This is a genomic window from Tautonia sp. JC769, assembly GCF_040717455.1.
Lineage (GTDB): Bacteria > Planctomycetota > Planctomycetia > Isosphaerales > Isosphaeraceae > Tautonia.
Map to the genome: position 1 here is coordinate 115,343 of NZ_JBFEFH010000008.1, position 115,343 is coordinate 230,685.

A 115,343-nucleotide genomic window follows, 5' to 3' on the forward strand; every position below is an offset into this window, starting at 1 on the left:
GATAGAGCACGTAGCCGAAGCCGATGTCATTGTAGAGGAAGGTCGGCAATTGATCGGAGGCAGGGACGTCGATCGAACTGAAGCCATGGGCGTAGAAGCGTCCCTGGTTGAAGAAGTATCCCACAAAGGGTTGGATCCAGGTCGGGTTGAGCCTGGCCAGGAAGTCGGCATTGGCGAAACTGGCCGGCCCGGTCGGGGCCGACACCTGGAGGCCCGCCGAGACGAGTCCCACGTCCCCTCGGTAAACGATGTGTTTCAGGAACAGTTGCATGTTCCCGACCGCCGTCGAGGTGCCGGCGAGCGCAGCGGCGCCCGGGGTGATGCCCACCGCGGAGACCGTCTCGATCGGCACGCGGAGCCCGAACGATCCCAGTCCGCCGAGGTAGGTCTTCTCGAAGCCCAGGACGTGGCGGTAAACGTTGATGTCTCGGAAGGGGATGTTCAGCGATTCGTTGATCGATTCGTTCACGTCCTTGTAGTAGTTGAACGAGTAGAAGACACGGTCCTGAGGGATGGGCGATTGGTTTTCCGAGAGCTTGATGCCCCTGATCGAGACCGGGAGGTCCCGAACGTTGAAGTCCCCTACCTCGGGAGGTTGAAGCGGAGGGACGGTCCCCTGGGCCGCGCGTTGCTGGCGGATGAAAACGGGGCCCATGTCGCCAATCAGGCCGGGGAGGCCGAATCCCCCTCGTCCGACCGCACCCCCGAGTCCCGTGGCCGGCGCCCCTGCCGACGCCTCCAACGCGAGGTCACCGAGCGAGGAAGGTGGGGCCGGCGGCGTCTCGAAATCAAACCCCTCGCCGGGGGTCGGGGGGAGATCCGGAGAGACAGGGGGGACTGGGGAGGGTGGTCCCGCGTAGGGCAGGCCCGAGCCAGGGTCGATTCCAGGGGCGGCCCCGCCGAATTGTGGCGAGGGAATGTCGGTCCATCCCCCTGGGGGAGCCGACATCGGCGAGGGGGCCCCGAGCCCGGATTGATCGCTCCCGAAGGTTTGCCCCGAAGGAGTGACCATCGGTCTGGCTGGTCCGAGCGTTCGAGAGCGATAGCCGCTCTGTCCTTCCACTGCATCGGAGCCGAGGGGCAGGACCGGGACGGTGGTGTATGGCGAGTCGGCCCCGAGGATCGACCCTGGGTGCTGATAGCCCTGGGGATAGGCCGTGACGCCCGGTGGAGGGGTGAGTTTAGTCGGCGATCCCGGAGGATGTGGTGACTGGCCGTGAGCGAGGCTCGTGGCGATGAGTCCGCTTGCCGCGAGGCCGGTGATTCGGAGACGTCGGGACATCCACTTCATCGCTGTCTCACTCCTCACGTCAGGTCAATGAGGGGCGCCGAGCTCCGAGGCCGCAACGGCTCGGACCTCAGCATGTCCGTTCGTCAGCTTCCCCACGTCCGCCGATCAACACACGGGAGGGCCATGAGAGGTCATGGTTTTATCGACTGGACCGGTGTGTCGACTTGTTGGTTTTCTGACGGTTATGCTGAAACGTGCGAGAGGTGGAATCGTTGCTCGACCGGACTCGTGGTTGCCGAGCGCCGGCTTGAGCGGGACCGGACGCCGCGATCGGTGCGTGTCATTTCACAGTAAATGACTTTCCTGCCGAAACTTAGAGCGGAAGGATTGTCGCATGCGGTGGCTCTTGGCATCAGGTGATCGGCCGCGAACTTCCTCAAGGATCGGCATGCCCGGGAGGGGCGTTTCGGGAGCAATTGCCTCGGTGATTGTGGCGATTCCCATCGTCGCATGGTGGGCCTCGGGCGCGGTCGGCCAGTCATCGATCCGCGATTTCGAGGAGCCGATCCTGGTGCACAACGGGGGCGGGCACTCGGCCGAGTTGCGAGTGCTTGCATTCGCAGACGATCGGACGCTCCTTTCCGCGGGCATGGACAAGGTCGTCAACGTCTGGGACTTCTCCGACGGTCGAGAGCGACTGTCGGCCACGCTTCGGCCGCCGATCTTCCGCGGCCTGGCGGGGTCGATCTACGCCATGGCGCTGTCATCGTCGCCCGATGCCGAAGGGCAGAGCCTTCTTGCGGTCGCGGGATATGGGGTGGAATCGAGCGGGGGTGAAATCTCACTCTACTCATATCCGGGGATCAAGGATGGCAATGAGGACGCGCCCATCGCCCGGATCACCGACCTGGACCCGCAGGCTGCACCCGGGGGCCGCATCGGCCACCGCGACGTGGTGAGGGGGCTGAGCTTCTCGCCCGACGGCAAAATCCTCGCCTCTTGCAGCCTGGATGGCACGGTGCGCCTCTGGGACGTCCAAAAACGCCCACCAACCCCGATTGCCACTTTGGCCGATCATGTCGGAGGGGTGCAGGCGGTGGCGTTCCTCCCCGATGGACAGCGGGTCTCCAGCGCGGGGGATGACGGGATCGTCCGGGTATGGGACTGGCGGCGAGACCTTGTCTTGCGTTCGCCCCGGCCGGGGAATCTGAGCGATGACCAGCTTCGGATCAACGCGCTGGTGGTCGACCCGACAGGGCGATTCGTGGTTGCCGGTCGGGAGAACGGCTTCATCATCCGCTATGAAACGGCGAATCCGAACATCTTCGAATTCCTGAATCGCGACGACCTGGATGCGAATGGCCGGCTGACACGCGGATCGATCGAAGGGCTGGCCATCAGTCCTGATGGCACTCTGCTCGCGGCCAGCGTCCTGAAATATCGATCAGAGCATGAGTCTGAGCTTCCTCGGAGTGAATGCGATATCGTCGTTCGGCGGTTCCCGGACGGTCGTCGTCTCAGGAATCTGCTCTACACGAGGGGCCGTGCGCTCGGCCTGGCGTTCAGCCCTGACGGGTCAAGGTTGGCGATCGGCGGGGGCGACCGCCAGGCCGTTTACGTCGCCGATCCTCGACGGGCGATCGCGGATCAGCAGATCATGACGCTGGCCGGCGATGGCACGACGCTCTGGGACGTCGGGTTCCTGAACGACGAGGGGACCTCGCTGGCGTTTTCTCGGCGGCGGCCGATCCTGCCCGATGAGGATCGGCCCTACGAGGGGTTCGACCTCCTAGGGCGGGCGATGGTCTCCGTCGAAGACACCGACCAGATTCGGGGCGCCCGGGAGACCTTCGAAGGCTGGTCGGTCAGGCCGAGGGGCATCTATTCGCTCGAGGTCATCGGACCAGGCGGGCAGGTGCAGGCGACGATCGAACTCGATCGTGTTCGCGAGCGTCGCTGGTGGAGCTACAGCTTCTTGCCTGCGGCGGCGGGTCGCGAGGAGTTGATGCTGGCGGTCGGCTGCGAAGGGGGAGTGGTGGTCTACCGCGCCCGAGACGGCCGAAAGACGAGGGTTTTTGCCGGCCATGAAGGGCCGGTGTTCGCGACGGCCCCGTCAACCGACGGTCGATGGCTTGCCACAGCGTCGGACGATCAGACGATCAGGCTTTGGTCGCTCGACGGGATTGATCGGCGACCGCCGCTCGGTGCGACCTTCCGAAGGGACGATGAGGGGCGCTGGGAGGTCGCCGAGGTCGTCGCCGGCAGCATGGCCGACCTGATGGGGCTGAATGCGGGGGATCGGGTCGATGAGGCTGGAATCGAGGGAGTCAATAATAATGAACCGATCCCGATCGAACGGTTTGCGGGCCTGGTGGACGATTCGGTGCCCAATCGGCTGATTTATCTCCAGGTGATTCGGGACGGTCAACCCGATCGTTTCCCGGTGGGGACCACCAAGCGGGACTCCCCGCGCCTGAGCTTCTATCCCGGGATCGACCGGGAATGGGTCCTCTGGATGCCGGAAGGGTATTACGATACGTCGATCGCAGGCGACCATCGCCTCGTCGGATGGCACGTGAATCCCCCGGTCGGGGCATTGATGGGGCCGACACGGTTCCATCCCCTGAGCCGATATGAAGAGCAACTGCTGAGGCCTGAGGCGATCGATACCTTGCTGCGCACCGCAGATCGAGACGAGGCCCTGGCCGTCGCCCGGGGAGGGGCTGATGAGGCCCCTGCCCGCGTCCTCGCCCCGCCGACGATCGTGTTCGAGGGCGTGCCCGCACAGGTTCAGGACCCTGCTGTCACGATCGTGGCGACGGCCGACGCCGCCGAATCCCGGGTCATCCGGTCGTTGGCATTCCGGATCGGCACCAGGGAATTCGGCAATGTCGAACCGGCCGATTCGCCGCCTTCGCTTCGGGTCGAGCGGGAGTTGGCCCTCCAACCCGGCGTGAACCGGATCGTGGTCGAGGCCGTCGACGATCAAGGGGTGAGCAATACCGAGATGGTCCGCGTGCTCTTCGAACCCCCGGCCCCCCCCGAGCTGCCGCGCAGCCCGGCCCTGGTGATTCGGGCGATCGGGGTCGAGGCGTTCGGGGAAAACGTCCCGGCGATCGCCTCGGCGGCTCGAGACGCGGAACAGATCGCTGCCTTCCTGGCCGCACCGACCGATCGCCCCCGCTTCTCGGAGACGAGCATCGATCGGCGTGTCCTTGGGACGTCGAGCGAGGCCGAGGGAGGACCCTCGGCCACGAGCGACCAGATCGCCGAGGTCTTCGAGGAATTGCGAGAACGGGCTGACTCGGGGTCATTGAGGGCGGGCGACTCGGTCTTCGTCGCCCTGGAGTCGCATCTGGTGGTTCCTCCCGGAGGACAGCGCCTGCCCCTGTTGCTGGGAAGCGATGCGACGGGAGGAACCACGCCCTCCCCTGCCCTGGATGCCGGGCTCGTCGCCGAGGCCCTGGAACGGCTGTCGAGCGAGGGTTGCCTGGTCGTCTTGCTCCTCGATGGATTGCATCATCCCGATTGGATGGGACGCGGCTATGAACTCTGGGTGCGCGACCTGGCCTATCGGCGGGGGGTGATCGTCCTGGTCGCCTCGAAGCAGCGGCCGAGCGAGCGGCTCGCGACGCTCGGGGCGTTTGCTCAGGCGGTGATCGAATCGGTGACGGTGAGGGCCCGCATCCGGCCGATGGTCGATCCCGCCGAGCCGATCACTCTTGATGACTTCCGCGCCGCCGTGATCCGAAGGGTCGCCGAGTTCACGTCGAACCGACAGGTTGCGGATCTGTACTACGACCCCGATTTCTTCGCCCTGCCGGGCGAGATCGCCATTTTTGATCCGCAGCTTCCCGAACCCAGGGGGGTGGCTTCGAACGAATAATCGCCGGTGAGGATCGCCTCGACCGGGTCATGGGCGTGTCGACCCACCCTCTCGCCCGGCTGGTCTCCGGGAGGGCCGAAACCGTGGGGCCGGCACGCTCAGGGGAGCACGACGATCGGGAAACTGCTCGATGAGGAATCGGCCGCACCCTGCGCGACACCATTGGCATTGGGAGCCTCGCCCTCGCCTCGAGCACCTCGCATCGCGAGGGGGATGCCGAGAAAGTGGTCGGCCAGGGCGGGGAGGGTCAGATTGGCATAGCGCCTTAGCTCGTCGGCCCGGATCAGCGAATCGCCGTTGAGATCGGCCATCGGATACTCGTCGAAGATCGTCAAGCCCTCGACCTTGCGCAACCCGGCCGCTCCCATCCCCCGGAGCAGGCTGTAGCTGAGCAGTCCGTGTTCGAGTTCCGAGGATTCGAGCGCGCGCTCCCCACGGCGAGCGGCCAGGATGTACGAGGTCCGGGACTCGTAGGCGTCGCGGTCGGCCAGCCGTCGCATCAGGAGGCCGACTCCCCGGTCATCGAAGATGGCATCGGCCTGGCATGCGTCGATGATGACGAGTCGGTTGAGCGCCTCGAGGGTGAGCAGTTGGCGATAGACCTCGGCATAGGGCAAGACGGCCGGATCGAGGATCGGATCTCGGCCGGGACGCCGAGCCCGATTCCCGGGAGAGTCCTGGGCCCCTCGCATGGCGACGAGTTCGGGGAGCGGGAGGTTCGTCCCTTCAGGAGGGAGCGAGGGCAACTCGGCATCGGGCAGGAGTAGGCAGAAGAACTCCCGGCGGACATCGGTGTGGCCGGCCAGGAAGACGACCACCGTATCCTCGGGATGGTCGCGGACCTCTTGCCGAAGCGATCGGAAGACCCCCTCAACGGCTCCCCGGCTCACGGCGTCGTCGGTCAGAACGACCGTCTTGCCGACGCTTCCCGGGGCATGCGTCCCGAGGTGGCCGGCCAAGGCCTGGGCGTCGAGGTGGGCGAATTGCAACGCCTGATCGGGATTGTTGCGATACTCGCTGACGCCGAGTGCCAGCACATGCAAGCGACCGGGGGTGGGGACGTCGCACTGGAGCCGGAGGATCTCGGATCGGCCGTCGATTGCCCCGGGACGGCTGGCCATCGCATAGATCTGATTCTCCCCCTCGACCAGTGTCAGCGGGAGTCGGATTCGCCCGCCTTCGGGTTCCGGGGCCGCGATGCTCGACCCGTTATGGTAGAGCCTCAGCCCCTCGGCATCCTCTCCGCCGAGGCCAACGACCAGTTCGACGACGCGGCGATTTGAATCGTAGAGCGCGGCCGGCTGCAGCGTGACGAGCGGTGGCCTCGCGGTCGGCAAGGGGGGCGGCTCGGGTCGTTCGCCGCGGCGGAGCGCATCCGTCAGTCCATAGACATGCCGTTGCGAAACGAGTTGATCGAGGTACGCGGGGCGATCGTCGCCGGTTCCCCGGCCGAGGCGGTCGTTGATGCGCCAGGAGACCCGACGCTCGCCATCGGGAGAGGCGTCGAAGAGCCCCTCGGGGGTGAACGCGACCCAGCTTGCACCATTCTCCGATGCGGTGAGGGTGCCGAGCAGGTCCGGCTCGTCGGTCTTCCAGAGTCGGATCGTCGCGTCGTGACTGGCGCTGGCGAGGATGGGTGAACTGGCCCAGAAGGCCAGCGTATTGACCCGTTCCAGATGGTTCGGGCCCCTCGGTTCAAGCCCGATGGGGCGGGCGGGATCGGAAACCCGCCGGAGAACGATTCGGCGATCGTCGCCGGCGGCGGCCAGGAGTTGGCCGTCGTCCGAGAACGCGACCGCCGCGACGGAGCCGTCGAGCCGGGTGACGGGGGTGACGGCCCCGGTCCCGGGATTCCAGAGTTCCACTCGCCCGTCTCGGCGGCCAAGGCAGACGACCGGGCCGTCAGGCGGGGCGATCGCCCCGGCCGTGATCTCGATGGCCGAGCCGTCCGGGAGCTGGTCTGCGGGATCGAAGACCCGGGGGGGGAGCATCGGCTCGGCCTCTCGATCCAGGTCCCAGACCTTCGCGATGCCGAGATCGTCGGCCGAGAACAGCCGGTGGCCGTCGTTCGAGAGGTCCAGGGCAGCCACGCTGCCGTCGAGATCGCGCATCGGGGTTGTGAGGAGTTCGCCGGTCGTCGCATCCCACAGGCAGATCATGGGCGGGCCGGTGCCGTTGGCCGCGGCGATCCGGGTGCCGTCGCCGGAACCGGTCAGCAAGGTGAATCGAGAGCGAGAGGGCCGGTTCCGCACCGATGGTCGATCGAAGCGGATCGGCAGTCGAGCGAGGGTTGGAACGTCGAAGACGGCCGGTCCCCCGGGTGTCTGCCCGATTGGGGCGTGGAGGAGGGCGAGGCGGCGATCGCTGAGGAAGGTGCCGGCGAATTCGAAGCGGCCGGGAAGGGCCCGGACGCCCCGGCCATCGACCTCGGCGAGGTCCCAGATCAGGGCGGTTCCCGTGGATTCATCGTCCTGGACGAGCTGGAGCAGGTGACGGCCGTCGGGGGAGACGGCGACGTGTCGGATCGCCCCGGTCCCTCGGGCGACCACAGGCCGAGCAGTCCCCGCCGGCAGTTCCCAGGATCGAAGGCTGCCCTGGCCATCACCAGACACCAGGATTTCGCCGCCAGGGCTGAAGGCGAGGGAAAGCGTCGCCCCATCCCCTCCATCGTCGAGCGGGAGCTCCTGTGCCGATTGGCCATCGGCGGCGAGGTGCCAGGCGAGAACCTTGCCCGAGAATGCGGAACAGGCCGCCAGGCGTCTTCCGTCGGTCGAGACCGCGAGGTGGGCCACCGTCTCGCCGAGGTCGAGCGCGGTCGATCGGGCGTGATCATCCTCGGGGATCACGATCACAGACGATCCGGCGGCGGCCACGAGCCCTCGGGGGAAGACATGAAGCTGGGAGGCAACCTCGCCGATTCGATGCTCGTTCAACAAGCGGCCATCGACACCGACGGTGACGATGCGGCCATCGGTCGTCCCGATCAGCACACGATCACCGGAAGGCCCGATGGCGAGCGACTCCGAGGCCATTTCCGGGGCGCGCAAGGCGCGGAGGAACTGGCCCCCGGCGGAATAAAGCTGGAGTTGTGGCGACCGATCCTGACTGATGAGGAGCGCGAAGCCGATGCCCTCGGGATGGTCGGCTGAGGAGACCGCGAGGGCCCCGACGTCGGCGACGATCGTAGAGAGTTCGACCTCAGACCGGGTCAGATCCCAGACGGCGGAGCGTCCCGCCTCGTCGAGTGTGACGGCATGACTCCCGCCCGGTAACACCCGAGCTGATCGAACGGGAGATTCGTGGACGAGGGCCCTCGGGGATCGCCAGCGCTCCAGGATCAGGTCGTAGACGGCCACCTCGCCCTTGCCGCCGCCGATGATGAGGGTCGAGGCGTCGGGGCTGATCGCAAGCGACCGGGCACCGACCAGGACGGCGGGCAAGACGCTCAGGAGTTCCTCCCCTGCCCCTCGCCAGATGCGGACGGTCGAGTCCATGCTCGCGGTGATCATCCTGTCCCCGTCGGGTGTGAACACGACGTCAGTGACGCGGTCGCCGTGGCCGCGCTGGACGATCGGTTCGGCATCGAGAGCACGCGCCGGACGGATCGCGCCTCGAAGGAGGGAGAGATTGGGATCGAACCCCCCTGAGGTCTGGAGGCGCTGCTCGGCGAGTCCCGGATCGCGGCGAAGTCGATCGAGCGTCTCCGAGAGGTTGCGGGCACCCTGGCGATTGCCGAGGGCCTCGATCAATCGCGAGGTGAACAGGCCGCGACCGTCCCGGGTCTCCTGCGCGGATCCTTCGGACGCGGCGATCCAGGCGGACGTCCCCGGCCATCGCTGAATGCTGCGGAGCATCTGGGACGCCGGGGCGGGCTCGTACGGTTGACCGTCGGGGGCGGCTGGACGGACTCGGCCCGCCGGGCCGGTGTCGAGCAGGCAGAGGATCGGGTGTTCGCCTCGGGAGGCGATCGGGTCGATCGCGTCGCCGAGCGACCAACCGGTTCCATCGACGTCGGAGAGCCGCGTGTCCAGCGGGAGGAGATAGTCTCGGGAGGGAGCCCCGGCCTTCGCGTCCGGGCTGGGCGGGAGACTCACGGCCTGGCCGGCGAAGTAGACGACGATGCGGTCTCCCGGCTGGATGCGCCCGGTGAGCCATGTGTTCAATGCGTGGTCGAGGTTGGCGCGGACCGGGCGCAGTTGCTCCGAAGCCCGGGGCGTCATCAGTCGGATGTGGTCGGCCGGCCAGCCGGCCTCGGTGCGAAGCCAGGCGGCAAACGCCTCGGCATCGCGGACTGCCCCTCGGTTACCGGGCAGGGCACGCCCCTCCTCGTATTCGTCGATCCCGATGACGACGGCCCAGAGGTTGGGGGCCGAGCGGGCCTGGTCCTCCTGGGGCACGGCAAGCCCGACGAGCATCAGCACCGCGGTCGGAAGGAATGCCATGGTGTTCATCCTTTTCGGCCCAATCAGCCGAGAACGGGCTGCCGGACCATCGTTGGTGCCGGTCATTCCGCCTGAGGAAGGGCGGCGGGGTCGGGAGGAAGGGGGAGACACTCCACGACCACCCGGAAGCCGAGATCGTAATCGCTGTGGTGCAGAGGGGCCTTGTAGTCGCCGGTTGAGGCGTCGGCCCGCCAGGTTGTCCGGGCCGTCTCGGGGAAGGCCGAGAGATAGGAGCCGCCCCGGATCACATAATTCGCCTGTTCTCGATCGATGGGTTGCTCGATCGGATCGGGGGCGGCGGTGTGGCGGCCGTACGGCCGCCAAACGTCTCGGCACCACTCGCGGAGGTTCCCGGTCAGGTCGAGGACTTCTTGATCCGTGATGTCTCCCGCGGCGATCCGATTCGTGAGGCGGTCGGCGGGAGAAAGGGTCGCTTCGTGGGTCGGGGCCAGCGAGAAGACCAGTTCCGAGTCGATGTTGGCCAGCTTCTTGTTCTGCTCGACGCCCCAGACGAAGGGCCGGTTCTGGCCACGGGAGCGGGCGGCGTACTCCCACTGAGCTTCGCTCGGGAGCTGGCCCGAGACGTGCTGAGCATACGCCTCGGCAAGTTCCCGGGTGACTCCCGCGGCCGGGTGGGCGAGGAACTTGACCCCGGCTCGCTGGAGATCGTCGATCGATTGCCGGTAGACTTCCAGTTCCGACGCGGAGCGATCCCACGTTTCGACCTCGCTGAGGAACGCCTCCATCTCTCCCACGGTCACTTCAGCCTGCTGCAAGTAGAAGGTGGAGAGGACGACCCGATGGGGCGGTTGCTCCTCGGGGAGGGTTTTCATGCCCCCGAATTCGTCAGGTGCTCCCATCTCGAATCCGTACTCGTCGGTCCCGAGCACGAGCATGAAGCGGGTGCCGTCCTCGCGGACGATGGCGTTGGGCAGCCCGTCGGTTTCATCCGAGGCGGTGTCGGGGGTATACCCCCTGGGGAAATAGGCGCCCCCGTGTCGGAACAGGCGAAGGCCGTCCGACGATCGGACGATCACCGACGGGCTTCCGCTGGGGTCAGGCAGGGCCTCCTCGGTGGGGGTGAATCCCCGGTCGTTGAGATACTTCAACAAGCCCTGGGGAAACTCACTCGGAATTTCAGGGTCGTGGGTCGAGGCTTGGGGGAGTACGCCACTCGCTCCTCGGTCGAGGTTCCGAATCGCGAACAGGGACGCGACCCCGCAGACGGCAATCGCGAGGACTCCGATCGCCAACCGCCTGCGCCTCTGCTTCTGTCGGGGCTGTCGTTCGGCATCAGGGGCAACCGGTGGAGCGGGCTTCGGTGATGGGGGAGGCTGGAACCGCCGAGGCTCGGTCGGCGGCGGGGTCTGGAACTCGGTGAAGACCTGTGCGGGGCTCAGAACCGTGAAGATCGCCTCGAGCAGTTGCTGGCGGAGTTCCTCGGCGGAGGACGGCCGATCGTCGCGGTCCTTCGCGAGACATCGGAGGATGACCTGTTCCAACGCGGGGGGAGCCTCGACTCCTTCGTGGGTCGAGAACGGTGGGGGGGCCTCGAAACAGTGAGCGTAGAGGAGCTGTTCGGGTTTTTTCTGGGGGAACGGGCGGTGCCCGGTGAGCATCTCGTACAGGATGACCCCGAGCGAGTACAGGTCGCTCCGATGATCGGGGGACTCGTCCTTGATCTGCTCGGGGCTGGCGTAGGCGGCGGTGCCGATGAAGCCCTCGGTCCCGAGCGTCTGAGTGGCGACGCCGCTCTCGGCGTCATCGTCCTGCTCGATGAGCTTGGCGATCCCGAAGTCGAGGACCTTGAGGAACTCCTTGCCAGGGTCGCGGTCGGCGAGGAGCATGATGTTTTCGGGCTTCAGGTCGCGGTGAACGATGCCGTGGCGGTGGGCTTCCCCGAGCACGTCGCAAAGCTGCGAGGCGAGCCGGGCGAGACAATCCAGGGGGATCGGGTGACGCTCGCTCAGTTCGCGGCGCAGTGAGCGGCCCCGGATGTATTCCATCTCGATGTAAGGCACACCGTTAGCGACCCCCGTTGCGTGCACGACGGTGGCGTGGGGGTGCGAGGAGATCCTGGCCATCAGCTTCGCTTCGCGGTTGAACCGCTGGCGGAGCGACTTGCTCCCGACCAGGCTCGGATTGATGACCTTCAGCACCCGTTTGGCATCCAGGCCGGTATTCCGGACGAGCCAGACGGCCCCCATACCTCCCTCGCCGAGGTGCTCGAGCACCTCGTACTGGTCGAGCAGGACCATGCCCGGATGGATCAGCCCGATCTGCCTGGGCAGGTCGGCGAAGGGATGGTTCTCGGTTTCGGGACCGTCGCTCGAAGCGGGTCGGGAACCCTCCTCGGTCGAGGAGAGCTCGCCGGTTGATTCCCGTTCGGTCGGCGGGGCCGGTGTCGGGGAGGATTGCGACGACGATGGCGTTGCCCTGACCTGTGACCCGGAGGGTGCGAGCAGGTTGAGCGTCCTACCCGGATCTTCGTCCGGTTGCGAGGGGGAGTTCGTGTTGGGGGTTGGATTCGGCTTCGGATCCATGATCTCTCCCTTGAGTTGACCCCTGGGTCGACGGAGATCACCCGCGACGGCCACCGACCCGCCCAGCCCTCGCGATTGACCCTCGGCGGCCGACGCACCAGGGCGACTGATCAGGGATTTTCCCGAGCCGGTGGGCTGTCGAGCATCTCGGGCGTGATGGTCACGTTCCCGACCCGAAGTCGCCAGGGATACTGGTTGTCTTCTTCGAGCGTATGGTCGAAATACATGTACTTCCCGGGAGTCAGCCACTTGTCGGGGCTCGCGGGAGGTTTCGTGACGATTTGCTTGAGCGTGCAACTGATCTCGTCGTGGGTGATCGGCTCCCGGACCGGGTCGCCCTCGCGTCGCGACAGCGTGACGACATAAGCCCCGAAGGGGGTATCCGTCCTTCGGACGCGCGTGACCTTGGGGTCGATGGCCGCCTGGACCGTCAAATAAGACTTCCAGGACATCTGGTGAAACCGGATCGTTTTCTCTCGGATCGGTCCCGCGTCGGGGGGCGCCCCTTCCTCGAAGACCTGGATGCGTAAGTATCGGTCCTCGTCCCGGGGACGAACGTCGACGGCTTTCATCGTCGTCCTGACCTCCCAGGGCGTGCCGGGTTGAAGCTCGACACCTTTGGTCTCACCCAGGGGAATCGGTTCGTCTTCCTGGCCATCGGCGGGGAGCAAAGTCCGCACGATCCGCACGCGGATTGGTCGTTGGCGGGTGTTGCTGATCGTCAGGAGATAAGGCAGATCCGTATCCTGATGCATGAATCCGGTGCCGTTATTCAAAGCGAACACGTCGTAGCGTTCCGGGGTGACCGAGACGTTGAACGGCTCCAGTTTTCGCCGGAGCGGTTCCAGGTTCTGAGCGATGGTGATCTCAACCGGCTGGCCGAAATCCCGGGCGACGATCGGCAGCACGAGCGGTTGATTGCCGTCTCCCTGGATCACTCTTCCCCGATAGAAGCCGCGGGCCTGAACGTTCACGCCTGGTGAGCCGGTCACGTCCAGATCCTCCTGAGTCGCCACAAATGAGACGGACGGGGGATCGGATTGCACCAGTTGACCGACCGGCAGAATCCCCCCTGGGATCCGGTCTGGCCGGCTCCCTTCGGAAGTCTGTTCGGCCCGGATGCTCAGCCAGGAACCCGACTCTCCGGCGGGCATCAGCGCCGCGACGAACGCGAAGCCCTCCGGGACCTCGGCATCCCGGTTGGCCATCGTGATTTGAAAGGCAACGTCATCCCCATCGGGGCTGATCTCCAATCGATCGGCGCTCGGTTGCCAACGCAACGCGAGCACGCCGGGTTTCGGTCGGATCTCAGGGCCTCCCTGGATCTCATCGACACCGATCCAGGACTGGGCTTCGTTCGCGGCTCTCCGCAGTCGCTCCGCCCCGTCCCGATCGTTGTCTTCAACGAGTCGTTGCGCGTGCAGTAGGGCGGCAAGGCGCTGGCCGAAGGCGTCGAGCCGCCGGGTCGGCTGGTCTTCCCGGGCATCCTGGCCCCGGAGTTCGAGCTCGGCGGGGCATCGAAGTCGGTCCCGCGATTCATCGTTCCAGAGTGTGCTGAATAATTCGTCGGAGGCGTTCGGGAGGCGACGGGCGAGGCTTCCCGAGAACGACCGCCTGACCTCTCCGACGGCGTCGGAGAACGAAGCGAGGCGATCGAGCAGGTCGTCCGGGGCTCCAGTGTCCTCGGTGCGGATGAGTCGGGCACGGAGATCGTCGGCCGCCCGGTCCAGGCGGAGGAGAGATTCAGAGGCGCCATCGGGGGCGGTCGCCTCCGCAAGGAGGCGGAGCCGAGCATCGAGTTTCGCCAGTGCGGACGCCTCGGCCAGCAGGGCACGATCGAGCCGGGCATCGGGTTCGGCTTCGTTTCGGGGCTGGCGAGAGGGAGGTGGTTGTTCGGTCGATCGCCAATCCGTGGTGTCGTATCTCAGGAGCGTTTCGCGGGTCTGCCAGGGGACCAAGGGGGTGGCAAGGAGCTGGTGGAGGGCTTGCCACTGACCGCGAGAAAGCCTCGCGGCCCGTTCGTTGAACTGGTCGAGCAGTGCGTTGAAGGCCCGGCTGGCGGCATCGATGGAGCGGTCGAGTTCCTCGAAGTCCGTGGGGCTGGCCCCGGAATCCTTCGCGACCATTGCAAGCCGCTTGGCCAGCAAGTCAGACGCATCGAGTGCTCGCGTGACGACATCGGGCAACGGGGATTCGTCGCTCGGGGCGATCCATGAGGCATCGCGGACCTTCCATTCCGCCAGCGCCGGGAGCTGGGCGAAGATGCGTTCGAGGAGGGCACGGCCTCGAGCAAACCGGTCGATCGAATCCCTCGCGGATTGGTAGTGGCCCTGGGCCTCCTTGAACCGGTCCTCGATGGTTTTAGGGACGGCGTCATTGACGGCAAACAGGTGGTCCTGGACTACTCGGCGCGCATGATCGCCTTGCTCGATCAAATTCCAGATCCCGAGCAACCCACGCCGATCGCGCGCGAGGGAGGCTTCGGCGACGCGTCGCAAGAGCGTGTTCCGGATGAGCAAATCGCCTCGGGTCGCGTTTCGAAAGTAGTCGGGACGATTGAACGTATCACGCTCGGTAAATCGATAGGCCCAGCCGGGAAGTTGGAGTTCGAGGTAGGGCATCTCCTGGACTCCCCGGGTCGCCGCAATGAGCTCGGACGGAGGGGCAGGCTGTCGCTCGTCGGCCACCGACGAGTCGGCATCGACCTGCTCAGCACCTTCGGAGGAGGGAGAAGTCGAGGCAGGAGCCTCTCGCCGAGCGAGTTGCTCGACGCCCCGACCGGTCAAGAATTCGAGACATTCGCGGAGAATGCCAGGGGCGTCCCGATCAGACTCAAGGGTGCGGATCGGGAAGCGCTGCTGCTCGGCGAGTCTCCGGGAGATGGTGTTGGTCAGGTTGCCCCGAAGGCTCCCGGCCTGCATGAGGCGCTGCGATGCGGTTTGCCGCATCTGAGGATCGCGGAACGCCTCGCGGACGAGGCGGTCGGCGAGCAGCAGATCCCGCTCGTAGAGTCTCCATTGCGCGGGGACGAGTCGGTACGCGGGAGGGTCTCCGAACGCCAGTGAATCGTGCGCCTTCCACTCGTCGATGAGTGCGCCCAGCAGCGTCTCGCGCGAGTCGGGGTTTGGCGGCGGGGTGAGGCGTTCCGGATTCTCGTCGCCCGAAGCCGTTGGCCCGTTCGCATCGGCGAGAGAGCCGGAGTCGCTCAGGGCCCTGGGATCGGTCGAGGAATCCCCGGGCGATGGTTTCCCTGCAATCCGGATGGGTGAAAAGGTGATGCGATCGGGCGACCTCCCGAGCGTGACGAGTTCCGGGTATTGAATCGCGCTTCGGTTCTCCTGGGCCCAGGTGGCAACGTGGTGCCGAACGTATCGGGAAAGGCCGTCGAGCGTGATCTGGCCACCCCGGCCCTGCTCGGACCAGGCAACGGCCTCGCCTTCGAGTGCTCGTTGAAGGTAGTACGAGAAGGCCGATCGCCCGAGGTCATCGATCATCCAGCTCGTTTGGCCCGGGCCACTCGAAAACAGGACGCCGATCCCCGGCGATTCGGCCGGCACCGAGATGGCCCGAAGCGATTCGGAGAGCCCCCGGGTTGGTGCGTTGCCGAAGAGTCCTCGATCACGATCGCTGGAGAGTTGGGAGAGATCAAAGGCGAGCAGGATCGGTCTTCGAGATTTCTGCGCGACCTGGGCGACGAGTGAGACGATCCGATCGTGATCGAGTCCGCCGCGTTGGGGCCCAGAGGCGATCGCAGGGGCCGAGACGGAGACGACGAGCGGGTCGCCTCGGCCGGAGACGGCGTCGTTGATCGCGCTCTCGAGTTGATTGAGCGCGAGGATTCGACCGTCGCTGTCGATCGCCGCGTCAATCAAGGCGCGTTGGTCGGCCCCCTGATAAGGCACCCCGAGTTCCGGGACCGTGAAGGCCCGGATGGCCGTGGCACGGGGCGATTGCCAGATGAACCAGATGAGGAGCCAGGCAATCAGGATGAAGGAGACCGTGGCGGCGGCGGCTTCGAGGATCAGGCGAGCCTGAACCGGCTTGGCCAGGGGGGGCGTCACGGTGGCCATGGGGGATCCTTCGAGGCTTGGGAGGAACTGAGTGCGACGCCGGGGTCATCGCCGTCTTCTCTCCCTGTTCACCGACGAAGCAAGACGCATCACCTTGCATCCAATAAATCAATTCCTGCCGTCGAACACAATGGTTCATCTCGACCGAACTGTCGTCGAGAGCTTGAGATTCGCCCACGTGCAATGGCCTTGGGCCGGGGTAGTTGCCGCGCTTCCGAGGGGTGGATCGCTTTGGCATGTCGCCATTCGTCGCCTTTTGACTGCGCATGATCCGATCAGGGGCAAGGGAATCCGCGTGTCGCAGCGAAGATCGGGTCAGCGTGCTTGAGGGCATTCGTCGGGGCGAGGCTCAGGAAATCGGGACGCTGCTCCAGATGAGGTGGAGTTCGAAGACGAAAAAGGGGCCGTCTTCCTCGATCCGCCGATTGGCGTCGGCGCGATACCGCTGGGCGTCTTCTGCTGACTCGAAGAGTCCGAAGCGGTTCAGGCGATTGCTCCAAAGCCGTCGGAGCGTCGGCCGCTCGTCGTCGGACATCCCACAGTTCGAGAGTGCGCTGGTGAACCCGCTATTGGCGACGTCGTATCCGATGCGTGTCCAGGCGGGATCAGGGTCAGGGGGACGGATCGGCGTGTCGAGAATCGCGCGACACCATTCATCCTCGGGGAAGGTGCTCTCATTCGGATCCTGCTCCGGGAGAACCAGCCCGACACTGAGCCCGGCGTCTCCCTCGGGCGTTTTCCGATGAGGCACGAGCATTTGGTTGAGGTCGTCCCAAAGATCGAAAAGCTGAAAATGGGTGTTTGCCGAGGCGGGATCGAGGACGATCACGTCGGCTCCTTCCAGGCCGGGAGACGCTTGCGCGGCCCCGAGCTGGAACCGTGAGGGCCAGACGGCGCGGTCGATCGAAAACGGAAAGTTCAGATCGGGCCGGAGCAGGAAGCTCTCGCGGCGTTCGCCGGTCCAGAGGCTGCGAAGCCTTGGTGAGGGAGCGAGGCGGATGTCAAAACCGATCAGCCGGCCGAGTGGACGCACGATGGACCTCCTTGGGGAATCCCGATCCGGGCAAGAGAACACCAGAGGCCGAGGGGATCACATCGGGACCGCTCCAGGGGGTGGCTGAAACGCCTCGCCCGGATTCAGGCAGGTCGGAGGCTTGAAGTTTCGTTTCCAGAAGCACCGGCAATTGTTCGGGTTCTGCATCCTCATGAACCAGTGGACGTGATCCCCCGCACAGGGGAAGTGTGGCTTGGATGGCGGGACCCGATGGATCTCGTACGCCACGGTACCCACCGGGGGGGCACAGGGCGGGCAGGGTTTCCTCGGGCAGTCGGTGGTATCCGACGTGGTGTCGGTGGAGACACGATCGGTGGCGTTCTGGATCGCTTGGTAGGCGAGGATTCCTCCCGCGACGATCAGGACGGCGACATCCCATGCGATCGTCGGTGGGCTGATCGGAGGGGCCAGTGGCAACGCGGTGGCAAGGATCATGGGACGTCGGGGCCTATTTCAATGGACCTGAAGTCTTGAGGGGGAGCGATCGAAGCCCGATGGACCGTGCTTCAGGTGGATCGCTGCGCTTGTTCAATCGCCGAGCAGCGGTCTGTAAGGAGCTGCATCTTCTCGTCCGGCGTCAATCCGGGAGCCTGGAAATATGCCTTGATCTGGAGATGCTCGTCAAAGTCGGGGCCGTTGGCCAGGGCAAACCCTACGTACTGGGAGATGCCTCGCTCGGTCTGGATTCCCAGTCCGATCGCCTTGCGGTCCGCCTGTGCAACGCGATGGAGCAACTCGGCGTCGTCCCAGGAGGCGGTGAGTTCGGGGAGATGTTGCCGGTATAGCTCGGCAATCCGCCGATGCAGGCCGGCTCGCCGGGCTGTGCTCATTTGTTCGAGTTGCGAATGACGCATCGTGAACATGGTGAGCCTCTCTTGAAGGACCGGAACTTGCCGTGAGGCCGGCCTGAGGTTGAGGTTGAGGTTGCGCCACGATTCCATCATGGGGGATTTCGCGATCCAATCGTGTGATCGCTCGTAAGATTCGGGGGAGGAGTCAGGCTGACTCGATCTTGACGGAGTCCGTTTGGCACAATGGAGAAGCGGCGGAGTTCGGCGGCGCCATCGCCTTCGACCAGAAATCCTTGAACCGGGCCGAAGAAGTCACGGGCCTCGCCGGGTGTGCAGGAGGGCAAGAAGATGGAGAGCACTCTGGGGTCATAGAATCGGAACACGACCTGTCCCCCTCCCTCGTGATTGATCGTGAGGAAGCGTCGAAGGTGTTTGCGAATCGTCTCGAACGGAGAGGGGGAGACGAGGAGAATCCCCCAGCTTTTTCCCCAACCCTGAGTGGCAAGTGTTTCCAGGAACGGCGAGCGGGAAGGGAGTGACACCAGATAAGGGGCGGACTCAACAAGCTGGTCGGCAAGCAGGCCTTCATAGAGCGATTGGAATCGCTCGGAGCAGGTGTTCAGCAATGCGAGGATCAAGGGGTCGCGGGCAGCATCGAGGACGACGAACAGCGGGTGCGGCTGAGATCGGAGAATCCCCAGTGCACTCGGTGGAGAGACTGCTCGCTGCGCGGGGAAACGCGCCTCGTCCTTCGTCGCCGGTGTAGGGGCAGGTGAGGGCCTGGAGGCAGGCCGACTCTGGACCAGGATGCGAACGGCGAAGCGGCTCACCCCGGCTTCGATGATGTCGCCATCGCGGAGCGTGGCTTCGGTGACGCGAGTGCCGTTGACGAAGGTGCCGAAGCGGCTTGATTCATCGCGGAGCCGGAGCATCGAATCGCGGAGCGAAACCGTGAAGTGAAGGCGGGAGAGCGAGGGATCGGTGAGGACCAGGTCAGACGTCTCGGCGCGGCCGATCCGGACGGTCGTTCCCGGCTCGACTCGGAAGGTCCGAGGAGCGTCTGGACCTGCGAGGACGTTCAGGAAGACGGCGACATCGGCCACAACTTCACCTGGTCATCGACCGCGATCCGAGAGTCACTTCGAGCAGACCTCGCAAAACGGCGCGCCCGTTTTGGCGGCCGAGGCAAGGGCCGCACCCTGGCCGGTCATCCCGATCAATACCGTGGGCATGCCCACGCTGATGATGCCGCCGTGAAGCGTCGAATCGCCGAGGCGAGCGGCCATCATGTTCCCGATCAGGACCGTCGGGGACCCTACCGCAATCGAGTCGGGCGGCCCGACGCAGGTGGCCATGTCTCCGACCCGGGCAGCGGGTTGACCGCCGATCAGGACGGTGGGGCAGCCGGGGGGCAGGATCGGTCCCCCGACGTGAGGGACGGGCGGGGTCCCGGGAGTGACCATCGGGCAGGTATGCAAGTCGCCAACACGCGCGGCGGGTGGCATGGTGGGATCCTCGACACGTGAGAAATGAGGGTTCGTCGCTGACTGCTGTGAATGGGATCGCGATCATCACGAGGAGGACTTCTGGCCGGTCTTGGCGTCGTCCGCCTGTTCGGGGGCAACGGGTTGGGCTTCCAGGGCGTCCGTCGGGGACTCGGGAGCCTCGGGCGACTTGGGGTTGCTTCCGCTGCCTGCTCCGGCGGCCCCGCCCGAATTGATCAGGACCATCGTCCCCTGGATTGCCACGCCGGCCGGCCCGATATCGACGAAACCGCCGGGGCCTTTGAGCGTGAGTTGCGCACCAGCCTCGATCACGACCCGCATGCCTGCCTTGAGATGGATTTCCATGCCGGAATCAACAGCATGATTCATCCCGGTCTTCTCGAACGAGTTGCCGCCGATGGTGAGCGATTTGTCGCCGCCGATCTGCTCACTCCGGTCGGAGCCGACCTGGGTCGACTGCTGGCCACCGATTTGCAGCGATTGGCCTCCCTTGATGGTGAGAGATTGATTGCCGTCGACCTGTTCTCGGCGGCTTCCTTCGATGTGGTGGTGGCTGTCGCGGCGGATCAGTTCCTTGCGGTCGGCGTCGATCACGATGTCGACATTCCCGCCCTCCTCCGGCCCTTTGCCGACGAGCAATTGGAGGTTCCCGCCGATGTGTTCGACCTGATGACGCCGGACGTAACGATGTTCGTCCCGATAGATTTCCTCATGATGACTTCCGCCCGAGTCGCCATCGTCCTCCCAGCCGATCACCCGATGGGTGTTGCCGTAGATGCGATACTTGGCGTCATTCTTGACGCGGACATCCAGGTTGCGTTCGGCGTGGAGGAAAACCTGTTCCTTGTCCTTGTTGTCATCGAATCGGAATTCGTTGAAGCCGGAACCGCCGGTCGACGTGTTGGACTTGAAACCACTCACCTTGTTGTCATTCTTGTGGGCGTCGTCGGGGCCGTCTCCGAGGTACGGGGGCATCTGATCGGCGTTGTAGACACTGCCGACGATGATCGGCTGATCAGGATCGCCTTCGAGGTAATCGACGATGACTTCCTGGCCGATGCGGGGCCAGAAGGACGTCCCCCATCGCTTCCCGGCGATCGGTTGGGCGACACGGACCCAGCAGGAGCTCTGCTCGTCGTTCTTCCCGTCTCGATCCCAGTGAAATTGGACCTTGACGCGTCCATATTTGTCCGTATAAAGCTCCTCGCCCTTGGGACCGACCACCACCGCAGACTGGGTCCCCCGGACGACCGGCTTGGGGGTTCGTCGCGTGGGGCGATAGGGAAGTGCGGCCGGGATGCATGTGAAGGTATTGCTGTAAACGAACTCGTCGCGATTCCCTGTGCGGTAATTGCTATTGAGCCTGGCCGCATGGTGTACTGAGGTCACGAGATAAGGCCCGTCGGCATTGAAGTGGCGGGCCAGGCTGAAGCGGTGCCCGGCGGTGAGTTGCCGGAGCTTCCCGGCCCCAGCGATTTCCAGGGCCCCCGCGGCTTCTTCCTGGATGCGAATTCCCGCGGTTCGACGGTTGTCCTGGAAGATTTTCTGGATGTCGGAGGATCGCTCGTCTCCGCCCGGACCGATCCCGTCGAAGCGTTGGGCGTATTCCCCGGGCCAGTCGTAGAGCTCGAGCTTCTCGGCTTTCCCGAGCTTCAGCGTGTGAGAGGTGGTGCCGACCTGGACCGAGTCCATGATCTGAGTCTCGGCCTCGAGATGCTTGTGGGGCAGCTCGAAGCAGTGATCCCAGAGCGTGACCTTCATCGATCGAAGTTCCTGGGCCTTGGCCCATTCGTGAATCCGTTCCTCGTCAACGTTGTCATCGATCTGGGCGGCAAAGATGGCCTCCGAGCCGAACGGGACGTCGGGGTGACTCTCAGGAGAGTCGCCAAGGATCATGGTGTGTTCGCCGTCCGAATGAGTGAAGAAATAGAAGATCCCCTCTTCTTCCATCAATCGACTGGCGAAGTCGAAATCGGTCTCTCGGTACTGCACGCAGTAATCGCGAGGCTCATACCGACCCTTGAGTTTCAATCCGATCGAGAGCCCCTCCAAGACTTCCTGGAGGATCTGCGGAACAGTCTTGCCCTGGAAGATTCGACTCTGAGCTTTCCGAGTCAAGAACCAGGATTCGGGCACAATGTCGGCCTGGTAGGTGGTGAAGTTCGGATCCCGACCACCCTGGGCCACCCGACAGCAAAGCCCGTTGACGTGGCGCGTTTTCCCGCCGGGCGACGTCACGTGCGCGGTGAGTTTTTTCCCGAGCAACTGATCGAAGGGAACTTCGGTCTCATTCGAAGCGATCAGATCCAGGCGAAACCGGAACAATTGCGAGAGGGCTTCCGTGCCACTCAATCCGACCAGCAAGAGCGCATCCGGTCCGAGGGGAGTGGTCACCGTCAACGGACGATTCGCTTGCTGGTAGGATTCCATCGACCCCTCCGTCGAAACACGGTTTGCGAACCCTGGCTCAAGATTCCCGGCCGTCGCCAGGCCGGCATAAACCACCGCGACTCGATGAGTCTACGGCCGGAGTCACTGTGAGGAGAGCGTGGACCATTCCGGGACCTTGCGGAATGCGCCGTGATTCAGGAGACGCCGAAGACCTGATCATGGCTGACATAGGCACGATCGGACCGAACGACGAAGCGGCAGGGCATATCCGGAACCACGACCGAACGAGGACCAAACCGTTTGAACGATTCGAGGATTCCCTCCTGAACATCATATCGGGATTTCTCGGTCTGGGGGGTCCTATTTGGACAAGTATAGTGAGAGGTGCGAACCCGAAACAGTTCGATCCTGGAGCGTGGGCCACCCCGTGCCCCGCTCTTGTCCCCCGGCCGAGGCAAAACCTAGGATAGTATCTGTCCGATTCGTCGGTCTTGGGGATTTCTCAACCGGGTTCCGGCCCAGTCTGTTTCCGAGCACACCCGTCGGGATGGATCGAATCGAATCCTCGAAACGGACTCGGATTCGATCGCAACCAGGCAGGACGATGGTCTCGAAGCGGTTCTCAACGATTGAGAGGGGCTACCGATGCCGAACGACGACGATCTGTCGGGCGACAAGAAGACAATCGGCCTGCCTCGCAAGGATGTGAAGCGCATGATCGCCGAGGCCCAGGCGGCCAGGCTTGCCGAGGATCGGGGTACGGCCTCGGAATCCGATGCCCCTCCTCCTCGATCGGGCGGCCAGGGGACCCCGCAACAGCCGACCCGACCCCGGTCGGAGCCTTCCGGGCCTGGCGAAGAAACCATGTTGCCTCCGAGGCGTGACGAGGGCCCGGCACCGAGGACCCCGCCGGTCCGATCGATCCGCCCTGAGCCGAACGACGCGCCAGGTCATTTCTGGGAAACGCAACCCGGCGCCGCTCCTTCGCCTCCGCCCGATCGGGTGAAGAGTGAGAATCCGTGGGAGACGTCGATCCCTTCCCAGCCCCCCCGGGGCGGATCCGCTCCGCCCGCGCCAGAGGTCACACCCGGGCAGGAATTCGATACTGCGGTGGGTCCGAAGCGACACCAGCGCCCCTCCGCCGCCGATCCCGGCTGTTCAGGCCCCGCGACTCCAGAATCGACGGGGTTTTCAGCACCCCCGTCGCCGAAGCCGCCTGTTGAGGAGGTCCGAAGACCACAGCCACCCCGAGTCGATCCGGCCTCCCGCGCCTCGAGTTCTGAGAACGCAACCTATGTGCCGGGGATGAGTTCGGGGCACGCTGCCGATCGCGACCCCGCGTTGCTCCGGTTGGAAATCCTCACGGGGGACGGCGATCGGATCTTCGAACGGCTTGCGACGATCTCTTCGGGTGAATTTACCCTGGGGCGGGCTGCGGTCGAACAGTTCGTCGGTCGGGGCGATGCGACCCGCTGTCTTGCCCAGGATCACGCCCGATTCGTGCTTGATGCGGACGATCACCTGGTCGTTGAGGATCTCGGGACCATCAATGGCATGTTTCTCAAGATCCCTGAACACGGCTCCGTGCCGCTGTCGGAGGGCGTATGCTTCCGGGTCGGTCGGCATGTGATCATCTTCCGGGAGGCGCCTCAGGCGACCTCTCGTCCCGCGCTGGTCAGTCCTACGGGGGAAGAATTCTATTGCCGAGAGTTCATCCCGTTGGGCTTCCTGGAATTCCTCGGACCTGATGGGAAGCCGGCCGTTTCGGTTCCCATCACGAAAAAGGACCTGACGGTCATCGGTCGGGAAGGCGAAGGGTGCGACATCGCGTTGACCGGGGATCACTGGGTCAGCCGCCGTCACGCGTGCCTCAGGGAACGCAATGGCACGTTTTTCCTGGAAGATCTCGGCAGCAAGAACGGGACGTTCCTGAGAATGAGCACGCGGACGCGGATCCGAATCGGCGACCGTGCCCTTCCCGATGCGGCCGACATTGTCCTCATCGGCGACCTGCAATTCCGCGTCACGAGACGCTAGGGTTGCCCGTCGGACGCAGACCGGGTTCCGTTGAGGTGCGTGTCGGCCGTCGCAATCGCCTGAGACCAAGCACGATGATCCAGGCCGAGAGAAGTCCGGCGAGCCCGGTCCAGCCGATCCATGATCGGTGCGTCGCGTCGAGTCGGGTGATGATTCCGAAGTACCAGAAGGGAAGCCCCGCTAGGGCGGTTACGATCGCCAGGGCGATCGCGATCGATCGGTACCGGGCGTCTTGCCGTTCAGCCTCCTTCGACCAACTCGTCAACTCATGATCGACCAAAAGCCGACCACTTCGACCTGCGACCAGGCCGGTCGAAAAGGCTCGCTGGTGGTCCTCGACCCCGTTCGAAACGAAATAGCATCCGCGAAAGAGGACCGGTTCGGACTGCTCGTGGGTCGAGAGACACGCATCGAGCAGATGAATCAACGGGTCGCGGCTCCGGCGCACAACGTTATTCAGCAGCATGAGCCGATTGTTGCTGCTTTTGTTTCGAATCTCTTGAACCATCAGTTCCAGCGACCAGGAATTGAACCAGTGCCGCATCCATTGAATCCCGATGGAAATCAGTTCCGAACGGTAGAGCCGGGCGCCGGGAATCGAGAAACCGCAGCGGCTTTGCCTGAGGTTCGCCGGGATGCGGGCGACGAAATCATCGAAGCCCGCGACGGTCTCCATCCCGGTGAAAACGGTATACGTCGGGCATCGGACCTTCAGGCCCGAGCGGATCGTATTGAGATCGTTGCGAATGGCTGAGGCGATCTGGAGTTCGTTCCCGCTGCTTGCAAGCTGGATCGGCAGCAACGTGGCCACTCCTCGAAGCACGGGTTCCTCGGGATTCAGTCGATGGATCAGCCGACACAGGTGAGCGAGTCGATCGGGGCCGTCGCCGTTCGATCGGCCAAAGCTCGACGCTCCCGAGCAACTGAGCAAGAGTCCGTCGGCAACCGCATAGACATGGATCGGCGCGTCGACCGAGGACGGTGCTTGTCCAAAAAGCTGCACATTGGCTGAATCGATCAGGGCAGCGGCCTGGCCCTCGTCGGGGCCGAGCAGAAGGTAGAGCCGTTGCCGGCCCGGATCGATGCCGGCCTGGCCCAGTCGGATGAGAATCTCCTGCCAGGCCGCTTCAAGGTCGGAGAAGCGGCCGTCGCCCTGCTCGAGATTCGTGCCGCGAGCGTGTCGAACGAACGTGGTGATGAGGCGGGCCGTCGTGAGGAGGGCAACGATCCCGAGGCCGAAAAGCCAGACCCGAAGCATCCAGCCGGTGAAAATCGTCGGCAGTTGCGGGTCGATGTCCGGGACTTCCCAGGGGCCGAACGCCCCGATGGCGAGGAGAATGATGGCGATGCCGAGAATCCATCGAACGGGGTGCTTCGACCACAACAACGCCGCCCCCGCGCTTGCGAAGGCCACGGCACCGTACATGATCAACGCAACTTTGTTCCACAGCAACGACGACAGCATCTGCTTGCCTCGATCGCCCGGGGATTGGGCGTGGTTCTTTGCTCATCGAGCGTAGTCGAGGTGGACCGACAGGATGTAGAAGGCCAGCGTCACCAGGGCTGAGACGGCCACCAGGGCACTGACCGTGACGAGGAATCCGGCACCACGAAGTGCTCCGATCGGCTGTGCATTCGCATCCTGGGCGATCTCGGGAAATGCGGGTTTCGACGACACGGAGCTGGCCTGGAGTACCCGTTCATAGAGGCGGCCGACCCAGTCGAGCAACTGATCTTCGTCAACCAGGGCCATCCTGCCCCGGAACCCAAGGGCGGCGCACAGCAAGTAGACCTCGATGGCGTCGGGGGTCCCTCGACGTTCGGCCTGCGAGGCCATGGTGTAAAATTTCTCGGCGCGGAGATTGCTTCGATACAGGTCCCACTCCAGGATCTGCTCCTGGGCGCCCCAGTCGACGGATCGGCCCCACTCGGAGTCGGTCAGGACTTCATCGGTCCAGGCGACGAGACCGTACTTGACCATGGCGAAATCCTCGGCGAGCCGAGGATTGGCGGCAGCCCGGTTCTCGATCCTGTCGAGAGTCGTGAGCAGCTCGGACTTCACCACGTCGATCGAGGGGGACTCTCCCCATGCCAGCCGATCCTGGAGGGCGATGACGTGCTCGAAGTAAGGGTGGATCAGATCAGCGAACGCGTCGGTCATCGGGACGGTCGTCTCCCTCAAGGCAAATTTGCCTGCCGATCAGGCATGGGGGATTGCGTAGACGGCGAACTGCAACTCGACGAGCGATCCGACCCGGGGCCGCGGCAGCGCCACCAGTTGCTTGGCCTCCGAATCCCCCAGAAATGAACCGCCTTCAAGGTTGAAGCGCAGCCCCAGCGTCCGGGTCCGCAAGACGTCTCGCCAGTAAGGATCCTTCTTCTGGACCTCGAAGTAAACGACGTTACGGGGCAAGGCCGGCGGGATGCGGTTGAGCGGCTGAAGGCCGAGTCCCGATTGTCCCTGGCGAAAGATCTCGCCGACCTGATCCCCTGCCCCGAGTTTCCAGTTGGTCCCTCGCATCAGCTCGTCGCATTCGGCGTCATTCAGCTCGACCGTCTCGACGCCGATGTAGAGTTTGGTCGTGTCTCGCAGCCAGTCTGCGTCGAGATGGACCTGGAACCGCCGGCCTTCGAGCTGGAAGTAACGCTTCGTCCACTCAGGCCCGCGTCCGCCGCCAATCAGGCGGCGGATCTCGGCCATGACCCTCGCGTAGATCGGTCCGATCTCGTCATGATCGTACGTGGGAACGTCGATTGGACGCCTCGAATCGTCGAAGATCGAGAGGTGGCCGAGAAGTCGACAGAGTTCGGTGTAGACGTGAAGCGGATGCAAGCCTCGGGTGAACAGCACCGATTGCAGCGCCGAAAACGCCCCGTTGACGGTCGTCAACTTGAGGATCCGATCCGACTCGCCGAGGACCTGGCTCTCGAACGTGATCTTCCGACCGACCAGATAACCGGCCTCCTGGTCGATCCAGGCGCGGAGCATCTGGAAGACCGATTGGATCTCGTCGTTGAGCGGTTTCCACCCATCGATCCCGAGAATCGGGGGCGTGTACGATCGGACGATTTGAGGGGGGGCATCGGCCGAGGCGGATCGGGCGACCCGGGCCAGCGGGAGCGTCTCGTATCCGGTCGAGTCGACGTGAGAGGCGAGAAGACGCGCCTGCACCCTGCGGAACTCAATCCCCTCCTCGTCTCCCCCCGTGTTCTCGTCCGGTTGCTCGACCGCATCGATGAGATACCGGGGACCATCGGCCGAGGCGGTAAGCGCGACATTCGCCCGCCCGGGTTGCCACGTCGGGACAGCAAGCGCGATGGTCGCTTCGGGATGACTGGAAAGGACCGGTCTCAGGTCGAGCGGATCGACGGTGGCTTCGCTCGGGACGTCCAGGGTCGTCCCATCCTTGAACCTCGCCTGACAGGATCGGAGGATGAACGTGAAGTTGGCGATCGCATCCGGGTCGATTTCTACCGCGCGAAGGCCCCAGTTGTGCGGGTGGAGCCAGTCCTCCGACTCTCGGAGCCGATCGCGCTGGAAGCGGTCGGCTGCCTGGAAGTGGTGGGGCTTGAGGAACATCCCCTCATACCAGTGAACGGCTCGCTTCGACATGATGATGCTTCTCGTTCTCGGGGCGGGGTGGCGTGTCATGTCCCGCGATCCGGCCGGCTCGCGTGTGGAGGCACGATGGAGAGAGGGCGACGGGAGCCCCGGCCTTGCTCGGAGTCGGCAATTTCAGGCTACTCGGCCACAACGCATTCCGCAACGATCCCTAGGACTTCGTAGGAGGCCGGAGGACTGCATCATCGGCGTCGGGTCGGTCGGGCCGGCGGTTCAGCCAACTCGTTCGCCCCAGTTGCGAGGCTTGCCCGTGCCGAGCGGAGAGTCGGCAGGGTGGGACTTCCGCGGATTTCAAGATTAACCGAACATCGAAATCCAGCTCCGACCTGACGAAGAAGCGGATCAAATCCATGAGCGCATGAAACGCATCACCCTCGGGGAGGAACTTGCGAAAGTCCTGGAATCCCATCGGTCCGAGACAAACACGGAACTTACTCTGGTCGTCCCAGATCTTTCGCCCCACGATCGCCTCGGTACCGAGCCCGTGATAGGGGCCCCGACGTCCGAGCCGGGTCCTCTGATCCGGTTCGAGGCGAAGCCACTGGCCATGAAAACTCTGAACGCGAGCGGGAATCTCGAAATGGTCGCGGAGCAGTCGTTCGAGCATGACCGCCGGACGATGCTGCTGGGCGAAGAGGCCGCTGTAAAACAGCAAGGCGTCATCCTCGACCGCGAGCCGATTGTGTAGGGCCGGAGAACCCAGGCCGATGAGGTCGAACAGGTGGCGGGCGAACCGATCGGCTCTCGACCCGCCAGCAGTCCGAGACGCCTCCCAGAGGAGAGGGATGTGGTACTTCTGCCGGATTCGATAGAAAAGCGAAACGATCCGATGATGAAACAGGTCGAAAAACATGGCGGCCGCTGCTCGCCGCCTCCGGTCGGGTCCGACGAGGGCTTCCGTGTAAACGGTCGGCAATGCCCCCAGCGGTCCGACCAGCCCAAGAAACGCCGTGGTCATTATCGGAGGCGCTTCCCACTCGGGACCCCTGGGGGGGGCGTCAGGAGATTCGGAGGGAGGTCCCGATTCTCGAGGGGAGGGGCCGTCGATCCCTGTGATTGCGCTGGGAGGAAACGAAAGCGACAGATGGGCGAGGAAGCGGACCGCCTCGCGAGATGGTGGTCCATCGTGGCCGACCGGCAACCGCCCCGACGCCGTTCCGAGGTGTTCGAGCAGTCGAACGGCCTGGAAGAAATCAAAGGGCGTCGGATCGGCGAAGAGCCGGTCGCTCAAACCAGGGTCCGGTCGCCGCTGCGCGGTGCCCATCGCTTCCAGACTCCCTCGTGCTGTTTGCGCCGCGCGACCAGTTGGCTGAACGAATTCACCGTGACATAGGAGCCGAGGAACCGTTCCAGCACACACGCCATCAGGAAGGCCGAGGCTCCGGAATAGCCCGACTCATCGAAGGTCAGATCGACCTCGATCCCTAGACTGACCGCCCTCCCGAGGCGATTCCCTGTCCTTCCCGCGATGCGTCGGGTCGAGACGTTGGTGAGCCCGCCGATTTGCTTCCGGCTCACGGCCGAATCGGCGAAGTCGTAGGCGGCAAGGACCTCACGAAGAGCCTCGATTCCAGGTCCCGATTCTCCGAGTGAGAGATGGTTCAACGCCATCGCTGAGATGGCTCTCCATTGGGTGTCGCGTCCGAGCGGCGGACGCAGGGTTTTTGTCGGACGGGTCAGCAATCGCACGCGATTGACGGGAGCCTCGGCCTCGAGTGAAACACCGTCCTGGTCCCCACCGAAGGGGAGCCGGGAGGGTAGGTCTCGATTACAGCAGGTCAGGTAGGCGGTGACCTTTTCCGTGGAAGGGGTCGTCGGAGAGTATGAGGGGTCGACAAACGTCAACTCGACGTCGGTGCCAGAGTCTCCCGATCGTAGAGAAGGATGGCGACGGGCGAACCAATATGCCTGGGATCCCCGACCGCGATCGGCGTGCTTGAGCGCGTAAAACGGTTGATAGCTCACCGAGTCATTGAGATAGGAACCGACACTCTCGACCCGATCGACCGAAACAATTTCGAAGCTCAACGGATGATCGATATCCGGCACCAGGCGATACTCGCTCCTCAATCGATCCAACCGGACAGGCTCGGCCACCTTCTTGAAGAGGTTGACCGCGGGGGTACATCCCAGTCGAAAGTTCTCGGGCCGGATCGTGATGTCGGAATGGGGGGGCTGATCGAGGAAGAACATGATCTCGACCGGCCCGAGAAATCCGGACTTCGTGATCCGGTCGAGTCCTTCGAGGTCGAAGAACTGAAACTTCAGGGGGAACGCGAAGAATTCCTGGAGCAATCGGTATCCGGGGAATGATCGCTCAGGATAGGGAACCGTGCCGTCCTCCGCCTCGAACCCGACGGGCTTGAGGGCATCGGGGCTCAGCGAAATCGTCTCCTCATCACCCGAAGCCGTGCGACCGCGGATCCAGATGGCCACCAACCGATTGTAGAAGGCCTCATACAGGGTCGATGGGACCGGCTCACCCCCATCGAGGAAAAATCTGAGCCGTTCGAATCCCTCCAGGCTAGGCCAGTCGCCGGCTGCCGCGCACTTCAGCCCCAGGCGAATCATCGCCACCGATCCCGGCGGCTTGCCCTCGATGGTGACCCGGTCTGGCATGATCGCGGCAGAGTCGATCGTGACCGGCCAAAGCCACGTCGGATACACCGTGCGGAACTGACATCGAACACCATCAAGGGGTCGAGAGACGACTGGGGAACCGCGCGCGATCTCATAGCCCGCGACGATCTTGGAGGGATCCGTCGAGGGAGCGAACTGGACGATGGTCATCGACGGGATGGGGCGCTGGTAATGCGGATAGAGCACCTCCAGCAACGCGTCGGTCAGTTCCGGGTAGGTGTCGTCGATCTTCTTCCGCAACCGAGCGGCGAGGAATGCAAAGGCTTCAAGCAGCCGCTCGACGTGGGGATCAGCACACCGCCCGGCCTCCAGCATCAGGAGTTCAGCGACCTGAGGATGTGCCCGGGCGAACTCCGCCCCCATCTCCCGAATAAATGCGAGCTCTCGATTATAGTAATGGAGAAAGTTGTCGTTCATGGCAACCCAAGGTCATCCCGTGACCAGGCGAGGTTTGGAGTCGAATCAGTTGTTGGGCATGGAAGACCCGCACAGAGACTCCAGGACATCATCACGGCGGGGGTGGGCACGACGAATGATCGGAGAAAGGCCCGACTACAGCTGTACTAAGGGAGTAGAGGCCCAAGCTGAGTTAAAGCTCATTCCTTATCCATGATCGCCACTGACCACGAACGATTTGTTGCCGAGTTCGAGCACCGTGTCAAAAACCACCGGCTCGGGTGCGGGATCGACCCGGAGGATCGCCTCGATTCGATAGTGGAGGGAACCGAGCTTTTCCTTCTGCTTGTGGGGTTCGAAGATGACACGGACGTTCGAAAGCCTCGGCTCGAAATCGCGGATCACAGACTCGAGGAGATGTGTCAGGCGACTCCGAGAGTCTGAATCACCCAGGCTCATCGAGGTGATATCAGGCAGCCCATAGGTCATCAACGATCGCGCGAGGTGGCTCATCGACCCGGGGGGATCGCCCGGTGTTCGCCTTGAGTTGAGAAGCCATTCCAGATCACGGCGAACCTCATTTTTGATCCGTTCGACCTCGCCCGCAATGGAGACTCCGACCTCATCACCGCGAATCAGATCCGGGTTGGTGAGACGATCCCAGAGGGAATGCTGAAATCGAGGGACCGGATCACGCTGCGCCATCGAATTGCTCTTCGAATGGAGATAAAATCCAATCGCTCTTCGAATGGAGATAACATCCAGATGTCCTGCGTGCTCCATGACGTGGCTTCCGGAGCGAACCCAGGCCGTGACGGGCAGGTTGGCCCGGTGCCACGACGATCGGCCCCCCGAAACGCGGTGGGGGGCCGATCGCGTCGGACATGTTCCGGAGGACCTGAACCGGCGACCGGGTCAGACTTTCTTGTTGGCCTTCAAGTCGTAACCGGCCTTGACGGCGCCACCGAGCGAGCCATCGGGTTTTTGCTCCTTGTATTCATATTCAATCTTCGAGAAGTTGAGGCTGATCTGATCAACCGGGACGACGTCTCCACTGCTCCCGCCCGTCTGATAACTGGACACGAGCAAGTCGGAGAACTTGATTGTCATGTATTCCTGGGGGGACTCGCCTGCTTTACGGCAGGTCAATTTGGCTTCTTTGATGTGCTTGCCGGTCGCGCACGCTTCCATGAGTTTGGGGGAAGACTTGTTCACTTGCATGACAAAGTGAAAATCTTGCATGCTCACCTTGCCCGCACCCATCCCCGCGCCGTGGGAGGCGTCACCGCTATTGGTTTCGCCCCAGCTCCAGGACTGGACCTCGATCTCGCTCTTGTGCTTGTCATCCTGGCTTTCGCCGTCGATCCCGTCGAGCTTCAAAAAATAGTCTACGGCGGCCATTGGGATTCTCCCCAGGGGCTATGGCCCTGGCAAGGGCCTTGTCTTGAAGGTGGAACAGACTGAACGCACCGAGCCGCCCTCGATTCGGGCGACCCGGCAGACCGACGACCTGGGACGGGAGGTCCGGATCGATCACGAGGTATGTGGCCGATCGATCTCGCCGTGGTTCAAGGGATATGACCGACGATCCCTCAGGACTTCGCTCGCGCGGGCAGTTCGGAGACCAACCGCAGCGAGGCAGTCAACTCGTCGAGTTGATAGTGTGGCCTCATGTAGGCGATCGCTCGATAGCAGCCGGGTCGGCGGGGGTCGTCCTCGACGTCGATGCGGGCCGCGCGAAGCGGGTAGAGTCGCTTCGTGTCGTCCGAGGCAAAATCATCCTCGGTTACATAGTTCATGATCCAATCGTTGAGCCAGCGTTCGCATCCGGCCCGTTCCATGTACGAGCCGATCTTGTCCCTCGCAATGGACTTGAGGTAATGAGCGAACCGGCTCGTCATCAGAATATACGGCAACTGGGTCGAGAGCCTTGCGTTGGCTGTCGCGGTGTCGCCGTCGGTCCCCTGGTACTCGGTCGCCTTCTGACAGGACTGGGCTGAGAAGAATGCCGCGAAATCGGTATTCTTGCAGTGGGTGAGCGCGATAAACCCGAGGTCGGCCAGTTCCTTCTCCCGACGCTCGGAGATGAGGACCTCGGCCGGGCACTTGGCGGCAATCTCGCCGTCGTCGGTCAGGAAAGTGTGCACGGGGAGGTCGCGAACCAGACCGCCGTTTTCCACCCCCCGGATGGAAGCACACCAACCATACCGAGCAAACGCGTCGGTCAGCCGAGCGCCCATGGCGTAGGCCGCATTGCCCCAGAGGTATTTGTCATGCTCCTTCCCGTCCACATCCTCCCGGAATTGGAAGGCGTCGACCGGCTTCGTTTCGGGCCCGTAAGGGAGTCGGAGCAGAATGTGAGGCAGGCAGAGACCAACATATCGGGAATCTTCCGACTGCCGGAAGGCGTTCCACTTGTCGTAATCCCGGGTCCGGAAAATCTCGGAAAGATCCCGAAATTCAGGGAGCTCGGTGAACGATTCGAGGCCGAACATATCGGGGCCCGCCGCCGCGATGAACGGGGCATGCGCCGAGGCCGCGATGTTGGAGACGCGCTTGAGGAGCGCCAGATCCTGCGGATGTTTCCCGAACTGATAGTCGCCGATGAGCGCCCCGTAGGGGGTCCCGCCGAATTGGTCGTACTCGGAGGTGTAGATCGCCTTGAACAGGGCGCTCTGGTCGAATTCGCTCGCTCGTTCCATGTCACGCAGCAGATCCTTCTTGCTCGCGTTGAGCACCCGGATCTGGAGCATCGTCCCGGTCTCGGATTCCTGGACCAGGTAGTTCAAGCCGCGCCACGACGCCTCCAGTTTCTGGAAGTCTTCGTGGTGCATGATCGCGTTGAGCTGGTCGCTCAAGAGTTCGTCGAGCTCGGCGATCCGGGCATTGATCATCGCCTCCGTGTTGGCCGAGACTTTCATCTGGCCGTTCATGATGTCTTCGACGAACTGGCCGATCAGGTCGCTCTGATATGTCCGGTCTTCTTCGCTCTTGGCCCGGCTGACCTGGAGGATCTGGTCGAGCAGGCTCGGCTCGGCTGAAGACTGCGTCGCGGCCTCGGGTTCGGCGACGGGTTGGCCCTGGGTCTCATTGGCTTCGGAACTCACGATGGGGCCCCCCAAATTAATCGCGAGAGTCGGATGATCCGGACTCGTTCTGGTCTCGTTGCCCCGTCTCTTCACCAAGCCGCTTCAGGCGTTCGGTATCTTTGATGATGTCCTGAAGCAGTCCATCCAGCCGATCATTCGAAGTGATCTTGGTCTTCAGGTCCGCCAGACGCTGCCGCGCCTCGAGGAGCTTGCGGAGCGGCTCGACCTGTCGCACGACTTGCTCCGGCTCGAAGTCGTCGATCGACTTGAATTTCAGCTCGACCCCCAGGCGGGTGCCGTCTTTCTGCAGCTGGTTGTCGACCTTCATGGCCAGTCGCGGCCTCATGCCGGCCATGATCCGATTGAAGTTGTCGCGATTAATTTCGACGAATTTGCGCTCCTTCATGGAAGGGAGCGGCTCTTCCGGATGGCCCGACAGGTCGGCAAGGACGCCGAGTAGGAAGGGAAGCTCGACCTTCTTTTGCGCATCGCCGACCTGCACGTCGTAGGTGATTTGGACGCGAGGAGGTCGGACGCGGTCGAGTTTGTGCTGGAGGCTCTCATCGCCAGGCATGAACGTGTTCCTCTGTATCGAGGTCGGCTCTGGGGAGTCGGATTCCCCTCGAACGGGCCAGCCAGCCGACATGTCAAAATGGCCTTTTCAGGCCTCGACGGACATGTAGCTTGAATCTAAACCTCTGGCTGAGCGTCTTGCAACATGTCTCCAGAGAATTTCTCCGTGACGTGCCGATGTTCTTCGGCACATCCCGCAGAGTCTTGGCCCGTTTTTTTCTCCACGGCGACGGAATCTTCGGGCAAACTTGACAGAAAAAGGACGAAACGCTTGCGGGTTCGAGGAGTCGATGGGCTTTATGGTGTTCGATCTCACCGAGTCGTTACGAGTCATCCCAGGGAGAGCAGGCCATGGCGATCCAGGCAGGAACCTTGGTGAAAAAATTGAACCCGACGTGCCTGGATGCGCTCCAGTCTGCCGCGGGGCTCTGCCTGTCTCGCACGAACTATAGCGTCGAGATCGAACACTGGTTGCTCAAGCTCACGGAGTCGGTCGATTCGGATCTCCAGCGAATCTTCCGCCATTTCGACCTGGATTCGGCCGTGATCCAGCGCGACCTGGTTTCCGCGATCGATCGCTTCAAGACCGGCAATTCAAGGACGCCCACACTCTCCCCGCAGATTGAAGATGTGATTAAGGAAGCCTGGCTACTTGCCTCGGTCCAGTACGGCCTGGGGCAGATTCGCTCGGGGGTCGTGTTATTGGCCCTCCTGAGTCATGATTCGCTGCGTCGCCTCGCGAGGGAAATGTCACCCGTCCTCACCGAGATCCCTATCGATCGCCTCGAGCTCGAACTCCTGGACGCCTCCGCCGGATCGGTCGAGGATGTGGGGCCAGCGGCGGCTTCGACCGCCTCGCCGCCCGGAGCGAGCGGAGATTCAAGGGTCCCGTCCGGTCAAGGGTCGGGTCGGGCGCTCGATCAATTCACGATCGACCTGACCGGCCGGGTCGAGGCGGGTGAGATCGATCCGGTGATCGGCCGAGACGAGGAAATCCGCCAGATGGTGGATATTCTCATCCGACGTCGGCAAAACAACCCGATTCTCACGGGCGAGGCGGGAGTCGGGAAGACCGCCGTGGTCGAGGGCTTCGCCCGCCGAGTCGTGGCGGGTGATGTGCCGGAAGTCCTCCGGAACATCCGGATTCACGTCCTTGATCTGGGCTTGCTGCAGGCCGGGGCCGGAGTCCGGGGCGAGTTCGAGAATCGGCTCAAACAGGTCATTTCCGAGGTCAAAAGCTCTCCTGTCCCGATCGTGCTGTTTATCGACGAGGCCCACACGATCATCGGCGCGGGGGGACAGGCAGGTCAGGGAGACGCCGCCAACCTCCTCAAGCCGGCGTTGGCCCGGGGAGAATTGCGGACGATCGCCGCGACGACCTGGGCCGAGTACAAGAAATACTTCGAGAAGGATGCCGCCCTCGCCCGCCGATTTCAGGTCGTGAAGGTTGAGGAGCCCGACGAGCCTCGCGCCATCACGATGATGCGGGGCATCAGTGAGATGCTGGAGCGGCACCATCGCGTCCGAATCCTCGACGAGGCGATCCACGCGTCCGTGACCCTGTCGGCCAGATACCTCAGTGGCCGCCAGCTCCCCGACAAATCCGTGAGCCTCCTCGACACCGCGTGTGCTCGGGTGGCCATCGGCCAGGCGTCGACTCCGGCAGAGGTGGAGGACGCCCGCCGGAGGATCGACGCCCTGAACATCGAGCTCGGGATTCTCCGTCGCGACGAAGCTGCCGGCTCCCCCCATCGCGAGGCCATCGAGGCTCGATCGGCGGAGCTGGTCCAGGCCGAGGCCCGCCTCGCGAATCTCGAAGCTCGATGGGCCGTCGAACGCGAACGAGTCGCCGAGATCCGGGAGCTGCTCGACTCGATTGAACAGGCCAGGATCGCCTCCGAAGCCGATCAGGGCGGCGCATCTCCCCCTGATTCCGCTTCCGACGCCCCCGTCCATTCGTTCGAGGACCTCCGCGCCCAGCTCGCGGCAAAGACGTCCGATCTCAGGGCACTGCAGGGGGAATCACCCTTGATGCAGGTGTGCGTCGACTCCGAGACCATCGCTCAGGTCATCGCCGGATGGACCGGGATCCCGGCGGGGCGGATGATGGCCGACGAGATACAGACGGTGTTGAACCTGCACGAGATGCTCGGTCGTCGCGTTGTCGGCCAGGCTCATGCGCTCGAGGCGATTAGCCAGCGAATCCGGACGGCGCGCGCCAACCTGACCGACCCTCGCCGGCCCATCGGCGTCTTCCTGCTGGTCGGCCCGAGCGGTGTCGGGAAAACCGAGACCGCCCTGGCGCTCGCCGAGTCGCTCTATGGAGGCGAGCGCAATCTCATCTCGATCAACATGTCCGAGTATCAGGAAGCCCACACGGTCTCGGGGCTGAAGGGCTCACCGCCCGGCTATGTCGGCTACGGCGAGGGAGGCGTATTGACCGAGGCCGTCCGCCGTCGACCGTATAGCGTCCTCCTCCTCGACGAGGTCGAGAAAGCGCACCCGGATGTGATGGAGCTGTTCTTCCAGGTGTTCGACAAGGGCGTCCTGGAAGATGCGGAAGGACGCGAAATCGACTTCAAGAATACGGTCATCCTGCTGACCTCCAACGTGGGTACCGACACGATCATGGAGGTGGTCCCGGTCGGTCAGGCCAATCCCGATCCGGGACTCCTGAACGAGGCGCTCCGACCCGACTTGCTCAGGGCGTTTCCCGCGGCGTTACTCGGCCGGATGATCGTTGTGCCGTATTTTCCGGTCCGTGACGAGGTCCTCCGCCAGATCACCCGCATGCAGCTCGATCGGATCGCTCGCCGCATGACCGAGAATCATGGGGCGATCTTGACGTATGACGACGCCCTCATCGACACGATCGTCGCTCGGTGCACCGAGGTCGAGAGCGGTGCCCGCAATGTCGACCATATCCTGACGCGGAGCTTGCTGCCCGAACTCTCCCAGGCATTGCTGGCTCGCATGGTCGACGGCGAGCCGATCCGGAAGGCGGGCGTGAGCGTGGATTCTTCGGGGGCATTTACCTACGAGATTGAGTGACGGCCGCCCCGGTCGCCCCTCGTCGAACGCTTCGATGTTTGTCCCGATGTGACGTTGCCGCGGTCTCCGATCGTGATTTTTGCGGATCCGATCGGTCACGGCGGGTATTGAAGTCGACCGCTTCGGTCAGGATTGCTCATGGAATCGGCACACTTCCTGGATCTCGACTCCCTGCTACAGCCCATTTCCGAAGACCGACCGGCCGGAGAGGACCTGCGTTGGGAAGACGAGTTCGCCCAAATCGAGGCCGCCCGCGAAAGCGATGAGGATGCGTCGAGCCGCGATATTTACGAGCGAGACCGGAAGCTGGCCGACTTCGACGCGGTCATCTCCCTGGGGACGGACCTGCTCAGGGAACGAACCAAGGACCTCCGCATCGCCGCCTTCGTGGCCGACGCCTTGGCCCGTCGCCACGGCTTACCGGGCATGCAGGATGGTCTGCTCCTGATCCGTCGCCTGCACGAGCACTTCTGGGAGTCGATGCATCCTGAGCCCGAGGATGGCGACCTGGAACTCCGGGAAGGCGTGATCGAATGGCTCGACGGGGAACGCTCCTTGCCGTTGATGATCCGGTCGGTGCCGCTCACCCAGGCACTTGGCGACCTCTGCTACTCGTTCTTCCGGTACAAGGAATCTCGGGATGTCGAACAGGCGATCGCCAAGACGCCCGACCGGGCCGATGAGCTGAAGGCCGAAGGCAAAATCCGCTCCGAGGACTTCGACAACGCCGTCAAAGCGACCGAAGAGTCGTTCTATCGAAACCTCCTCGTCCAGGTGCGAGATTGCCGGGCCGCGCTCGATCGGCTCAATGCCACTCTCTCGGCGGAGGAGTACTACGGATCGAGGGGGCCGAGACTCTCCGGCTGCATCTCGGCGATCGAGGACGTCGGCAAACTCGTCGACAAGCTTGTCAAATCCAGGGGCATTACGGAGGAAGCTCCCGAGCCACCCGTCGCCGTCGAGCAGGAGCCCGAGCCCGAAGACGCGATCGACGTGGAACCGCAGGAATCGATTCCGGTCGCCGAGCCGGCCTCGCCGCAGCCTGTGGCCAGGGCGTCGTCCCGCTCCGGACCGATTCTCGACCCGTCTGATGCCCGCCGGCGTATTGCCGAGGGGGCCGGCTATCTGCAATCCTCCGACGCCTCCGATCCGGTCCCCTATCTGGTGGTCCGGGCCCTGGCGATGGGGGCCTTCTATCGGATTTCAGGGCACCCCAGCCCCTCGGAATTACCCGCGATCTCGACCGAGACACGTCGGGCGGCCCGAAAGCTCGCCGATGACCAGGACTGGGAGGGGCTGCTGAAGCTATGTGAAAACGCGATGATCGGACCCGGAGGGCTCGGCTGGCTCGACGCGCACCGGTATGCCTTCCTTGCCCTCGATCAGCTTGGTCACGATGACGCGCGCAGGGCCTTGAGGGCGTTGCTGCTGGCCTGGCTCGACGACTACCCGGACTGGCCCGAATGCGAACTGGACGACGAGACGCCCTGCGCAGGGCGAGAAACGCGGGCGTGGCTCGCAGAACTCCAGCCCGTCAAGGACTCTCAGCCCGAGGCCGAGCCGGGACCAGAAGCGGAGCCCGAACCCGAGCCTCCGCAGTGGCTCCCGGTAAGTCCTGGGACCCAGCAGCCGAAGGACGAATCGCACGAGCCAGACCCCTGGGATCAGGCTCGGGAATTGCTCGAATCGGGCAACAGCGCCGAGGCGCTCACGCTCATGGCCCGAGCGGTGCGAGAGGCTCGCACGGGCCGGGAACGGTTCTTGCGGACCCTGCAACAGGCGGAACTCTGCCTGGCCATGAATCGCACATCGATCGCCCGGTCGCTCCTGGACGACCTCGCTCGCCAGATCGATGAGTTCCGCCTCGAACGCTGGGAGGAGTCCGAGCTGTGTGCCCGGGTCTTCGCCGGCCTTTATCGGTGCGTTCGCGAGGAGGATCCGGATCGCGCCCGGGAGGTCTATCGTCGGCTCTGTCAGTTCGACATCAGCCTCGCGGTGCAACTCGGCGACGGTCATTGAACGCGTGTCGAGGTTCGGCCTCGACGTCATCACTTTCGGGTCCGGAACGGCCAGCGGGCCGGGCACGATGCCCGACCCCGCTGGGTTCCATTCCGTCGTGCTCAGGTGCCAGGGCGGGAAGCCCGGCCAGGGGCCATCGGAAGCCGTGGTGGTTACTGGAGATATGTCGGGATGGCCGGAGGAGGAATATCGTCCGAGGGGGCCTCATCGCTGGACTGGGGCAGGTTGGGAACGGGCGGGGTGGGAGCGTCAGGGCTGACGCGGACATCGGTTGCCGGGTCCGAGGAGTCCGGGTCGGTCCGGACATCCGAGTCCCGCTCCACAGGAACTTCCTCGACGACCGGCGGTTGCGGCTTCGGCACCGTGACATAGGACGGGCAGACCTGATTCATGGCGATCTCGTCGATCATCCGGAAGGTCATCACGCCGTTGATCATGACCAGCCCGAAGAGGGGCGGTTCGACCTCATACATGCCGAGGCCGTTGTCCATGCAGGCCGGCACGCCGTATTCGTTGGGCTCGCAGGGGATGTTTCCGTTGCGGCCGTGAGGGCAGGTCACTCCCTGGCCGTTACCCCCGTTGCCGGTGACCATGGAAGGAACCGGAGGGGACGCCCCCCCCATCACGGAGAAGCCGACATATTGCCAGCCTTTCAAGAACTTCCGGCCCTCGACCTCGCCGAAGACGGATTCGTAGTAGCCGATGGGCACGTTCGTCCCGGCGACGACCATGTCGGGAACCTCCGCCCCGGCGACGTTCTCTGGGGCTTCGGGGGGGGCCGGCGGGGCCGGAGGCGGCGGGTTCTTCCCTCCGGCGCTGACCTCGACCAGATTCCATCCGTCCTTCAGTTTCGCCGCCCCGTTGCCTCGAATCCGAAGGGCATACTCTTCGGAGAAGTCGGGCAGGAACTTCGTCTCGATTTTGACCATCCGGCCGGTCGGATCCGCCGGGGTGACCAGGAGGTAAGGCTTGGGTCGGTAGTACCTGATCCCCGCCTGTCCGGGGCCCGGGTCTTTGATCACATTGACGCTGCCGCATCCCGGTGCAAAGGCCACCACTAATACGATTCCGATGCACTTCCTGAGCATTGGCGTCGTCCTTAACAGTGAGGATCACCAATCTGGACGTCATCAACTCGGGCCAAGATTTCATCGACGACCTCCTGTCGACGACGATCCCACCGACCTTGACCGTGACGCCTTGGATACAGGTTGTATCGGTTGCCCCGGTTGAAGCGATCGCACTTTTTTCGGGAGGGCGTCCCCGTTTGCCCTTGACCGTTCGCCATGTCGAAGAATTTTCCCCATGACCTGGAATCTCCCCGGTTGATGAAGCCCCTCGACATACCCAGTTCGATTTGACAAACTCATGTAAGGAAACGCGTTCTCAATCCCAGGATCCTCCAGCCGTCACTGCGAGTCCTCCGGAATGTTGCTGAACGATCGGAGATGCCTGCTTGCCGCAATCGCGGCAATCATGGGAGTTACGGTTTCTGCGTCTTCCTCCCCCGCGCAAGATGCGGTGAAGGATGATCAGTTCCTTCAGCAAGTGCTCCCGCTCCTCGAGAATTACTGCATCGACTGCCATGCCGAAGTCTATGCGGAGGGGGGGGTCGTCCTCGATCACTTCGAGAATGGGGCGTCGGCTGTCGAGGACGGGGAGACCTGGCTGCGGGTGCTTGATGCATTGGAGGGTCGCATCATGCCCCCGATCGACCTCCCGCAGCCGTCGCTCGAAGAACTGGAAACCATGGTCGATTGGATCGAGCGGGACGTTCTGGCCGCCCGACCCGATCGGGCGAGTCCTCCCCCGGTCGTGCTCCGGAGATTGAACCGGCAGGAGTATGACAACACGATCCGGGATCTGCTTGGCGTCGACCTCCCGCTCTCCGAGGCGTTCCCCCCGGATGAGATCGGGTTCGGCTTCGATAACGTCGGCTCGGCGCTGAATATCTCCCCCATTCACATCGAGAAGTACCTGGATGCCGCCGAACGGGCCCTTGATGAGGCGATTACGCTTCCCGATGTCGAAGGATATCCCCCCGTCGAGTTGATCGGCCTGCGGACGTATCCGCTCCCGATGGACAGCCCCGTCGAATTCGAGCACGCCTTGAAGCCGGGTCGCTACCTGGTCGATTTCAGCTTGGTGAGGGTCCGGGTCGCCGACGAGGTCCCTCCTCCCCTGCTCGACATTCGCCTCGGAACGCTGGGGCGCCGCGTCGAGGCGGTCCAGGTCCAGGATGAGACGGTCGTCTATCGGCTCTGGTTGACGGTCGCCGACGGAGACTCGAAGGCTCGTATCGCGCTCGCTCCAGGCCAGACCGAATCAGAAGTCCTGGGACCAGACGTGATCGCCGCCATCGCGGGCGGCGATCAGCGTTATGGTGATGCCCGGGGTTTGCACGTCGATTCGATGGTCGTCCGCGGTCCGATCTCGGTGGAACCTGAAACGTTCCCCCCCTCGCATCGAGACCTCCTCCCGTGCGCCCTCGGGTGCGAGGATCCAAGTTCACTCGACTGCGCGCGTCGGGCCATCGCTCGATTTGCTGAGCGGGCGTTCCGGCGACCGGTTCGACCCGACGAGGAAGAACGGCTCCTTGAAATGTACCGCCTCGCCTACGATCGAGGCGAGAGCCACGAACGCGCGATCCAGGTCGCCATGACCACGGCCCTCGTGTCCCCGCAATTCCTCTACCTCGTCGAGCCGGACGAGTCGCGCGAGGATCGGGAGCTCGACTCCTTCGAACTGGCCAGCCGACTGTCTTACTTCCTCTGGAGCAGCATGCCTGACGAGTCGCTCTTTCAGGCCGCTCGGGAGGGAACGCTCCGGGACGATCTGCCCCGACATGTCGACCGCATGCTCGACGATCCTCGATCCGAGGCCTTCGTCGCCAACTTCGTGGGCCAGTGGCTGCAACTCCGGACACTCGCCGGTGCCTCGCGCGATGAGACGCTCTTTCCCGGCTTCGACGATGACTTGCGTGAGGCCATGCGCGAGGAGACTCAGCGTTTTTTCGCCTCCATTTTGCGAGAGAACCGCAGCATCCTCGAGTTCCTGGATTCCGATTACACGTTCGTGAACGAAGACCTGGCGGCGCATTACGGCCTGGAAGGGATCACCGGCGACGAGTTCCGCCGAGTCACCCTTTCAGATCGGAACCGGGGCGGTCTCCTGACTCAGGCGAGCGTCCTGACGCTGACGTCGAATCCAAACCGGACCTCTCCCGTCAAACGGGGACAATGGATCCTGCAACAAATTCTCGGGACGCCCCCTCCTCCCCCTCCTCCCGGCGTCCCCGAGCTGGACGAAGATCCGCAAGCCGCCGAGGACGCCTCGCTCCGAGAACGATTGGAGCTCCACCGGACGAATCCCGAATGCGCCTCGTGCCACCGTCAGATGGACCCATTGGGCTTCGCCCTCGAGAATTACGACGCGATCGGTCGATGGCGCGTCGCGGATGGCGACCTGCCGATCGACCCTTCGGGAGAGCTGCCCGGGGGGATCCGCTTCGCGGACGCCGGCGAGCTGAAGCAGGTCCTGGCCTCCACCGCCACCAAGAAGTTCGCCAGGACCCTCGTGGAAAACCTGATGACCTACGGTCTGGGCCGCGGCCTGACGCCCGATGATTATCCCGAGATCGAAGCGATTCGAGAGCGGCTCGTCGCCGACGACTATCGAATCCGCACGATCATCTCGGGGATCGTTGAGAGCCGGGCCTTCCAGCACCGGGGTGTCGCCGAGTGATGGGATTGGAGTTGCGTTCCCCGATCGTCCCGGCCCCTCCGGGAATCGAGGCGATCGGGTGCGGAAGCCTGAAGACCCGCGTCCTTTTCCGGGGGAAGTTGAGATGGCGATCCGGATGAATCGGCGATCGATGCTCCGAGGCATGGGGGCCGCGCTCGCCCTGCCCTGGATGGAAAGCCTCCCTGCCGTCGCCGGCCCGGTCGGTGCCGCGTCGCAAGGCCCCCCCGTCCGGATGTGCTACTGGTATGTTCCCAACGGTGTTCATCTGCCGGCCTGGTTCCCGGAGCGACCGGGTACGCTGGTCGATCTCCCCGAGACTCTCCAGCCGCTCTCATTCGCCCGGCAGTATCTCAACTGCTTCCACGGGCTGACTCACAACACCGCGCTGACCAATGGCGATGATGAAGGGTGTGGCCACGGCCAGGGGGCCGCGAGTTTCCTCACCGGTGCCCAGGCGTACAAGTCACAGGATGCCGTGCGCGTCGATGTCTCGGCAGACCAGCTCTATGCGAGGCACGTCGGCGATCAGACCCGCCTTCCGAGCCTCGAACTCGGTTGCGAGGCCGCCCGGTCGGGCAATGCGTTCGGATACAGCGGGACGTATAAGACGCATATCTCCTGGCGTACCCCGACCTCCCCTGCCCCTTACGAGCTGAACCCGAAACTCGTCTTCGATCGCCTGTTCACCGACGGCAGCGAGAGTCTCACGCGGGCAACGGTCGCCGACCGCGACTTCTACCGGCGCAGCATCCTCGACTATGCGCTCGACGACGCCCGTCGCGTCCGCAGCCGGGTCTCCTCGGCCGATCGCCTCAAGCTCGACCAGTATCTGACCGGCGTGCGTGAGGTCGAGCGCCGGATCCAGAATGCCTCGTCGACGGATCTCTCCGGGACCGACTTCGAGCGACCCGAGGGGATCCCGAGCGACTTCGACGAGCACCTTCGACTGATGTGCGACCTGATGGTCCTGGCCTTCCAGACCGATAGCACCCGAGCCTCAAGCTTCATGGTCACCAAGGAGGCGACCGACAGGAACTACCCCTGGCTCGGCTTCACCGACGGCCACCACGAGCTCTCGCATCACGGCAACGACGAGGAGAAGCACCGCAAGCTCCGCGAGATCGACCGCTACCACATCTCAATCCTCGCCTACATGATCGAGAAGATGATGGACGTCGAGGAGGCTGACGGTTCGAACCTGCTCGATCACTCGATGATCCTCTTCGGCAGCGGCATCAGCGACGGCGACCGGCACGACCACGTCAACCTGCCCGTCATCGTGCTCGGCAAAGGAGGAGGCTCGGTTCGCTCCGGCCAGTACCTGAAGTGTCGGCCGGAAACGCCCATGTCCAACCTCTTGCTCTCGATGCTCCAGGGCGCGGGTGTTCCCGTGGATCGCTTCGGGGACAGCACCGAACCGCTGTCAGGCTTCCTGGCCTAGGCTGATGTGCCCCTCGTTTCGGTGGGACGGCGGAATCGATCCGGCCTTCCCACCCGGGATTCCCATGGCGTCGGAGTGCGATCGTGCAAGCTCGAGACGTGTTGAGGCTTCTTGCAGTCGTTCTCTCGTGTCTGATCGGGTCAGCCACCCCGGCGGCGGGCGCGGTTCAGGACCGCCCGGGGGCCGATCGGGCCGACTCCTGGAGCACGGCCCTGAAGGATCCGGACGTCGAGGTTCGCCGGGCTGCGGCGATCGCCCTCCGAGAGGCCGACGCGGAGACCCGTCTGCTTGCCTTGCCCGCCATGATCGGTGTCCTCATGGACGAGAAGGACGGCCAGGTCCGACTCCCTGTCCTCGACGCCGTGACCGACCTGGGGCCCGATGCGGCTCCGGCCGTCCCGGCCCTGCTCCACGCGCTTCGCACCCCGTTCGGCGATCGGCGGATGGAGCAGACCCATCAGGATTTCCGCGCCGCGCTGGCCCTGTCGAGCGTGGGAAGCCCCGCGGTCGGGGGGCTCCGCGAGACGTTGGGGGACCGCCGGGAGAACGTTCGGGCTGAAGCCGTGATGGCCCTCGGTCGGATCGGTCCCGATGCGTCGCCCGCCATCTCCGATCTCATCGAATTGCTCCGCGACCCCAGCGATCGGATCGGGCGCGAAGCTTCGGTGGCGCTCGGCGCGATCGGCCCGGAGGCGGTTGGACCCCTGAGCTCCGCGGCCGAGCACTCCGACGCGGTCGTTCGTGCTCGGGCCGTCCAGGCCCTCGGACTCTCAACGACCATCGGTTCCGATCATCGGGTTCTTGAACTCCTGCTCCATCGCATTGGCGATTCGGCCCCGGAGGTCCGCGCCGCGGCGGTCGAGGCGATCGGCCGGTCTCCCGCGGACGATGCAACGCTGATCAGCCTGCTCGAACGCAGCCTTCGCGACGAGGTCGAGGGTGTCAGGGCCTCTGCGGTCCAACTGCTCTCCGAGCGGCTCGACCTGCTCAAGCAATTGGTGCCGCAACTGGATGACCTCCTTTCGGACTCGGATGAAGGCATCGCCTGGCACGCCGCCTTCCTCCTGCATCTGCTTGGCCCTGACGCGGCGCCGACGCTGATCAACGCCCTGGGACGCGAAGGCAGTCAGGTCGATCAGATCGCCGAGGCCCTGGCTCTGATCGGCCGCTCCATTGCCGGTCCGCTCGCCGAGGCGGTCGAACACCCTGACCCTCGCATCCGTCGGGGTGCTGCGCTGGCAATGGGGCGGCTCCGGCCCCCGGCGCCCGGTTCCGTGCCGAGACTGATGCGTGGCCTCGACGACCCTGATCCCGACGTCCGTCGATCGTTTCTCGGTGCCATCGGGGAACTCGGCCCGAGGGGGCGTGACGCCCTGCCGGTGGTTCGCGACTTGCTCCGCGACGAATCGGCGGCGATCCGTCTTGAGGCGATCACGGTGCTCCACCGCCTCGGGCCGAGAGACGATCGCCTTCCCGGTGACCTCGTTCTCGCGCTCGAGGATGACGACGAACAGGTCCAACGACGAGCGATCGAGACGCTCCGATCCCTTGGCCCTTCAAGCCGCCCTGCCCTGCCCGCGGTCATCGGGACCCTGCAGGATGCCCCTCCCGGAGTGCGCATCGCGGCGATGGAGCTGATCGCCGCGCATGGCCCGGCCGCGTCGGAGGCGGTGCCAGCGGTGGGCGCGATGCTCGACGACCCTGATCCGGCATTCCGGGTCATCGCCGCGGAAACCCTGTCCGCATTGGGATCGGCGGCTCGTCCGATGGCTGATCGCCTGATCCCCCTGCTGGACGACGACGATCCCCGGACGCGGGAGGCCGCGACTCTGGCGCTGGGAAGTATGAAACTCGATCCGGAAATGCTGCGACCTCATCTGGTGCGGTCACTCCAGGATGACGCTGCCGGTGTCCGCGACGCGGCACGCCGAGCCATCCAGCGGCTGGGACCCGAGGGGGGGCTCTTCGTGCCCGACCTCATCGCGATGGCTGCCCTCGAATCGGACTCCCGGTCCGTCGAGCGATCGCTCAGGCGATTCGAGCGGACGGGGCCACACGAGCGGTCGATCCCCGAATTGATCGAACTCCTGAAGCATGATCATGAGTCCGTCCGTGGACTGGCGGTCAAGTTTCTGGGGCTCGCCGGCCCTGCTGCCCGGGACGCGATCCCCGCGCTGGAAGAATTCCAAGATGACCCCAGCCCCGGGGTCCGGGAGGCCGCGGCAGCAGCACTCGCGCAGATCCAGCCCGAATCCTAACCATCGGCGATCATTTGTGATCCCCCCGAACTCGATGCAGGAGTCTCCTCTCCTTTGCGAGCCTCTTGCATCGGTTCTGCCCAGGTCGCAGACTGAGGCGATGCGATCCCCCTCCAGCCAATGACTGAGGGCCGATCGGAGTGGAATAGTGTCGACGCGGAGCGGGGAATCTCCAGCCTGCGGCGACTCGACCTGATCCCGAGTCTGGCGCCCCCTGGTCGATCGAGGTCTCTTCAGCACACTGAAGCGAGATCCGGCGCCTCACATCGGAACCCCTGATCGCTGGGAGATCACGATGCATCGTCGAGGATTCCTGGGCACCTCGGCCACGCTGGCAATGGCCGGTTCGATCGGGCTTCGGCCCGGGATCGGGAGCGGCGCTCCCCAGAACGAGGAATCCTCCGGGACGGCCGCTGATCGCGAGCCGGATCCGAAGATCGCCAGGGCACGCGAGGTGGCCCTGGGGCTGTTGAATCCGACTCGCGACGAGTTGGAGCACGGGCTGAGGCTCCACGCGGAGTCCCTGGTGTTCGATGCCTACGGTTTCGCCCCGCGGGCAGCCATCGACGGCGAAGCCGTCCGGAACGCGGTCGAGGCAGGTGCGTCGACCATCGAGGTCCAGGACCTCACCGAAGAGATGTCCATGACGCGTCCCGCGATCAACCAGGACGAGCGTGCCGATTTCGCCGCCGCCTGGATCGCTTCGGGGGTCACCTGCATCTTTCAGAATGCCGGCGAGGAAGGGCAAGACCCGCTTCGCTTGATGAAGCGACTGGCCCGCTTCACCTACCTGACCGACATGCTGCCCGAGACCCTCCGCCGCGCAGCCTCTCCCGACGACATCCTGGCCGCCAAGGACGCGGGCAAACGCTGCCTCTACCTGACGGGCAACGGCGTTCCGCTGACGCAGCAGTGGGTCTCAGTCCAGGATGAGCTGAGATACATCCGCATCTTCTTTCAGCTCGGCATTCGGATGATGCACCTGACCTACAACCGCCGCAACATGATCGGCGACGGCTGCGCCGAGCCGGCCAATGCCGGCCTGAGCGACTTCGGGCGGGCCGTGGTCGCGGAAATGCATCGCCTGGGGGTCATCCCCGACGTCGCCCATAGCGGTTGGCAGACCAGTCTCGAGGCCGCCCAGATTTCGGATTTCCCGGTCGTCGCGAGCCACACCACCTGCGAGGCCCTGCACCGGCACATTCGATCGAAGCCTGACGACGTCATCCGAGCGATTGCCGACACCGGCGGCTACATCGGGATCTGCTGCATTCCCAGATTCCTCGGCGGCAAGGGAGACATCAACGCATTCCTCGATCACATCGACTATGCCGTGCGCCGCTTCGGCGCCGATCATGTGGCCATCGGGACCGACGTCGCCTACACATCGCGAGCCGCGGCGGCCGAAAGCCGCAAGGTCCCCTCGCGCGGCCGTCGCCGCGACCGCTGGGAAGCCCTCTGGCCCGATGACCCCTTCGTCACCACCCCCGAAGCCACCGAAAGCCTCGCCTGGACCAACTGGCCGCTCTTCACCGTTGGCATGGTCCAGCGCGGGCACTCCGACGACGCCATTCGCAAGATCGTCGGCGGCAATGTCCTCCGTGTCGCCCGCGATGCGTTCCAGCGATCGATCGGCGCCCCGAATCCCACATCCTGACGTTCACGGACGCCTTCGCCGACGACCTCCGGTCGATCGATTTCAACCGGGCATCTTCGCCAAAGGGTGCGAGGTCACACTTGCCAACGCTCGATCCGAGTCAGATCGAAGGGGTCAGCCACCACCGCAACGCCCCAGGCCAGGCAATACCTGTGGCTTCTTCGATCGAAACGCATCCAAGATCAACACAACGCTGATCCCTCACCGACGCGGGGCAGCATGATGACACACATCATCACAAAGGCTTATGATGGATTTCAGGGTGGCGGCCCGCAAGGGGGGCCATCTTGTTTCAATCGCCCCGATCCCTCGGGCTCCTCAACGGCTCGCCCCACTCCTTCGACCGGCATCCGAGGCGTTGATCGATGGTGAACATCCAGGACCTCTTCGACGACGCCAAGTGCTACCAGGCGATCCGGGAGATGCGTTGGCCCGACGGCGTCACCTGCCCTCAATGCTCCTCGGATTCGGTCATCAAGAATGGCCGGGATGACACCGAGCCCCATCGCCAACGCTACGAGTGTCGGGGCTGTCACCGTCGCTTCGACGACCTCACCGACACCATCTTCGCCGGCCATCACCAGCCACTGCGGACCTGGATCGCCTACCTCTACCTCATGGGCCTGAACCTCTCGGGATTGCAGATTGTCCAGGAGCTCGAGATCAACAAGGACAACGCCCGGGTGATGATCCAGCAGCTTCGCCAGGGGATCGTCGAGCGTCGCCCCCCGGTCGCCCTGGAGGGGGAGTTCGAGTGCGACGAAGTCTAGGTGGTGGCCGGACATAAGCGCCATCCCGAGGCTGTCCGAAAAAAGGGCGTCCTCCCCGACGGCGACGGCTGAAGGGGGAGCGAGGCCGGGGGACACTGGCCAAGGAGAAGCCGCCGATCTTCGACATGATCCAGCATGGCGGCGAGGTGGTCATTCGCATGCTGGAGAACGTCAAGTAGGTGACCATCGGGCCGCTGATCGAGCGGACGATCGCCAAGGGGGCGCTGGTCTACACCGATGAATATGACATCTACAGCCGGCTGGTCGAGTGGGGTTACGATCACGAGACGGTCTGCCATGCGGCGGGCGAGTATGCCCGTGACGACGGCGGGGATGGATTCTGGAAGGTGCATGTCAACACGCTCGAAGGGTTCTGGTCGCTGCTCCGTTCGTGGCTCCGTCCCCATCGGGGAATCCCACAAGAGAGCCTTCCGCTGTACCTCGGATTCTTCGAGTTCGTGCACAATGTCCGGGCCCGGGGCAAGAGGCTGTTGGGCTCGCTGATTGGCCTCTTGCTCGCACCACCCCGGAATCCATCTTGAGCCATCAAAATTACCATCACGCCAGTAATCATTGGAAATAGCCTTGCCAGGATTTCCGATCCCGGTAGGGTCGTTCCTGTCGTCGGCGATGACGCCGTCGACCGGGGCGAAGCCTGCCGGCTCGGGCGCCGAGGGCGAAATGCCCCGGTCCCCTGGCACCGTGCGGCGGGAACGTGTCGCCCTTGAGCGTCGAGTCGGGGGCGAAGACGGGCAGGACGCCGTCGCCGACCCGGAAGAAGACGTGCCGCCCCGCTTCCCTGCTCATCATCTCCGGTCCAAGCACGTCCCGGTAGGACGCCTCGTCGGCGTCCGGGTCGTCCACGTAGACCGCCGTCTCGACGATCGCCTCGATCCTGGTCGGTTCGACCATCCTCGCCTCCCCGGCTGAGGGAAGTGACCCCGAGCACGGATTCGCTCCGATCGTCACCCCACTTCGCCCAGGAACTTGAGCAGTTCGACATGGAACGCCGCCGGGTCGCTCATGTATGGGGCGTGGCTGCCCCCGGGGATGACGACCTTCCTCCCCGACTTCACCGAGTCCACCAGCAGGTCGGCATGCCCCTGTGGTACGGTCGTGTCGTTCTCGCCCCAGATCGCCAGGACCGGGGCGGTCACCCGGTCCAGCATCGCCCGGTGCTGCGAGATGCCCACCGGGGCGACCGCCACGAAGCCCGAGACCCGCTCCGGGTCCTCGGTCACCAGCGGCAACGAGAACCGCCCGCTCATCGACGGCGAGACGACCACCGGCTTCTCGACCTTGAGCAGGTCCAGCAGGACTCGGAGCCAGGTCCGGTGCGTGCCCAGGCTCGGCGAGGACCTGCCGTAGCCGGGCAGGTCGACGGCGAAGGCCCGATACCCGGCAGCGGACAGCGCCTCCAGGGTGCCGATCTCCTCCCAGGTCGCCGACGAGAAGCTCGCCCCGTGCAGCAGAACGACCGGGCGACCGCCCTCAGGACCGGCAACAAGGCAGTGGACCCGCCCGCCCTCGACCTCGACCCATCGGGATCGGTGCTCGCTCATGGTCGCCTCCGCTTGCGTGTACCCGAAGCCGGGCGGTCGATCTCGATTCCCTGCTCCTCGAACCATCGGACGAGCCCCGCCTCCAGCACCGCCGTCGCCTCGGCCAGCGTGCCGGGCCGGTCGTCCTCGAAGTCCAGCCCGCCGTAGCCGATCGCCCGGACGACGAAGCCGAAGGTCTCCTGGTCCCCGATTTCCACATGGCCGTAGCCCCGGACGTACTCGGCGATTGCCGGGAAGAGCGACTCAATCCTCGCCTGCTCGGGGGTCGGCCTCGCCATCCCCTCCTTCTTCCGCTCCTCCAGGATTCGGAGGAGTTCGGCGTAGGCGTCCTCGATGACGGGGAGCCCCCGCTCGACGGAGACCTCGACCTCGATGCCGATCTCTTCCAGGTGGGGGAAGAGCCCTCGCCACTGGTGGTGCCCCCGCAGTCGGACGAGCCGGGGGCGGTGGGCACGCCCGGTCAGCGGACGCCTCATGGCGTGCGCCAGGAGCGTGGCGAGGTCGTTGACCGAGGGCCTGCCGTGGACCGGCAGTTCGGCGAGCAAGGAGCCGTCCTCGGTGCCGACCACCATCCCCTGGTAGTGCGTCTCGCCCTGCTCGATCGGTTTGGACAACGCCCGGAAGTCGGCCTCCCAGGTCTCGTCTTCCTGCGGGAGGCGCTTCATCTGGCTCTTGACCAACGCCACCCCCTTGCCGAGCTTCAGTTTCTCCTCGTCGGGCATGGTCAGCCTCCCCTCGACGATGGCATCTCCCTCTGGACAACTGCCCGCCGATGTCGTTGATTGGAGCGTGCCGGTCCGTCGCTCTCCCTCGCAGCACGACAGATACCATGTTCGTCGGGACGGCGACGACCGATGTCGCACGATCACACTCGGGATGTCCCTTCATCGAGGTCGAACCATGGTCCGCTGCCGTGTCCTGGCGATCATATCAAGTCTCTGGTTCGCCGTCCCGAGCACGCTGGGCGACGAGCCCCGTCGGGTCATCATCGACGCCGACACCGCCAACGAGATCGACGACCTCTACGCCATCGTCCGTGCCCTGGTCGCTCCCGAGTTCGAGGTCGAGGGGCTGACCTCGGCACACTGGAGCCGCTCGACCGAACCCAACGACACCGTCCATCAGAGCCAGGCGATCAACGAGCAGATCCTCGGACGGATGGGGCTCCTCGATTCGGTCCCCCACCCCGTCGGAGCGGACCGCTCCATGCCGGACTCGGAGACCCCGGTCGACTCCCCCGCCGCCCGGCTCATCATCGCCCGAGCCCACGCCGGAGGACCCGGGGACAAGCTCCTGGTCGTGGCGCTCGGCGCCTGCACGAACCTGGCGTCCGCCCTGCTGCTGGACCCCTCGATCGAGGAGAAGGTCGTCTTCGCCTTCATCGACGGCGACTACAAGGACGGCAAATGGGGTCCGGGCATCTTCAACTGGAAGAACGACATCCACGCCGTCCGGGCGATCTTCGAGTCGGGGGTCGAGTACGTCCACATGCCCGCACGCTCGGTCAGCGTGGAGATGGAACTTGCGAAGAACGAGGTCGACGAGCACCTCAAGGGGCGGGGCGGCGTCTGGGACCTGCTGGTCGAGCGGTGGGAGACGTATCCCCGTACCGCCGGCAGAGAGAAGAAGACCATGTGGGACATCGCCCTGGTCGAGGCGCTGCTGCGCCCGGATCTTGCGACCCCCGTCGTCGTCGGGGCGCCGATCATCCACGACGCCGAGACGGTCGAGCAGCATCCGGAGAACCCCCGGCGGGTGACGGTCTTCCAGGCGATCGACGCCGAGGGCATGCGGCGGGACTTCTGGGAGGCGATCGAGGCCGCCATACGATGATCCTCGGGCATGCGGCACGCCAGAGGTTCCTCTTCGTCAGGGGGAGCGCTCGCTTCGAGACGGATCGAAACCCCGATGCCCTCAACACTTCAGCCACCGCAGGTCTCGATTGACCTCATCCGGTTCGAACGCCTCGGGGTCGAACTCCCCACCAACCCACTCCAGCAGTTCCTCGTGCTGCTCGTGCCCCGGGTCCCGGATCGCATCGAGGAACTCGGCGTAGCCCCACGGCCCGCCCACGTCCTCCGGCGGGCAGGACCGCCTGCCGTCCACGCAGACCGGGTAGGGCTTCCCCTCCCCGGGCGGCAGCACCTTCTCGACCAGGACCTCGTGGTCCCAGTCGTCGCCGAAGTCGTAGGTGTAGCCGAATCTGGCCTTCTCCCTCGTGAAGAGGTCGCTGAGCCTGACCCGACCGGCGTCCTCCATGTCGAGTTCGGTGGCGCCCCTCGGGTCGGTGTAGCCCTCGTCGCCGACCTCGAAGGAGTAGAGGTGGTAGTTCGCCCAGCCCATGGCGACCTGGAATGCCGAGGTCACGCCGGACCTTGTTGTAGAGGGCGCGGCTGATCTCGCCGGGGTGACCGGCCTTCGCCCAGCGTCGGTTGATCTGCCCCAGGTCGAGGTCGGTGTCCTTGTCCAGGGCCTTGCGGAGGAAGTCCGACTTGGTGACCCGCTTCTCGGCCTTCTACTTCTCCATACGTCCCTCCGATCTCGGGGGGATTGCCCCTGACTCACCCTGCTCGGGGGTGATCGACCATGGATCAACTCGGACCTTCGGCGGTGACCTGGGCCGCACGGATCGCATCCCCGGACCATGACAGTAGCGCCTCCTGGTCGTCGAGCACGTCCTGGGGCACCTCGTAATACGACTTGAGCGTCTGCCTCTCGTTGGGCCGGAACGGACCCATGCCCCGGGTCAGGTAATCCGGCTTCGAGGATTCGTCCACCTTCAGGTAGAGCCGGTCCCGGTAGACGATGGCGAAGATCATGCCCCGCCAGTAGACCCCATGCCCGCCGAACATCGCCCGGCTGCTGATGTCCCCGAACGGGCTCAGGTGCCCGAGGAACTCATCGACGCCGATCATCACGACGACCCCGGCTTCAGCGACCTCGTGGCGATGAACGTCGGGAGATACGCCCCCAGGGGCGATTCGGGATCGGCGTCCTCGTAGAAGCCGACCAGGGCGAAACCGGCCTCGATCTGACCCCCGATCTGGTCCCCCAGCGTGTGACCGAAGGCCAGCGGCTCGTCCCGATCGGCGAGCCGCCGCCGATCCCCCTCCCCGAGGCTCGTCAGGTCCGAGTACGGGATCGTGTGGGCGACCCGGAACTCGCCCCGCTCCAGGGCGAACTCGTCGAACAGGTAGAGCACCGGGTTGGCGAAGCCGGAAAGCAGCAAGCCCCCCGGACGCAGCACCCGGAACGCCTCACGCCAGACGGGGCGCACGTCGGGGACGAAGCCGTTGGAGCACGGGTGGGCGACCAGGTCGAACCGACCGTCGGGGAAGGCGGACAGGTCGGCCATGTCGCCCCGGACGGTCTCGATCCGGAGCCCCTCCCGTTCGGCGACCATCCGGTCCCGGTCGAGTTGGGCGGGGCTGTTGTCCAGGACTGTGACGTTCGCCCCGGCGGCGGCGAGCACCGGTCCCTGCTGCCCGCCTCCGCCCGCCAGGCAGAGGACATCGAGCCCCCCGAGCGGCGGGAACCAATCGACGGGGACGGGCTTGGAGGGCGTCAGGACGATCGACCAGTCGCCGCTGCGGGCCCGGGCGATGACCTCGGGGTCGACGGGGACGGTCCATCGGTTGCCCCGCTCGACCTGCCGGTCCCAGGCGGTACGGTTGTAGGAGAGGATGTCGTCCGGGTCGGTCATGAAGCGTCCCTCAATCTCCGACGCACCTCATCGGTCGCCGGGTTTCACCCCTTCTCCTTGGCGATTGAGGCGACCTTGGCGCTCGTCACCCTGATGTAGTCGCCGGGTGCGAGCAGGACTTGCAGTCCCCGCACGCCGGCCGAGATCGAGATGATCTCGAACAACTCGGCGGTCTCGTCCAGGTAGACCGGGTAGCCCTTCTTGCAGGCCAGGGCGGTCACGCCGCCCCGGATGTAGCCGGTCAGCGGCTCGACCTCCTTCAGCGGCACGGTGTCAATCTTCTTGTCGCCCGTCGCCTTCGCCAGGGCCTTCGGGTCAAGCTCGCAGTCGCCCGGCACGACGGCCAGGCAGACGCCGTGCTTGTCGCCACGGGCCACCAGCGTCTTGAACACCCGCTCGGGCGGCAGGCCGACCTTTCGGGCGACCGTCTCGGCGGCCAGGTCGTCGGGATCGACCTCGTACTCCCGAAGCTCGAACGGGATGCCCTGGCGCTCCAGCAGGCGGACGGCATTGGTCTTGGAGACGGCCACGGCTCTCTTCCGACCTGGGGAACCATCGGGGGGCATCCGTCGCCGAGACCCCGGCGTCCGGCGATCTGATAGGATACCACGGCGTGGGGCGGATCGCCTCGCCCTCGCCGGTCACGAGCCGGCCCCGGAGCACTCGACCGATGCCCCACTTCCTCTGCACGACCTGCGGCACCCAGCACGCCGAGTCCCCGGACCCGCCCGAGCGTTGCGTCATCTGCGAGGACGAGCGCCAGTACATCGGCTGGGGCGGGCAGCAGTGGACGACGCTCGACCAACTCCGCTCCGACCACTCCAACCAGGTCCGCACCGAGGAGCCGGGGCTGACCGGCATCGGCACCACGCCCAAGTTCGGCATCGGGCAGCGGGCGCTGCTGGTCCGGTCCCCCGGCGGCAACGTGCTCTGGGACTGCGTCTCGCTGATCGACGAGGCGACGATCCGGGCGGTCAACGACCTGGGCGGGCTATCGGCGATCGCAATCTCGCACCCGCATTATTACTCGTCGATGGTCGAGTGGAGTCGGGCCTTCGGCGGCGTCCCCATCCACCTCCACGCCGCCGACCGCCGGTGGGTCAAGCGCCCCGACCCGGCGCTCGAATTCTGGGACGGGGAGACCAAGGCGCTCCACGACGGGATCACCCTGGTCCGCTGCGGCGGGCACTTCGAGGGCGGCACGGTCCTGCACTGGCCCGCCGGTGCCGACGGGAAGGGGGCATTGCTGTCCGGTGACATCCTCCAGGTCTGCATGGACCGCCGCCATGTCAGCTTCATGTACTCGTACCCGAATTACATCCCGCTGCCCGCCGACGAGGTCCGCAAGGCGGTCGCCGCCGTCGAGCCGTTCGCCTTCGACCGCATCTACGGGTTCATGTTCGATCTGGCGATCGAGAAGGACGCCAAGGCGGCGGTGCAACGCTCGGCGGATCGTTATCTGCGGATGATCGGGGCGGGAGGGAACGGGCCATGAGCGCCGTCCCCTGGAGACGACCACCGATTTTGTGGATCGCCCTGCTCGCATTGACGATCGCCCTGGGCATCGGCTCCCGCCGCTTCGCTCCCCACCTGCCCGGCCTCGTGGCGACCTATGCCGGGGACACGCTCTGGGCGACGGCGGCGTTCCTGGGGCTCGGGCTGCTCCTGCCCAGAGCTGCCACGGGACGGGTCGCCTCGCTGGCGATGCTGCTCTCCGTCCTGGTCGAGGTCAGCCAACTGTACCGCGCCCCCTGGATCGACTCGATCCGCCGGACGACCCCCGGAGCGCTGCTGCTGGGGCACGGCTTCCTCTGGTCCGACCTGGCCTGCTACGCCGTCGGCGTCTGCCTGGGTGTGGGCGTCGAGGTCGTGGTCGGGGTCCTGCCGGGCAGGGAGGGTCGATCCGCATCCCATCAGGGCAATCGGACGCAGGACCGCCGATCCTGAACGACTCGTGGCCGTGGCCCGGTCGTGCCCTGGCGTGCGGATTCGTGCGGCCTCAATGCGAGGTCCGATCCTCCGAGCGGGGGTCGTCAACCGCCTCGCCGCTGTTCAGCTTGCCCCGCAGCGCATCGGGACGGAAGGGGCCGCTGGCGTCGTAGTAGGGCTCGTGGAGGTCCACGACGTTGACCATCACCCCCGGCTCGTCGGTCGGCAGACTCGCCCCGACCAGCCCGTCGGGCGTGATGAACCGGCTCGGCCAACTCCTCGGGGCCGACGAGTTGTTGATCGAGACGAACATGTTGTTCACGCCGGCGTACGCCCGGGCCGTCACCGGCATGATCTCCGGGTGGATGCTCCCCGGCTTCTGCCGGGCGTTGTAGAACGAGTGCAGCATCAGCCGCACGCCGAGCTTGCTGTACTCCCGGTACAGTTCCGGGAAGCGGATGTCGTAGCAGATCAAGAGCCCGCACCGGACCCCGTCGACCTCGAAGGTGACGAAGTGGTCGCCCGGCGAGTAGTGCTCCAGGTCGCCGGCGGTGCAGAACCGCTTGTCGTAGCGGTCGACGATCCGGCCCTCGGGGTTGATGACGTAGAGGCTGTTGTGCGGCCGGTGGTCGCCGCCGAGCCGGTGGGTGCTGCCCAGGACGACCCAGACGCCCAGGTCACGGGCCGTCGCCAGGATCGCCTCGGTCTCCGAGTGCAGGGCGTCCCAGTCCAGGCCATCGATCGACGACAGGTCGACCCCGGCGTAGCCGGACAGGGCGCACTCGGGGAAGTGGATCAGGTCGGCCCCCTCGTCGCTCGCCTGGCGCATCTGGGATCGGATCCACTCGCCGTTGGACCGGATGTCGTCCGAGACGGGGAACTGGCAGGTGGCGAGCCGGAGCACCCCGCCCGACTCGTCGGCGTCCTCCGCCCCGGCGGCGGGGACGCAGGACGCCAGGGCGGCGAGCACGGCGATCAGGGTCGTCGTCCGGGCGATTGGCGGTCGTTGCATGCGTCGGTTCCTCCTATGGGGTCCTCGGCATCATCGGACCAGATCGTCGCCACCCCTGCAAGAAGGGACGCCTCGGTGGGCGTTGCGTCGGGGCCATCAGCCTGACGACGCCCAAGCAGGGGCAATGCAGAGGTGTCGGGGCGACCGGCGACGTTGAACGGCATCCGCCAGGGCATCGGCCTCCGCCGCAGGCAGGCCGACACGTCACGGTCGTTCCGGTACGATCGGAGCGGCCCCTGGAGGAGCGTCCTGAAGCGATGGGCACCTTGACCGGGCGGCGAGGGAACGAGGCCAGGTGGAGCAAGGACAGTGCGGACAGCCGACGAATACCTCCTCGACCTCTCCGAGTCGCCGGAACAAATGCTCGCCAACCACGCCGGGCGGGTCTTCGATGCGGCCTGGCGGGTCGACTTTTCGGCCCCCGGCTTCTGCCTGATCGACCTGGGTCCTGGCGTCGGCTCGCTCGACCTCCGGTCCCTGATGCTCGGGCTCAAGGGGCACCTGGACGGGATCGCCGCCGATCGGGGCATCTCCCCGTTCCGCTACCGATCGATGGGACGCTTCGACCAGCAAGAGACGACGAAGTTCCACCTGGACGGGGCTCCCGACAGGTCCCTGCTGATGCTGGGGTACGAGCCCTCGGTGGTCTGCAGCCGCCTCTCGCTGGCCGACTACGCCCGCTGTGCGTACGATCTGGGGATCGAGCCTCGACAGTTCCTGAGGGATTACAACCCGATGTTCCGCCGGGGCGAGGAACTGCTCGCCCCGCAGGTCACCGAGTTGCCCGAACCGGCCGAGGGCCACGCCCGCATCCTGCTCATCAACAATAGCTCGCTTCCGTACGCCGAGGCTGGGACAAACCCGCTGGGCGTGCTGCACCGGGCGGAGATCCCCGATCCGAGCCGGGACGAGCGCCGGATCGTCAACTCGATCATGCTCGTCGTGGCGGACGAGCCCGACTCGGCAGAGGTCGGTGAGGAGCAGCGGCGGGAATTCGCCACCACCGACCGGATCAGCGAGAAGACCTCGACCTGACCGGCGAGGGACGGGCTGGGCTTGGTTTTCTTCCTCGCCATGGTCAATCCCCCGGCTCCCGACTCGTCGCCTGGATGAGCAAGCACGCCACCTCCCCGGACCCGTGGGTCTTCCGACGGGAGAAGGGTATCCTGGTCCGAGGGATGTTTGCTCTGGACCGAGGGCTCTGATCCGATCCGCCCGGTGGGTAACCCCCGTGCTCGATGAAGACGCCGGAGAGCCTTCGGAAACCGTCATGGCTCTCGGGCTTCGCCTGCTATGTTACCGACCAATAACCCCGGAACGACCGCCCTGACAGCCAGGTTATCGATGATCCGAACCCGCAAGCTCGCCCCGGTCCTCGCCCTCATCGTCCCGATCGCCGTCCTGATCGTCTACCGTATCCTGCCCTCGATGCCCCCAGGCAACCTGGGAGTCGTGGAAAGTCGCCTGGCAAGCTGCCCCGACTCCCCCAACTGCGTCTCGTCGCAGTCCGAGGACGCCGAGCACCGGGTCGAGCCCCTCCCGCTCCGGGGATCGGCGTCGGAGGCGCTCGGTCGGCTCCGGTCGGTCCTGGAAACGATGCCCCGCACGAGGATCGTCGACGAGCAGGAATACTACCTCCACGTCGTGGCGACCAGCCTGGTATTCGGGTTCGTCGACGACGTTGAATTCCTGGTCGGCGAGGATGAACAGGTCATCCACGTCCGCTCGGCGTCCCGAGTCGGTCACTCGGACCTCGGCGTGAACCGGGATCGGGTTGAGCGGATCAGGGAGGCGTATGAACGGTCTGGTGGGGGCGAGTGACCGGAGGCTGGTCGATAAGCTCGATGTCGTTCGCCGAGAACTTCGGTCCTGCTCGCCCGTTCGCCGATCACTTCCTCGCCACGCCCCGGTATATCGAGCCGAGCAGCCGGGGTGTCCCCTCCAGGAGGAACCGGGCGACCTCCACCTCCCGGAACAGCTGACTCCGGACGACCGACTCCACGTCCAGGTCGAGACGGCATCCGTCCGCAAGGACCCGCTGGATCAGGGTCAGCCGATGCTGCCAGCGTCGGACACTCGGGTCGTCGTTCAGCCCGTGTTCCAGGAACAGGAAGCGACCGCCCGGCTTCAGAACCCGGTAGACCTCGGACAGCGCCCGACGGACCGCTGGGATGCTGCACAGCGTCCAGGTCGTTACGACACAGTCGAAGCGATCGTCTTCGAACGGCAGGCTTTCCGCCCCGGTGACACGATGGTCGACCTCCATCTTGCTGCGGGCGATCCGCCTGCGACCGAGGCGACCCATGCCCTCGCCGGGGTCGACGGCGGTGAGCCGTCGGACGTGCTCGGGGTAGTGCTCCAAATTCAGCCCGGTGCCGAAGCCGATCTCCAGGACCTCGCCATCCACATCGGCGAGAAGCTCGCTGCGGAGTCGGGCCATCTCGGAACGCCTCATCGCCCGGTCGCAGAGGCGTGGGAAGACGTGCCGGGAGTAGATGCCCATGGTTCGCCCCACTCGTTCAACGGGATGTCCCGGGGTCCGCAGGAGATGATCGTTCCGGGATCGATGCCGTTAGGCCCCGGCGCAGGATCAGGCCGACCACGACCGGGCCGAGCAGGACCGTCGCCAGGACGAGCACCCAGAGACGCCCCCGCAGGACATTGTAGTCGGCCAGCAGCTCTTCGAGAGGCTCTCCCATGATGAGGTGGAAAAAGCCGAATTCGAAGGCAACGGTCATCGCCGTCCAGAGCACGCCGATCAGGACCAGTTCGAGGGTCGAGCACGACCGGGCGACCCGCCGGACGAAGGCGACGATCACCAGCGCCATCAGCCCGACGGCGATCAGCGTCCCGTTCCCATGGGCTGCCGGCTCGCCGATCCGGGGCACCAGGAGCACCTCCCGCACGGCAACGACGGCGAAGGCGACGACGGCGAACACGAGCCAGACGGCAACCGAGGAGAGATCGATCGTCCACTTGCCAGTCATGCGCTCTTCCCTGGACAGTCCGGCGATCTGGTAACTCATTCGCTCTTACCGACCCTTGAACTTTGGTTACATCCCATGCCCGGTCCCGATGTGCCTCCGGAGAAAATCAGCGAGCCCCTCCGCATCGTCCGTCCCCACCCGGAGCGTCGACCGGCGACGGCGGCGGATGACCACGCACTGCCGACCCCAGATGTTCCAGACCCAGCCCCCCCGAAGCAGGCTCAGGTGGATGCCCCAGCCTTCCAGCAGGAGCGTCCGACCGACCTCGACCTCTCGGATGTCGTCGTAGGGGATGCTCGTCCGGAACAGGGGGAGCGGGCCGAAGCCGACGCAGAGGCGGTCGCCCCGGTCCTCGACGGTCAAACTTCGGAAGGAGGCGCCGAGGAGCAGGAACATCGCACCCATCCCCAGGAACAGCAGGCGGGCGGCGTAGGGCTCGCCGGAGAACACGGCGAGGGCCATCATCAGCACGCCGAACCCGTCGAGCAGCAGGTGCCAGTATCCCCGCTGGGTATGCCGGTAGTCGGTGTCCGTCTGGGCGGTCATCGCTGCGTCCTCGGAGTTCGATCGATGAACACTCAAGCCCCCTTGCCACCCCCAGGGGACTTCCCCGGCACGACGAACTGTCACCCGGGACCGACGATGGCGCCCCGGCTGGTCGCCCTGGAGTGGATCAGGATCGGCAGCAGCGGCGTCAAGGCTCGCCCCGGAAGGTCTGCTGGAGTTCCTCGTTCACGGCCTCGATGTCGAACGCCTCCGGGTCGAACTCGCCGCCGACCCACTCCCGCATCTCTTCGTGCATCTCGTGCCCCGGGTCGGCGATGGCGTCGAGGAAGTCGGCGTAGCCCCAGACCCCGCCGCAGTCCTCCGGCGGGCACGCCCGTGCCCCGCCCACGCACCGGGGATATTCGACGCCCGGCTCCGGTGCGAGCGCCTTCTCCACGGTGACCTCGTGCTCCCACGAGTCCCCGAAATCGTAGACGTATCTCATCCGGGTCCGCTTCCCGCCCTCTGCGACCCGACTCAGGAGGACCGTGTCCTCGTCCTGCTCTTCGGACCCGAAGTCCATGCCGAAGTCGTCCGGCGGGGGCGGCCCGTAGCGCTCGCCCCGGACGACGAACTCGTGCAGGTGGGCGTCCTCCCAGCCCATCACCACCTGGATGACCTCGTGGAGTTCCCCGAGCGTGCAGTCGGGGACCCGGATGCGCCGCCAGATCGGCGGCCTGCTCCCCCGGAGCGTGACCTTCAACTGGTAGACCGTGCCGGTCCCCTCGCCGGGCTTGAGCCCCGCCCCGCCCGGCTCTTCTCCTTCGAAGGCATCCAGGAGGTCGTCGACCTTCTCCAGGACGGCAGAGAGCCGCTTCCTGTCGGGGCTCGGAGCGAACGCCAGCGAGGTGTCGACCTCCTCGGCCATCTCTTCGAGTTGCTTGCGGGTGAAGTCGACGGCTTGCGTGCCCTCGCCCGCGTCCTCGACCTTCCGCTTGAGCCCTCGCTTCAGCCGAGTGCAGTGCAGCAGGGACTCCCGCTGCCTGGCGGTGAGCTTCAGGGGGAAGGTCTCGTCCTGCTTGGAAGATCGCTTCGGCATCGGCTGGACACTCCTTTCCATGTCGGTCCCCGAGGCGACCGGGCCTCGGGGCCTCGATCACCCCTCGATCCCGATCTGCTCCAGGAAGTCCCGGTAGGCTGCTTCCAGGTCGGCGTCTCCGTCGAAGACCAGGATGCCGAATCTCATTCGCAGGGTCTCCCCCGCCTCGACGATCACCCGACTCGGCTCGCCCCCGGTGAAGGCGTTGCGTCCGAACGGGTTGGCCACGAGCAGTCCGTAGTCCCGGGCGTGGTACCACGGGCGTCGGAAGTTGCCGGGGTCGGGCATCAGCAGGAGGCCCACCCGCTCGCCGTCGATCTCCCCGGCGTAGGAGCACCAGTCGGCCTGCGCACCCCATACCTGGGCCTCGTTGACTCTCCCCTCGCTGTCGATGATCCGCCCGCCGTTGACCACCGCCAATGGGGTGGCGAGCCGGACGCCCAGTCCCATCTCCTCCTGGTCGCCGAAGGCCAGGGAGCCGCCCACGGGTCGGAACTCCGAGTCCCAGACCAGCAGCGTGCTGGCGGGCCGGACGACGATGGTCAGGCGGCAGACCTCCTCGGCGATGACCTCGCCGTCCTTGAGGTAGCGATTCCGAACGGCGAAACGGCCTCGGCCTGGGCTGCCCAACGGCTCCTCGACGAACCCGGCGTGCCGGATGGGGTCGGCGTTCCGCCAGGAGTCGGCCCCATTGAGGTCGCCGAGGGCCAGCCAGAGGCCGGGATGGAACGTGGGGTGGTCGGCGATATCCACTCCCTCGACCGGCGGGTTGCTGCGGGTGACCTGCACGCCGCTCGGGGAGCGGAGGTGCTCCAGGAAGGGGCGGGGGATGCGACCCTGCTCGAAGACGTAAGTGGCGAACGGCTCCCCGCCGATCGTGATCCCCAGGCCGTCAGGTCGCTCCTCGAAGGCGACGGTGGGCGCATCGGGGTCGGAGTCGGCCTGAGCGATCTCCTCAGGCTCCGGGTCGTCGTCGAACCATGCCAATCCCGGCATGAAGAGCAGGGCAAGCGTCTGCAACAGCATCAAGCACCAGCGGACGGTCATGGTGTGGCTCCTCGGCGGGGGATTCAGGCGGGCGCCAGGCGATTCGGGCGGCACCAGCGGACCCGGGCCAGAAGCGTGTCGCCCCGCCAGCCGTCCTCCGGCAGCGTCTCACCCACGGTCACCCACGACTCCTCCGGGGTGGCGGCGACCGTGTGGAAGTTGCCCATGCGGGCGACGTGCGTCGGGTCGTCGATCCCGTCGCCGATCAGCGGCAGGACCACCCGCTCCGACGCCCGGATCAGCCGCAAGCGGTCCCGGTCCACCTCGGAGACATACAACGGCGCCCTCCACCGCATGACGTTGACGTTCGCGTCATCCCTCCGGGTGTAGACCAGGAAGAGCCCGTCGGAGTGCGGCAGCCAGTGCTGCTGGGTGGTGGACATGACCAGCGGCTCGCCGTCGTCCCAGCACCAGGGCCGCTGCGGACCCCAGCGCAGGCCGTCGTCGGAGACGGAGACGTAGCCCCGGTCGTCCTCGGCCCGGATCGTCAGGTAGAAGCGACCATCCAGGCGGGTCAGCGAGGGCTCCAGCAGCCCCCGACCGCTCGTGTTGACCAGTTCGGAGCCCACGTCCAGGATGCGGAGATCACTCCCGTCGAACGAGCAGCGCACGGTCGTGACCGAGCGGTGGGTGCGGCCCTCGGGTCCGAAAGACAGCGGGACGAGCACGTCGCCGTCGTCCAGGACCACCCGCTGCGAGCAGCCGCAGGTGGAGATGGCCGAGCCCCGAGGATCGTCCCACTCCAGCCGCCGGGGCTCGGACCACCGCCCGTCCGGGGACCGGACGACGGAGACGGGCCATCGCCTCCGCTGGGGCCGGGCCAGGACGCCGCCCTCGTAATAGACGTTATGCCCTATGGCCAGGACGGAGTTCGTCTGTGCATGGTATTCGGGGACCACGTCGCAGACGCCCACCTCCCAACCGCCGCCCAGATCCCGTCGCCCCAGCCCCGGGATCGGCTCCGGCATGCTCCAGGTACGGCCCAGGTCCGAGGAGGTCGTCCAGTGGACCGGCCCGAACACGTCGGAGCCGCCGATGGACTGGAGGGTCATCAGGGCGACGGGGCCGTCGGCGGCGGGGACCATGCAGGGCCGGGGGTGGAACCACGTCGTCCCGCCCCGGCGCCCGGGGAAGATGACCTCCCGCCCGATGCCGGCGACCAGTCCACCGCCATCACGGTCGTCGCCGTCGCCCCCGGAGGCCGGCAGGTCGACGGCACCCCCCGCCGCAAGGGAGGAGACGAGGCCGATCCCAGTGCCCAGGAAGCGACGACGGTCGAGGAACTCGATGGAGCTTGCCATGGTGGATGCCTCATGCGATCGGGCCAACGAGGTTCCGGGGGCTCCGGGGCATCCCGGCCGACGCCGATTGTCCCCCTCGCCGGACCCGCCGTCAAACGGCCGGCTTCCGCACGGTGGCTTCCGAGGCCGGGCGACCGCCATCTGACCGATCCCGAGTCTCGGAAGTTGCAACGCCGAGCGCCGCCCTCAGCGGGCATCCTCCCCCCGCCGGCTCTCCCCGCCGATATTGGCCCAGCAACTCCTGGGACCGCCGGGCGAGCATCCGCCGGACCTCCCGCCGCTTCCCCTTGACCCTTGGGATCACCATCCCGTCGTAGCAGGTCGTCCGATGTCGCATCCAGGCGATCACGGCTGCCTCGGCCCGTTGCTCCACCGGGATACGGCTGGTCCTGGCCACGGTGCCGCTGCCGACCGGCGTGGCGTGCTCGGTGACGGCACGGGCGAGGCGGTCGGCCAGGTCGTCGTGATTGGGATGGAAGGCCAGGAATGCCAGGACCGCCCCTCGGAAGTCCTCGACGTAGCGGGACTGGGCCTCGTCACGGCGACGGGCGTCGGCCTCCCTCCGCTTGGTGTAGCCCGTCGTTGCTCGCTCGGATGAGAGTTCGGCCCGGATGCGTTCGATGGTCACCGACGGAGCCCAGACGCCCCGGGAGAAGACCTTGCGTCCCTTTCGCTCGGCGACGACCCAGTGGTCCCCGGCGGCCTTGACCCGGCGGGTGAGCCCGGCGTCCCCCGGCGGCAGGAGGACCCAGCCCTCGGGGACGGTCACGACCCGTCCGTCGGCGTCCCTGACGGAGTTCGCCGTCGGGCCGGGGGAGAAGGTCTGTCCGCTCATGCCGCTCTCGCCTCCTTGCGTTCGGTTCGCAGAACTCGGCGCTCGGGTTCCTTCCGCTTGTGGCCCCGTTTCCCGGGTGACCACAGGCTCCGCTCTTCATCGGCTACGACCCGGATCGGCCTTCTGCTTGACCCTCTTCCCAGTTCGGCGGTGGGCGACCTCCCTGTCCCCGGACATCCGACCCCGAGCCGATTGTGCCCGCCGCCATTTCCGCAGTCAAACCGGAGGGTTATGCTCGACGGAGGGGGATGACACGGAGAAGTTTACATCCTCGGCATGGAGTTCGGAGGGAGCAATGCCCGGCTGGGAGATGAAGATCATCGAGGCCGAGGTCGAACGTCTCCTCGCCCTCGCCGCCGAGGACGCCGAACTCCGAGCGGACCTCCGGGACCTGGCCCGGGCGATCCTGGAGGCGACCGAGGACCAGCCCACGGGAGACGACCAGGATGCGGGCTCGAATCCCGACCCGTCCCCGGCTCAATCGACCGCCGAAGGCGTAACTGCCGCCGAAGATCAAGCCCCTCAGGAGCCCGAACCGCTCCACGAACTGACGCTGGGACAATCATGCCCGTCCCCTCCGGAAACGGAACTTCCCCGGATGGACGGCTTCGATGAGGGACCGGACCTCGACGAGATCGAGGCCCGCTGCCGGCTCAAGGCCGAGGGGGCTCGACTGGCGTCGTCCCGCCTCCGTCGGATCGGGGCCGGGGAGGCTCACGAGGGTGACTCGGACGATCCGGGGGTCTCGGAGTTCGCCGATCGCTTCGCCGACGCCTTCTACTGGCTGGATGCCAAGGACTCCTCAACCGACCTCGGATATCGCCCTGCTCGACGACCTGGGCGGCTGCTTCGAGGCGCTCGCCAAGGCATCGGCACTGGCCCGAAGCATCTCCGGTCAGGGCGGGCGCAGGGAGAAGTCGCTGAAAGTGCTTGCCGAGGCCCGATCTGCGGTGCGGTCGGTACTCCAGCGGCTCAACGTCCTGGAAGATCACGACCAGTTGGCGGCCTCCTAGTGGGTCCGTGAAGCTGCCGCCCGTCACCGGGTCTTCATCAAGCGATACCTGCGGGTCGACGATCTCGCCGACCCCTCCCGCTGGACCGACCTGCTCGACCCCATCGAGTCCCTGACCGGCGAAGACCCGCAGTCCCGGCGGCAGCGTCACCTGATCGATCGGCTTCCCACCACCTGGAGTCTGTCAGTCGGGGCGGCGTTTCCGACGAGGACCGGCAGGCGGTCATCAACGCCGTGGGCGAGATGCCGACTACGCCCGGCGGGTGCGATACCGGCTGGTGCCGGGGCTCTGGTGAGCGGGTCCGGCGGGACCGGTGCCGCCCCTCGCCGGCCTGCAACGGCATTGAGGCGGGAGGGGGGCACTCCTCGAAGGCGAGGAAGGCGGGGAATCTCTTCCGAGGTGACCAGATCGGTTCAACGGCACAAATTGATTTACAGCATCCAGACCCCGTTAGGGGACACTCGATCCCATCGCTCGACGGAGCCTCGAAACGGGAGGACCGCCGGGCGTCTCCTCAGCCGCCCCGACGGACCCGCTCGAAGAACTCCACGATTGGCCGGGGGTCGTCCAGCCCATGGGGGTGGTGGTCCTGACCCGGCTTGACGATCCGCTCCACCTCCCCGCCCAGCGCCCGGTATCGCTCGAAGACGACCTCCGAGTTCTCCCGGTGCGGCACCACCGTGTCGGCGTCCCCGTAGACCAGCAGGATCGGCACCCCTGCCCTGGCCAGCGGCGCCAGACGGTCCACCGGGTTGAGCCGGGAGGCGATCGCCTCCTCGTCGTCCCGGAAGCCATACGCCCGCAGCAGCTTGGACCACTCCTCGGGCGAGCCCTTCCCCTCGCCCAGCCCCTTGGGACGCCCGCCCGGCCAACTCCGAAAGTCGCAGACACCGTTGTCGAGGTAGACCAGCAGCGTCCGGTCGGGATGCCGTGCCGCCCAGGCCATGCAGTAGAGCGCCCCCCGGCTCAGTCCGATCAGGGCCGGCTTCGGCGAGAATCCGTGATCTCGGACCAGCATCTCGTAGAACGTCTCCCAGTGGTCCATGGCCCGGGGCGAGCCGAACTGGTCGGGCACGGCGAGGTAGGCAAGATGCCATCCCCTCCGGAGCAGTTCGAGGTCGGCGTTGGGGAACGCCCCGAAGAACTCGCCCCGCCAGGCCCAGGGGCGTCCGGGCAGGGGCTCCGGGGGCTCGACGACGATCGCATCAGCCCCGTCGACCCGGAAGTCATGCCGGACGAAGCCGTGCCAATCGCTCACCCGGCCCGGGAAGGGGCGGGGATCATCAGTCGTTGCGGCAGTCAGGGCAATCCCCAGGATCAGGGTCGGGAACGTCATCGGGTTGGTTCTCCGGTCGGCATGCGGGGCGATTCGTCGGCTCCTACATCCTGAGACGCAGGGGCAGCCGACGCAATCGAGCAGGTCTCCGACGACGAACCCCCGGACCTCTGGAGCGTCTCGATGCGGCGGGGCACCTGCGGCAAGACCGACCCTACTCGCCTTCGTGGATCGTGATGTGAGGACGCCCTTCCTGCTGATCCGCCCTGCCTCCACGCCGAGCCGCACCATCTCCCGTGGTCATTCGTATAGAAGTGCCGGGCTGCTCGACAGCGAGGCGATGGAGTCGCCCTCCGTCACGGGGGGCGGCTCGTGGGCGTAAGCCCGACAGGCGCATTGATGCAATCGGCGGAGGTCTACTCAGGGAGGTCCGGCGATGGATGCTCATTCCTACTTCGAGCGGCTGGTGGAGACGGCGGGGCTGATCGCCCGTCATCCCGACTACCCCGGCAAGCATCGGGTCGTCGAGGACTGCCGGTCGGAGGTCGAGGACCTGGCCCACGCCGGGCGGATCAGTGCCGAGCAGGGACAGGTTCTCCTGCATATCCTCGCCGGGGCGTGCCAGCAGACGGCGTGAGCGTTCCCTCGGGGAGATCGTCCCGGTTCCCGATCACCCGAACCTGACTTGGGCGGGCTCGTAGTGGGAGTCCACGGCGGGCTGGCCCGTGACGTTCGGCCCCGCCCGGTCATCGGCCCCGAGGTAGCGATAGGGCACGGCGATGTCCCGCCGGCCCCGGCAGGCCACCAGCCGCCTCCGGCGGTCGTAGTCCAGCCCCGCCCGCCTCAGATCAGTCGCCACCCGCCGCCCCGCAATGTGGTCGTCGCTGAGCTTGATGTTGGCGAGGTCGAGGCTCGCCAGGAACAGCCCATCCTCGGAGAGCCAGGAAGCGGCACGCCCGATCAGCCCGAGCTTGTCGCCGACGTAGTGCAGCCCGTGGACGCAGGTGATCAGGTCGAACGTGCGGTCCGGCTCCCACCTCCGCACCGACGCCTCGATCAGCCGAAGCGCCGGGAACCCCTCGGGGATCGGTCGGAACATCCCCACAAGGTCGACGCCCAGCATCGAGATGCGGTCCCCGATCCCCTCGTCACGCAGCCGCTCGGCCGCCTGGATCAGGGCCGTGCCGCTGCCGCAGCAGAGGTCCAGCCATGCCGCACCGCCTCGCTGCCCCTCGACGGACTTGAGGAAGCCGAGGGGATCGAGGCCCAGTTCCCGGTCGTAGCCGTTGGAGCCGGCGAGGTTCCGCTCCCGGTTCATCCGGCAGTTGGCGACGACCGCCGACCGCTCCAGGTCCTCATCGGCGAGGAGATCCACGATCGAGAATTCGCCGCCAGGAGGGGGGATTCCGGGCAATCGACTCGCCCCCTGGAGCATGAAAACTCGGGGTGAATCGGTGCCTCGTGTAACATTGCAGACCGACGAGCCGCACCGAGACTTCCAGAGACATTCCGCAAGATATTGCGGCAAAAGGCTTTAGAGAGAGCCACCGAAGAGAGTCGAACTCTTAACCCCCGCTTTACGAAAGCGGTGCTCTGCCGATTGAGCTACGGTGGCAACTGAGGAAATGATCGTAAAAAAGGATGGGTCGGTGTGTCAACGCCAGTCGAGTTCAGACTGCGGAAGTCAGGGCGTCGGAAGCCGGTTGGACGATCAAACCGGCAATGATCACCAAAATGAGTGGTCTAGTCGAGATTGCCCGGGTTGCCGCGACCGAGGCGGGGTCGTATGATTGGGGCTTGCCTGGCGGATGGGTCGAGGTCACCGCCGCCGGTGTGTTCGAAGTACCTGTTGCCGAGCGTTCCGACGCCCGAGGAGACGAGACGATGGCGACCGCTGACGAAGTCAGGGCACGCGGCAGGATCTACGACGAGATCACGCAGTGTGTCGGCAACACCCCCTTGATTCGCCTGCGACGGATCACCGAGGGTTGCCACGCCCAGGTCGTCGCGAAGCTGGAGAACTTCAACCCGCTCTGGTCGGTCAAGGACCGGATCGGCGTGGCGATGATCGACACCGCCGAGGCCGAAGGGAAGATCAACCCCGACACGGTCATCATCGAGCCGACGAGCGGGAATACGGGCATCGGCCTGGCCTTCACCTGCGCGGCCCGGGGGTATCGCCTGGTCGTGACGATGCCCGAGAGCATGAGCCTGGAGCGCCGCCGCTTGATCAAGGCCTTCGGGGCGGAGATCGTCCTCACCCCCGCGGCCGAAGGCATGCCCGGCGCGGTCCGCCGGGCCGAGGAACTGACCAAGAGCACGCCGAACGCCTTCATGCCGCAGCAGTTCCGCAATCCGGCCAACCCGGAGATCCACCGGAAAACCACGGCCGAGGAGATCTGGCGCGATACCGACGGCCAGATCGACATCCTCGTCTGCGGCGTGGGCACCGGCGGTACGATTACGGGCTGCGGAGAGGTCCTCAAGGGCCGCAAGCCCGAATTGCAGGTCGTCGCCGTCGAGCCGGAGGATTCCCCGGTCATCACCCAGACGCGCAACGGAGAGCCGACCAAACCCGGCCCGCACAAGATTCAGGGGATCGGCGCCGGCTTCATCCCCGAGATCCTCAACGTCAAGATCATCGACGAGGTGATTCGCGTTTCCAATGAAGATTCGTTCGAAACGACCCGGCGCCTGGCCCGCCTGGAAGGGATGCTCTGCGGCATCTCCTGCGGAGCGGCCGCTCACGCGGCGCTTCAAGTCGCCATGCGGCCCGAGAACGCGGACAAACTGATCGTCGTCGTGCTGCCGGACCTGGGAGAGCGATACCTCTCGACCCCCTTGTTCCCCGAATGAGTGATCCAGAGCCGACATCGCCCTCGGCCGGGGATCTGCTCGAGATCCCCGGCTCGATCCTGCACGCCATGATCGAGCATTGCCTCCGAGAGTCGCCGCTCGAAGCCTGTGGATTGCTCGGAGGAAGGCCTCCCCGTGTGTCGTCCTTCCATCCGCTCCGCAATGCCGCCCAGAGCGAGACCCGGTACGACGCCGACCCGGCCGACCTGATCGCCGCCGTCCGCCAGCTTCGGGGCCAATCGGCCCAGATCCTGGCCATCTACCACTCGCACCCGAAATGGCCGGCGATCCCGAGCGGGACCGACCTGCGCGAGAACTATTACGAGGAGGTGCCCCGGATCATCGTTTCCCTGCAGCAGCCCGAGCCCGAGGTCCGAATCTGGAGGCTCCGCCCCGACGGGTACGACGAACTCCCCTGGCGGACGATCTCGGACGGTTGAATCGCCCAGCTTGCACTCGCTATACTGCCGAACCGGCCGACGGTAGCGGCCGGCTGACTCGTCCGATCATCGCCCTGGCCTCGGCAACGATTCCAAAACGAAGCGCAAGGTTTCCCCGCAATGCAACGTACCCTCATCATCTTCAAGCCCGACTGTGTCCAGCGCCGCCTGGTCGGCCAGATTCTTCAGCGATTCGAGGCCAAGGGGCTGCGGATCGCCGCCTTGAAGATGATCCAGGTCAGCCAGGAACTGGCCGAGCAGCACTACGGCGAGCACAAGGAACGCCCCTTCTTCCCCGGCCTGATCGAGTTCATCACCGGAGGTCCGGTGGTCGTTGCGGTGCTGGCCGGGCCGGAAGCCGTGTCGGTGGTCCGGGGGATGATGGGCAAGACCAGCGGCATCGAAGCGGTTCCTGGCACCATCCGGGGTGACTTCTCCGTCAGCAAGCAGAACAACCTGATCCACGGCAGCGACAGTCCCGAATCGGCCGAGCGTGAAATTGCACTCTGGTTCGCCCCTCAGGATCTCATCGACTACGAACTCGCCGGCCAGTCTTGGGTCAGCGAAGCCTGATCGCGATTGAACCGTTGGGCAAGGTCAGAATCGTGGCGGTCGTCTTCGTCAGAACAGGAGACGGCCGCCGACATCCCGGATCTCTCGCCCCCAGATGATTCGCGGGGCGCTTCCCAGGAGGGGGGGCGATCGAGCATGGCGACCGACGACGTTGTCCGAGCCGTGAATGAACTCCGCCTGGAGATCGAGAAACACAACCGCCTCTATTACGTCGAGGCGGCCCCGGTCATCAGCGATCGCGACTATGATCGGCTCCTCAAGCAACTGGAAGACCTCGAAGCCGCCCATCCGGAATTGATCACGCCCGACAGCCCGACCCAACGCGTCGGGGGCGAGCCGATCGCCGCGTTCGAGACGATCCGGCATGCGGTCCCGATGCTCTCCATCGAAAATACGTACACGCTCGATGAGATTCGCGAGTGGGATCGCCGCGTCCGAAAGGGCCTGACCGAGGGCGAATCCCTCCGTTATGTCGTCGAGCTGAAGGTCGACGGGGTGGCCGTCTCGCTCCGGTACGAGAAGGGGGCCCTGGTCCTCGGCGCCACTCGCGGCGACGGAGAGCGGGGCGACGACATTACCTCGAACTTGCGGACCGTCCGGGGGGTCCCCCTGACCCTGCTCGACGACCCTCCCTCGTTGCTGGAAGCCCGGGGAGAGGTGTACATGACCAACTCCGAGCTGGCCCGGCTCAACGAAGGGCGCAAGGCCGAGGGCCTGGCACCGTTCGCCAATCCTCGGAACGCCACCGCCGGTTCATTGAAGCTGCTCGACCCGAAGATCTGCGGCCGACGCCGGCTCTTGTTCGTGGCGCACGGGCTCGGCGATGTGAGCGGGATCGATGCGCAGTCCTACAGCGAGATACTCGCCTCGATCCGCGAGTGGGGCATTCCCGTCAGCCCGCATAATGCGGCCTTCGACGACATCGAGCAGGTGATCCAGCACGCCAATGACTGGGAAACCCGACGCCATGACCTCGACTTCCAGATCGACGGCCTGGTGATCAAGGTGGACGACCTGGGCCAGCGGGCCCGACTCGGCAGCCGTTCCAAGAGCCCCCGATGGGTGATCGCCTATAAATATGAGGCTGAGCAGGCGATCACGACGATTCTCGGCATCACCGTGCAGGTGGGCAAGACCGGCAAGCTGACGCCGGTGGCCGAGCTCGAGCCGGTCCCCCTGGCCGGCACGGTCGTCAGGCGGGCCAGCTTGCACAACCCGGACGAGATCGAGCGCAAGGGGGTCCGGATCGGCGACACGGTCGTCATCCAGAAAGCCGGAGAGATCATCCCGCAGGTCGTCCGGGTCGAGGTGGATGCCCGGGACGGATCGGAACAGCCCTACGCGTTCCCGGGCCGCTGCCCGAGCTGCGACGCCCCGATCGAACGCACCCCGGGAGAGGTCGATGCCCGTTGCACGAACCCGCCCTCCAAGTGCCCCGATCAGCTCAAGGAGTGGCTCCGCTGGTTCGCCCACCGCGACGCGATGGACGTCGATGGCCTCGGCGAGAAACTCATCGAACAGCTCGTGGATCGAGGCCTCGTCCGCTCGCTCGGCGACCTGTACCGGCTCGATGAGGAGACGCTCGCCGGGCTCGACCGCATGGGGAAGAAGTCGGCGGCCAACCTCGTCCGGGAGCTCGATCAGAGCAAGCACCGGACCCTCGACCGCCTCCTGACGGCCCTGACGATCCGACATGTCGGCACCCGGATGGCCGAGGTCCTCGCCCTCCGCTTCCGGTCGATCGATGCCATCCGGTCCGCCTCGCTGGAGGAACTGGAGGCCGTCCCGGAGGTCGGGCACGTTGTCGCCGCCAGCATCCGGCACTTCTTCGACGACCCGACCCACCAGGCGCTCCTCGACGACCTGCTGGAGGCGGGAGTGGTCCCCGAACCGCTCCCGGAACCCGAGGCCGCCGGCGGGCTGCCGCTCGCCGGCAAGACGGTGGTCATCACCGGCACCCTTCCCAGACGATCGCGGGCCGAGGCCGAGGCGGTCGTCAAGCGGGCCGGAGGCAAGGTCACCGGTTCGGTTTCCAAGAATACCTCGTACCTGATCGCCGGCGCCGAGCCCGGCAGCAAGCTGGAGAAGGCTCGACAACTCGGGATCACGATCCTGGACGAGGACGAGCTGGACCGGATCGTCGCGGGCACGTGATGCCCGACCTCTCGTGATTCCGGAGAAACCGGGGAACCGTGGATTGAACCGGTTCCCCGTTACCTCTGGCTCGACATTCCGTTCTGAGCCGAGCGAGGAGGTCTCAGTCGGATTCGTGATCGGGCTGAAGGGCTTCCCAGAGCGCCCGGTAGTAGCGGAGCAATCGATCCGGCTCGGGGCTGTCGGGAATCTCAGCGAGCGTAAAGCCCTGGTATCCCGACTCATTGAGCAATCGAAAGAGAGTCCGGTACGGATAGCCGCTATGAAGCTCGTTGATGTGAACCAGGCCAATCCGGTCGGCGACCATTCCGAAGGCTGGTTCAATGGACCCGTCGATCAGGTCCGTCGGGTTCGAGTTCCAGCAGACCGTGACGTTCCGATGATTCGCATGGTTCATGATGGTCGCGAACTGGGGGAACCTCGCCGTGTCCCGCCCATGGACCTCGACCCGGATCTCGACCCCGAAGCCTTCGCCGTACTCGCCGACCTCGAGCAATGACTCGCCGATCTGCCGGAAGGTCGCCTCGGGGTCGGCCCCCTCGGGAATCCCGTTCGGCCGGACCTTCACCCCGGGGGCCCCGATGTCGTGGGCTAGGTGAATGAATTCCTTCGTCCCTTCGATGTTGCGCCGAACTTCCGCCGGGTCGTCCGAGTGGTACTCGAAGGCGCTCCCCAGGCCGGCGAGCTCCAGGCCCGCGTCGCTGAAACGCTTGCGAACTTCGGCACGCTCGGCGTCGGAGAGGGAAACCTCGACGCCGTGAGCGTGCGTGGTGCGCAACTCGACCCCTTCGAAGCCTAGCGGGGGGAGCTTCGTCAGGATCGTGTCGAGATCCCAGTCCTTGGCGATATTGTACGTGACGGTGCCGAGGAGGAGCATGGTCGTCGATTCCCGGAAACAATGGAACGAGCGGGTCTGGAGTCACCAGGATCCGGGCCCGGCACGGGACCGTCAATCAATAAACTGGAATTCCTTGGCGTTGAGCAAGGCCCAGAGGATGTCCTCGAAGGCCTCGCGCTCCTGCCCGGGCTTCGACTCGACGTGGAAGATCGCCGTGGCCCGCTCGCTGTCCGAAGGGGTGCGAGCAAAGGCCTGGAGGAACAGCTCGTCGATCCGCTCCTCGATCGGTCGCGGGTCGCTGGCCAGGGCTGCCGCCCGGCCGGCGTCATCGGAGAGCCTGGCCTGAACCTCCGCGGAGTTCAGCAGCATCAGGCTCTGACTGAGGCTGGCGTCCTCGATCCGCTCGCACTCGCAGGCGGTGTCTCGCATCGGCCTGCCGAAGGTGTCCAGGAAGTCGGAACGGACCGATTCGTCGGGCAGCGCGATGGCCCGGAATCCGGCCGGCAAGCCATCGAAGCGATTCGGGACCCGGGTCACCTGGGAGATGGCGTCGAGCAGCACCTCCGCGCCCATTCGCTTCGGGTAGAAGCGGGCGAAGCTCTGCGTATCCCTCGCATTCGTGTCGTTCGGCTCACTCGAAAGGCTGTAGAGCCTGCTCGTCGTGAGCGTCCGGACGAGGTGCTTGAGATCATACCCGGAGGCGATGAAGTCCTCGCTCAGCGCATCCATCAGGGCCGGATTCGTGGCGGGGTTCGTCTCGCGAAGGTCATCGATCGGCTCGACCAGCCCCCGATCGAAGAAGTGTGCCCAGTAGCGATTCACCACGGCCGGGGCGAAGAAGGGGTTGTCCTCGCGTGCCAGCCAGTCGACCAGGACCTCCCTCGGGTCCTCCATCGCCGAGATCGCGAAGGGTTCGGCCTCGCCGAGCCCCCTCGGCTCCATCGGCTGGCCGGTCTTCGGGTGGGGAACCTGGCCGCTCCGCTTGCTGAAGATCACCAATTCATCGCTCCCCCCTTGCTGGGAGGCCAGCGACCCCTTCCGCCCGACCCGACCGAAGAAGGCTGCAAAGCCGTAATAGTCTTCCTGGCTCCAGGTCTCGAACGGGTGGTGATGGCACTTCGCGCACTGGAGTCGCATCCCGAGGAACACCTGAGCCGCGTCGTCCACGAACTCGTCGGCCTTCTTCAGGTCGCGATACCAGACCGTCGCAGGCGCCGTCTCGGGGGTGCCGCTGGCGGCGATCACCTGCCGGGTGAACTCGTCGAACGGGGTATTCTGGTCGATCTGGCGGCGGATCCAGTCGTAGAAGCGGAAGGTCGAGCGTTGATTCCGAGCGTCCCCGGACCGCTTGTTCCGGAGGATGTCCGCCCACTTGACCGCGAAGAGCCTGGCATACTCCGGGCGATCCAGGAGGACATCGACCAGTCGCTCCCGCTTGTCCGCGTCGGCATCGGCGACGAACGCGTCGATTTCCTCGACGGTCGGCAAGGTGCCGGTGATGTCGAGCGAGGCCCGACGGATGAACTCCTCGTCTGAGCAGACATCCGAAGGGGTCAGGCCCAACTCCTTCCACTGCGCGAGGGCCAGCTCATCGACGAAGTTCCTGGGCGAGAACGCGATGGCCTCGGCCACGGGGCCCCCCCGGGGGACGGTGGCCCGGAAGACCGCCACCTTCCCCTGATAGCGAGCCATCACGGCGGCCATCCCGGGAAGGTCTGCCGTCCGAACGCGCCCCCCCTCCGCCACGTTGGCGACCTCGGAGACGTTCGACTCGTACTGGGCCCACCGGGTGACGTCTTCGGTCGAACCATCCGAGTAGACGGCCGTCACCACCAGTTGCTGATCGGTCCCCTGGGCGAGGACCCGGGCGGGGGGATAGATCTCGATCCGGTCCACCGTCGGTGCCTCCGGGGCTCCTACCGGCATCCCCTCGGCAATCCATCGGCGAATGAGTCGGTACTCGTGCGAGTCCTCCGCGAGCAGCTTGCCGCCACCGTGCGGGACCTCGGCGACCGCTTTCAGAAGGAGCAGACTTTGCTCGGGAGCGGTCGGGAAGACGCGGCGCCCTCGGCCTTCCTTCACCAGGGTTTCGTAATCCAGTTCCGGTTCGAATCCGAGCAGGCTGAGGCGGAAGCCGTTCTGACCCCCCGACTTCCCATGGCAGCCGCCGGCGTTGCAGCCGAGCTTGGTGAAAATCGGCACAATCTGGTTGGTGAAGTGGATCGGCGGCGGGTCGTCGAACGCCCGGACCTCGACAGGCACCTCGATCTGACGGCCTCCGACCTCGATCCGAACGGCCGTCTCGCCGTCGCCCCGGGCCGAGATCATCCCGGAGCGATCGACGACCACCACCGACTCATCGGCGCTGATGAATCGAGCCGAGGAGGTGTGATCCTTGCCATCCCCTGCACCTTCGACGGCCAGTTGCTGGACCGCGTCGGGGCCGATCAGGGTGACCGCGTCCGGGACGATTCGCAACGGTTCGGCCCGAGCCGATTCGGGGTGATCGCTCACCGAGGCCGAGAGCCCTGCAGGGCCGATTGCCGTCAGCACCAGTCCGATCGTCGTCGCGGCCAGCCACCTGTGCATCACTGTGCTCTCCTCGGTGTCCCAGTCCGGGGCCCGGAACCACGGCCGTTGCCCGATCCGATTCCTCGACATGGAGACGCGAATCCAATGCTCAACTTTACTGACCTTCCCCGTCAGCGACAAGAAAAAGTTAAACCAAGTTTCACCAACGTCCTGGGGCGAGCCTCGCCCCCACCCCCCGCGATCGGCGAGCAAAATCGCCCGAACGTGCGATGAAAACCGGGTGTCCCTGGACGTGGCGGCGACGGTTGCGTAAGGTAGTGTGTGACGGGAGCACGCCGCCCCTGGACTTCCTCGGGATGCGTCTCCGTCCAGCGAAACAGCCGACCGGGTAGCTCAGTCGGTAGAGCAGCGGACTTCGACGCCGCCATTCGGCGCGCACAATTGGAGCCTCTTGCGGGAAGAAACCGAACCGCAAGAGTGGATGCCGCAGTATGCTGGGACGCCCTGAGAGCCTCCACCACCACAACGGTAGCCGGCAACGGCAAACGTGACGGTCGGAAAAGTGTGGGGGATTGGGTCATCAGCAGGCAAGGACTCCGGCGGATCGCCGGGTCCAGCCCCAGAGACTCGACGCGGCACACCTGCGATGGTGAAGGGAGAGTCCAGACTCCAACACGGGGAGGCCCTCGAACCGGGCCGAACCGAGGTCGGTGAAAGCCGATGGGGTAGGTTAATCCGCTGGTCGTGGGTTCGAGTCCCACCCCGGTCACTTCCGGCCCCCCCGACCTCTCGGGGGGTTTTCTTTTGCGCCCGCCTGACCCGACGTCGCCCGCGAACCTCTTTCCGACTTGCCGGCCGACTGGTCCAGGACTCGCTTCAGCATCCCTGCCAATCGTCGAGCGACCGGGCCCTGGTAGGACGACAGTTCCGCCATCTCGGCGAAACTCAGCCGGGGATCGGGGAACGGGAGCTGGGCTTCCGCCTGGGTCAGGGTACCTCGAAGCTGATACTGCTTGCTGATCAGGCGAATCTTGACGCCGCAGCGGCGCAGGAGTTCGAGCTCGCGGTAAAACGTCCGCAAGCCGATCTGGAGCAAGGCGAGCAACTCCGTTCGCGACCTCGGAGCTTCGTCGAGCAATCGCACGAGGCGGTGCAGCCGAGCCGCTCGGATCTCGGTGATCTGAACCGCGGGCCGACGCCGGGACGGAGCGTTCGGACTCATCGTCTCCCTCCTGCCGGCGAGCCAGCCGTCCTGCCCCGAGATCCGTTGGCCGCCGGCAACACGATCAGGCCCTCCCTGGCCGGTCAGGAACTCGTCCGCTCAATGCATGTTATCAGGCATTTCCGCCGCTGGTCCAGTGCGAAGTTGTCTTGGCGATTCTGTTGATCGTGCCGGTCGTGTGGATTTTCCTCAAGGGGTGCGAGGCGGGAACCGACTGAATAGGAGTGAGTTGGTCACGACCGCGAGGGAAGCGTCCCTGACCCGATTCCTCGCCCCGCTCCGGGGCGGGGGGCCGAAATTCGCGGTGGTTCGATCGAGCGATGAGGGGGCCGTTGGGCTTCGCCCGTCTTTGTGGTGAGGCCGACTGCGACCTGGCACGGCAGGCCGGGCGGGTCGTCCCGCATCGGGCGAGGGTTTCCCCTTCTGGGAGAGTGTCTCCATGTCGACGTCAAAGCGCCGTCGGTCGCTGGGTTTCCGTCCGGGGCCGGATGTCCTCGAAAGCCGTCAGATGCTCTCGACGGTCTTCCACGGGGTGGATTTCGATGGCGACCTCTGGACGTTGCGACTGGTCGGGCCGGGTTCGCTTCGGGTCACGAACCAGCCGGGGACCGACGGGGTGACGCCGGTCCCGATCGGTCAGCCCGGCCTGATCGATACCATCACGGTCCAGGGGGCCAACCCCGCCCAGACCCGGCTGATCGGCGTGGTCGATCAGGCCGGCGGTGGGGATGGCCGGGTCTTCTTCGAGAACCTCGTCTCTCCGTCGAGCGTCTCTCCCGGGCCGGGGATCGGTGTCGGCATGCTGGCCGTGGACATGCCCGACTTCTGGCTCGGCGATACCAGCCCCGGCGGGACCGAGCAGGTCCAGGGGCGGATCGACATCCCCGACGGTGTCGTGACGCTCCACTTCGGGGGGGTCGAGACCCGCGCGTCGTTCGGCGCCGAACCGCCCGACCCTCCCTCGGGTGAGGCCCAGCCCAACCGGTTCGCGATCAATCTCGGCCTCCCGAACCGGGTGGGGACCAGCATCATTCTCGATCGCGTCGACACGACCAACCCGGAGACCGTGGTCGACCCGCTGACGCCCCAGGACATCGTCACCTTCAACGTCAGCGGCCGCATCAACGTGTTCCAGGCCAACACGATTCAGGGGGACCCGGCCCTCGACCTGGAGGACACGGGGTCGTTCAACGGCGACAATTCGGGCGGGACGACCATCATTTCCCAGGCCCCCCAGGTCCCGGGCCAGGTGGCGACCGGTGCCATCGGACGGTTCCGGATCGGCGGCAACGCCACGAACATGACGGTCCAGGTGGGCGGCAACAACGCTCGCCTGACGAATTTCTACATCGGTGGCGAGACGAACAAGGTCACGGTGCAGGCCGTCGAGGGAGTCCGCACCGCCATGTTCGGCCTCGGGATGGATACCGTGTCCATCCAGGCCGGCGAGATCGAGCAACTGAAGGCCAACCGGGGCGCCGTGGCCTCGTCCATCCTGGTGGGTCGTAACGCCGGGTCGTTGACCTTCGGCGGCGACGTGATCAACACCAACGTCCTGGCCGGGTACACCCCTGGAACCGGCACCGGGGCGGCACCGACCGCCCAGGGCGGCGGCCAGATGGGAGTCCGGGTGGCCGGAGACGTCTTCGACTCGATCTTCGCCGCCTCGGTCCAGCCGTTCGAAGGGGTCTTCGGCGGCCCGAACGACCTGGTGCTCCCGACCGGTTATATCAACGCCAAGGTCGAGGGACTGATCGACAACAGCCTCAACCCGCTGGTCAGCCCCGAGTCGTTCGATCAGGCCTTCTTCGCCGGTCGGGTCCGGCTCGAAGCGGGGCCGGTCATCCCTCCGGCGGCCCCTGGTGCGCCCTTCCGGCCGCAGCCCGGGCCGGGACGGACGCCGGGCGTTGAAGGACTCTCCGGCGGCCAGCCCAGCCACACCTTCCGCCTCCTCGAACGCCTGAACGCCCGGAAAACCGCCTGAGCGACGCTCCGGGCGCCCCGGATGACGTGTCGTGGCCGGATGGGTCGACTTCCGTTGACCCATCCGGCCCTTCGTGCTTCAATCCCGCACCCGCGTTCGGTATTTCTCGGCCATCTCGGCATCACGGAGGATCGAGCAGGATGGAATCGCCCTCGAACGCGGTCGCCCCCGATCAGCCCGAACTCCCCTCCTGGCGTCGCTTGTTCCTCGTCGCGATCCTCTACGCCGGGGTGGCCATCGGGGCGACCTACCCGGCCATCACCACGATTCAGACGGCCTTGCCCGCGCACGCGGCCGATCCGCTGGTCCATCTCTGGACGATGCGATGGCACAAGCAGTGCCTTCTGGAAGGGACGCTGCCCTTCCTGGCCAGCGGCCTTCAGCATCCGGTCGGGGCCCCGGTGGGCTACCTGCCCCCCCTGCAATATCAGAGCCTCCTCTATCTCGGCCTCTCGTCGTTCCTTTCGAATGACCTGCTCTGTTTCAACATCATCTGGTTCCAGGGATTCGTGCTGACGGGGTGCGGAACGTTCGTCCTGGCCTGGTACGTCCTCCGCAACCCCTGGGCGGCGACCCTGGCCGGCTTGCTCGCGATGCTTGCGGGGCCGAACTCCTATTTCGCCATCGGCGAAATCGAGCAGATTACCCTGGGCTGGTTCCCGCTCTTCCTGGTCGGATGGCTTCGTTTCGTCGATCGACCATCACGAGGCCGATTGGCCCTGGCCGCCTGCCTGTATCTGCTCCTGGCGATGAGCGCCCCCTATTACGGACTCTTCGGGGTCTTCCCGGCCACGCTCTACGTCCTCTGGAGTGCCTGGCGAGTCGGGTGGAGGGCGCGCAAGCCGTTCATCCTGCCGCGACTGGGGTGGTTCGTCGCCTTCGTCGCGTTGACCTTCCCCGCGCTTCTGGTCCTGTTCTCGAGCCAGGTCTGGGCCATGACGCATGGCTTCCCGATGGATCGGACCTCCGGCGAATTCCTCTTTTACAAGGCGACGCTCGGCAGCTACCTCGTGCCGATCGCCCCGAAGCTGCTGGCGACCTGGTTGCAGCAACCCGGCTCGGTCTTGCTCGGAGACGCCTTCTTCCCGGCGTATCTCGGAGTCGTCACGATCGGACTGCTGGCCTACGCCGCCGTCGCCCGGGTCCGGTTTCCGAGGGCTTCCTTCTGGTGGCTCGGCCTCGCCGTGCTGGTGATCCTCTCACTGGGGGCGTCCATCACGATCGGGAAGACGGAGATCCCGCTGCCCGCGCAGTGGCTCCGCGACCCCGGCCGGATCCTCAAACCCGTCCGCGTGCCCGCTCGGTTTGCCTACTTCGCATCCCTGCTGGCGGCCCTGATCGCGGCGGCCGGCTTCCGGCATCTGCTGGGCCGGATCCCGAGGGCCGCGGCACGCGCCACCCTGGCCATCGGTGTGATGGCGGTCGCCCTGGCCGATCTCGCACACGTGCCCTTCCCCACACGCCCGGTCCCGGACATGCCGAAGGCCTATCAATTCATCAAGGATCGCTCCCCCGACGCCGCGATGTTCGAGGCCCCTCATGCCAATTTCGGCTGGCGGATGCCGGCCCTCTGCACCTACTGGCAGTCCTTCCACGGGCTCCGGACCTCGGCCGGCTATACGGCCGACTTGAACCCGATTCACGAGCCGTTGATCACCCACTCCTCCCCCTTCCACGCCAATCGCCTGGCAGACCCGGACTACCTGAAGGCGACCGACGCGATCACCTTCGAGCCGATCGGGCTCACCGGGATCCAGCGGTTCGACGACTATGCCTGGCTCTACCTGAAGGCCTTCGGGTTCGACTACCTGGTGCTCCACCATCGTCCCGAAGACTACCCGGAACTGCCGGTGCAGTTCGATCGGATCAAGCAGCGTCTCGCGCCGGCGAAGGTCTTCGAGGACGAGGTGACGGCGGTCTACGAGACGAATCTCCTGCCCGCCCCCTCCCGGCCCACCTTGCTCTGTGCCAGCGGCTGGCGCGGATACATCCCGACGCGCTTCGGGAGCGGACGACTCATCGACCCCGTGAGCGAGTTGACGCTCTACAACCCCGAGGCCGGCGAGCCCATCGTCCTCGCGCTCCGGGGGATGACCCGAAGGCCGGCTCGCGTCCTGGAGCTTCGCGACGGCGAAGCCGTCCTGGCCCGCTGGCGACTGGAGTCGGGCGATCAGCACACCCTCGTCAGCCCCCCGCTCCGCCTGGCCGAGGGTTTGCACCGGCTCACCCTCGTCTGCGACGGGGTCGAGCCCGACACCTCGCACAAAACCCACTTCGAGAAGGAGCAGGCGCCCTACGGGCTCTGGGTCTCGGCGCTCGGGTTCGGGCCGACGCAGGACCTTGCCGTCACCTGGGAGACCGCCGAATCCGTGATCGCGTCGCAACCGACGACGGGTCGCGTCACCCGGTAGCCGGAGGCGACTTCGACCGAGGCCGGCCCACCGCGCCGGTTCGTCTCCGATGGGACGAACCGGCGGGCGGTCGGGCCTCAGCCTCAGATGAACTCGTTGATCAGGTTTTCGAGCATCTCCTGCCGGCCGCTGACGTTCGGCGTCACATCCCCCTTGGGCAGGATGTAGGCCTCCAGGTCGCTGAAGGTGGCCCGGCCGGATTCGACCTTGCGGCCGAGCTCGCCGTCCCAGCTCGCGTAGCGATTGCGGACGAAGTCGGCCAGGCGGCCGTCCTCTCGAATCGTGTGGGCGATCTTCAGGCCGCGGGCGAAGGCGTCCATCCCGCCGATGTGGGCGTAGAACAGGTCGACCGGCTCGAAGCTCTCGCGGCGCACCTTGGCGTCGAAGTTGATCCCGCCGGTGGTCCAGCCGCCCATGTCCAGCACTTCGAGCATGCTGGTCGCCGTCAGATAGATGCTTGTCGGGAACTGGTCGGTGTCCCAGCCGAGCATCGGGTCGCCGGTGTTGGCGTCCATCGAGCCGAGCACCCCCGAGGCTGCCGCCATGCGCAGCTCGTGCTGCATCTCGTGGCCGGCGAGGGTGGCGTGGTTCGTTTCGAGGTTCAGCTTGAAGTGGCCGAGCAGGTCGTACGTGCGGAGGAAGTTCAGGCAGCTCTCGGTGTCGCTGTCATACTGGTGCTTGGTCGGCTCCATCGGCTTCGGCTCGATGTAGAACTGGCCGTCGAAGCCGATCGACTTCTTGTAATCGACGGCCATGTTGAGGAACCGGCCCAGGTGGTCCAGCTCGCGCTTCAGGTCGGTGTTCAGGAGCGTCGAGTACCCTTCGCGGCCCCCCCAGAACGTGTAGCCGAGGCCCCCCAGCTCCAGGGTCGTCTCCAGCATCTTCTTCACCTGGGCGCCGGCGAAGGCGAAGGCGTCGAAGTTCGGGCTGGTCGAGGCCCCGTGCATGTAGCGGGGGTTGGAGAAGAGGTTGGCCGTCCCCCAGAGCAAGCGGACTCCGGTACGCTGCTGTTCTTCCTTCAGGACCTTCGCCACGGCGTCGAGGTTTGCGTTCGACTCCTTCAGGGTCTTGCCTTCGGGGGCCACGTCTCGGTCGTGGAAGCAGTAGAAGGGGACGCCCAGCTTCTCCAGGAACTCGAAGGCCGCCCGGGCGCGTCGGGTGGCGTTCTCGACGGTCGGGGTGCCGTCGTCCCAGGGCCGCTGGGCGGTCCCGGCGCCGAAGGGGTCGCTCAGCGGGTTGGTGAACGTGTGCCAGTAGGCGACCGAGAACCGCAGGTGGTCGCGCATCGACTTGCCGCCGACCAGCTCATCGGGGTTGTAGTGCTTGAATTCCAGGGGGTTCTTCGAATTGGGGCCGCCGTAGGTGATCTTCGGAACGTCTGGGAAAAACTCGGACATCTCAAGGGCCTCGCGCCGCGGAGGGAGAAGGGTGGCGTTGAATCGCCCGGGACGCCCCGAATCAACCAGGCTGCGCCCGGAGAGGGACATGAGTGTAAAGGGGCGCTCACGGCTCGGACAAGTCCCCGCCCGGCCCAACCCGCCGATGCGAGGCGCGGGCCATCGCGGCGGCCCTCGGGGCCGGTCGCGACCGCGGCGTCATCCCGGGTGGACGATCGGCCGGCGGACGCCGGTCCGTGCCGGCCGGGCGTCGCGCGGATCGGGCGGAACCCGTGTCGTTCGCCGCGCCGAGCCCGACTCGGCCCGCGGGCGACCCGGATCTTCTTCCGGCATCGGCCTGCTCGCCGTTGTGGAATCCCTCCCGATCGTCCTATGATTGACCGGAGAGCGCATCTTCTCTCCGGGTCGGATCGACCGGCCCTCCCCATCGCTGCCGGGGAGCCTGGGGCGGCCTTCGGCTTCACCGATCTTGCATCGACGACGCCCTCGAGACCGCACGATGACGACAACCGAACCAAGGAACGCCGCCCGACCTCGCCGCACCCCGCTCCGAGGCGTCCTGGCGGCGTTCGTCCTTGTGATCTGTGGCGCCGGCCAGGCCGAGGCCCAGTGGGGGTTCGGACCCTTCGGCGGGTTCGGCTGGGGATTCGCCCATCCGTACACCCCGCCCTCGGTCAACATGCTGAATCAGCGGGCCAACGTGCGTGCAGGCATGGATCAGGAGGCGCTCAATCGCACCAGCCTCTCGACCCCCGATCGGTTCGATTACCGCCGGCAGCAGGTCTCGATGCAACAGCGATACGACGTCTCCTCGACCCGGGGGATGGAAGTCGCCCGGGCCGGACGCGGCACGCCGATCCCGGGGAGTCGCCCGAGCGCCAACGGACGGCCCGGCCCTCCTCCGATCGATCAGCCGGCGGCCGTCGCGCGGCCGATCCTCGAGATCACCAGCTTCGTCAACCAGCAGGACCAACTCGTCTGGCCCTCCGATGCCCCCGTCTCGGGCGACCTGATCACCAAACGCGACGAGGCCGACGACGCCATCCATGAGGTCGTCCTCGAATACCGGGCCATGGACGGCGCCCGGATCAACACGGTGGCGACGGCCCGCGAGGCCCTGATCGGGTACGGACAGCCGGCGCTCCAGTACCTCCGGGAGAACTCGACCGCCCGCGTGGCCGATACCTTCCACCTGTTCCTGCTCTCGCTCTACGACTCGCTCGCCCAGGCCGCCGAACGAGGCGTCAACGCGCAGGACCGCTGAGGACCGGCATCTGGGCACCCCCAGGCCCCCCTCCCTGGCCGTGCGTTTCTCGGGGCCGTGGAGGGAGGCGTCATTCAGGCGGGGGTTCCGAGATCATCGCGCGGCGCACAGCCCGGAACCGGCCCGGGCTGCGATCGCGTCGGTCCAATGGGGTTGATCACTGCGACCCGCCCAGGACCTTCTCGACCTCCTCGGAGAAGCTCGACCGGTTCAGGTCGAGCGCGGAGATGCGACCCTCCGCGTCGATCAGCACATTGGCCGGAATCTCACTCACGACGTAAGCCTGGGCGATATCCTTCTCGCCGGGGATGTTGATCAGGTTCGGCCAGCCGATGTTGTAATCGAGGACGTAGCGGCGGACCTCGGGGATCACCTCCTCGACCGGCTGGCCGCCGTTGGCCAGGGCATCGAGGTTCACCCCCACGATCTGCAGGCCCCTCGCGCGGTACTCGCTGTACGCCTCCTTCATCCAGGCGACCTGCTCGGCGTTCGGCCGGTACCAGGTGGCCCAGAAGACGAGCAAGATGGGCTTGCCCTCGAAGTCCTCCAGCCGCACGAGGCGCCCGTCGACATCGCTCCCCTGGAAGCTCGGCGCGGGCCGGCCGATCATGTCGAGCTGCTGGATCCGGTTCGAGAGGTAGTCGAGGATCGCCGGCTCGTTGCCCTCCTGGGCGCTCTGCTGGACCATCTCGAACGCCTTCCGGGCGATTTCATAGGCCCCGGCCTGCACCAGTCGCTGGTAGTAGGCGTCGAGCAACGACAGTCGCGCGGCGACCGGCAGGGCGACCCGGGCGAGGTCGGCCTCATCCGCATCCTTCCCCGCCTCGACGGCGCCGAGCAGACTTTCGAGCGACTTCTCGAAGTCGCCCCGGTCGGCCTCGGCCATGATGTTGATGACCTCGGCCAGGTAGCGCACCACGGCCGTCGGAGGCTGGCCCGAGAGGAGCCGCTCGGCCACCGGCTCGGCGTCCTGATAGAGGCCGGCCCCCAGGGCGTCTCGGAAATAGGTTTCGTAGATCGGCCCGGCCTTCTCCGGCGCGGTTTGCTCCGCCAGGGCGGCGAGTTGCTCCAGCCGCTCCCGTTCCAGCTCGCGGTACTTCCGATTGAACTCGGCGTTGATGGCCTCGATCGGGTCGGTCTCCGCCGGCTCCGATTGCTGCGACCATCCCGCGGCGGGAGCCAGCAAAACCAGGGTCACGGCGAGCCGTCGGGCCGGGGCGAGTAGAGAGTGAATCATGGCGGGGTCGGGGCTCCTTTGCGGCTCCTCGTCGCGATTCGATCCGCGCCGATCGCGCGATCGAACGGTCCGCGGACGACAGTTCGTCCGGTTCACCAATCGCATCCGAATCGATCATGCCAGGAAGTCGCACAGATGCCTAGGGCCGAGCCGGTCGGCCTCGCCGGCCCGATGTCCCGACGAAACGCGTCCGCGCGCCCTTCACGACGGGTCGAGCGATCGACTAAGATGGTCTAGCTCACAGGAGAGCGCCCGAGGGGCGGAAGGAGCCCCCCGATCGGTCCGACGCCCGCCCGCCGACCGACCAACCCACCCCCCGACCCCGACCTGACAGCCCGGCCGAACATGACGCGACGCACCCGAGGACGAGAAATCGCGCTTCAGGTCCTCTATCAACTCGACCACAACCCCGACCTCGGCCCCGAGGTGATCCAGGAGTTCGTGGAGCGACGCCTCCACGACCCCGCCCTCCGGTCGTACGCCGATGCCCTCATCGAAGGCGTCCGGTCCCGCCAGGCCCACCTCGACGCGCTGATCGGCCGCGTCGCCGAGAACTGGTCGGTCGAACGGATGGCGGCGATCGACCGCAACGTGCTCCGCCTGGGGGCCTTCGAGATGCTCTACCGCACCGAGGTCCCGGTCAAGGTGGTCATCAACGAGGCGCTCGAACTGGCCAAGCGCTACAGCACCTCGCAGTCGAGCCGCTTCGTCAACGGCATCCTCGACCGCCTCCAGCCCGCCGCCGCCGAATCCCGCGGGGGCACCCCCTCCCCGGCCGAGACCCCCGACGCATCGACCCCCGACGAGGACGATTCCACCGGCGGTTCCGATGCAACCGATGGCGTCTCGGAACCGTCATGAGCCGCCGCAGGCCCCGTCCCCGGGCGGTCCGCCGGACCCATCGCGGGGCCGACCTCCATGTCCACACGACCCACTCCGACGGCTCGTGCACCCCGGGAGACGTCGTCCGGGCCGCCGCGACGGTCGGGCTGTCGGCCCTGTCCATCACGGATCACGACACGCTCTCGGCCTTCGCCGTCGCCCGGCCCGAGGCCCAGCGCCTCGGCATCGAGCTGATCCCCGGCATCGAGCTGAGCGCCTCCGACGGCACCCGAGAGGTCCACATCCTCGGCCACTTCATCGACCCGGACGATCCCGACCTCCGGGCCACGGCCGACGCCCTGCGACATGATCGCCAAACACGCCTCGATCGGATGATCGATCGCCTCGCGGAGTGCGGCCTGCGGGTCGATTCCGAGTCGCTCAGGCGTTCCTACCCCCGGGCCGCCCTCGGCCGCAAGCATCTGGCCGATTACCTCGTCCGGACGGGCCAGGTCGCCACCCATCGCCTGGTCTTTGCCCGCTACCTTGGCGACGACGGCCCGGCCATGGTCCCCAAGCGCGGCCCATCGGTGGCCGAGGCCATCCTGCTCATCAGGCGGGCCGGCGGCGTTGCGGGCCTGCCCCACCCGCCTTATGATCTGACGATGGAGCGGCTTGCGTCCTATCGCGAGGCCGGGCTCGCCGCCCTGGAGGTCGACGGCCCCGGCGTCGACAACCGCCGCTCGCGTCGCTGGCGCGCGATCGCCGACCGCTTCGACCTCGTCCCGATCGCCGGCACCGACTTCCACGCCCCCGACCGCGCCGGGCGCTGGGTCGGGGCCATCGCGACCCCGACGGACGACCTCGACCGGCTTCGCCAGCGGGCGGGCCACCCGTGACGATCCGCGTGCCCTTCGCCCGTCCCGACGTTCGGAGAGACCTCACCATGCCGACCGACCCGATCCTCGATCGCATCCGAGTCGTCCGGGGTGACATCACCACGCTCGAGGTCGATGCCATCGTCAATGCCGCCAAGGAGAGCCTGCTCGGCGGCGGCGGGGTCGACGGGGCGATCCATCGCGCCGCCGGACCCGAGCTGCTGGCCGAATGCCGAGCCCTCGGCGGCTGCCCGACCGGCCAGGCCCGCATGACCCGGGGCTACCGGCTCCCGGCCGGTCACGTCATCCACACCGTCGGCCCGGTGTATCACGGGGGCGATCACGGAGAAGCCGCCCTGCTCCGCTCCTGCTACGTCGAATCGCTGACCCTGGCGCATCAGCACGGCGTCGAGTCGATCGCCTTCCCGTGCATCTCGACCGGCGCATTCGGCTACCCGAAGGCCGAGGCCGCGACGATCGCCGTCGACGCCGTCCGCCTCTGGCTCCACGTGCACGACGCGCCCCGCCAGGTCATTTTCTGCGTCTTCGGCGACGACGACCTCGCCCTCTACCGGGCGGAATTGGGCCTCGACGGTAACGGCCCGGCGACTTCGGAGCCGATTCGCGTACAATAAAATCGAGCATCGGCTCGTATCGCACGGTCGGGGAGTATGACGACACCACGACCGGACCTTCCCCTCGACCCTCGACCGACGATCATGGCCTTCACAGATCTGCTCTCTCGCTTCAAAAAAGGGCTGGCCCGCACCGCCAAGCTGTTCGACGTCCGCTCCTGGTTCGGCCGCAAGGTCGATCAGGACTTCCTCGACGAGCTGGAAGCCAAGCTCATCCGGGCCGACGTCGGCGTCAAGGCGACCGAGATCCTCATCGATCGCGTCCGCGAGGCCTTCGCCGACAAGACGGCCGACGAGGATCTGCTCAGCTTCCTCAAGGCCGAGATGAAGACCCTGCTCCAGGACCCGAAGGCCGGCGACTTGAACCGGGCCGCCGCCAACCCGACCGTGATCCTCGTCGCCGGCGTCAACGGCTCGGGCAAGACGACCTCGATCGCCAAGCTCTCGCAGTATTTGAAGGATCAGGGGCATTCGATCGTCCTGGCCGCCTGCGACACCTTCCGCGCCGCCGCGGCCGACCAACTCGCCATCTGGGCCGATCGCGCCGGGGCCGAACTCGTCCGCGGCAACCCGGGGGCCGACCCCGCCAGCGTCGCCCACGACGCCTGCGACCGCGCCCTCGCCCGCAAGACCGACTTCCTCATCGTCGACACCGCCGGCCGCCTGCACACCCAGACCCACCTGATGCGCGAGCTGGAGAAGGTCCGCGGCATCATCGCCCGCAAGATCTCCGGCGCCCCTCACGAGGCCCTGCTCGTGCTCGACGCCACCAACGGCCAGAACGCCCTGCAGCAGGCCAAGATGTTCACCCAGTCGATCGACTGCTCCGGCGTGATCCTCACCAAGCTCGACGGCACCGCCAAGGGGGGCATCGTCGTCGCCGTCCGCCAGCAGACGGGATTGCCGGTCAAGTTCGTCGGCGTCGGCGAGGGGATCGACGACCTGCAGCCGTTCGACCCCGACGCCTTCGTCGAGTCTCTCTTCTCCTGATCGCCCGATCATCCCGACCGGGTCGTCATCGGGCCGAGGCCCGCGTCCGCCCGCGACGCACCATCAGGACGAGCCCGAGCACGCCCAGCGTCACCACGGTCGTCGGCTCGGGGATGACCGTGGGGATCGAGCCGACCGGCGCCGGGGCGTCCATCGAGCCGGGCGTCAGGAGGAACGACTGGGGGCCCAGGAGCTCGTCGTAACCACGGCCGACGATCTGGCCCAGGTCGTTGATATCGTCGAAATAGGCCCACTTGATGTCGAACTCCGGGGGGAGGAGATCATCCAGGAGCTGGAACGACCCGTCGGAGGAGAGGAACCAGACATTTTCTCCGTCGTCGTTCAACCCGTGGCCGAGGATCGTCCCGCTCGCATTGATCGCCCTGGCGTAGGTCCCCCGCACGCCCGGCCCATTCAGGGCGGTCATCGTGCCGTCCTGCCAGAGGAAGGCATGAATCTCGCCCTCGGCGTCCTGCGCCTGGCCGACGACCTGGCCCGCATTGTTGATGTCGGAGGCATTGGCATATTCCCCCCCCAAGGTCCCGAGGTCGATCTCCTGGCCGTCTTCCCAGAGTACGGCATGAGATCGCGTCCACGGTGCCCTCGGATCCGTCCCCAGGCTACTCGCGTGGCCGACGACCTGGCCCCGGTCGTTGATCGCGGAGGGCCAGCCGTAGCGGAGCTGGGGGGAGTCGGCGAGCGGTCGGAGCTGGCCGTCGGACCAGAGGCTCGTCTGGTAATCGCCGCCAGGGAAGGAATAGCCGGCGATCGTCCCCGAATCGTTGATGGCCCTGCCGTAGAAGCGGTCGAAGGGGTTCTGCTGGCTCTGGGGCCTGATTCCCCGGGCCTCGACCCCGTCCCAGAAGAGGGTCTCAGACTCGTTCGGATCGAAGATGGTGTTGCTGTTGTGGATGACCGCCTGACCCCGGTCGTTCAATGCCATCCCTTCCGTGCCGGCACTCTTAGGGCCGAGGATGGCCTCGACCGTCCCCGCCCGCTCTCCATAGCTATGATAAATGGCCGCGAAGGAGTTCCAACCCGCGTTGTTGGCCGTCGGGCCCGATCCGATGACCTGGCCCAGGTTGTTGAGCCCGCTCGCGCGGAACGGCCCGAGCCGGGTCAGGTGGTAGGGGGGCGTGTCGATCTCCGAGGCGTCGGCCGCCGGGATCGGCGACCAGCATGCTCCCATCGACACGACCGAGACGAACAGCAAGGGGCGGAGGATCGATCGGGCGTCCATGGTCCGTGGCCTTCCGTGGCAGGGGTGGATTGAGACGACCTCATCCAAGCATAACGGCAAGAATCGAGGAAGCCCGAATTCCCGGCCCGCGATTCCCCTCCGCTCCTCGTCCTGCGACCTGCCCGGCCGTGCAGGTTCGCCGCCCAGGGCATTCGCGACCGCGCCGGCGATTGCGGACCCGGGTCGGACCCCGCTATAATCTGAAGGCGTTAGGCTCAACCTTCGTTCAACACGCGTCCCGAGCCGGAGCGAACCAGACGCATGGAACCGACCACGTCCGGCCCCTTGAATCTCCTCCAGGACTGGTTCCTGGCCGATCCGCTCCGTGGCCTGGCCGCATTGGCCTGCGTGATCGCCCTGGCCACCACGCCGATCGCCTTCGCCCTGCTCGGCCGCACCGAGTACCTCCACACCCGCAGGGGCCGCGTCTACCGCAAGCCCGAGTGGTGGTCGGTCGTCTGCGGCATGGCCCTGGTCATGGGAGTCCCGGGCATCATCCTCGTCCTGCTCGTCAAGAGCCAGTATTTCGACGAGGACCGCTATGCCTTCGACCCGAACCGCACCTGGTCGGTCGCGGACCAAGGACGCCAGTTCCGCAACGCCGAGGAGCTGGCCGCCGCGGCCGAGCAGGAGTATGAACGGCTCCAGGACGAGCGTCGGCTCATCAGCGACGGCATCAAGGCGCTCGACCAGGCGATGATCACCCTCCGCTCCGCCGCCGCCGTCTCGCCGCCGACGGCCGAGGCCATGCCCAACGTCCTCGAACAACTGGCGACGATCCGGAAGGCCGTCGGGGTCGACGCCCCCCAGCAATTGCTCGACGAGACCGCCCCGCCCATCGACCTCGCCCGCTCCGGCGCCCCGAGCTTCCCCTATCCCTTCATGATGCCCCCCGGGGCCGACTGGGGGAGCATGACCTCCGGTGCTCCTGCTGCTGACGAATCGCCCGGTCTCCGCCTGACACCGCCCGGCCCCGGCCTGACCCCGGCCGAGCGTGACGCCGAACTCGCCCAGGTGGCCGACGAGCAGCGGTCGCTCGCCGCCCTGCTCCCCCTGAGCGACCTGCCCGAAGGCTGGGAGATCGGCGACTCGGGCGGCCGGGCCCTCGAAAGCTTCAACGCCGGCAACCTCTACGAGAAGATCGACGGCCGCGCCGAGAGCTTCGTGCAGTACGACGTGGTCGGCATGGCCTACACCTTCTATCACCCCGATGGCAACCCCGCCAACGAGGTGCAGCTCTACATCTTCGAGATGGGCAGCCCCCTGAACGCCCTCGGCAAGTACGGCACCGAGAAGCCCGAGGAGGCCGAATCATTGCAACTCGGCAGCGCCGGCTACGCCTCCGGGGCCAGCGTCTTCTTCCACGCGAAGTCGTACTACGTCCAGGTCGTGCCGACCTCCGAGTCCGACGAGTTCCGCGACTTTGCCCTCGCGATCGCCCGGCGCATCTCCAACGACATCCTCCCCGGCTCGGCCCCGGAACCCGAGTCCGAGGGCGACACCGCGATCGCCTCGGCCGACGCCTCCAAGGGGATGGCCGACGGCGAGGCCCCCGCCCCCTCCGAGGCCGAGGCCGAAACCGAGCAGGCCGACCCCACCGCCCTGTTCGCCCTCCTGCCCGACGGACCCGGCCGCACCAACGAGCAGTATCTCGCGCAGGATGCCTTCGGCTACGCCTTCCTCTCGGATGTCTTCATGGCCGCCTACGCCGAGGCCGATCTCACCTGGCAGGCCTTCATCCGGCCCTACGCCACCCCCGAGCGGGCCCAGGAGATTTTCGAGCTCTATCGGGCCGACGCCGAGTCGTTCGACGCCAAGATTACCGAGGTCGAGACCGAGGCGGCCGACGCCATGTTCATCGCCGAGAATTTCGGCCTGATCGAGGTCATCTTCCGCAAGGGCAACGCCGTCGGCGGCCTGAACGACTCCACCGACCTCGACGCCGCCCAGGCGTTCATCGACCGCTTCGCCGCGTCGCTCCCCGAGTCGGTCCCGCACTTCGACGACGGCGAATAATCTCGATGGGAGGTTGTTCCAACTGGACAACCCCCGCGCCGCGTCCCCTCGTGTCCTCGCCGGACCTCCCGCCGCCTCCGACCCCGAACTGAACCGAGGCCATCGCCATGGGCGAGAAGCTGACCCGGACCCAGCAGAAGAACCTGGAGCGGCTCGGAGGGGTCAACCCCGCCGAAGCCCCCATCCCCCGACGCCAGTTCCTCACCCAGGTCGGCGTCGGCGCGGCCGCCGTCGGCGCGGCCGCCGGGGTCGGCGTAGCGATCACCGACCCCTGGGGGATGAAGGGGGTCGAGCCGCCCCCTCCGGTGCGGTTGAAGGACTACTCGGTCGCGCTCGCCCCCAGCCGGCCGAGCCTCGTCGTCGTCCGCGCGACCCCCCCCGACCGCTCGGCCTTCGAATCGCCCGACGCCGAATACGCCGCCCGGGAGGAGCAGGCCCTCACCATGGTCCGCTCGGCCATGGAGGAAATGGGCGGCGTCGAGCAGTTCATCCAGAAGGGGGACGTGGTCGTCATCAAGCCCAACGTCGCCTTCGACAAGAACCCCGACCTGGGGGCCACCAGCCAGCCCGATACGGTCTCGGCCGTCGTCAAGCTCTGCTTCGCGGCCGGCGCGCGCAAGGTCATCGTCTGCGACAACCCGATCAACAACCCCGAGAGCTGCTTCTTCAAGACCCGCGTCGGCGACGCCGCCCAGCGCGCCGGGGCCACCCTGATGCTGCCGAAGTCCAGCTACTTCGAGCCGCTCTACGTCGGCGGCGAGACGATCAAGGACACCTGGAGCATGTTCTACGCCCCCTTCAAGGAGGCGACGAAGGTCATCGGCATCAGCCCGGTCAAGGATCACAACCTCTGCAAGGCGACCATCTGCCTGAAGAACTGGTACGGCCTGCTCGGCAACCCCCGCAACCAGTTCCACCAGGACATCCACGGCATCATCTCCGACTTCGCCAAGATGATCCGCCCGACCCTCGTCATCGCCGACGGCCGCAAGCTCCTCATGCGCAACGGCCCGACCGGCGGCAGCCTCAACGACGTGAAGCAGTCCGACGCCATCGTCGTCGGCACCGACCACGTGGCCGTCGACAGCTGGTGCGTCTCCAAGCTCCTGGAGAAGCGTCGGCACGAGATCCTCTACCTCGACAAGGCCATCGACCGCGGCCTCGCCTCCGACTGGCGTCCCCAGTGGACCCGGGAAATCACCGTCGCCTGAGGCCAAGCTTGCCATGAGCGGCAACGTCACCTTGCGGGATGATCTGCGAAGCTCGATAAAGATTCGCTTCCGGCCTGGTTTGCGCCTCTCCGACGAGGCGTTCTGGCGCCTCTGCCGGGCAAACCCTAACCTGCGTCTGGAGCGGTCCGCGGCGGGGGAGTTGATCATCGTGTCACCTTCGGGCGCCGATTCTGACCGCCGCAACCTCGGCATTGCGGCTCAACTCTGGAACTGGAACCAGGCGAACGGCTTGCCCGGGGTTGCATTCGGTCCCTCCGCGGGCTTCACCTTGCCGAACACGGCGGTCCGAGGACCCGACGCCGCCTGGATTTCCCGCGATCGCTGGGAATCGCTCTCCGAGGATGACCGCGCCCGTTTCACCCACATCTGCCCCGAGTTCGTCGTTGAAGTCAGATCCCCGAGCGATCGCAAGGGGGAACTTCGGGCGAAGATGCGCGAGTATCTCGCCAATGGCGCCCGGCTCGGCTGGCTGATCGACCCCACGATCAAGGCCAGGACCGTCGAGATTTACCGCCCTGACCTCTCCGTCGAAGTGCTCAAGCGCCCCGACACACTCTCAGGGGAAGATGTCCTCCTCGGGTTCGTGCTCGACCTCAGGGGGATCCTCTTTGATTGATCGGCTGGGTCGGATTCTCGGGAATCGTGTTCAACAATTCCCCCCGTTGCTGATAGACTCGTTGAAAACTCTCGCACTCATCCGCGAATCATCCCCCCGGGCTCGACGGCCCCTGTTCGGAGGAACCGATGGTCAAGATCCGTCGCGCCTACGAGGCGCTCGCCCTCGGACTCTTCCTGTTCTTCTTGCTGATCACGGACCTGCGGTTCCTCAAGGGGTGGCCGGTCTCGTGGTTCCTGGAGGCGTCTCCGCTGGTGGCGGTGGCCACGGCCTTGACGACGCACACGATCTACCGGAACCTCTTCTGGGGCCTCGTGATCCTCGGCATCACGATGATGCTCGGCCGGGTCTGGTGCAACTGGATGTGCCCCTTCGGCATCCTGCACCACCTGTTCGGCAACATCGGCAACCGCCGCAACACGAAGCAGATGATCGAGGTCAACCGCTACCGCCGCATCTACGCCCTGAAGTACTACATCCTCGCGGCGATGCTCGCCATGGCCGCCCTCTGGATCGTCCCCGCTATTTACAACGCGCCCGGCAAGATCGCCGAGGCGTACGATGAGGCCGCGCTCGCCCGGGTGGCCGAGGGCGGATCGGTCACGACCTTCAACCAGGCGTTTGGAGTGGCCTCCTGGATGATCGGCCTGGGCCTGGTCGCACTGGGCGGATATGCCGTCCTGCGGGTTCTGGGGATCTTCGGCCCGACCCGACTGGCCCGCGTGCCGGTTTCGGGGGCCTTGCTCGGGGTGATCGTGCTGGGGCTTGGCATCGGCATCATGCGGGCCGGGGTCCCCGAGACCCTCTCGGCCGTGGGAGACGGCCTCGGCCGATCGGCCGAGGCCTCGCGACGGGGCAACTCGACGCTCCAGATCGGCCTGCTCGACCCGATCGCCCTGACCGTCCGGTCGATGACGACCAGCGTCCTCCCCTCGGTCGACAAGGCCACCGAAGGGGTCTACACCGAGACCCGCGAATACTGGTTCGCCTGGGTCGTCGGCCTGATCTTCCTCGGCTTCCTCGTCGCCAACTGGTTCATCCCGCGCTTCTTCTGCCGGGCGGTCTGCCCGCTCGGGGCCTTGCTCGGCGTCTTCAGCCGCTTCTCGCTCTGGCGGATCGACCGCGACCCGGTCCGCTGCACCGACTGCGACCTCTGCCTCAAGAGCTGCGAAGGGGCCTCCGACCCCCACACCGACCTGCGCAAGTCCGAGTGCTTCGTCTGCTTCAACTGCATCGAGGACTGCCCGCACGACGCGCTCCAGTTCCGCTTCCTCCCGCGCAAGGCGAGTGAAGTCACCGGCCCTGCCCTCAATCGCCGCACCCTGATGCTGGCCGGCGTCTTCGGCGTCCTCTTCTTCCCGATGGCCCGGCTCTCGGGCGGCGTGAAGAAGAACTTCGACCGCCGCGTGATCCGCCCCCCCGGCTCGGTCGCCGAGGACGAGTTCCTCCGCCGCTGCATCAAGTGTGACCAGTGCATCCGGGTCTGCCCGACCAACGTCCTGCAACCGGCCCTGTTCGAGGCACAGATCGAGGGGCTCTGGACCCCGATCATGATCTCCAAGATGGGCTGGTGCGAGCTGAACTGCACCCTCTGCAGCCAGGTCTGCCCGACCGGCGCCATCCGCGAGATCTCGATCGCCGAGAAGCTCGGCGTCGGCCCGTTCGAGGCCCAGGGGCCGATCAAGACCGGCACCGCCTTCTACAACCGCGGTCGCTGCCTCCCCTGGGCGATGGACACCGAGTGCGTCGTCTGCGAGGAGGTCTGCCCGACCAGCCCGAAGGCCATCTTCACCCGCAACGTCGAGGTCACCGACCGCTGGGGCGGCACCCTCGAACTCAAGCGCCCCTTCATCGACCCCGAGAAGTGCATCGGCTGCGGCATCTGCGAGCACGAGTGCCCCGTCAAGGACGATCCCGCCGTCTACGTCACCGCCATCGGCGAGACGCGCGACAAGGAACGCTCCCTGCTCCTCTCGCTCGTCGAAGACCCGAGCCTCGCCGATCAGCTCCTGGCCTGAGCCGGGCCTGTCCCGCCGATCACCACCCGCTCGACGGCGTCCTCAACCCTGGCATGGCGAACCGCCCTGTCAGTATTCGTATACGCTATCTGGCAGTGGCTCCCGTCATGGTCTTCATCCACTGGGTGGCCCGGACAACTTTGTTGTCCGGGTCGCGCAGCGACGAGAGGCTTGTGGTCCGAGCAGACAATCGTAGGCTCATCGCATGGCCTCCAGGCGTATCTTCGACCGAGACAGGCACGCCCACTTCGTGACCTTCTCGTGCTATCGACGCCGTCAGTTTCTCGACCACGACCGGCCCAAGCGGATCGTCCTCGGGGTCCTCGCCTCGCAACTGTCATTGCAGCACGGCCGCTGTGTCGGCTTCGTCGTCATGCCTGACCACGTGCACGCGATCCTCTGGTTCCCGCAGGACGACCAGCTTTCCCACTTCATGAAGCAGTGGAAGCAACGCAGTTCCGTACAGATCAAGCGATTCCTGCGCGAAGGGGCGACGGCATATGCCCGGACCTTCGACCTGTCGGAGCTGATCTGGCAACCCCGCTACTACGACTTCAACCTCTACTCGGAGCACAAGTTCGAGGAGAAGCTCGCCTACATGCACCAGAACCCGGTACGGGCCAGCCTGGTCGCCAGCCCGTGCGATTGGGCCTGGAGTTCGGCGAGATTCTATGAGCAAGGCCGGGGCGTCGGCGTGCCTGTCGGATGGCTCGACTGACGCCTCTTGCGGCTTCGCCGCCCGGAAAACGGAGGTGTCCGGGCCACCCCGCCAGAGAGTCGTTGACGGTCCGGTTGTTCGTCCGCTGCCCGCGGGTGGGTGGCCCGGACAACTTGTTGTCCGGGTCGCGAAGCGACAAGAGGAGCCGGGGACCGCCCCGTCGACCCGACTCAGCGAGACGCTTTCGATAGCCTCTTGCGGCTTCGCCGCCCGGACAACACGTTGTCCGGGCCACCCTGCGGCGGCACCAATCCGAGGATTCCCGAGAAAGTGGGACAAATCGGCCGCCCCCGCCCCATTACTCCCCACAGAGGACGAGTCAGGCGGCCGGTCGGAGCGTGAGTCGATGCCCAAGCCCTTACGCGGAGATTCCCTGAAGCTGCTCCGCATCCTCTTCAACCTCGGGACCATCGGCGAGCTGACCGACGGGCAGCTCCTGCAGCGGTTCTTGGACCGCGAGGGGGAGTCTGCCGAGCTGGCCTTCGCGGCGCTGGTCGAGCGGCATGGGCCGATGGTGCTGCGCACTTGCCGGGCCGTGCTGCGCGACGGCCACGAGGCCGAGGACGCCTTCCAGGCGACTTTCCAGATCCTGGCCCGCAAGGCCCGGGGGCTCTGGGTGCGCGACTCGCTGGGACCGTGGCTTCATGCCGTGGCCATTCGCTCGGCGCGCCACGCCCGCTCGGAGGCGGCTCGCCGTCGCCGGGCCGAGACGCGGGCGGCCAGGTCGGTGGCGTGGGCCTCGGTCGATGCGGGCGGCCCGGAGGGGCTCGGCGAGGCGCTGCACGAGGAGCTGGGCCGGCTGCCAGAGCGCTACCGAGCGGCGGTGGTGCTCTGCTGCCTGGAGGGCCTGAGCCTGTCCCAGGCGGCCCAGCGGCTGGGATGGCCGCAGGGGACCGTTCAGAGCCGTCTGGCTCGGGGTCGGCAGCGGCTGCGCGAGCGGCTGGCTCGCCGAGGCCTGGCGCCGTCGGTCGGAGCGTTTGGCGCGGCGTTGGCGTCGGAGCGTGCGCAGGCAGCGGTGCCGGTGGCACTGGCGGAGGCGGCGACCCGAGCCGCGATGAGTGTCACGGCGGGCAAGGTGGCAGCGGCCGGGGCGGTCCCGGCGGCCGTCCTTCTCCTGACCGAAGGAGTGCTGAGAGCCATGATTTACGCAAAGATCCGAATGCTGGCGATCGCGGGACTGACGGCAGCCGGTCTGGCCACCGGGATCACCGTCCTTGCCCAGGCCGAGCGCGATGGCACCGATGTTCGCGTGTCGAGGGTCCACGAGCCGCGTAAGGGTCCATCGCGGGTGGAGTCGCCGCGGGTCGATCCCCAGGGCGATGCCGGTGATCGCCCCGTCCACGAGGTCCGGTCTGGCCCGCTGACCGCCACAGCCGTGGGTCGCGGCAATTTGGAGAGCGCCAACAATCTGGAGGTCAGGAGCGAGGTCGAGGGCCAGGTCACCATCACCATGATCCTCCCCGAGGGGACCAAGGTGGTCAAAGACCAACTGGTCTGCGAGCTGGACGCGACGACCCTGAAGAACGATCTGGCCAACCAGCAGATCGCCACCGAGCGGGCTCAGGCCGATTCCCAGAACGCCATCAAGACCCGCGAGATGGCCGAAGTCGAGGTCCAGTGCTTCAAGGAAGGGACCTTTCCCCATGAGGAAATGTCGCTCCAGGGCGACATCGAACTCGCCGTCGCCGAACTGGAACTGGCCAGGGAACGCCTTGAGGCGATCAAGGATCACCCGGAGCAGGCGCTCGGGTTGGTTTCGGTCAAGGAGGGAGAGGTCGCTGTCCTTCGTGCCAATCTGGCCCTCAAGAAGGCCGAGCGGGCGCTGGAGGTGCTCCGGAAATTCACCTACGGACTGCGGATCACGTCGCTCGAAGGCGCGGTTGAGACGGCCAAGGCCGACGAGTTGGCCAAGATGTCGGCCTTCACGCTGGAGAAGGAGAAGGAGGAGAAGCTCCGGCGGATGATCGAGAAGTGCAGGATCTTCGCGCCGGGCAACGGGATCGTCATCTACCACCAAGAGGAAGGCCGTTTTGGCAGTCAGGAGGGCCCCTCGATCAAGGAAGGGGCCACCGTCCGAGAGCGCCAGATGATCTTCAAGCTGCCGGACATCGACAACATGCGGGTCGATGCCAAGCTCCCCGAGTCGATGATCGCCCAGGTTCGTCCGGGAATGCCGGCCCGGATCCGGGTCGACGCATTTCCCAACAGTTTGCTGTCCGGCGAGGTCGTCGAGATCAAGCCGTTGCCCGATCCGAAGCTCTTCTTCTCCGACCAGGATGTCGCCGTTTACACGGTCTTCATCGAGATCGAGGAGGGCCACGAGGGCCTCCGCCCGGGATTGACGGCGAGCGTTGAGGTCATTGTCGCCGACCTCGACGACGTGATTTGCGTGCCGGTCCGAGCCTTGCTGCATGACGGGGGCAAGGATCACGTGGCGGTGAAGACACCCGAGGGCGCGATCGAATGGCGGGAAGTGACCGTGGGCGTGTCCGACGGCGAGACGGTCGAGATCACGCAGGGGCTTCGGGTCGGCGAACAGGTGATGCTCGACCCGATCGGCCTGCTGAGCGAGGAGGAGGTGCGGGCCAGGGGGCTCGACCACCCGGCCCCGCCCGCCGGCGCGGAATCCCCGTAGACGCACGTTCGCAGGCCGTCCTGCGGCCAGCGCGGGCCTGTTCAGGCGATACCCAAAATGGCAGGGCCCTCGGCCCGGATCGGGGCAGCCGGCCCGGGTCCTCGGGCCGGTGAGGCAACCGTGGGTGGCCCGGACAACGTGTTGTCCGGGTCGCGCAGCGACAAGAGGGGCCGGGGACCGCCCGGTCGACCCGGCTCAAGCGAGACGCTCTCGATAGCCTCTTGCGGCTTCGCCGCCCGGACAACACGTTGTCCGGGCCACCCTACGGCGTTGAGCCGGGGCGCGTACGCCGCTACGATGACGATGACTCCGGCAATCGGGCACGGCCCTGCCCCGGCATGTCCTACGTCCGCACACTTCCTCTGACGGGAGGTTCAGATGTTAACGGTCCGGCACCGGTTGCGCGTCGCGGCCTTCTTTGTCACTCTCGTCTTACCACTTCAATCGGCACAAGCAGTCGGCCACGATGGCCCCGATCTGGATGCGATCCGAGCGGCCATTGAGCGGGCGTGGTCCTCGGTCCAGACCCTCCATTTTCGATCCGAGGAGCTGTGCTGGGACTCGGCGGGACAATTCTCGCTCCATAAGACGATCGACTACACATTGGGAGTCGGCGATCAACGAATCTTCAAAGAGGATTCGCTTCAGGTAAGCCGGGGTTCAAACTCTCATCGCATCCAGATCGAGGATGGAACCACCTACTATGGCATCGCTTTGAAAACTCAGGATCCGAGGAGCATCTCCCAGGTCAAGATCGAAGACCAGGAGAGCACGAGAGGAAACCACCCCGGATTTCCGGGTTGCGCTGCCCTGTGGCTCTGGACTCCGGGGGGCCGCCCGCTGCACGAATACTTGCAATCCGGAGGACGCCTGGAGGTCGTGCGGACGCCGGATGGGAGCGAACAGATCATCCTCATCGCGGAAGGGAAGTTCGGCCAGCCAATTCGTTGCGAGCTCGATCCCGAACACGACTATCTCCCCCGTCGGATCAATTATGCCGACATCGAGTGGCAGGCTACGGCGTTCCGATGCGATGGGGGCCGTTGGTTCCCGGCTCGCGGGAAGATGATCGACTTTCGAGCGGGCAAAGACCGACTCGTCGCCGAAATCAACTTCGTCGTGACCGAGCTCCAGATCAACCAGCCGATCGCCGAGGACATCTTCGATCTGCCGGAGTTGCCCGACGACGTTTTGATCAAGGACGAACGTGGGCGGAAGCCCTGACGGATACTGGGGGAGAATTGCTCCCAGGGCCAGGCACCGACGAAACGGGCTTTGTGCCCGACGTGGTCGGTCGTGGCCAGCATGATGATGCTCGGTCCGCTGTCCCGCACGTTCGAAGGCCGTTCTGCGGCCAGAACGGGCAATCCCAGAAATGTCAGTCAGGACCCTCGGCCCGGATCGGGGCAGACGGCCGGGGTCCTCGGGACGGTGAGGCATCCGCGCGTTGCGAATCCTCATGGTTCGGGCAAAGGTCCCGGGTGTTCGGCCTGATCGATGCGGTCCAGGAGCCAGGTCGCTCCCTCGACCCGAGCGCCAAGGGCCTCGACCCGCCTCCGGAGTTCCCGGTCGGAGGTGACCACCGTGACACCCTTGGGGCGGTCGGAGACCAGCGCAACGATATGATCGTCGGCCGCGTTGGGCGCCGAATGCCCCGCGTAATGCACCAGGACGCCGTCGTACTCCCCTGCCGGCATCTCCCGGACGGGACGGCCGTCGATGACGACCTCAATCCGTCCGGGACGCACCGCCGCCAGTCGTTGCAAGCGACCCACGAGCCGGCACTTCGCGGCATTCGGATCGCGCCACCACCCGTCCGGCCGCGTGCCGATGACATTCATGGCATCGACGATCAGGAGCGGGGTCCTCGATGGCATCACGTCTCGCCCCTGGTCGAGATCCGTGGGGTGGTCGTTGTCACGCAACGTCGATGCAAGTTCGATTCCCCCATCACGCAAAAACCCGGGCCCCGGCCCTGGCCCCGGAGTTCCCCACGCGTGTCGTGGGACGAACGGTCCGGGAGCAGGGCCGAGGCCCGGGGTCGAATCCGCCGGCCGATCGCTCAGTCGGCGTTGAGCACTGTCATCCAGAACGACGGTTCGGCCCGTCGGGCGCCCGGACCCTGACCGGGTCCGCTGACCGGGACGCCGTCGGCGACCGGCGCGGCTTCGGCTGCCGGCAGAGGAACCTCGCCCGATCGATCGAGAATCGCGTTCAGCTCGCCGCGATCGAGCCAGACCCCCTGGCACGAGGGGCACGTGTCGATTTCGACGTCGACCCGATGGTCGGTAATGAGCAGCATGTCGCAATTCGGGCACCTCATGACGTGTGTCCTCCTGAGAAACGACCCGTCACCATGAACACGTTCCGCAAAACGTCACGCCGTCCTCAATGCGGCCGGGACGAAACCCGGGCATTTCCCGGATTGAGCATCGGCGGAGGAGCGACCCCCTGCGCGTGGTCGGGCGATCGAGACTCCCGGATGATCGTGTCCAGTTCGCCCCGGTCCAGCCAGACTCCCCAGCATTTCGGGCAGAAATCGATGGCCACCGGGCCGCGATCGGCCGGCATCAACCGCGTGTTGCAACTGGGACATTTCATGGGCAAACCCTCCTGAGCAAGAAGTGCAATCGGCGGAACCTCCGGTCAACCTCGCTGAACGATGATGCAAGCGGTTCCGCTCGTGAGGGGTCCTTCGGTCTGAAATTGCCGAGAGCACGGGCCACACCTCCCGTTCGCTCCCCCCCGGTGCGATTCGTGCGGCATGGCACCGCGCCCCCGGCAGTGGAGATTATTGGCAAAAAATCCCAGTTCGACTATAAGAAAGCAGGAATCGCTTCGTTCGGTTTTCTCGAAGAGTTGGCGAGCACCCCATGCAGCCTACGATCAACTACAACCACCTCTATTACTTCTGGGTCGTCGCCCGCCTGGGGAGCATCGCCGCCGCCTGCGACGAGCTGATGCTCGCCCCGCCGACGGTCAGCACGCAGCTCAAGACGCTGGAGACGAACCTGGGCCAACGCCTGTTCGAACGCCAGGGGCGGGGGATGGTCTTGACGCAAACCGGCCGCCTCGTCTTCCGCCATGCCGATGAGATGTTTCGGACGGCGTCGGACCTGATGGAGACGCTCCGGGGTCGTCCCCCCGGACGGCCCATGCGGCTGACCCTGGGGATCTCCGATGCCATGCCGAAGACCGTCGCCTATCGCCTCGTCCGACCCGTCATGACGGGGCCCGAGGCGGTCACGCTTGTCTGCCACGAGGGCAAGCCCGCCCAGATGCTCGCCGAGCTGGCGCTCCATGAGCTGGATGCGGTCCTCACCGACTCGCCCCTCGTGCCCGAGGTCCGGGTCAAGGCGTTCACCCACCTGCTCGGCGAATGCGGGGTGACCCTGCTCGGCACCTCCGACCTCGCCGAACGCTATCGACCCGGCTTCCCCGACTCGCTCCATCGCGCCCCGCTGCTGTTGCCGACCGGGACCTCCGCGTTGCGGCGGATGCTCGACGCCTGGTTCCAGACGCGAGGGCTGCGGCCCGACATCCGGGGCGAGATCGCCGACAGCGCCCTGATCAAGGTCTTCGGCCAGTCCGGCGAGGGGCTCTTCTTCGTCCCCTCCGTCGTCGAGGCCGAGGTCTGCGCGCAGTACGGCGTCGAGCGGGTCGGCCGCATCGACGAGCTGCGCGAACGCTTCTACGCCGTCACGATCGAACGGACCATCCACCACCCGGCCGTGATTGCCCTCTGCGACGCGGCGCGTCGGACGTTCGGCGAGGGACAGCCCCCCGACGCGGGGTTCACGTCGTGACGCTCGACGTGGACCCCGAAGTGGCTCCCGTCCGGCTGGGGCGCGTCAGGAGATGGGGACTGGCCCCGAGTCTTCGAGGTGCCTGCCTCCCGTGATTGCGGCACCCCTCGTCCATCGATCACGTCCGGGATCAGACCGCCCCTCCGAGCCATTGGATCTGCTCCCGCAAGGCCCTGATCTGCCCCTCTCTGTCGCGAATGCTGTCGATCTCTCCGTCCAGGAGCGTCGGCTTCTTGTCGGCCCAGGCCTTGAACGCCGAGGCGAGCTGCTCCACGGTCGCGGTGCCCTTCTGATAGTCGTCGAGCCTGGCGTCAAGCGCCTTGAGCTTGCTGCTTCGCCACTTGTTGCCGATAAATCCCGGCACGGTGGTGTCCCGGACGAAATCCCGACCGCTCGGGACCGTCGTCAGGCCCTCCCGGTGGGCTTTTCGCTTGAGGGAGTTGTCCCCGCAACTGTAGCAGCAGGATGCCGGATCGAGGACGGCCGTGGTGCTCGTCGTCTCGCCTCGCTGTCGCTTGACGCCCACGCCCCACAGGTCGACGGCGAAGCAGCCGCGCGGGAAGCGCCCGGGATACTGAATGGGCACGTTGTTCGGGCAGCCCACCAGCAGGAACCAGTGCCCGTTGGACTTGCCCTCGGCCTGCTCGATGACCGTGAGCGCCCCGCGGCAATTGTTGCTGCGGAGCAGGTAGAAGACCAGGGCGGTGCAGGGGTCGCAGCGGATCCCCATGGACCCCACATTCTGGAATCGCTGGTGGACCCGGCGGCCGTACTCGAACCACCAGGCCTCGCTGCCGGTGTTCAGGGCAAGTCCCTCGAGGAGCACGGCCGTGTCGCTCATAGAGCCCTTCATCATCGGGTCGTTGCCCGGCAGGACGCCATCATCGACGATGACCGGCCGGAGCTCATCCCTCATGGCCCCGGTCGTCGGGTTGTAGTTCTTCTTGGTCACGGTCCTGAAGAGATAGGGATCGACCAGATTCCGGACGAGGTTGATGTCGAATAATCGCAATTCTGCCCCTTTGCCATGGATCGTGTTCGGAACAAGTCATTCGACGCACGGTCCAGGGTCGCCGGTCGGTCTCGAGAGAACCGAATCGAAGGGCCATCAAGAGGCGAGGACCATATCAGAATGTACTTGGCGAAGAGATCTCTCGCGAGGGTGCAGTTGATGAATTCTTCGCAAACACGGTCCGGGGGACGACACCCCGCCTGGCAGCGATCGCCCGGGGCTGCGTCCGACGAGGGCGGCGGAGTTCTAACAAAAGGGGGCGGATCCGATCGGGGGTGACGGACCCGCCCTCAGCCGATGACGGCTCAACCGATGACGGTCAGGGCCGACTTCTGCTGCTTCTGTTCCTGCTTCTTCAGGTACGACTCCAGCGGAGGCGTGTCTTCCTCGAAGCGCATGACCTCTTCCCAGAGGGCGTCGACCATCTCGGCTTCCTTGACGTGCCGGATCGGCACGCCTCGCTTGAAGATGATCCCCTTGCCGCTGCCGGCGGCGATGCCGATGTCGGCCTCCTTGGCCTCGCCGAAGCCGTTGACCAGGCACCCCAGGATGCTGATCCGCAGCGGGTGCTTCAGCCCTTTCATCCGCTCCTCGACCTCGGCGACGATCCGCTCCAGGTCGATGTCGAGCCGGCCGCAGGTCGGGCAGGCCACGACCTCCGGCTCGTTGATCCGGCGGCTCGTCGCCCGCAGGATGTCGAACCCGGCCTTCACCTCCGGCACCGGGTCGCCGAGCAGGCTGACCCGGATCGTGTCGCCGATCCCCCGGAGCAAGATCGCCCCGATCCCGGCCGCGCTCTTGAGCGTCCCGTATTCCCGCGAACCGGCCTCGGTGATCCCCAGATGCGTCGGGTAATCGCTCTTCTCGGCGAACAGGCTGTAGCACTCGACGGCCGTCGGCACGTGGCTGGCCTTGAGGCTGATGATCATCTGGTGATAGCCGAGCGACTCGGCAATCTCGATGTGCCGCAGGGCGCTCTCGACCATTGCCTCGGGACAGGGGAAGCCGTACTTCTCGATCAGGTCTTCTTCCAGGCTGCCGCTGTTGACGCCGATCCGCATGGGGACCCCTTTGTCCTTCGCCTTGCGGACGACCTCCTTGAACCGCTCGATCCCGCCGATGTTGCCGGGGTTGATCCGGATCTTGTCGACGGCCCGGCGGCCCGAGGGGGTCTTCGCCTCCAGGCAGGCCAGGGCCATCCGGTAGTCGTAGTGGATGTCGGCGATCAGGGGGATATTGATGTGGTCGCGGATCGCCTGGCAGGCCTCCACGTCGCCTTTCTTGGGCACGGTCACGCGGATGATCTCGCAGCCGGCCTCCTCCAGGCGCTTGATCTGCTCCAGGGTGGCGGCGGCATCGGCCGTGTCGGTCGTGGTCATCGACTGCACCCAGATCGGGTTCTCGCCGCCGACAACGTGGTCGTCGATCCCCACCTCGCGGGTCTTGTGCCGCTGGACCGTGGTCGAGTAGGCCATCGCTGGATTGCGTCCGTATCGTTCGGGGTGGTCGTGCTTCGCGCAGCGTTCACGCAAAGGCGTGGTGATTCCATGCTTATCGTAGTCAACCGCGGCCGGGCCATCAAGATCGCTCGGCGCCGGGGGATTGTCCCTCGGAATCCTCGTGACGATGATCGACACACCACGCCGTCGGCCCGCCGGCCGAGGCCCGTCCCGGTTCTACCCCCTTCGACGGAGGCCCGCCCCCCGGTGATCCCGCCTCGCCTGAAACCCTTGATCCTCCCGCTCTGGAACGGCGGCCATCGCCTCGCCTGGCGACTCGGCGAATATGCCGGGGCCATTCGTCATCGCCGCTTCGATCGCTGTATCATCTGCGGCCGATGGGGGCCGAAGCTCTACCGACGCTGGGTCATCCGCCCCGAGCTGGAGCGGCGATCGGGCGTCTCCCCCACGGCCGTCGAGGCCTGGGCCCGCAAGGAGTCGTGCGACTGCCCCTCCTGCGGCGCGAAGCTCCGCGCCCGTCGCATCGCCGAGGTCCTCCTTTCCCTTGATCACATCGGCTCCCCCCCCTCCCCGGCCCGTTCCTTCCGCGACTGGGTCGCCTCTCCCGAGGCCCAATCCCTGCGCGTGGCCGAGGTCAACGAGATCGAGGGCCTGCACACCTTCCTCCTCCGGCTTCCCCACCTCTCCTTCAGCGAGTTCCATGACGATGCTGCCCCCGGTGCACTTGTTGACGGCGTCCGCTGCGAGCACCTGGAGCGCCTGACCTACCCCGACGCCTCGATCGACCTCCTCCTCACCTCCGAGACGCTCGAACACGTCCCCGACCTGTCGCTCGCCCTGGGCGAGATCCGCCGCGTCCTCCGCCCCGGGGGCCGCCACGTCTTCACCGTCCCGCTCCTGCCCGGGGTCCCGACCACCTTCCCCCGCGCCCGGCTCCGCCCCGACGGCTCGATCGAACACCTCGCGACCCCGGTGTCCCACCCCGGGGGCGACTGGGGCTACCCCGTCTTCACCGAGTTCGGCGCCGACCTTCCCGAGATCCTCCGCGATGCCGGTTTCGAGGTCGATCTCCGGTTCGGCCCGGTGCGCGAGGACGACGTCTGCCAGGTCTTCGTCTGCCGGAAGCCGTTCGCGTGAGAAGGCCGCTCCCACTTCTCCACGATGCGATGCCCCCCCCTTTGCCCTCTCCTGGTCGGTCTTCCAGGCGCCTTTTCGGTCGGATTGTCCGTGACGGCCTGTCGGCTCGCTCGCTCGAATCTCCGGCCGGGCCGCGAGACGGATTGAAATTTCCTGGCATGTTCGATCGGCAGTCGCCATGATGCGAGTCGGCCCCGATCCGCGATGGCAAGGACCGTCGGGCACCGGGGCGTACCGGCCCGAGTCGAGGAGGGTCATCGCATGGCGACGATTGCGCATCGCGACCTGGCGTACCGATGGTTCGAGGAGGTCTGGAACGGCAGGAAGCCGGAGGTCATCCCCGAGCTGATCGCCCCCGACGCGGTCGGCCACCTGCCCGCGGGGGACCTCGTCGGCCCCGAGCCGTTCCTGGACCGCGTCTACCGCCCCTTCCTGGCCGCATTCCCGGACCTCCACATCGGCGTCGAGGAGACCCTCGGCGACGCGGACGACATCGCCGTCCGATGGCTCGCGACCGGGACCCACACCGGCGAACCCTTCCTCGGCCTCCCCCCCTCGGGCCGCCCGATTCGGCTCCGGGGCATCACCTGGATCCGCTACCGAGACGGCCAGATGATCGAGGGCTGGGATTGCTGGGATAGCGCCGCCCTCATCGCACAGCTCCGGGGCGACAATCCGCCGGCCTGATCCGGGCCACCCCGCGTTTCAGTGTGCCCAGGGGGAATCGGGTTGGTCGGAATGGCTCACCGGGGGGCGGCGGTCGGGCGGAAGCGTCGCCAGGCGAGGACGATCCCGATGGTGGCGAAGACGGCCACGGTCGAGGGCTCGGGGGTCGAGAAGTAGACCGGCTGCGGGCCATCGACCGGGGTCAGAACGAAGCTGGTGCTATGGTTCCTGAGATCCTGGGCATTGACGAGGATCTGACCGAGATCGTTGATGGCGAAGGCCTGATTGAGTCGCAGAATCCCCGAATCGGGTTCGAGCAGATCCTCCAGGTCGAACAGAGCCTCGCCGTCGAACAGGAAGACCCGCCCTCCGGAGTCGCCGACGACCTGGCCGAGGTTGTTCAGGTCGCTGGCGCCGGAACCGGAATCGGGGGAATACCATTCGCGGGGCTCGGGGAGCCGGCCGAGATCGATCATCTCGCCGTCGGTGTAGAGGAACGCGTGGTTCGGGCCGTCGGCCGTCTGCGAGGTGCCGGCCACCTGTCCGTGGTCGTTGATGGCGACGGCGATGCTCGATTGGCCGCCGAGGGTGCCCAGGTCGATGACCTCGCCGTCCCGGAAGATCACCGCGCGGCCGTCCTCAGGGGTCTGGCCGACGAAGAATCCGTGGAACGTGCCGCTGCTGGTGAATCCGGCGGCGACACCGTGGGCGTTCACGGCATTGGCCACGCTGTGGTCGGCTCCGGGAAGCGTGCCGAGGTTCCGGATTTCACCGTCCTGGGCGAGGAAGGCGCGATGCACGCCGGCGGGGGTGGTCGAGTGGCCGACGACCTGGCCGGAGTCATTGACTGCCGTGCCGTAGCTGTTCCCGCCACCGAGCTGGCCGACCTGGGTTGGCAGACGGTCGGTGTGGAAGACGACGGCTCGCGAATCATAGACGCCGGTCCGGTGGTCATACGACCAATCTTGCCCGGCGACATCGCCATGATTGTTCATGCCGTTTTTTCGGGACGGGGTGTAGAAGATCCGGTTGCCGTCGCGGCCCGGGATGGGGTCGTGCGGGCCTCGCAAGGGGCCGAAGACAAGCTTGCTCTCCTGACCCGCCCGAGGTCCGAAGCCGTGGCCGATGACGTCGCCGTTGAGCCAGTCGGTGCCAAGCCGTCCATCGTCGTCGATCGGCACGAGAAGATCGCCGCGATCATTGATGTTGGTGATCCAGTGATTGCCGAGCGGAGTCGCCCGATACATCGGCCCGGCCTCGGCGACCGTGGCGATCACGCAGGCCGAGGCCACCAGGATCAGGGTTGCTCGACGGTTCGGCATGATCGGGCGCATGGTCATGAATCCCTTCGTCTCAATCGTGAATCGGTCGCTTCCCGAATCGGACGCATCCTCGCTCCCGGGAAGAATCGATGGATGATTGCGTCGAGTCCCCAATCGGTCAATACCGGATGTTGGGAAGGGTTTTTCTTCAGACGTTCACCACACGCACGGACCACGGAGGGAACACCGCGACCAAGGAAATTCATGTGTTCGGCTCCCGATTGATCCATGCCCCATCCCGAGGCTCCTGCGATCAGAATCGCTCCGGGGCTGATCCGAAGGCATGGTGATGCGGACCCGGACGATCCGGCCTTGCTCAGCGGGGGGGCTCGGCTACAATCGACGGTCGCCCTCGACTGGGCAAGAAAGGTGTGAGTCACGGTGCGCATTGCCTACTTCGACTGTTTCAGCGGCATTTCGGGCGACATGACCCTCGGCGCCCTCGTCGACGCGGGTGTCGACCCGCGGGCGATCATCGGGGCCGTCCGGAAGCTCGGCCTGGAGTTCGACCTGGCGTTCGAGACGGTCCGTCGCTGCGGGTTCCGGGCGACCTACGCGCGGGTCGTCGCCCCCGAGGAGCACGCCCACCGCCACCTGCCCGAGATCGAGGCGATGATCGACCGGGCCGAGCTGCCCGCCCGCCAGTCCGACCTGGCGAAGCGCATCTTCCGCCGCCTGGGAGAGGCCGAGGCCAATTCGCACGGCATCCCGATCGACTCCGTCCACTTCCACGAGGTCGGCGCGGTCGATTCGATCGTCGACATCGTCGGGGCCGCCGTCGGGCTCGACCTGCTGGGGGTCGAACGCTTCCAGGCCAGCGCGATTCCCCCCGGCCGAGGCTCGGTCGTCGCGGCCCACGGCCGGATGCCCCTGCCCGCCCCCGCCACGGCCGAACTGCTCCGGGGCGTCCCCCTCGCCGATTCGCCCGTCGAGATGGAGCTGACCACCCCGACCGGCGCGGCCATCGTCTCGACCATCTGCGAACGCTTCGGCCCCCTGCCGGCCATGACCGTCGAGACGATCGGCCACGGGGCGGGCACGAAGGACCTGCCCGGCCAGGCCAACATGGTCCGCCTCTTCGTCGGCACCGTGGCCGAGTCGCCCGACGCCGATCGCGTCTGGGTCCTGGAAACGAACCTCGACGACCTGCCCGGCGAGCTGGTCGGCTACACGACCGGCAAGCTGATGGAGGCCGGGGCGCTCGACGCCTTCGTCACCCCCATCTACATGAAGAAGAACCGGCCCGGCGTGATGCTCTCGGTCCTCGGCACCGAGGCGACCCTCGCCACCCTGGAGGCGATCATCTTCCGGGAGACGACCACCCTCGGCGTCCGGCGTTACCCGGTCAGCCGCCACAAGCTCCGGCGCCGGGCCGCGGTGGTCGAGACCCCGCTCGGCCCCGTTCGCGGCAAGCTCGGCTGGCTCGCCGACCGCCCCCCGACCTTCAGCCCCGAATACGACGACTGCGCCCGCCTCGCCGCCGACCAGGGCGTGCCGCTCCGCGACGTCTACCGGATGGCCCACGAGGCCCACGCCACCTCCGGGGCCGTCCCCGTCGAGCCTCCCCCCCCGGCCGAAGCCCGTCAGGGCCACAGTCACGACCACGGCCATGGCCACGGTCATGACCATGGCCACAGTCACGACCACGGCCATTCCCACGACCACCACGGCCATGATCATCACCATGATCACTGAGCCGATCATGGGTCCCGGGGCCTCGTTATGCTCACGATCGCACAGGTCTTCGTGTTGCTCCTGCTTCAGGCGGTTCCGCTGGTGATGCTCGGGGCGGTGGCCGGAATCTCCTGGATGCGTCGACGCGATGCCCGGCACGCCGAGCCGCTCGCGGACCCGGTCGCCAATCGGCTCGCCGACCTCTCCGCGGCGATCGAGCGGATCGAACGGTCCCTCTCCCGATCGGGCTCCGTCCCCTCGCGGGAGACAGCCGAGCCTGCCCCCGGAGTTCGGGCCGATCGACCTGCTCAATCGCCCCTGCCGTCCCCTTGCCATCGCCCCCGGCGAGGCGACTCGGCGCCGGAACGTCCACGCCCGGGGCCGACCCTGATCCGAGTCCCCGACCTCACCGGTCCGGGTCGTGTGGTCGGTTCCCAGGCCGAGGCCGCGAGGAACACCCTGGCCTCGAACGACCTGGCCCGACGCTTCGCCCGCATCTGGGCGATGGCCGACCAGGGGGCCCCGGCCGACCGGATCGCCGAGGCCAGCGGCCAGCCCATCGGACAGGTCGAGCTCGTCTTGAACTTGCGACGCCGATTGCTCGACGACCCGAGCGTCGAGGTGCCCGAATGACCCGCCATCCCCAGCTCGAACCGGCCGCGGCCTCCTGCCTCGATCAGACCCGATCGGCGGTGATGAGTGTCCTGCTCCTCGACGGCCTGATCATCGCCGGCAGCGGGCTCCTCCTGCGCCTCAGGGGACCGGCCATCACCCTGATGGAGCCCGAGCAGGCGTATCGCTGGGCCCACCTGATCCTGCTGATCCTGATGTTCCTGGGCTCGGCCCTCCGGCTCATCGGCACGGCCCGGCCGGTCCTCGAGAACCCGAGGCACCGCCGCCGCTGGTTCTTCTGGTCGCACGTCGGCAGCGCCCTGCTGGGCCTGCTGGCCCTGCCGGTCGGCTTCGCCTACGCCTGGGCGGTGCGTCCCCGGCTCTCGGCCGTCGGCCCGTTCTGGGCCGTGGCGCTGGTGCTAGGACTGCTCGCGCTGCCCCGCCTCGACGAGATCCTTGGTTTCGATCGACCCATGCCTTCCCGTCCTCCGGACGCTCCCGAGGACGCCGAGGACGCGGACCCGTCCCGGACTTCGAGCCCGCCTTCGTCATGAACCTGACTTCTACCGAGCAGACGATCCTCTGGATCTACGCCGCGATCGTCGCCGCCTGGCCCGTCCGGCACGTGGTCATCACCCTCTTCTTCCGATGGCTCGACGTGCTCGACCTCAACTCCCCCCGGTACGGTGCCGACACCTCCCCGAGGGTCACGGCCGTCATCCCCGCCAAGGACGAGGAAGAAGCGTTGCCCGCCTGCCTCGCCTCGGTCCGGGCGCAAACGTATCCGAATCTGGAGATCCTGATCGTCGATGATCGCAGCACCGATGCCACCGCTCAGATTGCCCGCGAAGCCGCCGAGGCCGACCCTCGGGTCCGGGTCCTGACGATCGCGGACGACCTCCCCCCCGGCTGGACCGGCAAGACGCACGCCCTGCACCTTGCCGCCCCGCAGACCAATGGCCAGTGGCTCTGGTTCCTCGACGCCGACACCCGGCACCATCCCGATTGCCTCTCGATCGTCATGGAATACGCCCGCACCCAGGACGCGGCGCTCGCCAGCCTGCTGCCCGAGATGCGCTGCGAATCCTTCTGGGAGAAGGTCGTCACCCCCCTCGCCGGGATCGTCCTGATGCGGACCTACCCGACGTTCACCGCCAACAACGACCGCAAGAAGCTCGCCTTCGCCAACGGGCAGTTCCTCCTGATCGAGCGGTCTGCCTACGAGGCGGCCGGCGGGCACGAGGCCGTCCGCGATCGGTTCGTCGAGGACATCGCCCTGGCCCGGCGGGTCAAGGCCCTCGGCCGATCGGTCAAGACCGCCGTCGCCCCCGAGATCAGCTCGACTCGCATGTATACCTCGCTGTCCACCCTCATCCGAGGCTGGAGCCGCATCCTCTACGACGCCCACGACCGCAGGCCGCTCCCCTTAATCGGCAAGATCCTCGAACCCTTGATCTTTAGCCAGACGGGCGACGTGGCCCTGATCGCCTCGCTCGTCATGCTGGCGATCGGCCAGGCCGGGCCGTTTGCCTGGTGGCTCCTGGGCCTGAGCGTCGTGCATCAGGTGCTCAAGCAATCGGTCCTCTATCGGATGTACCGCTTGAACTCGCCGAAGACGGCCGGTTACGCCATGTACTACTCGCTGGCCGGGCTCGTCTCCGACGTGATCATCGCCCGGTCGCTCTGGATGTGCGTGACGGGGCGCGTGACCTGGCGGGGGACCTCGTACGGCGCCCCGGCCGCCGCCCCCCCGGCCGACCGGACCCCGGAAGGGGCGGTCGGCCCGCCGGGACCGACCCGGTGATCATGCCGATGCGCCTCGTCAGGCCCGCAGCCCTCGCATCCTGGCCTCGTCGGTCGATCGCTTCAGGTGTTCCGCCGGGATCCGGAAGATCGCGACCAACGCCCAGAGCAGGCTCGCGACCACCAGCACCACGACCAGCAGATTCGCGGCCCAGGGGCCGACGGAGGTCCGCAAAACGAACATGGCCATGGTCGCCAGGACGCCCCCGATCGTCCCGGCGACCATGGCCCGAGAGGCCCGGCCGAGCCAGGACGGCGGCTGGTCGAGGTCGATCGTCGGGCGGGCCGCCTGCAGGGCGATCGACCCGGCGATCAGCCCGGCCGCGGCACCTCCCACCATCACCACCCACGCCTCGCCCGCGAGCTTCGCCCACGTGGCCGAGGCGGTGATCTCGCGGAGCAGCTGCCAGTCCACCATCCCGACGCCGAAGGCCGAGACGATCGCGAAGACCAGGCCGACGACCGTGGGGATCGTCAGGTAAAATGGAGCCGCGATGACGCCCCTGACCCCTCGTAGCGCGGTCATGAAACCGCTCCTTTCATCCTCGATCGTGTCCGTGCGCTCGTCGCTCAATACCAAGTCTTGTTGCAAGATCGGTGCCGAACGATCCCCTCGGCTGGAGCCCCGGCCATGACGACCGCCGTTGCCGACCCCCTGATCGCCCGCAACCCGAGCACCGGGGCCGAGCTGGCCCGGGTCGCCGGCACGCCCCCCGAACGGGTGTCCCAATGCGTCGATCGGGCGGCGATCGCCCAGCGATGTTGGGCCGATCGGCCCTGGTCGGGTCGCCGCGAGGGCCTGCGCCGCTGGCACCGGGAACTCGGCCGGCGGGCCGAGGAACTGGCCGAGGCCGTCTGTGCCGAGATCGGCAAGCCGGCCGGCGAGGCGATGGCCGCCGAGGTGATCCCGAGCCTCGACGCCCTGCGCTGGACGATCCGATCCGCCGCCCGGGTGCTCCGCGATCGGACCGAATCCCCCCGCTGGCAACGCTGGCTCCTGATGCCCCCGGCCCGGATCGAGCGGCGGCCCCTGGGGGTCGTCGGCGTGATCGGGGCCTGGAACTACCCGATCCTGCTCAATGCGCCGGTGATCGCCCATGCGATCGCCGCGGGGAACGCCGTGGTCTGGAAGCCGTCCGAGCTGTCGAGCCGCTGCGGGGCCTTGCTCCAGGAGACGATCGACGCCGCCGGTCTGCCCGAGGGGCTCGTCTCGATCGTCCAGGGAGGCTCGGAGGTCGGATCGGCCCTCGTTCATGCGAACGTGGCGAAGCTCATCTTCACCGGGGGCCTGCACAACGGCCGTCGCGTGCTGGAGGCCCTCGGGGCGCGGGGGACTCCGGCGGTCGTGGAACTGTCCGGCTTCGATGCGGCCGTCGTCCTGCCCGACGCCCCCGACGACCGGACGATGGCCGCCCTGCGCTGGTCGGCCTTCCTCGGGGCCGGTCAGGCGTGCATGTCGGTCAAGCGGGTCTTCCTGGTCGATCGACCGGCCGAAGCCTGGGCCGAGGCGTTCGCCCGGCAGGCCGAGGCGATCCGGATCGGCGACCCGAAGCGGCCGGACGTGGACCTCGGCCCCTTGATCTCCGACCGGGCACGCGACGACGTGCACGATCGGGTGCGGGCCGCCGTTGCGGCCGGTGCCCGGCTCCTGGCGGGGGGCGAGCCGGTCGACGGGCCGGGATC

General features: G+C 66.2%; 91 protein-coding genes, 2 tRNA genes and 1 pseudogene (2 of these 94 running past the window's edge). 44 read left to right on the plus strand and 50 right to left on the minus strand.

Features of this window, described 5'->3' with window-relative positions; genetic code table 11:
• Positions 1 to 655, minus strand: partial view of a hypothetical protein gene (locus AB1L88_RS10650; protein ID WP_367096636.1) — the 5' portion only. 341 nt of this gene lie to the left of the window's left edge; only the first 655 of its 996 coding nucleotides appear in the window; the start codon lies at positions 653 to 655; its stop codon lies beyond the left edge, outside the window.
• Positions 656 to 1,715: 1,060 nt separating this feature from the next.
• Here AB1L88_RS10650 and AB1L88_RS10655 point away from each other — a divergent pair.
• Positions 1,716 to 5,117 carry a hypothetical protein gene (locus tag AB1L88_RS10655; protein ID WP_367096637.1) on the plus strand — a complete coding sequence of 1,134 codons (3,402 nt, stop codon included), beginning with the start codon at positions 1,716 to 1,718 and terminating at the stop codon, positions 5,115 to 5,117.
• Between the two features lie 98 nt (positions 5,118 to 5,215).
• Here the strand turns inward: AB1L88_RS10655 and AB1L88_RS10660 are convergent, their stop codons facing one another.
• The 8 genes and pseudogenes from AB1L88_RS10660 to tssI all read right to left on the minus strand — a co-directional run bounded on the left by AB1L88_RS10660 (position 5,216) and on the right by tssI (position 21,952).
• Positions 5,216 to 9,559 carry a WD40 repeat domain-containing protein gene (locus tag AB1L88_RS10660; RefSeq protein ID WP_367096638.1) on the minus strand — a complete coding sequence of 1,448 codons (4,344 nt, stop codon included), beginning with the start codon at positions 9,557 to 9,559 and terminating at the stop codon, positions 5,216 to 5,218.
• A 62-nt stretch (positions 9,560 to 9,621) separates the two neighbouring features.
• Positions 9,622 to 11,817 carry a bifunctional serine/threonine-protein kinase/formylglycine-generating enzyme family protein gene (locus AB1L88_RS10665; RefSeq protein ID WP_367096639.1) on the minus strand — a complete coding sequence of 732 codons (2,196 nt, stop codon included), beginning with the start codon at positions 11,815 to 11,817 and terminating at the stop codon, positions 9,622 to 9,624.
• Positions 11,818 to 12,212: 395 nt separating this feature from the next.
• Complete coding sequence (locus AB1L88_RS10670; RefSeq protein WP_367096640.1) at positions 12,213 to 16,172, minus strand: hypothetical protein; 3,960 nt, start codon at positions 16,170 to 16,172, stop codon at positions 12,213 to 12,215.
• A gap of 349 nt (positions 16,173 to 16,521) precedes the next feature.
• Positions 16,522 to 17,205 carry a hypothetical protein gene (locus AB1L88_RS10675; protein ID WP_367096641.1) on the minus strand — a complete coding sequence of 228 codons (684 nt, stop codon included), beginning with the start codon at positions 17,203 to 17,205 and terminating at the stop codon, positions 16,522 to 16,524.
• A 527-nt stretch (positions 17,206 to 17,732) separates the two neighbouring features.
• Positions 17,733 to 18,089, minus strand: a complete 357-nt coding sequence (locus tag AB1L88_RS10680; RefSeq protein WP_367096642.1) for a hypothetical protein — start codon at positions 18,087 to 18,089, stop codon at positions 17,733 to 17,735.
• A gap of 77 nt (positions 18,090 to 18,166) precedes the next feature.
• On the minus strand, positions 18,167 to 19,120 hold the full coding sequence (locus AB1L88_RS10685) for a DUF4123 domain-containing protein (protein WP_367096643.1): 954 nt from the start codon (positions 19,118 to 19,120) through the stop codon (positions 18,167 to 18,169).
• A gap of 108 nt (positions 19,121 to 19,228) precedes the next feature.
• Positions 19,229 to 19,522 (minus strand): annotated as a pseudogene (locus tag AB1L88_RS10690) (PAAR domain-containing protein); the annotation flags it as partial.
• 66 nt (positions 19,523 to 19,588) lie between these two features.
• Entirely contained in the window at positions 19,589 to 21,952 is a 2,364-nt protein-coding gene (gene tssI, locus AB1L88_RS10695) for a type VI secretion system tip protein TssI/VgrG (protein WP_367096644.1), read from the minus strand.
• Positions 21,953 to 23,467: 1,515 nt separating this feature from the next.
• Here tssI and AB1L88_RS10700 point away from each other — a divergent pair.
• Positions 23,468 to 23,950, plus strand: a complete 483-nt coding sequence (locus tag AB1L88_RS10700; protein WP_367096645.1) for an FHA domain-containing protein — start codon at positions 23,468 to 23,470, stop codon at positions 23,948 to 23,950.
• Here the strand turns inward: AB1L88_RS10700 and AB1L88_RS10705 are convergent.
• The 9 genes from AB1L88_RS10705 to tssB all read right to left on the minus strand — a co-directional run bounded on the left by AB1L88_RS10705 (position 23,937) and on the right by tssB (position 34,271).
• The gene (locus AB1L88_RS10705; RefSeq protein ID WP_367096646.1) at positions 23,937 to 25,415 is read right to left on the minus strand and encodes a type VI secretion protein IcmF/TssM N-terminal domain-containing protein; all 1,479 of its coding nucleotides are present in this window, start codon (positions 25,413 to 25,415) and stop codon (positions 23,937 to 23,939) included. The genes AB1L88_RS10700 and AB1L88_RS10705 overlap by 14 nt on opposite strands.
• Before the next feature lie 42 nt (positions 25,416 to 25,457).
• Positions 25,458 to 26,111, minus strand: a complete 654-nt coding sequence (locus AB1L88_RS10710) for a DotU family type IV/VI secretion system protein (protein WP_367096647.1) — start codon at positions 26,109 to 26,111, stop codon at positions 25,458 to 25,460.
• A gap of 39 nt (positions 26,112 to 26,150) precedes the next feature.
• Positions 26,151 to 27,563: a type VI secretion system baseplate subunit TssK gene (gene tssK, locus AB1L88_RS10715; protein ID WP_367096648.1), complete on the minus strand. Its 1,413-nt coding sequence runs from the start codon at positions 27,561 to 27,563 to the stop codon at positions 26,151 to 26,153.
• Between the two features lie 160 nt (positions 27,564 to 27,723).
• Positions 27,724 to 28,836, minus strand: a complete 1,113-nt coding sequence (gene tssG / locus AB1L88_RS10720) for a type VI secretion system baseplate subunit TssG (protein ID WP_367096649.1) — start codon at positions 28,834 to 28,836, stop codon at positions 27,724 to 27,726.
• Positions 28,800 to 30,629, minus strand: a complete 1,830-nt coding sequence (tssF, locus tag AB1L88_RS10725) for a type VI secretion system baseplate subunit TssF (RefSeq protein WP_367096650.1) — start codon at positions 30,627 to 30,629, stop codon at positions 28,800 to 28,802. Before tssF ends, tssG begins: the two co-directional genes overlap by 37 nt.
• 186 nt (positions 30,630 to 30,815) lie before the next feature.
• Positions 30,816 to 31,391, minus strand: coding sequence for a type VI secretion system baseplate subunit TssE (gene tssE / locus AB1L88_RS10730; protein ID WP_367096651.1), 576 nt, complete (start codon positions 31,389 to 31,391; stop codon positions 30,816 to 30,818).
• Positions 31,392 to 31,523: 132 nt separating this feature from the next.
• A complete protein-coding gene (locus tag AB1L88_RS10735; RefSeq protein WP_367096652.1) occupies positions 31,524 to 32,009 on the minus strand; it encodes a type VI secretion system tube protein Hcp in 486 nt (161 codons plus the stop codon).
• 191 nt (positions 32,010 to 32,200) lie between these two features.
• Positions 32,201 to 33,634: a type VI secretion system contractile sheath large subunit gene (tssC, locus tag AB1L88_RS10740; RefSeq protein WP_367096730.1), complete on the minus strand. Its 1,434-nt coding sequence runs from the start codon at positions 33,632 to 33,634 to the stop codon at positions 32,201 to 32,203.
• Positions 33,635 to 33,731: 97 nt separating this feature from the next.
• Positions 33,732 to 34,271 (minus strand): type VI secretion system contractile sheath small subunit, encoded by a 540-nt coding sequence (tssB, locus tag AB1L88_RS10745; RefSeq protein ID WP_367096653.1) that lies wholly within the window; start codon positions 34,269 to 34,271, stop codon positions 33,732 to 33,734.
• Between the two features lie 350 nt (positions 34,272 to 34,621).
• Between tssB and tssH the strand changes: the two genes are divergently transcribed.
• Together tssH and tssA are read left to right on the plus strand one after the other, a co-directional pair.
• Positions 34,622 to 37,321, plus strand: a complete 2,700-nt coding sequence (gene tssH / locus AB1L88_RS10750) for a type VI secretion system ATPase TssH (protein ID WP_367096654.1) — start codon at positions 34,622 to 34,624, stop codon at positions 37,319 to 37,321.
• Between the two features lie 138 nt (positions 37,322 to 37,459).
• Positions 37,460 to 39,340 (plus strand): type VI secretion system protein TssA, encoded by a 1,881-nt coding sequence (gene tssA, locus AB1L88_RS10755; protein ID WP_367096655.1) that lies wholly within the window; start codon positions 37,460 to 37,462, stop codon positions 39,338 to 39,340.
• Positions 39,341 to 39,492: 152 nt separating this feature from the next.
• On the opposite strand, the gene AB1L88_RS10760 is transcribed toward tssA, so the two are convergent.
• The gene (locus tag AB1L88_RS10760; RefSeq protein ID WP_367096656.1) at positions 39,493 to 40,428 is read right to left on the minus strand and encodes a hypothetical protein; all 936 of its coding nucleotides are present in this window, start codon (positions 40,426 to 40,428) and stop codon (positions 39,493 to 39,495) included.
• 433 nt (positions 40,429 to 40,861) lie between these two features.
• Here AB1L88_RS10760 and AB1L88_RS10765 point away from each other — a divergent pair, with 433 nt between their 5' ends.
• The 6 genes from AB1L88_RS10765 to AB1L88_RS10790 all read left to right on the plus strand — a co-directional run bounded on the left by AB1L88_RS10765 (position 40,862) and on the right by AB1L88_RS10790 (position 49,752).
• Positions 40,862 to 43,084: a DUF1592 domain-containing protein gene (locus tag AB1L88_RS10765; protein WP_367096657.1), complete on the plus strand. Its 2,223-nt coding sequence runs from the start codon at positions 40,862 to 40,864 to the stop codon at positions 43,082 to 43,084.
• A gap of 115 nt (positions 43,085 to 43,199) precedes the next feature.
• Complete coding sequence (locus tag AB1L88_RS10770; protein ID WP_367096658.1) at positions 43,200 to 44,525, plus strand: DUF1552 domain-containing protein; 1,326 nt, start codon at positions 43,200 to 43,202, stop codon at positions 44,523 to 44,525.
• Between the two features lie 83 nt (positions 44,526 to 44,608).
• Entirely contained in the window at positions 44,609 to 46,783 is a 2,175-nt protein-coding gene (locus AB1L88_RS10775) for a HEAT repeat domain-containing protein (RefSeq protein WP_367096659.1), read from the plus strand.
• A 295-nt stretch (positions 46,784 to 47,078) separates the two neighbouring features.
• The gene (locus AB1L88_RS10780; RefSeq protein ID WP_367096660.1) at positions 47,079 to 48,440 is read left to right on the plus strand and encodes a membrane dipeptidase; all 1,362 of its coding nucleotides are present in this window, start codon (positions 47,079 to 47,081) and stop codon (positions 48,438 to 48,440) included.
• Positions 48,441 to 48,805: 365 nt separating this feature from the next.
• Positions 48,806 to 49,210: a transposase gene (locus tag AB1L88_RS10785; protein WP_367096661.1), complete on the plus strand. Its 405-nt coding sequence runs from the start codon at positions 48,806 to 48,808 to the stop codon at positions 49,208 to 49,210.
• Between the two features lie 179 nt (positions 49,211 to 49,389).
• Positions 49,390 to 49,752 carry a transposase gene (locus AB1L88_RS10790; RefSeq protein ID WP_367096662.1) on the plus strand — a complete coding sequence of 121 codons (363 nt, stop codon included), beginning with the start codon at positions 49,390 to 49,392 and terminating at the stop codon, positions 49,750 to 49,752.
• Positions 49,753 to 49,780: 28 nt separating this feature from the next.
• Here the strand turns inward: AB1L88_RS10790 and AB1L88_RS10795 are convergent, their stop codons facing one another.
• From AB1L88_RS10795 to AB1L88_RS10805, 3 genes are read right to left on the minus strand one after another with little or no spacing between them, the layout of a single operon-like run.
• Positions 49,781 to 50,122: a hypothetical protein gene (locus AB1L88_RS10795; RefSeq protein ID WP_367096663.1), complete on the minus strand. Its 342-nt coding sequence runs from the start codon at positions 50,120 to 50,122 to the stop codon at positions 49,781 to 49,783.
• A gap of 53 nt (positions 50,123 to 50,175) precedes the next feature.
• Positions 50,176 to 50,772 carry an alpha/beta hydrolase gene (locus tag AB1L88_RS10800; RefSeq protein ID WP_367096664.1) on the minus strand — a complete coding sequence of 199 codons (597 nt, stop codon included), beginning with the start codon at positions 50,770 to 50,772 and terminating at the stop codon, positions 50,176 to 50,178.
• The gene (locus tag AB1L88_RS10805; RefSeq protein WP_367096665.1) at positions 50,769 to 51,494 is read right to left on the minus strand and encodes a hypothetical protein; all 726 of its coding nucleotides are present in this window, start codon (positions 51,492 to 51,494) and stop codon (positions 50,769 to 50,771) included. The genes AB1L88_RS10800 and AB1L88_RS10805 overlap by 4 nt, the downstream gene beginning before the upstream one ends.
• A gap of 178 nt (positions 51,495 to 51,672) precedes the next feature.
• Here AB1L88_RS10805 and AB1L88_RS10810 point away from each other — a divergent pair, with 178 nt between their 5' ends.
• On the plus strand, positions 51,673 to 52,605 hold the full coding sequence (locus AB1L88_RS10810) for a nucleoside hydrolase (RefSeq protein WP_367096666.1): 933 nt from the start codon (positions 51,673 to 51,675) through the stop codon (positions 52,603 to 52,605).
• Positions 52,606 to 52,686: 81 nt separating this feature from the next.
• On the opposite strand, the gene AB1L88_RS10815 is transcribed toward AB1L88_RS10810, so the two are convergent.
• The 4 genes from AB1L88_RS10815 to ybaK form a co-directional block, all read right to left on the minus strand.
• Positions 52,687 to 53,139, minus strand: coding sequence for a plasmid pRiA4b ORF-3 family protein (locus tag AB1L88_RS10815; RefSeq protein WP_367096667.1), 453 nt, complete (start codon positions 53,137 to 53,139; stop codon positions 52,687 to 52,689).
• Positions 53,140 to 53,363: 224 nt separating this feature from the next.
• Positions 53,364 to 53,687 (minus strand): TfoX/Sxy family protein, encoded by a 324-nt coding sequence (locus tag AB1L88_RS10820; protein WP_367096668.1) that lies wholly within the window; start codon positions 53,685 to 53,687, stop codon positions 53,364 to 53,366.
• The gene (locus AB1L88_RS10825; protein WP_367096669.1) at positions 53,687 to 54,475 is read right to left on the minus strand and encodes a class I SAM-dependent methyltransferase; all 789 of its coding nucleotides are present in this window, start codon (positions 54,473 to 54,475) and stop codon (positions 53,687 to 53,689) included. Before AB1L88_RS10825 ends, AB1L88_RS10820 begins: the two co-directional genes overlap by 1 nt.
• Before the next feature lie 44 nt (positions 54,476 to 54,519).
• On the minus strand, positions 54,520 to 55,005 hold the full coding sequence (gene ybaK, locus AB1L88_RS10830) for a Cys-tRNA(Pro) deacylase (protein ID WP_367096670.1): 486 nt from the start codon (positions 55,003 to 55,005) through the stop codon (positions 54,520 to 54,522).
• Between the two features lie 140 nt (positions 55,006 to 55,145).
• On the opposite strand from ybaK, the gene AB1L88_RS10835 reads away from it, so the two are divergent.
• Positions 55,146 to 55,970, plus strand: coding sequence for an MBL fold metallo-hydrolase (locus tag AB1L88_RS10835; RefSeq protein WP_367096671.1), 825 nt, complete (start codon positions 55,146 to 55,148; stop codon positions 55,968 to 55,970).
• Complete coding sequence (locus tag AB1L88_RS10840) at positions 55,967 to 56,422, plus strand: DUF2809 domain-containing protein (protein WP_367096672.1); 456 nt, start codon at positions 55,967 to 55,969, stop codon at positions 56,420 to 56,422. The genes AB1L88_RS10835 and AB1L88_RS10840 overlap by 4 nt, the downstream gene beginning before the upstream one ends.
• Before the next feature lie 52 nt (positions 56,423 to 56,474).
• Here the strand turns inward: AB1L88_RS10840 and AB1L88_RS10845 are convergent, their stop codons facing one another.
• On the minus strand, positions 56,475 to 57,416 hold the full coding sequence (locus AB1L88_RS10845; RefSeq protein ID WP_367096673.1) for a carbon-nitrogen hydrolase family protein: 942 nt from the start codon (positions 57,414 to 57,416) through the stop codon (positions 56,475 to 56,477).
• A 309-nt stretch (positions 57,417 to 57,725) separates the two neighbouring features.
• Between AB1L88_RS10845 and AB1L88_RS10850 the strand changes: the two genes are divergently transcribed.
• The gene (locus AB1L88_RS10850; RefSeq protein WP_367096674.1) at positions 57,726 to 58,451 is read left to right on the plus strand and encodes a hypothetical protein; all 726 of its coding nucleotides are present in this window, start codon (positions 57,726 to 57,728) and stop codon (positions 58,449 to 58,451) included.
• Between the two features lie 309 nt (positions 58,452 to 58,760).
• Positions 58,761 to 59,237 (plus strand): DUF1499 domain-containing protein, encoded by a 477-nt coding sequence (locus AB1L88_RS10855; protein WP_367096675.1) that lies wholly within the window; start codon positions 58,761 to 58,763, stop codon positions 59,235 to 59,237.
• 67 nt (positions 59,238 to 59,304) lie between these two features.
• Here AB1L88_RS10855 and AB1L88_RS10860 read toward each other — a convergent pair whose 3' ends face one another.
• The 7 genes from AB1L88_RS10860 to AB1L88_RS10890 all read right to left on the minus strand — a co-directional run bounded on the left by AB1L88_RS10860 (position 59,305) and on the right by AB1L88_RS10890 (position 65,171).
• The gene (locus tag AB1L88_RS10860; RefSeq protein WP_367096676.1) at positions 59,305 to 59,919 is read right to left on the minus strand and encodes a class I SAM-dependent methyltransferase; all 615 of its coding nucleotides are present in this window, start codon (positions 59,917 to 59,919) and stop codon (positions 59,305 to 59,307) included.
• A gap of 16 nt (positions 59,920 to 59,935) precedes the next feature.
• Positions 59,936 to 60,403 (minus strand): hypothetical protein, encoded by a 468-nt coding sequence (locus AB1L88_RS10865; RefSeq protein WP_367096677.1) that lies wholly within the window; start codon positions 60,401 to 60,403, stop codon positions 59,936 to 59,938.
• A 66-nt stretch (positions 60,404 to 60,469) separates the two neighbouring features.
• Entirely contained in the window at positions 60,470 to 60,949 is a 480-nt protein-coding gene (locus AB1L88_RS10870; RefSeq protein WP_367096678.1) for a hypothetical protein, read from the minus strand.
• Between the two features lie 148 nt (positions 60,950 to 61,097).
• Positions 61,098 to 61,988: a plasmid pRiA4b ORF-3 family protein gene (locus tag AB1L88_RS10875; RefSeq protein ID WP_367096679.1), complete on the minus strand. Its 891-nt coding sequence runs from the start codon at positions 61,986 to 61,988 to the stop codon at positions 61,098 to 61,100.
• Positions 61,989 to 62,045: 57 nt separating this feature from the next.
• A complete protein-coding gene (locus AB1L88_RS10880) occupies positions 62,046 to 63,035 on the minus strand; it encodes a PmoA family protein (protein WP_367096680.1) in 990 nt (329 codons plus the stop codon).
• A gap of 23 nt (positions 63,036 to 63,058) precedes the next feature.
• Complete coding sequence (locus AB1L88_RS10885; protein WP_367096681.1) at positions 63,059 to 64,336, minus strand: sialidase family protein; 1,278 nt, start codon at positions 64,334 to 64,336, stop codon at positions 63,059 to 63,061.
• A gap of 91 nt (positions 64,337 to 64,427) precedes the next feature.
• Positions 64,428 to 65,171: a DUF2293 domain-containing protein gene (locus tag AB1L88_RS10890; protein WP_367096682.1), complete on the minus strand. Its 744-nt coding sequence runs from the start codon at positions 65,169 to 65,171 to the stop codon at positions 64,428 to 64,430.
• 722 nt (positions 65,172 to 65,893) lie between these two features.
• Here AB1L88_RS10890 and AB1L88_RS10895 point away from each other — a divergent pair.
• Positions 65,894 to 66,184 carry a hypothetical protein gene (locus tag AB1L88_RS10895; RefSeq protein WP_367096683.1) on the plus strand — a complete coding sequence of 97 codons (291 nt, stop codon included), beginning with the start codon at positions 65,894 to 65,896 and terminating at the stop codon, positions 66,182 to 66,184.
• A gap of 514 nt (positions 66,185 to 66,698) precedes the next feature.
• On the opposite strand, the gene AB1L88_RS10900 is transcribed toward AB1L88_RS10895, so the two are convergent.
• Positions 66,699 to 67,520 carry an alpha/beta hydrolase gene (locus AB1L88_RS10900; RefSeq protein WP_367096684.1) on the minus strand — a complete coding sequence of 274 codons (822 nt, stop codon included), beginning with the start codon at positions 67,518 to 67,520 and terminating at the stop codon, positions 66,699 to 66,701.
• A 376-nt stretch (positions 67,521 to 67,896) separates the two neighbouring features.
• On the opposite strand from AB1L88_RS10900, the gene AB1L88_RS10905 reads away from it, so the two are divergent.
• Positions 67,897 to 68,097 (plus strand): hypothetical protein, encoded by a 201-nt coding sequence (locus AB1L88_RS10905; RefSeq protein ID WP_367096685.1) that lies wholly within the window; start codon positions 67,897 to 67,899, stop codon positions 68,095 to 68,097.
• A 33-nt stretch (positions 68,098 to 68,130) separates the two neighbouring features.
• On the opposite strand, the gene AB1L88_RS10910 is transcribed toward AB1L88_RS10905, so the two are convergent.
• Positions 68,131 to 68,835 (minus strand): methyltransferase domain-containing protein, encoded by a 705-nt coding sequence (locus AB1L88_RS10910; protein ID WP_367096686.1) that lies wholly within the window; start codon positions 68,833 to 68,835, stop codon positions 68,131 to 68,133.
• Positions 68,836 to 69,002: 167 nt separating this feature from the next.
• Positions 69,003 to 69,075: transfer RNA gene (locus AB1L88_RS10915), tRNA-Thr, on the minus strand.
• 269 nt (positions 69,076 to 69,344) lie between these two features.
• Between AB1L88_RS10915 and cysK the strand changes: the two genes are divergently transcribed.
• The 4 genes from cysK (at position 69,345) to ligA (ending at position 73,483) form a co-directional block, all read left to right on the plus strand.
• Entirely contained in the window at positions 69,345 to 70,316 is a 972-nt protein-coding gene (cysK, locus tag AB1L88_RS10920) for a cysteine synthase A (RefSeq protein WP_367096687.1), read from the plus strand.
• Complete coding sequence (locus tag AB1L88_RS10925) at positions 70,313 to 70,756, plus strand: M67 family metallopeptidase (RefSeq protein WP_367096688.1); 444 nt, start codon at positions 70,313 to 70,315, stop codon at positions 70,754 to 70,756. The genes cysK and AB1L88_RS10925 overlap by 4 nt, the downstream gene beginning before the upstream one ends.
• Before the next feature lie 120 nt (positions 70,757 to 70,876).
• Positions 70,877 to 71,329: a nucleoside-diphosphate kinase gene (gene ndk, locus AB1L88_RS10930; RefSeq protein WP_367096689.1), complete on the plus strand. Its 453-nt coding sequence runs from the start codon at positions 70,877 to 70,879 to the stop codon at positions 71,327 to 71,329.
• 135 nt (positions 71,330 to 71,464) lie between these two features.
• Entirely contained in the window at positions 71,465 to 73,483 is a 2,019-nt protein-coding gene (gene ligA, locus AB1L88_RS10935; protein WP_367096690.1) for an NAD-dependent DNA ligase LigA, read from the plus strand.
• Between the two features lie 103 nt (positions 73,484 to 73,586).
• Here ligA and AB1L88_RS10940 read toward each other — a convergent pair whose 3' ends face one another.
• On the minus strand, positions 73,587 to 74,360 hold the full coding sequence (locus AB1L88_RS10940; RefSeq protein WP_367096691.1) for a sugar phosphate isomerase/epimerase family protein: 774 nt from the start codon (positions 74,358 to 74,360) through the stop codon (positions 73,587 to 73,589).
• A 72-nt stretch (positions 74,361 to 74,432) separates the two neighbouring features.
• The gene (locus tag AB1L88_RS10945) at positions 74,433 to 76,910 is read right to left on the minus strand and encodes a DUF1549 and DUF1553 domain-containing protein (RefSeq protein ID WP_367096692.1); all 2,478 of its coding nucleotides are present in this window, start codon (positions 76,908 to 76,910) and stop codon (positions 74,433 to 74,435) included.
• A gap of 330 nt (positions 76,911 to 77,240) precedes the next feature.
• Between AB1L88_RS10945 and AB1L88_RS10950 the strand changes: the two genes are divergently transcribed.
• Positions 77,241 to 77,370, plus strand: a tRNA-Arg gene (locus AB1L88_RS10950).
• Between the two features lie 249 nt (positions 77,371 to 77,619).
• On the opposite strand, the gene AB1L88_RS10955 is transcribed toward AB1L88_RS10950, so the two are convergent.
• On the minus strand, positions 77,620 to 78,075 hold the full coding sequence (locus AB1L88_RS10955) for a hypothetical protein (RefSeq protein ID WP_367096693.1): 456 nt from the start codon (positions 78,073 to 78,075) through the stop codon (positions 77,620 to 77,622).
• Positions 78,076 to 78,514: 439 nt separating this feature from the next.
• On the opposite strand from AB1L88_RS10955, the gene AB1L88_RS10960 reads away from it, so the two are divergent.
• Positions 78,515 to 80,059 (plus strand): hypothetical protein, encoded by a 1,545-nt coding sequence (locus AB1L88_RS10960; RefSeq protein ID WP_367096694.1) that lies wholly within the window; start codon positions 78,515 to 78,517, stop codon positions 80,057 to 80,059.
• A 140-nt stretch (positions 80,060 to 80,199) separates the two neighbouring features.
• On the plus strand, positions 80,200 to 82,470 hold the full coding sequence (locus tag AB1L88_RS10965) for a hypothetical protein (protein ID WP_367096695.1): 2,271 nt from the start codon (positions 80,200 to 80,202) through the stop codon (positions 82,468 to 82,470).
• An 83-nt stretch (positions 82,471 to 82,553) separates the two neighbouring features.
• Here AB1L88_RS10965 and xylA read toward each other — a convergent pair whose 3' ends face one another.
• Entirely contained in the window at positions 82,554 to 83,867 is a 1,314-nt protein-coding gene (gene xylA / locus AB1L88_RS10970) for a xylose isomerase (protein ID WP_367096696.1), read from the minus strand.
• 499 nt (positions 83,868 to 84,366) lie between these two features.
• Here xylA and AB1L88_RS10975 point away from each other — a divergent pair, with 499 nt between their 5' ends.
• A complete protein-coding gene (locus AB1L88_RS10975; RefSeq protein ID WP_367096697.1) occupies positions 84,367 to 85,131 on the plus strand; it encodes a hypothetical protein in 765 nt (254 codons plus the stop codon).
• A gap of 157 nt (positions 85,132 to 85,288) precedes the next feature.
• Here the strand turns inward: AB1L88_RS10975 and AB1L88_RS10980 are convergent, their stop codons facing one another.
• Positions 85,289 to 86,368 (minus strand): TlpA disulfide reductase family protein, encoded by a 1,080-nt coding sequence (locus AB1L88_RS10980; protein WP_367096698.1) that lies wholly within the window; start codon positions 86,366 to 86,368, stop codon positions 85,289 to 85,291.
• Between the two features lie 345 nt (positions 86,369 to 86,713).
• Here AB1L88_RS10980 and nusB point away from each other — a divergent pair, with 345 nt between their 5' ends.
• The 4 genes from nusB (at position 86,714) to ftsY (ending at position 89,693) form a co-directional block, all read left to right on the plus strand.
• A complete protein-coding gene (gene nusB, locus AB1L88_RS10985) occupies positions 86,714 to 87,229 on the plus strand; it encodes a transcription antitermination factor NusB (RefSeq protein WP_367096699.1) in 516 nt (171 codons plus the stop codon).
• Positions 87,226 to 88,089 (plus strand): PHP domain-containing protein, encoded by an 864-nt coding sequence (locus AB1L88_RS10990; RefSeq protein ID WP_367096700.1) that lies wholly within the window; start codon positions 87,226 to 87,228, stop codon positions 88,087 to 88,089. The genes nusB and AB1L88_RS10990 overlap by 4 nt, the downstream gene beginning before the upstream one ends.
• Positions 88,090 to 88,136: 47 nt before the next feature.
• Positions 88,137 to 88,703 carry an O-acetyl-ADP-ribose deacetylase gene (locus AB1L88_RS10995; RefSeq protein WP_367096701.1) on the plus strand — a complete coding sequence of 189 codons (567 nt, stop codon included), beginning with the start codon at positions 88,137 to 88,139 and terminating at the stop codon, positions 88,701 to 88,703.
• 84 nt (positions 88,704 to 88,787) lie between these two features.
• Positions 88,788 to 89,693: a signal recognition particle-docking protein FtsY gene (ftsY, locus tag AB1L88_RS11000; RefSeq protein WP_367096702.1), complete on the plus strand. Its 906-nt coding sequence runs from the start codon at positions 88,788 to 88,790 to the stop codon at positions 89,691 to 89,693.
• A 25-nt stretch (positions 89,694 to 89,718) separates the two neighbouring features.
• Here the strand turns inward: ftsY and AB1L88_RS11005 are convergent, their stop codons facing one another.
• Complete coding sequence (locus AB1L88_RS11005; protein WP_367096703.1) at positions 89,719 to 90,933, minus strand: hypothetical protein; 1,215 nt, start codon at positions 90,931 to 90,933, stop codon at positions 89,719 to 89,721.
• A 261-nt stretch (positions 90,934 to 91,194) separates the two neighbouring features.
• On the opposite strand from AB1L88_RS11005, the gene AB1L88_RS11010 reads away from it, so the two are divergent.
• The 7 genes from AB1L88_RS11010 to AB1L88_RS11040 all read left to right on the plus strand — a co-directional run bounded on the left by AB1L88_RS11010 (position 91,195) and on the right by AB1L88_RS11040 (position 101,392).
• Positions 91,195 to 92,949, plus strand: coding sequence for a DUF6599 family protein (locus AB1L88_RS11010; protein WP_367096704.1), 1,755 nt, complete (start codon positions 91,195 to 91,197; stop codon positions 92,947 to 92,949).
• Between the two features lie 107 nt (positions 92,950 to 93,056).
• Positions 93,057 to 94,160: a DUF362 domain-containing protein gene (locus AB1L88_RS11015; protein ID WP_367096705.1), complete on the plus strand. Its 1,104-nt coding sequence runs from the start codon at positions 93,057 to 93,059 to the stop codon at positions 94,158 to 94,160.
• A gap of 13 nt (positions 94,161 to 94,173) precedes the next feature.
• Positions 94,174 to 94,797: a Uma2 family endonuclease gene (locus AB1L88_RS11020; protein ID WP_367096706.1), complete on the plus strand. Its 624-nt coding sequence runs from the start codon at positions 94,174 to 94,176 to the stop codon at positions 94,795 to 94,797.
• A 128-nt stretch (positions 94,798 to 94,925) separates the two neighbouring features.
• Positions 94,926 to 96,815 (plus strand): 4Fe-4S dicluster domain-containing protein, encoded by a 1,890-nt coding sequence (locus AB1L88_RS11025; RefSeq protein ID WP_367096707.1) that lies wholly within the window; start codon positions 94,926 to 94,928, stop codon positions 96,813 to 96,815.
• A gap of 205 nt (positions 96,816 to 97,020) precedes the next feature.
• Positions 97,021 to 97,533: a transposase gene (locus AB1L88_RS11030; protein WP_367096708.1), complete on the plus strand. Its 513-nt coding sequence runs from the start codon at positions 97,021 to 97,023 to the stop codon at positions 97,531 to 97,533.
• A 346-nt stretch (positions 97,534 to 97,879) separates the two neighbouring features.
• Positions 97,880 to 100,168 carry a sigma-70 family RNA polymerase sigma factor gene (locus AB1L88_RS11035; RefSeq protein WP_367096709.1) on the plus strand — a complete coding sequence of 763 codons (2,289 nt, stop codon included), beginning with the start codon at positions 97,880 to 97,882 and terminating at the stop codon, positions 100,166 to 100,168.
• Between the two features lie 378 nt (positions 100,169 to 100,546).
• The gene (locus AB1L88_RS11040; protein ID WP_367096710.1) at positions 100,547 to 101,392 is read left to right on the plus strand and encodes a hypothetical protein; all 846 of its coding nucleotides are present in this window, start codon (positions 100,547 to 100,549) and stop codon (positions 101,390 to 101,392) included.
• A gap of 233 nt (positions 101,393 to 101,625) precedes the next feature.
• Here the strand turns inward: AB1L88_RS11040 and AB1L88_RS11045 are convergent, their stop codons facing one another.
• The 3 genes from AB1L88_RS11045 to AB1L88_RS11055 all read right to left on the minus strand — a co-directional run bounded on the left by AB1L88_RS11045 (position 101,626) and on the right by AB1L88_RS11055 (position 102,769).
• Entirely contained in the window at positions 101,626 to 102,045 is a 420-nt protein-coding gene (locus AB1L88_RS11045) for an NYN domain-containing protein (protein WP_367096711.1), read from the minus strand.
• Positions 102,046 to 102,230: 185 nt separating this feature from the next.
• Entirely contained in the window at positions 102,231 to 102,491 is a 261-nt protein-coding gene (locus tag AB1L88_RS11050; protein ID WP_367096712.1) for a zf-TFIIB domain-containing protein, read from the minus strand.
• A gap of 65 nt (positions 102,492 to 102,556) precedes the next feature.
• Positions 102,557 to 102,769: a zf-TFIIB domain-containing protein gene (locus tag AB1L88_RS11055; RefSeq protein WP_367096713.1), complete on the minus strand. Its 213-nt coding sequence runs from the start codon at positions 102,767 to 102,769 to the stop codon at positions 102,557 to 102,559.
• A 272-nt stretch (positions 102,770 to 103,041) separates the two neighbouring features.
• Between AB1L88_RS11055 and nhaR the strand changes: the two genes are divergently transcribed.
• Positions 103,042 to 103,974 (plus strand): transcriptional activator NhaR, encoded by a 933-nt coding sequence (gene nhaR / locus AB1L88_RS11060; RefSeq protein WP_367096714.1) that lies wholly within the window; start codon positions 103,042 to 103,044, stop codon positions 103,972 to 103,974.
• Between the two features lie 130 nt (positions 103,975 to 104,104).
• Here the strand turns inward: nhaR and AB1L88_RS11065 are convergent, their stop codons facing one another.
• Both AB1L88_RS11065 and ispG read right to left on the minus strand, forming a co-directional pair.
• Complete coding sequence (locus tag AB1L88_RS11065) at positions 104,105 to 104,986, minus strand: hypothetical protein (RefSeq protein WP_367096715.1); 882 nt, start codon at positions 104,984 to 104,986, stop codon at positions 104,105 to 104,107.
• 305 nt (positions 104,987 to 105,291) lie between these two features.
• The gene (gene ispG / locus AB1L88_RS11070; RefSeq protein ID WP_367096716.1) at positions 105,292 to 106,461 is read right to left on the minus strand and encodes a flavodoxin-dependent (E)-4-hydroxy-3-methylbut-2-enyl-diphosphate synthase; all 1,170 of its coding nucleotides are present in this window, start codon (positions 106,459 to 106,461) and stop codon (positions 105,292 to 105,294) included.
• Between the two features lie 231 nt (positions 106,462 to 106,692).
• On the opposite strand from ispG, the gene AB1L88_RS11075 reads away from it, so the two are divergent.
• Positions 106,693 to 107,583 (plus strand): class I SAM-dependent methyltransferase, encoded by an 891-nt coding sequence (locus AB1L88_RS11075; protein WP_367096717.1) that lies wholly within the window; start codon positions 106,693 to 106,695, stop codon positions 107,581 to 107,583.
• A gap of 261 nt (positions 107,584 to 107,844) precedes the next feature.
• Entirely contained in the window at positions 107,845 to 108,270 is a 426-nt protein-coding gene (locus AB1L88_RS11080; RefSeq protein WP_367096718.1) for an ester cyclase, read from the plus strand.
• Between the two features lie 56 nt (positions 108,271 to 108,326).
• Here AB1L88_RS11080 and AB1L88_RS11085 read toward each other — a convergent pair whose 3' ends face one another.
• Positions 108,327 to 109,589, minus strand: a complete 1,263-nt coding sequence (locus tag AB1L88_RS11085) for a hypothetical protein (protein WP_367096719.1) — start codon at positions 109,587 to 109,589, stop codon at positions 108,327 to 108,329.
• 363 nt (positions 109,590 to 109,952) lie between these two features.
• Here AB1L88_RS11085 and larC point away from each other — a divergent pair, with 363 nt between their 5' ends.
• Genes larC through AB1L88_RS11105 form a run of 4 tightly spaced genes read left to right on the plus strand, consistent with a single transcriptional unit; the run spans position 109,953 to position 113,661 of the window.
• On the plus strand, positions 109,953 to 111,266 hold the full coding sequence (larC, locus tag AB1L88_RS11090) for a nickel pincer cofactor biosynthesis protein LarC (protein WP_367096720.1): 1,314 nt from the start codon (positions 109,953 to 109,955) through the stop codon (positions 111,264 to 111,266).
• Between the two features lie 27 nt (positions 111,267 to 111,293).
• Positions 111,294 to 111,878 (plus strand): hypothetical protein, encoded by a 585-nt coding sequence (locus AB1L88_RS11095; protein ID WP_367096721.1) that lies wholly within the window; start codon positions 111,294 to 111,296, stop codon positions 111,876 to 111,878.
• Positions 111,875 to 112,411, plus strand: a complete 537-nt coding sequence (locus AB1L88_RS11100) for a hypothetical protein (protein WP_367096722.1) — start codon at positions 111,875 to 111,877, stop codon at positions 112,409 to 112,411. Before AB1L88_RS11095 ends, AB1L88_RS11100 begins: the two co-directional genes overlap by 4 nt.
• On the plus strand, positions 112,408 to 113,661 hold the full coding sequence (locus AB1L88_RS11105; RefSeq protein WP_367096723.1) for a glycosyltransferase: 1,254 nt from the start codon (positions 112,408 to 112,410) through the stop codon (positions 113,659 to 113,661). Before AB1L88_RS11100 ends, AB1L88_RS11105 begins: the two co-directional genes overlap by 4 nt.
• Before the next feature lie 18 nt (positions 113,662 to 113,679).
• Here AB1L88_RS11105 and AB1L88_RS11110 read toward each other — a convergent pair whose 3' ends face one another.
• Entirely contained in the window at positions 113,680 to 114,186 is a 507-nt protein-coding gene (locus AB1L88_RS11110) for a hypothetical protein (protein WP_367096724.1), read from the minus strand.
• A 105-nt stretch (positions 114,187 to 114,291) separates the two neighbouring features.
• On the opposite strand from AB1L88_RS11110, the gene AB1L88_RS11115 reads away from it, so the two are divergent.
• Positions 114,292 to 115,343, plus strand: partial view of an aldehyde dehydrogenase family protein gene (locus AB1L88_RS11115; protein ID WP_367096725.1) — the 5' portion only. The gene runs 448 nt beyond the window's last position; only the first 1,052 of its 1,500 coding nucleotides appear in the window; its start codon is at positions 114,292 to 114,294; its stop codon lies beyond the right edge, outside the window.

Coding starts and splice junctions, on each gene's coding strand:
- AB1L88_RS10660 (WP_367096638.1), bottom strand. CDS start 9,559: ATGGCATTCCTTCCGACCGCGGTGCTGATGCTCGTCGGGCTTGCCGTG.
- AB1L88_RS10665 (WP_367096639.1), bottom strand. CDS start 11,817: ATGGTCCTGCTCGACCAGTACGAGGTGCTCGAGCACCTCGGCGAGGGA.
- AB1L88_RS10670 (WP_367096640.1), bottom strand. CDS start 16,172: ATGGCCACCGTGACGCCCCCCCTGGCCAAGCCGGTTCAGGCTCGCCTG.
- AB1L88_RS10680 (WP_367096642.1), bottom strand. CDS start 18,089: ATGTTCACGATGCGTCATTCGCAACTCGAACAAATGAGCACAGCCCGG.
- tssI (WP_367096644.1), bottom strand. CDS start 21,952: ATGGAATCCTACCAGCAAGCGAATCGTCCGTTGACGGTGACCACTCCC.
- AB1L88_RS10700 (WP_367096645.1), top strand. CDS start 23,468: ATGTTTCTCAAGATCCCTGAACACGGCTCCGTGCCGCTGTCGGAGGGC.
- AB1L88_RS10705 (WP_367096646.1), bottom strand. CDS start 25,415: ATGCTGTCGTCGTTGCTGTGGAACAAAGTTGCGTTGATCATGTACGGT.
- AB1L88_RS10710 (WP_367096647.1), bottom strand. CDS start 26,111: ATGACCGACGCGTTCGCTGATCTGATCCACCCTTACTTCGAGCACGTC.
- tssK (WP_367096648.1), bottom strand. CDS start 27,563: ATGTCGAAGCGAGCCGTTCACTGGTATGAGGGGATGTTCCTCAAGCCC.
- tssG (WP_367096649.1), bottom strand. CDS start 28,836: ATGGGCACCGCGCAGCGGCGACCGGACCCTGGTTTGAGCGACCGGCTC.
- tssF (WP_367096650.1), bottom strand. CDS start 30,629: ATGAACGACAACTTTCTCCATTACTATAATCGAGAGCTCGCATTTATT.
- tssE (WP_367096651.1), bottom strand. CDS start 31,391: ATGGAGCACGCAGGACATCTGGATGTTATCTCCATTCGAAGAGCGATT.
- AB1L88_RS10735 (WP_367096652.1), bottom strand. CDS start 32,009: ATGGCCGCCGTAGACTATTTTTTGAAGCTCGACGGGATCGACGGCGAA.
- tssB (WP_367096653.1), bottom strand. CDS start 34,271: ATGCCTGGCGATGAGAGCCTCCAGCACAAACTCGACCGCGTCCGACCT.
- tssH (WP_367096654.1), top strand. CDS start 34,622: ATGGCGATCCAGGCAGGAACCTTGGTGAAAAAATTGAACCCGACGTGC.
- tssA (WP_367096655.1), top strand. CDS start 37,460: ATGGAATCGGCACACTTCCTGGATCTCGACTCCCTGCTACAGCCCATT.
- AB1L88_RS10760 (WP_367096656.1), bottom strand. CDS start 40,428: ATGCTCAGGAAGTGCATCGGAATCGTATTAGTGGTGGCCTTTGCACCG.
- AB1L88_RS10770 (WP_367096658.1), top strand. CDS start 43,200: ATGAATCGGCGATCGATGCTCCGAGGCATGGGGGCCGCGCTCGCCCTG.
- AB1L88_RS10780 (WP_367096660.1), top strand. CDS start 47,079: ATGCATCGTCGAGGATTCCTGGGCACCTCGGCCACGCTGGCAATGGCC.
- AB1L88_RS10785 (WP_367096661.1), top strand. CDS start 48,806: ATGGTGAACATCCAGGACCTCTTCGACGACGCCAAGTGCTACCAGGCG.
- AB1L88_RS10795 (WP_367096663.1), bottom strand. CDS start 50,122: ATGGTCGAACCGACCAGGATCGAGGCGATCGTCGAGACGGCGGTCTAC.
- AB1L88_RS10800 (WP_367096664.1), bottom strand. CDS start 50,772: ATGAGCGAGCACCGATCCCGATGGGTCGAGGTCGAGGGCGGGCGGGTC.
- AB1L88_RS10805 (WP_367096665.1), bottom strand. CDS start 51,494: ATGCCCGACGAGGAGAAACTGAAGCTCGGCAAGGGGGTGGCGTTGGTC.
- AB1L88_RS10810 (WP_367096666.1), top strand. CDS start 51,673: ATGGTCCGCTGCCGTGTCCTGGCGATCATATCAAGTCTCTGGTTCGCC.
- AB1L88_RS10820 (WP_367096668.1), bottom strand. CDS start 53,687: ATGATCGGCGTCGATGAGTTCCTCGGGCACCTGAGCCCGTTCGGGGAC.
- AB1L88_RS10825 (WP_367096669.1), bottom strand. CDS start 54,475: ATGACCGACCCGGACGACATCCTCTCCTACAACCGTACCGCCTGGGAC.
- AB1L88_RS10835 (WP_367096671.1), top strand. CDS start 55,146: ATGCCCCACTTCCTCTGCACGACCTGCGGCACCCAGCACGCCGAGTCC.
- AB1L88_RS10840 (WP_367096672.1), top strand. CDS start 55,967: ATGAGCGCCGTCCCCTGGAGACGACCACCGATTTTGTGGATCGCCCTG.
- AB1L88_RS10845 (WP_367096673.1), bottom strand. CDS start 57,416: ATGCAACGACCGCCAATCGCCCGGACGACGACCCTGATCGCCGTGCTC.
- AB1L88_RS10855 (WP_367096675.1), top strand. CDS start 58,761: ATGATCCGAACCCGCAAGCTCGCCCCGGTCCTCGCCCTCATCGTCCCG.
- AB1L88_RS10860 (WP_367096676.1), bottom strand. CDS start 59,919: ATGGGCATCTACTCCCGGCACGTCTTCCCACGCCTCTGCGACCGGGCG.
- AB1L88_RS10865 (WP_367096677.1), bottom strand. CDS start 60,403: ATGACTGGCAAGTGGACGATCGATCTCTCCTCGGTTGCCGTCTGGCTC.
- AB1L88_RS10870 (WP_367096678.1), bottom strand. CDS start 60,949: ATGACCGCCCAGACGGACACCGACTACCGGCATACCCAGCGGGGATAC.
- AB1L88_RS10875 (WP_367096679.1), bottom strand. CDS start 61,988: ATGCCGAAGCGATCTTCCAAGCAGGACGAGACCTTCCCCCTGAAGCTC.
- AB1L88_RS10880 (WP_367096680.1), bottom strand. CDS start 63,035: ATGACCGTCCGCTGGTGCTTGATGCTGTTGCAGACGCTTGCCCTGCTC.
- AB1L88_RS10885 (WP_367096681.1), bottom strand. CDS start 64,336: ATGGCAAGCTCCATCGAGTTCCTCGACCGTCGTCGCTTCCTGGGCACT.
- AB1L88_RS10890 (WP_367096682.1), bottom strand. CDS start 65,171: ATGAGCGGACAGACCTTCTCCCCCGGCCCGACGGCGAACTCCGTCAGG.
- AB1L88_RS10900 (WP_367096684.1), bottom strand. CDS start 67,520: ATGACGTTCCCGACCCTGATCCTGGGGATTGCCCTGACTGCCGCAACG.
- AB1L88_RS10905 (WP_367096685.1), top strand. CDS start 67,897: ATGGATGCTCATTCCTACTTCGAGCGGCTGGTGGAGACGGCGGGGCTG.
- cysK (WP_367096687.1), top strand. CDS start 69,345: ATGGCGACCGCTGACGAAGTCAGGGCACGCGGCAGGATCTACGACGAG.
- AB1L88_RS10925 (WP_367096688.1), top strand. CDS start 70,313: ATGAGTGATCCAGAGCCGACATCGCCCTCGGCCGGGGATCTGCTCGAG.
- ndk (WP_367096689.1), top strand. CDS start 70,877: ATGCAACGTACCCTCATCATCTTCAAGCCCGACTGTGTCCAGCGCCGC.
- ligA (WP_367096690.1), top strand. CDS start 71,465: ATGGCGACCGACGACGTTGTCCGAGCCGTGAATGAACTCCGCCTGGAG.
- AB1L88_RS10940 (WP_367096691.1), bottom strand. CDS start 74,360: ATGCTCCTCCTCGGCACCGTCACGTACAATATCGCCAAGGACTGGGAT.
- AB1L88_RS10945 (WP_367096692.1), bottom strand. CDS start 76,910: ATGCACAGGTGGCTGGCCGCGACGACGATCGGACTGGTGCTGACGGCA.
- AB1L88_RS10955 (WP_367096693.1), bottom strand. CDS start 78,075: ATGAGTCCGAACGCTCCGTCCCGGCGTCGGCCCGCGGTTCAGATCACC.
- AB1L88_RS10960 (WP_367096694.1), top strand. CDS start 78,515: ATGTCGACGTCAAAGCGCCGTCGGTCGCTGGGTTTCCGTCCGGGGCCG.
- AB1L88_RS10965 (WP_367096695.1), top strand. CDS start 80,200: ATGGAATCGCCCTCGAACGCGGTCGCCCCCGATCAGCCCGAACTCCCC.
- xylA (WP_367096696.1), bottom strand. CDS start 83,867: ATGTCCGAGTTTTTCCCAGACGTTCCGAAGATCACCTACGGCGGCCCC.
- AB1L88_RS10975 (WP_367096697.1), top strand. CDS start 84,367: ATGACGACAACCGAACCAAGGAACGCCGCCCGACCTCGCCGCACCCCG.
- AB1L88_RS10980 (WP_367096698.1), bottom strand. CDS start 86,368: ATGATTCACTCTCTACTCGCCCCGGCCCGACGGCTCGCCGTGACCCTG.
- nusB (WP_367096699.1), top strand. CDS start 86,714: ATGACGCGACGCACCCGAGGACGAGAAATCGCGCTTCAGGTCCTCTAT.
- AB1L88_RS10990 (WP_367096700.1), top strand. CDS start 87,226: ATGAGCCGCCGCAGGCCCCGTCCCCGGGCGGTCCGCCGGACCCATCGC.
- AB1L88_RS10995 (WP_367096701.1), top strand. CDS start 88,137: ATGCCGACCGACCCGATCCTCGATCGCATCCGAGTCGTCCGGGGTGAC.
- ftsY (WP_367096702.1), top strand. CDS start 88,788: ATGGCCTTCACAGATCTGCTCTCTCGCTTCAAAAAAGGGCTGGCCCGC.
- AB1L88_RS11005 (WP_367096703.1), bottom strand. CDS start 90,933: ATGGACGCCCGATCGATCCTCCGCCCCTTGCTGTTCGTCTCGGTCGTG.
- AB1L88_RS11010 (WP_367096704.1), top strand. CDS start 91,195: ATGGAACCGACCACGTCCGGCCCCTTGAATCTCCTCCAGGACTGGTTC.
- AB1L88_RS11015 (WP_367096705.1), top strand. CDS start 93,057: ATGGGCGAGAAGCTGACCCGGACCCAGCAGAAGAACCTGGAGCGGCTC.
- AB1L88_RS11020 (WP_367096706.1), top strand. CDS start 94,174: ATGAGCGGCAACGTCACCTTGCGGGATGATCTGCGAAGCTCGATAAAG.
- AB1L88_RS11025 (WP_367096707.1), top strand. CDS start 94,926: ATGGTCAAGATCCGTCGCGCCTACGAGGCGCTCGCCCTCGGACTCTTC.
- AB1L88_RS11030 (WP_367096708.1), top strand. CDS start 97,021: ATGGCCTCCAGGCGTATCTTCGACCGAGACAGGCACGCCCACTTCGTG.
- AB1L88_RS11035 (WP_367096709.1), top strand. CDS start 97,880: ATGCCCAAGCCCTTACGCGGAGATTCCCTGAAGCTGCTCCGCATCCTC.
- AB1L88_RS11040 (WP_367096710.1), top strand. CDS start 100,547: ATGTTAACGGTCCGGCACCGGTTGCGCGTCGCGGCCTTCTTTGTCACT.
- AB1L88_RS11045 (WP_367096711.1), bottom strand. CDS start 102,045: ATGCCATCGAGGACCCCGCTCCTGATCGTCGATGCCATGAATGTCATC.
- AB1L88_RS11050 (WP_367096712.1), bottom strand. CDS start 102,491: ATGAGGTGCCCGAATTGCGACATGCTGCTCATTACCGACCATCGGGTC.
- AB1L88_RS11055 (WP_367096713.1), bottom strand. CDS start 102,769: ATGAAATGTCCCAGTTGCAACACGCGGTTGATGCCGGCCGATCGCGGC.
- nhaR (WP_367096714.1), top strand. CDS start 103,042: ATGCAGCCTACGATCAACTACAACCACCTCTATTACTTCTGGGTCGTC.
- ispG (WP_367096716.1), bottom strand. CDS start 106,461: ATGGCCTACTCGACCACGGTCCAGCGGCACAAGACCCGCGAGGTGGGG.
- AB1L88_RS11080 (WP_367096718.1), top strand. CDS start 107,845: ATGGCGACGATTGCGCATCGCGACCTGGCGTACCGATGGTTCGAGGAG.
- AB1L88_RS11085 (WP_367096719.1), bottom strand. CDS start 109,589: ATGACCATGCGCCCGATCATGCCGAACCGTCGAGCAACCCTGATCCTG.
- AB1L88_RS11095 (WP_367096721.1), top strand. CDS start 111,294: ATGCTCACGATCGCACAGGTCTTCGTGTTGCTCCTGCTTCAGGCGGTT.
- AB1L88_RS11100 (WP_367096722.1), top strand. CDS start 111,875: ATGACCCGCCATCCCCAGCTCGAACCGGCCGCGGCCTCCTGCCTCGAT.
- AB1L88_RS11105 (WP_367096723.1), top strand. CDS start 112,408: ATGAACCTGACTTCTACCGAGCAGACGATCCTCTGGATCTACGCCGCG.
- AB1L88_RS11110 (WP_367096724.1), bottom strand. CDS start 114,186: ATGACCGCGCTACGAGGGGTCAGGGGCGTCATCGCGGCTCCATTTTAC.